The 115,343-nt window shown below is 40.6% G+C and carries 91 protein-coding genes and 4 tRNA genes (1 of these 95 running past the window's edge); 49 read left to right on the top strand and 46 right to left on the bottom strand.

Annotation, left to right across the window (positions count from 1 at the left end; all coding sequences use genetic code 11):
- From IMO47_RS10625 to hisB, 3 genes are all read right to left on the bottom strand, one after another.
- On the bottom strand, positions 1-526 hold the 5' portion of the coding sequence (locus IMO47_RS10625; RefSeq protein ID WP_196075579.1) for a DUF805 domain-containing protein. Its footprint begins 2 nt before the window's first position; only the first 526 of its 528 coding nucleotides appear in the window; it begins with the start codon at positions 524-526; the stop codon is cut by the window's left edge — 1 of its three bases falls inside, at position 1.
- 149 nt (positions 527-675) lie between these two features.
- Complete coding sequence (gene hisH / locus IMO47_RS10620; RefSeq protein WP_196075578.1) at positions 676-1,293, bottom strand: imidazole glycerol phosphate synthase subunit HisH; 618 nt, start codon at positions 1,291-1,293, stop codon at positions 676-678.
- Complete coding sequence (gene hisB, locus IMO47_RS10615; RefSeq protein WP_004825477.1) at positions 1,293-1,886, bottom strand: imidazoleglycerol-phosphate dehydratase HisB; 594 nt, start codon at positions 1,884-1,886, stop codon at positions 1,293-1,295. Before hisB ends, hisH begins: the two co-directional genes overlap by 1 nt.
- Positions 1,887-1,988: 102 nt before the next feature.
- Here hisB and IMO47_RS10610 point away from each other — a divergent pair, with 102 nt between their 5' ends.
- The 5 genes from IMO47_RS10610 (at position 1,989) to IMO47_RS10590 (ending at position 5,253) form a co-directional block, all read left to right on the top strand.
- Entirely contained in the window at positions 1,989-2,366 is a 378-nt protein-coding gene (locus tag IMO47_RS10610; protein WP_005034402.1) for a GNAT family N-acetyltransferase, read from the top strand.
- Positions 2,367-2,667: 301 nt separating this feature from the next.
- Positions 2,668-2,743, top strand: a tRNA-Phe gene (locus IMO47_RS10605).
- 132 nt (positions 2,744-2,875) lie between these two features.
- Positions 2,876-2,951 (top strand) — tRNA-Phe (locus IMO47_RS10600).
- A gap of 194 nt (positions 2,952-3,145) precedes the next feature.
- On the top strand, positions 3,146-3,907 hold the full coding sequence (locus tag IMO47_RS10595; protein WP_196075577.1) for a class I SAM-dependent methyltransferase: 762 nt from the start codon (positions 3,146-3,148) through the stop codon (positions 3,905-3,907).
- 86 nt (positions 3,908-3,993) lie between these two features.
- Entirely contained in the window at positions 3,994-5,253 is a 1,260-nt protein-coding gene (locus IMO47_RS10590) for an outer membrane protein transport protein (RefSeq protein ID WP_196075576.1), read from the top strand.
- A 133-nt stretch (positions 5,254-5,386) separates the two neighbouring features.
- Here the strand turns inward: IMO47_RS10590 and IMO47_RS10585 are convergent, their stop codons facing one another.
- Entirely contained in the window at positions 5,387-5,806 is a 420-nt protein-coding gene (locus IMO47_RS10585; protein ID WP_196075575.1) for a GNAT family acetyltransferase, read from the bottom strand.
- A gap of 208 nt (positions 5,807-6,014) precedes the next feature.
- Between IMO47_RS10585 and IMO47_RS10580 the strand changes: the two genes are divergently transcribed.
- Complete coding sequence (locus IMO47_RS10580; RefSeq protein ID WP_196075574.1) at positions 6,015-7,661, top strand: GMC family oxidoreductase N-terminal domain-containing protein; 1,647 nt, start codon at positions 6,015-6,017, stop codon at positions 7,659-7,661.
- A 130-nt stretch (positions 7,662-7,791) separates the two neighbouring features.
- Here IMO47_RS10580 and IMO47_RS10575 read toward each other — a convergent pair whose 3' ends face one another.
- From IMO47_RS10575 to ompR, 3 genes are all read right to left on the bottom strand, one after another.
- Positions 7,792-9,312, bottom strand: a complete 1,521-nt coding sequence (locus IMO47_RS10575) for an acetyl-CoA hydrolase/transferase family protein (protein ID WP_196075573.1) — start codon at positions 9,310-9,312, stop codon at positions 7,792-7,794.
- A 205-nt stretch (positions 9,313-9,517) separates the two neighbouring features.
- Positions 9,518-10,978, bottom strand: a complete 1,461-nt coding sequence (locus IMO47_RS10570; RefSeq protein WP_196075572.1) for an ATP-binding protein — start codon at positions 10,976-10,978, stop codon at positions 9,518-9,520.
- Between the two features lie 335 nt (positions 10,979-11,313).
- Positions 11,314-12,078 (bottom strand): two-component system response regulator OmpR, encoded by a 765-nt coding sequence (gene ompR / locus IMO47_RS10565; protein WP_004825449.1) that lies wholly within the window; start codon positions 12,076-12,078, stop codon positions 11,314-11,316.
- Between the two features lie 189 nt (positions 12,079-12,267).
- On the opposite strand from ompR, the gene IMO47_RS10560 reads away from it, so the two are divergent.
- Complete coding sequence (locus tag IMO47_RS10560) at positions 12,268-12,681, top strand: carboxypeptidase-like regulatory domain-containing protein (RefSeq protein WP_227552171.1); 414 nt, start codon at positions 12,268-12,270, stop codon at positions 12,679-12,681.
- 108 nt (positions 12,682-12,789) lie between these two features.
- On the top strand, positions 12,790-15,159 hold the full coding sequence (locus IMO47_RS10555) for a Tex family protein (RefSeq protein WP_196075570.1): 2,370 nt from the start codon (positions 12,790-12,792) through the stop codon (positions 15,157-15,159).
- 48 nt (positions 15,160-15,207) lie between these two features.
- Here the strand turns inward: IMO47_RS10555 and IMO47_RS10550 are convergent, their stop codons facing one another.
- Positions 15,208-15,585 carry a MerR family transcriptional regulator gene (locus IMO47_RS10550; protein WP_196075569.1) on the bottom strand — a complete coding sequence of 126 codons (378 nt, stop codon included), beginning with the start codon at positions 15,583-15,585 and terminating at the stop codon, positions 15,208-15,210.
- A gap of 98 nt (positions 15,586-15,683) precedes the next feature.
- Between IMO47_RS10550 and IMO47_RS10545 the strand changes: the two genes are divergently transcribed.
- Complete coding sequence (locus IMO47_RS10545; RefSeq protein WP_196075612.1) at positions 15,684-16,766, top strand: SDR family oxidoreductase; 1,083 nt, start codon at positions 15,684-15,686, stop codon at positions 16,764-16,766.
- A 54-nt stretch (positions 16,767-16,820) separates the two neighbouring features.
- Here IMO47_RS10545 and IMO47_RS10540 read toward each other — a convergent pair whose 3' ends face one another.
- Positions 16,821-17,576: an SDR family oxidoreductase gene (locus IMO47_RS10540; RefSeq protein ID WP_196075568.1), complete on the bottom strand. Its 756-nt coding sequence runs from the start codon at positions 17,574-17,576 to the stop codon at positions 16,821-16,823.
- 104 nt (positions 17,577-17,680) lie between these two features.
- On the opposite strand from IMO47_RS10540, the gene IMO47_RS10535 reads away from it, so the two are divergent.
- Complete coding sequence (locus IMO47_RS10535) at positions 17,681-18,577, top strand: LysR family transcriptional regulator (protein ID WP_196075567.1); 897 nt, start codon at positions 17,681-17,683, stop codon at positions 18,575-18,577.
- Between the two features lie 2 nt (positions 18,578-18,579).
- Here IMO47_RS10535 and IMO47_RS10530 read toward each other — a convergent pair whose 3' ends face one another.
- Both IMO47_RS10530 and IMO47_RS10525 read right to left on the bottom strand, forming a co-directional pair.
- Positions 18,580-19,467, bottom strand: coding sequence for an SDR family NAD(P)-dependent oxidoreductase (locus tag IMO47_RS10530; protein WP_196075566.1), 888 nt, complete (start codon positions 19,465-19,467; stop codon positions 18,580-18,582).
- Between the two features lie 359 nt (positions 19,468-19,826).
- Positions 19,827-20,180, bottom strand: a complete 354-nt coding sequence (locus tag IMO47_RS10525) for an SEL1-like repeat protein (protein ID WP_004825435.1) — start codon at positions 20,178-20,180, stop codon at positions 19,827-19,829.
- 308 nt (positions 20,181-20,488) lie between these two features.
- Here IMO47_RS10525 and IMO47_RS10520 point away from each other — a divergent pair, with 308 nt between their 5' ends.
- Genes IMO47_RS10520 through IMO47_RS10505 form a run of 4 tightly spaced genes read left to right on the top strand, consistent with a single transcriptional unit; the run spans position 20,489 to position 26,787 of the window.
- A complete protein-coding gene (locus tag IMO47_RS10520; protein ID WP_227552170.1) occupies positions 20,489-20,917 on the top strand; it encodes a cation transporter in 429 nt (142 codons plus the stop codon).
- A 57-nt stretch (positions 20,918-20,974) separates the two neighbouring features.
- Positions 20,975-22,339: a TolC family protein gene (locus tag IMO47_RS10515; RefSeq protein ID WP_196075564.1), complete on the top strand. Its 1,365-nt coding sequence runs from the start codon at positions 20,975-20,977 to the stop codon at positions 22,337-22,339.
- Position 22,340: 1 nt separating this feature from the next.
- Entirely contained in the window at positions 22,341-23,618 is a 1,278-nt protein-coding gene (locus IMO47_RS10510) for an efflux RND transporter periplasmic adaptor subunit (protein ID WP_196075563.1), read from the top strand.
- Positions 23,608-26,787 carry a CusA/CzcA family heavy metal efflux RND transporter gene (locus tag IMO47_RS10505; protein ID WP_196075562.1) on the top strand — a complete coding sequence of 1,060 codons (3,180 nt, stop codon included), beginning with the start codon at positions 23,608-23,610 and terminating at the stop codon, positions 26,785-26,787. The genes IMO47_RS10510 and IMO47_RS10505 overlap by 11 nt, the downstream gene beginning before the upstream one ends.
- 81 nt (positions 26,788-26,868) lie before the next feature.
- On the opposite strand, the gene IMO47_RS10500 is transcribed toward IMO47_RS10505, so the two are convergent.
- Positions 26,869-27,669, bottom strand: a complete 801-nt coding sequence (locus IMO47_RS10500; protein WP_196075561.1) for a DUF4198 domain-containing protein — start codon at positions 27,667-27,669, stop codon at positions 26,869-26,871.
- Positions 27,670-27,813: 144 nt separating this feature from the next.
- Between IMO47_RS10500 and IMO47_RS10495 the strand changes: the two genes are divergently transcribed.
- The gene (locus IMO47_RS10495; RefSeq protein WP_196075560.1) at positions 27,814-28,767 is read left to right on the top strand and encodes a cation diffusion facilitator family transporter; all 954 of its coding nucleotides are present in this window, start codon (positions 27,814-27,816) and stop codon (positions 28,765-28,767) included.
- A gap of 39 nt (positions 28,768-28,806) precedes the next feature.
- Here IMO47_RS10495 and IMO47_RS10490 read toward each other — a convergent pair whose 3' ends face one another.
- The 5 genes from IMO47_RS10490 to IMO47_RS10470 all read right to left on the bottom strand — a co-directional run bounded on the left by IMO47_RS10490 (position 28,807) and on the right by IMO47_RS10470 (position 31,495).
- Positions 28,807-29,148 carry a hypothetical protein gene (locus IMO47_RS10490; protein ID WP_196075559.1) on the bottom strand — a complete coding sequence of 114 codons (342 nt, stop codon included), beginning with the start codon at positions 29,146-29,148 and terminating at the stop codon, positions 28,807-28,809.
- Positions 29,149-29,300: 152 nt separating this feature from the next.
- Positions 29,301-29,376 (bottom strand) — tRNA-Glu (locus IMO47_RS10485).
- Positions 29,377-29,402: 26 nt separating this feature from the next.
- A tRNA-Ala gene (locus IMO47_RS10480) sits at positions 29,403-29,478 on the bottom strand.
- A gap of 58 nt (positions 29,479-29,536) precedes the next feature.
- A complete protein-coding gene (gene gltX / locus IMO47_RS10475; RefSeq protein WP_196075558.1) occupies positions 29,537-31,045 on the bottom strand; it encodes a glutamate--tRNA ligase in 1,509 nt (502 codons plus the stop codon).
- Positions 31,046-31,183: 138 nt separating this feature from the next.
- Positions 31,184-31,495, bottom strand: a complete 312-nt coding sequence (locus IMO47_RS10470) for a DUF4179 domain-containing protein (protein WP_196075557.1) — start codon at positions 31,493-31,495, stop codon at positions 31,184-31,186.
- A 377-nt stretch (positions 31,496-31,872) separates the two neighbouring features.
- On the opposite strand from IMO47_RS10470, the gene IMO47_RS10465 reads away from it, so the two are divergent.
- The 10 genes from IMO47_RS10465 to IMO47_RS10420 all read left to right on the top strand — a co-directional run bounded on the left by IMO47_RS10465 (position 31,873) and on the right by IMO47_RS10420 (position 42,995).
- Positions 31,873-32,865 (top strand): sulfate ABC transporter substrate-binding protein, encoded by a 993-nt coding sequence (locus tag IMO47_RS10465; protein ID WP_196075556.1) that lies wholly within the window; start codon positions 31,873-31,875, stop codon positions 32,863-32,865.
- Between the two features lie 374 nt (positions 32,866-33,239).
- Positions 33,240-34,256 (top strand): sulfate ABC transporter substrate-binding protein, encoded by a 1,017-nt coding sequence (locus IMO47_RS10460; protein WP_196075555.1) that lies wholly within the window; start codon positions 33,240-33,242, stop codon positions 34,254-34,256.
- Positions 34,257-34,587: 331 nt separating this feature from the next.
- The gene (locus tag IMO47_RS19620; RefSeq protein WP_227552169.1) at positions 34,588-34,836 is read left to right on the top strand and encodes a hypothetical protein; all 249 of its coding nucleotides are present in this window, start codon (positions 34,588-34,590) and stop codon (positions 34,834-34,836) included.
- A 128-nt stretch (positions 34,837-34,964) separates the two neighbouring features.
- The gene (gene rsmH, locus IMO47_RS10450; RefSeq protein ID WP_196075554.1) at positions 34,965-35,891 is read left to right on the top strand and encodes a 16S rRNA (cytosine(1402)-N(4))-methyltransferase RsmH; all 927 of its coding nucleotides are present in this window, start codon (positions 34,965-34,967) and stop codon (positions 35,889-35,891) included.
- Positions 35,888-36,220, top strand: a complete 333-nt coding sequence (gene ftsL, locus IMO47_RS10445) for a cell division protein FtsL (RefSeq protein ID WP_196075553.1) — start codon at positions 35,888-35,890, stop codon at positions 36,218-36,220. The genes rsmH and ftsL overlap by 4 nt, the downstream gene beginning before the upstream one ends.
- A 9-nt stretch (positions 36,221-36,229) precedes the next feature.
- Positions 36,230-38,065, top strand: a complete 1,836-nt coding sequence (ftsI, locus tag IMO47_RS10440) for a penicillin-binding protein PBP3 (RefSeq protein ID WP_196075552.1) — start codon at positions 36,230-36,232, stop codon at positions 38,063-38,065.
- 7 nt (positions 38,066-38,072) lie between these two features.
- On the top strand, positions 38,073-39,581 hold the full coding sequence (locus IMO47_RS10435; protein ID WP_196075551.1) for a UDP-N-acetylmuramoyl-L-alanyl-D-glutamate--2,6-diaminopimelate ligase: 1,509 nt from the start codon (positions 38,073-38,075) through the stop codon (positions 39,579-39,581).
- 9 nt (positions 39,582-39,590) lie between these two features.
- Positions 39,591-41,000, top strand: a complete 1,410-nt coding sequence (murF, locus tag IMO47_RS10430) for a UDP-N-acetylmuramoyl-tripeptide--D-alanyl-D-alanine ligase (RefSeq protein WP_196075550.1) — start codon at positions 39,591-39,593, stop codon at positions 40,998-41,000.
- Positions 41,000-42,118, top strand: coding sequence for a phospho-N-acetylmuramoyl-pentapeptide-transferase (gene mraY, locus IMO47_RS10425; protein WP_196075549.1), 1,119 nt, complete (start codon positions 41,000-41,002; stop codon positions 42,116-42,118). The genes murF and mraY overlap by 1 nt, the downstream gene beginning before the upstream one ends.
- A 73-nt stretch (positions 42,119-42,191) precedes the next feature.
- On the top strand, positions 42,192-42,995 hold the full coding sequence (locus IMO47_RS10420; protein WP_196075548.1) for a putative RNA methyltransferase: 804 nt from the start codon (positions 42,192-42,194) through the stop codon (positions 42,993-42,995).
- A gap of 59 nt (positions 42,996-43,054) precedes the next feature.
- Here IMO47_RS10420 and ponA read toward each other — a convergent pair whose 3' ends face one another.
- On the bottom strand, positions 43,055-45,595 hold the full coding sequence (gene ponA, locus IMO47_RS10415) for a penicillin-binding protein PBP1a (RefSeq protein ID WP_196075547.1): 2,541 nt from the start codon (positions 45,593-45,595) through the stop codon (positions 43,055-43,057).
- A 163-nt stretch (positions 45,596-45,758) separates the two neighbouring features.
- On the opposite strand from ponA, the gene IMO47_RS10410 reads away from it, so the two are divergent.
- The 11 genes from IMO47_RS10410 to IMO47_RS10360 all read left to right on the top strand — a co-directional run bounded on the left by IMO47_RS10410 (position 45,759) and on the right by IMO47_RS10360 (position 61,136).
- The gene (locus tag IMO47_RS10410; RefSeq protein WP_196075546.1) at positions 45,759-46,817 is read left to right on the top strand and encodes a pilus assembly protein PilM; all 1,059 of its coding nucleotides are present in this window, start codon (positions 45,759-45,761) and stop codon (positions 46,815-46,817) included.
- Positions 46,817-47,458, top strand: a complete 642-nt coding sequence (locus IMO47_RS10405) for a PilN domain-containing protein (RefSeq protein WP_196075545.1) — start codon at positions 46,817-46,819, stop codon at positions 47,456-47,458. The genes IMO47_RS10410 and IMO47_RS10405 overlap by 1 nt, the downstream gene beginning before the upstream one ends.
- A complete protein-coding gene (gene pilO, locus IMO47_RS10400) occupies positions 47,455-48,207 on the top strand; it encodes a type 4a pilus biogenesis protein PilO (protein WP_196075544.1) in 753 nt (250 codons plus the stop codon). Before IMO47_RS10405 ends, pilO begins: the two co-directional genes overlap by 4 nt.
- Complete coding sequence (locus IMO47_RS10395; RefSeq protein WP_196075543.1) at positions 48,204-48,734, top strand: pilus assembly protein PilP; 531 nt, start codon at positions 48,204-48,206, stop codon at positions 48,732-48,734. The genes pilO and IMO47_RS10395 overlap by 4 nt, the downstream gene beginning before the upstream one ends.
- Before the next feature lie 20 nt (positions 48,735-48,754).
- Complete coding sequence (pilQ, locus tag IMO47_RS10390; RefSeq protein ID WP_196075542.1) at positions 48,755-50,953, top strand: type IV pilus secretin PilQ; 2,199 nt, start codon at positions 48,755-48,757, stop codon at positions 50,951-50,953.
- 36 nt (positions 50,954-50,989) lie between these two features.
- A complete protein-coding gene (aroK, locus tag IMO47_RS10385; protein WP_004825383.1) occupies positions 50,990-51,532 on the top strand; it encodes a shikimate kinase AroK in 543 nt (180 codons plus the stop codon).
- 36 nt (positions 51,533-51,568) lie between these two features.
- Positions 51,569-52,648 carry a 3-dehydroquinate synthase gene (aroB, locus tag IMO47_RS10380; RefSeq protein ID WP_196075541.1) on the top strand — a complete coding sequence of 360 codons (1,080 nt, stop codon included), beginning with the start codon at positions 51,569-51,571 and terminating at the stop codon, positions 52,646-52,648.
- Between the two features lie 18 nt (positions 52,649-52,666).
- Positions 52,667-53,536 (top strand): hypothetical protein, encoded by an 870-nt coding sequence (locus IMO47_RS10375; RefSeq protein ID WP_196075540.1) that lies wholly within the window; start codon positions 52,667-52,669, stop codon positions 53,534-53,536.
- A 421-nt stretch (positions 53,537-53,957) separates the two neighbouring features.
- Positions 53,958-58,433 (top strand): glutamate synthase large subunit, encoded by a 4,476-nt coding sequence (gene gltB / locus IMO47_RS10370; protein ID WP_196075539.1) that lies wholly within the window; start codon positions 53,958-53,960, stop codon positions 58,431-58,433.
- Positions 58,434-58,522: 89 nt separating this feature from the next.
- The gene (locus tag IMO47_RS10365) at positions 58,523-59,944 is read left to right on the top strand and encodes an FAD-dependent oxidoreductase (RefSeq protein ID WP_196075538.1); all 1,422 of its coding nucleotides are present in this window, start codon (positions 58,523-58,525) and stop codon (positions 59,942-59,944) included.
- A 301-nt stretch (positions 59,945-60,245) separates the two neighbouring features.
- Positions 60,246-61,136, top strand: a complete 891-nt coding sequence (locus IMO47_RS10360; RefSeq protein ID WP_196075537.1) for a metal-dependent hydrolase — start codon at positions 60,246-60,248, stop codon at positions 61,134-61,136.
- A gap of 43 nt (positions 61,137-61,179) precedes the next feature.
- Here IMO47_RS10360 and IMO47_RS10355 read toward each other — a convergent pair whose 3' ends face one another.
- The 9 genes from IMO47_RS10355 to IMO47_RS10315 all read right to left on the bottom strand — a co-directional run bounded on the left by IMO47_RS10355 (position 61,180) and on the right by IMO47_RS10315 (position 71,684).
- Positions 61,180-61,806 (bottom strand): riboflavin synthase subunit alpha, encoded by a 627-nt coding sequence (locus tag IMO47_RS10355; protein WP_196075536.1) that lies wholly within the window; start codon positions 61,804-61,806, stop codon positions 61,180-61,182.
- Positions 61,807-62,071: 265 nt separating this feature from the next.
- A complete protein-coding gene (locus IMO47_RS10350; RefSeq protein ID WP_196075611.1) occupies positions 62,072-62,452 on the bottom strand; it encodes a Na+/H+ antiporter subunit G in 381 nt (126 codons plus the stop codon).
- 23 nt (positions 62,453-62,475) lie between these two features.
- Positions 62,476-62,751 (bottom strand): monovalent cation/H+ antiporter subunit F, encoded by a 276-nt coding sequence (locus tag IMO47_RS10345; protein ID WP_004825367.1) that lies wholly within the window; start codon positions 62,749-62,751, stop codon positions 62,476-62,478.
- Positions 62,748-63,269, bottom strand: coding sequence for a Na+/H+ antiporter subunit E (locus tag IMO47_RS10340; protein ID WP_196075535.1), 522 nt, complete (start codon positions 63,267-63,269; stop codon positions 62,748-62,750). The genes IMO47_RS10345 and IMO47_RS10340 overlap by 4 nt, the downstream gene beginning before the upstream one ends.
- Complete coding sequence (locus tag IMO47_RS10335; RefSeq protein WP_196075534.1) at positions 63,270-65,069, bottom strand: monovalent cation/H+ antiporter subunit D; 1,800 nt, start codon at positions 65,067-65,069, stop codon at positions 63,270-63,272. It lies immediately after the preceding gene.
- Positions 65,069-65,434: a Na+/H+ antiporter subunit C gene (locus IMO47_RS10330; protein ID WP_196075533.1), complete on the bottom strand. Its 366-nt coding sequence runs from the start codon at positions 65,432-65,434 to the stop codon at positions 65,069-65,071. The genes IMO47_RS10335 and IMO47_RS10330 overlap by 1 nt, the downstream gene beginning before the upstream one ends.
- A gap of 3 nt (positions 65,435-65,437) precedes the next feature.
- Positions 65,438-68,275 (bottom strand): monovalent cation/H+ antiporter subunit A, encoded by a 2,838-nt coding sequence (locus IMO47_RS10325; protein WP_196075532.1) that lies wholly within the window; start codon positions 68,273-68,275, stop codon positions 65,438-65,440.
- 449 nt (positions 68,276-68,724) lie between these two features.
- Positions 68,725-70,098, bottom strand: coding sequence for an AAA family ATPase (locus tag IMO47_RS10320; protein ID WP_196075531.1), 1,374 nt, complete (start codon positions 70,096-70,098; stop codon positions 68,725-68,727).
- 92 nt (positions 70,099-70,190) lie between these two features.
- Entirely contained in the window at positions 70,191-71,684 is a 1,494-nt protein-coding gene (locus IMO47_RS10315) for a UvrD-helicase domain-containing protein (RefSeq protein WP_196075530.1), read from the bottom strand.
- Between the two features lie 285 nt (positions 71,685-71,969).
- On the opposite strand from IMO47_RS10315, the gene IMO47_RS10310 reads away from it, so the two are divergent.
- Positions 71,970-73,955 carry an alkaline phosphatase PhoX gene (locus IMO47_RS10310; RefSeq protein WP_196075529.1) on the top strand — a complete coding sequence of 662 codons (1,986 nt, stop codon included), beginning with the start codon at positions 71,970-71,972 and terminating at the stop codon, positions 73,953-73,955.
- Between the two features lie 97 nt (positions 73,956-74,052).
- On the opposite strand, the gene hisIE is transcribed toward IMO47_RS10310, so the two are convergent.
- The 7 genes from hisIE to IMO47_RS10275 all read right to left on the bottom strand — a co-directional run bounded on the left by hisIE (position 74,053) and on the right by IMO47_RS10275 (position 82,120).
- Positions 74,053-74,838, bottom strand: coding sequence for a bifunctional phosphoribosyl-AMP cyclohydrolase/phosphoribosyl-ATP diphosphatase HisIE (hisIE, locus tag IMO47_RS10305; RefSeq protein WP_196075528.1), 786 nt, complete (start codon positions 74,836-74,838; stop codon positions 74,053-74,055).
- Between the two features lie 534 nt (positions 74,839-75,372).
- On the bottom strand, positions 75,373-76,665 hold the full coding sequence (locus IMO47_RS10300; RefSeq protein ID WP_196075527.1) for an NAD(P)/FAD-dependent oxidoreductase: 1,293 nt from the start codon (positions 76,663-76,665) through the stop codon (positions 75,373-75,375).
- A gap of 109 nt (positions 76,666-76,774) precedes the next feature.
- Complete coding sequence (locus IMO47_RS10295) at positions 76,775-77,857, bottom strand: patatin-like phospholipase family protein (protein WP_196075526.1); 1,083 nt, start codon at positions 77,855-77,857, stop codon at positions 76,775-76,777.
- 131 nt (positions 77,858-77,988) lie between these two features.
- Positions 77,989-79,608 (bottom strand): AarF/UbiB family protein, encoded by a 1,620-nt coding sequence (locus IMO47_RS10290; protein ID WP_196075525.1) that lies wholly within the window; start codon positions 79,606-79,608, stop codon positions 77,989-77,991.
- Positions 79,609-79,611: 3 nt separating this feature from the next.
- Complete coding sequence (locus tag IMO47_RS10285) at positions 79,612-80,283, bottom strand: hypothetical protein (protein ID WP_196075524.1); 672 nt, start codon at positions 80,281-80,283, stop codon at positions 79,612-79,614.
- A 31-nt stretch (positions 80,284-80,314) separates the two neighbouring features.
- A complete protein-coding gene (gene ubiE / locus IMO47_RS10280) occupies positions 80,315-81,259 on the bottom strand; it encodes a bifunctional demethylmenaquinone methyltransferase/2-methoxy-6-polyprenyl-1,4-benzoquinol methylase UbiE (protein WP_196075523.1) in 945 nt (314 codons plus the stop codon).
- A gap of 153 nt (positions 81,260-81,412) precedes the next feature.
- Positions 81,413-82,120, bottom strand: coding sequence for a hypothetical protein (locus tag IMO47_RS10275; RefSeq protein ID WP_196075522.1), 708 nt, complete (start codon positions 82,118-82,120; stop codon positions 81,413-81,415).
- A gap of 201 nt (positions 82,121-82,321) precedes the next feature.
- Between IMO47_RS10275 and IMO47_RS10270 the strand changes: the two genes are divergently transcribed.
- Positions 82,322-83,740, top strand: a complete 1,419-nt coding sequence (locus tag IMO47_RS10270) for a phosphate--AMP phosphotransferase (protein WP_196075521.1) — start codon at positions 82,322-82,324, stop codon at positions 83,738-83,740.
- An 89-nt stretch (positions 83,741-83,829) separates the two neighbouring features.
- On the opposite strand, the gene IMO47_RS10265 is transcribed toward IMO47_RS10270, so the two are convergent.
- A complete protein-coding gene (locus IMO47_RS10265) occupies positions 83,830-84,342 on the bottom strand; it encodes a hypothetical protein (RefSeq protein WP_196075520.1) in 513 nt (170 codons plus the stop codon).
- A gap of 184 nt (positions 84,343-84,526) precedes the next feature.
- Between IMO47_RS10265 and IMO47_RS10260 the strand changes: the two genes are divergently transcribed.
- The 3 genes from IMO47_RS10260 (at position 84,527) to recD (ending at position 93,885) form a co-directional block, all read left to right on the top strand.
- A complete protein-coding gene (locus tag IMO47_RS10260; RefSeq protein ID WP_196075519.1) occupies positions 84,527-88,255 on the top strand; it encodes an exodeoxyribonuclease V subunit gamma in 3,729 nt (1,242 codons plus the stop codon).
- A gap of 2 nt (positions 88,256-88,257) precedes the next feature.
- Positions 88,258-92,052: a UvrD-helicase domain-containing protein gene (locus IMO47_RS10255; protein WP_196075518.1), complete on the top strand. Its 3,795-nt coding sequence runs from the start codon at positions 88,258-88,260 to the stop codon at positions 92,050-92,052.
- 87 nt (positions 92,053-92,139) lie between these two features.
- Complete coding sequence (recD, locus tag IMO47_RS10250) at positions 92,140-93,885, top strand: exodeoxyribonuclease V subunit alpha (protein ID WP_196075517.1); 1,746 nt, start codon at positions 92,140-92,142, stop codon at positions 93,883-93,885.
- A gap of 667 nt (positions 93,886-94,552) precedes the next feature.
- Here recD and IMO47_RS10245 read toward each other — a convergent pair.
- On the bottom strand, positions 94,553-95,851 hold the full coding sequence (locus IMO47_RS10245) for a serine hydrolase domain-containing protein (protein WP_196075516.1): 1,299 nt from the start codon (positions 95,849-95,851) through the stop codon (positions 94,553-94,555).
- Between the two features lie 377 nt (positions 95,852-96,228).
- Between IMO47_RS10245 and rpsO the strand changes: the two genes are divergently transcribed.
- The 3 genes from rpsO to IMO47_RS10230 all read left to right on the top strand — a co-directional run bounded on the left by rpsO (position 96,229) and on the right by IMO47_RS10230 (position 100,185).
- The gene (gene rpsO / locus IMO47_RS10240) at positions 96,229-96,498 is read left to right on the top strand and encodes a 30S ribosomal protein S15 (RefSeq protein WP_004725514.1); all 270 of its coding nucleotides are present in this window, start codon (positions 96,229-96,231) and stop codon (positions 96,496-96,498) included.
- 255 nt (positions 96,499-96,753) lie between these two features.
- Positions 96,754-98,841, top strand: coding sequence for a polyribonucleotide nucleotidyltransferase (pnp, locus tag IMO47_RS10235; protein WP_196075610.1), 2,088 nt, complete (start codon positions 96,754-96,756; stop codon positions 98,839-98,841).
- Between the two features lie 120 nt (positions 98,842-98,961).
- Positions 98,962-100,185, top strand: a complete 1,224-nt coding sequence (locus IMO47_RS10230; RefSeq protein ID WP_196075515.1) for a magnesium transporter CorA family protein — start codon at positions 98,962-98,964, stop codon at positions 100,183-100,185.
- A gap of 7 nt (positions 100,186-100,192) precedes the next feature.
- Here IMO47_RS10230 and IMO47_RS10225 read toward each other — a convergent pair whose 3' ends face one another.
- The 7 genes from IMO47_RS10225 to IMO47_RS10195 all read right to left on the bottom strand — a co-directional run bounded on the left by IMO47_RS10225 (position 100,193) and on the right by IMO47_RS10195 (position 108,494).
- Positions 100,193-100,462 carry a YdcH family protein gene (locus IMO47_RS10225; RefSeq protein WP_196075514.1) on the bottom strand — a complete coding sequence of 90 codons (270 nt, stop codon included), beginning with the start codon at positions 100,460-100,462 and terminating at the stop codon, positions 100,193-100,195.
- A 119-nt stretch (positions 100,463-100,581) separates the two neighbouring features.
- Positions 100,582-100,920, bottom strand: coding sequence for a chaperone modulator CbpM (locus tag IMO47_RS10220; RefSeq protein WP_009587211.1), 339 nt, complete (start codon positions 100,918-100,920; stop codon positions 100,582-100,584).
- 40 nt (positions 100,921-100,960) lie between these two features.
- Positions 100,961-101,929 carry a DnaJ C-terminal domain-containing protein gene (locus IMO47_RS10215; protein WP_196075513.1) on the bottom strand — a complete coding sequence of 323 codons (969 nt, stop codon included), beginning with the start codon at positions 101,927-101,929 and terminating at the stop codon, positions 100,961-100,963.
- 286 nt (positions 101,930-102,215) lie between these two features.
- Positions 102,216-102,665 carry a DUF2147 domain-containing protein gene (locus IMO47_RS10210; protein ID WP_196075512.1) on the bottom strand — a complete coding sequence of 150 codons (450 nt, stop codon included), beginning with the start codon at positions 102,663-102,665 and terminating at the stop codon, positions 102,216-102,218.
- 124 nt (positions 102,666-102,789) lie between these two features.
- A complete protein-coding gene (locus tag IMO47_RS10205; RefSeq protein WP_196075511.1) occupies positions 102,790-103,665 on the bottom strand; it encodes an Hsp33 family molecular chaperone HslO in 876 nt (291 codons plus the stop codon).
- Positions 103,666-103,748: 83 nt separating this feature from the next.
- Positions 103,749-105,644 carry a monovalent cation:proton antiporter-2 (CPA2) family protein gene (locus IMO47_RS10200; protein ID WP_196075510.1) on the bottom strand — a complete coding sequence of 632 codons (1,896 nt, stop codon included), beginning with the start codon at positions 105,642-105,644 and terminating at the stop codon, positions 103,749-103,751.
- Positions 105,645-106,268: 624 nt separating this feature from the next.
- Positions 106,269-108,494, bottom strand: a complete 2,226-nt coding sequence (locus tag IMO47_RS10195) for a primosomal protein N' (RefSeq protein WP_196075509.1) — start codon at positions 108,492-108,494, stop codon at positions 106,269-106,271.
- A gap of 168 nt (positions 108,495-108,662) precedes the next feature.
- On the opposite strand from IMO47_RS10195, the gene gspF reads away from it, so the two are divergent.
- From gspF to IMO47_RS10180, 3 genes are all read left to right on the top strand, one after another.
- The gene (gene gspF, locus IMO47_RS10190; protein WP_196075508.1) at positions 108,663-109,868 is read left to right on the top strand and encodes a type II secretion system inner membrane protein GspF; all 1,206 of its coding nucleotides are present in this window, start codon (positions 108,663-108,665) and stop codon (positions 109,866-109,868) included.
- 35 nt (positions 109,869-109,903) lie between these two features.
- Entirely contained in the window at positions 109,904-110,341 is a 438-nt protein-coding gene (gspG, locus tag IMO47_RS10185; RefSeq protein WP_227552167.1) for a type II secretion system major pseudopilin GspG, read from the top strand.
- 286 nt (positions 110,342-110,627) lie between these two features.
- The gene (locus IMO47_RS10180) at positions 110,628-110,963 is read left to right on the top strand and encodes a hypothetical protein (protein WP_196076993.1); all 336 of its coding nucleotides are present in this window, start codon (positions 110,628-110,630) and stop codon (positions 110,961-110,963) included.
- An 86-nt stretch (positions 110,964-111,049) separates the two neighbouring features.
- Here IMO47_RS10180 and IMO47_RS10175 read toward each other — a convergent pair whose 3' ends face one another.
- Complete coding sequence (locus IMO47_RS10175) at positions 111,050-111,313, bottom strand: DUF2798 domain-containing protein (RefSeq protein WP_196076992.1); 264 nt, start codon at positions 111,311-111,313, stop codon at positions 111,050-111,052.
- Positions 111,314-111,671: 358 nt separating this feature from the next.
- Here IMO47_RS10175 and IMO47_RS10170 point away from each other — a divergent pair, with 358 nt between their 5' ends.
- Entirely contained in the window at positions 111,672-112,010 is a 339-nt protein-coding gene (locus IMO47_RS10170) for a tRNA-binding protein (RefSeq protein WP_196076991.1), read from the top strand.
- A gap of 79 nt (positions 112,011-112,089) precedes the next feature.
- On the opposite strand, the gene lnt is transcribed toward IMO47_RS10170, so the two are convergent.
- On the bottom strand, positions 112,090-113,649 hold the full coding sequence (lnt, locus tag IMO47_RS10165) for an apolipoprotein N-acyltransferase (RefSeq protein WP_196076990.1): 1,560 nt from the start codon (positions 113,647-113,649) through the stop codon (positions 112,090-112,092).
- Positions 113,646-114,485: a CBS domain-containing protein gene (locus IMO47_RS10160; RefSeq protein ID WP_198426922.1), complete on the bottom strand. Its 840-nt coding sequence runs from the start codon at positions 114,483-114,485 to the stop codon at positions 113,646-113,648. The genes lnt and IMO47_RS10160 overlap by 4 nt, the downstream gene beginning before the upstream one ends.
- Positions 114,486-114,676: 191 nt before the next feature.
- Here IMO47_RS10160 and tusA point away from each other — a divergent pair, with 191 nt between their 5' ends.
- Positions 114,677-114,934, top strand: coding sequence for a sulfurtransferase TusA (gene tusA, locus IMO47_RS10155; RefSeq protein WP_196076989.1), 258 nt, complete (start codon positions 114,677-114,679; stop codon positions 114,932-114,934).
- The last annotated feature ends 409 nt before the right edge of the window (positions 114,935-115,343 follow it).

Raw genomic sequence — 115,343 nt, 5'->3', positions numbered from 1 at the left:
ACGGTGGCATCATGTGATGTGATCCTTCAAATTCGATTTGCGGATCAGTATTCAATGTGGGCGAGACTGCCAAAATATAGATGACCACGAGCGTTAAAATGGGTGTACAAATGATTGAGACCAGTGCAACAGTTTTCTCCCAAACAGGTGTCAGTCTGCTGCTACCGTATTGATTGTCATGAAAAGAGCCAGGTGCGACAAATATCAAAAATAAAAAAAGCACTTGCACAACCGGGATTAGAATCAACACAGACCACCAACCTGAACGATTAAGATCATGTAGTCTACGAATGATGAATATAAAAAATGTATAGATACACGAGATGTGTAAGGTCGCCCATAAAAAGAACGCCAAAGGTTCAATCTGATTAAAATCTTCGTCGGTATTCAGCATCTGGAATGAGATATAAAGATTGAGTGAGCATAGAATAATGGTGAGAATCGTTAACCATGCAATCAATGATAACCGTCCAAAACGTCCACTGGGATGAAGCAGTGCATCTTTGCTTAGATTGTTATTTTTCATTTATAAGCCATTGAATCAATAAGTGTTAAATTTTTTATCGGCGTCTGTTTGAAACACAGAATAATGAAGTTTTAAGACTTTGTTTTCTCTAGTAATTTGGATAATCAGAGCCAATTTAAATTGACTCTGAATTTCTTGATCTTGAGGTGTTAAATGTTCCATTCCACAAAGTTTTTCAGCAATTGCAAACCTGCTGTATGGCTCTTTTCTGGATGGAATTGTGTAGCAAAAAGATTTTCTTTATGAATCGCAGTACAGAACTGCAAACCATAATCACATGTTGCTGCAATGAGTGTGGAATCCTTAGGTTCAACATAATAGCTATGCACAAAGTAGAAACGTGAATCTTGTTCAATATTTTTCCACATTGGATGACTTGGATCAGCTTGGTGGACTTGGTTCCAGCCCATATGAGGAACTTTTAAGCCCTCCATATCTGGAAAATGTTTGACCATGCCATCAAAAATCCCCAACGCTTGAGTACCACCATTTTCTTCGGATGATTCAAGCAAAGCCTGCATACCGACACAAATTGCCAGCACAGGTTTATTGAAGGCAGCTTGACGTACAACTTCATCGATTCCTGCTTCATGCATGCCTTGAATGCAGTCGCGCATTGCTCCTACACCTGGAAATACAATTTTATCTGCTTGAGCAATCAGCTTTGGTTCATTGGTGACATCTACAGTTGCACCCACATGTTCGAGCGCTTTAGCTGCCGAATGAAGGTTTCCCATGCCATAATCAAGAAGGGCAATACGGGTCATTACAAGGTTCCTTTGGTAGAAGCAACAGTATTTTCAGCACGAGGATCAACTTCGCATGCCATACGTAGTGCGCGAGCAAATGCTTTGAACACACTTTCAATTTGGTGATGGCTGTTTTTACCTTTTAAGTTGTCAATGTGTAGGGTCATCAAGGCATGATTGACAAAGCCTTGGAAAAACTCTGAAAATAAATCAACATCAAAGCTACCAATTCGTGCGCGAGTAAAGGGAATATCCATCCACAACCCTGGACGACCTGATAGATCGACAACGACACGGCTTAAAGACTCATCCAGTGGTGCATAAAAATGACCATAACGTTTTAGCCCTTTTTTATCACCAAGCGCTTGTGCAAAAGCTTGCCCTAGGGTAATCCCACAGTCTTCTACCGTGTGGTGATCATCGATTTCCAAGTCGCCGTCACAATGAATATCAATATCAAATAAACCATGACGCTTGATTTGATCAATCATATGGTCTAAAAAGGGTACACCTGTATTGAGCGTGCCTTGACCAGTACCGTCAAGATTCACACGAACTCGAATTTTAGTTTCGTTGGTGTTTCTTACCACTTCACTGATACGTTGCGCCATAGACACGTTCCTCAAAAAACGTCAAAAATTAAAAGTTTGATGTAAAGATGTTTCGCTGTGACGAAAGTGACAGCATATTAGATTGCTCAGGAGGGTTAATCAATGCCTATTACCGTACATGCTAAAACTTCACTAGAAAATGAAGAAGTTCGCGATCAGCTTGAGCGATTATATGACACCAGTCCCGAATTTGGGGATGGTCATGATGCCATAGAACAACTTGAGCAAAACTTGGCTCATTATACCCTACTTTATGTCGCAGAATTTAATACTAAGATTATTGGGGCATTATGGTGTACCGGACAAGGTGAAAGCAGAACTTTAGAAAATATTGTGGTGCATCCAGCCAATCGAGGGCGCGGGGTTGCTGAACGTTTGGTTGAGGAAGTTTGTCGCATTGAAGAAGAAAAGGGTGTAAAGAACTTTGAACCAGGCTGCGGTGCAATACATCGTTGTTTAGCACACCTTGGTAAAATCTAAGCGATTGGCGTTTACTGAATGAACAAAAGCAGCTGGAGTGATTGCTTTTGTTCTCTTTATTTAAAAAATTGAATTGTAAATCGTTATTTTTAACTGCATTTCGAAAAGATTCAAAAACCAGCACGGGCAAATTGTTTACACCAATCGACAGCATGAAAGTAATTTCTTGCTCAAATATGTGTGAAAAAGCATCCATTTGCGCATAAATAGGCTGATTTTGTTGTAAAAATAGACTGTTGAGAGATTTTAATGCTTTCTATGCTTGACGACTTGTGGATTAAATTGTTTAATACGCCCCATCGGCGTGATAGCTCAGTAGGTAGAGCAACGGATTGAAAATCCGTGTGTCCCCAGTTCGATCCTGGGTCTCGCCACCATATTTAAAAATCTTAAGATTTCAATCCCTGATCCCATCAGGGATTTTTTTTGGGTAAAAAATATTCGCTTGAATAAAAAAGTCATGATTTTTATTGACTATTGAATACAGATACGGCTTAATACACCGCATCGGCGTGATAGCTCAGTAGGTAGAGCAACGGATTGAAAATCCGTGTGTCCCCAGTTCGATCCTGGGTCTCGCCACCATATTTGAAAAGCCTCAAACAGTGTTTGGGGTTTTTTATTGTCTGTGATTTAGCATCCAGTGTCATTGTCAGTGTTCTAGAAAATATGCCTATTGAAAACAGCAATGGCTTTTATTGTCTTACAAAATGTCTTGAGCTGGTGTGGAAATGACGTAAAATAAATTTTTATAAAACGAATAGATTGTTATAAAAACAATGAAAGATTTATTTTCATCAGGCAGTGCGCTTTATCAACAAGCACGACCCAGTTACCCACAGGATGTGGTTCAGGAAATTTTAAACTATGTTCCTGAGCGTAGTTTTGCATGGGATTGCGGGGCGGGTTCAGGACAATTCACGCAATTGCTGACGCCTTATTTTGATCATATTGTTGCTACTGATTTGAGCGAAAAACAACTACAGCTTGCGCCTTATTTTGATAATGTCAGCTATCAGGTTCAAGCGGCTGAACATACGTCATTTGCGACTCACAGTTTTGATCTGATTTCTGTAGCACAGGCAATCCACTGGTTTGATTTTGATGGATTTTATAAAGAGGTTCAAAGAACACTTAAACCACAGGGAATTCTTGCTGTAATCGGATATGGCTTAATTCAAGTTGAAAATGCAACCATTCACTCAATGATTCAAGATGTATATTTTAAAAAATTAAACGGTTACTGGGATGCAGAGCGGCGTTATATTGATGAAGAATATCAGACGATTCCATTCCCATTTGAAGAAATAACGGTCGCGAACTTTAAAATGCAGTATCAGTGGTCATCAGCACAACTGTTAAAATATTTATCTACATGGTCTGCCATACAGCACTATTGTGAAAAAAATCAAGATCATCCCTTACTTGAGCTGGCTGAACAGTTAAGCAATCAACACCAAGATTTAAAAATAGAATTTCCTGTATTCTTGCGTCTGGGACGAGTAAAGCAGGTGAAGAAAAAGTGTTTTATGAAAAAATAGAATAATGATCTCATTTTATCTTGGATTACAAGATATATGGCTAACAATATACTTAGTTATATATTATTTAAAGATAATATGATTCAATGAAATTTATATCTCAAGTCATGAGTCTGGCGATTGCTGGTATTTTATATAGCTCTAATGCTTCAGCAACAACAGGCTATTTTATGCATGCCTATGGTGTAAAAGCTCAAGGCAATGCGGGTGTATCGATCGCTCAATTTCAAGATGCACTCAGCATCGCCAACAACCCCGCAGGTTTAAGCTGGGTCGGAAACCGCATTGATATTGGAGCGAGTATTTTTTCGCCTGATCGTTCTGCAGACATTGCCGCAAATCAGTTGTCGAATGCGAATGGTTCATATGATGGCAATGGACGAAAATATTTTGTATTGCCAGAAATTGCCCTAAATCGTCAAATCAATGATCAAGTCGCCTTAGGTTTGGCGGTGTATGGCAATGGTGGCATGAACACGGACTATCAGAATAATCCGTTTGCTGCATTTGGGAATAGGGGTACGACTGGGGTGGATTTAACCCAAGTTTTTGTCTCTCCTGCGGTATCTTGGAAATATACTACAAATCAATCTGTGGGTATCGCGACCAATATTCTGTATCAGCGTTTTGAAGCGAAGGGAATTCAAGGCTTTGCGGGATTTTCTACAGATGCTTCAAACTTCAGCAATCGAGGAAAACAGAGTGTTACAGGTCTAGGAGCACGCGTGGGTTGGTCAGGCATATTCTTCAATGACCGCTTAACGTTAGGTGCGAGCTATGCTTCAAAAATCAATGCAGATCGCTTCGATAAATACCAGGGATTATTTGCTGAATATGGAGATTTTGATGTCCCGGAAAATTATGCAGTGGGTGCAGCATTGAAACTAAGCCCTCAACTCACGATTGCAGCAGATGTACAGCGAATTAACTATTCAGATGTGAAATCTGTTGGAAATTCATTGGATGCTACACAACTGCAACAGGGACAGCTTTTTGGCTCTCCCCATGGTCCTGGATTTGGTTGGAAAGACATTAATGTCTATAAATTGGGGGTGTCTTATCAAGCACACCCTCAACTGCTTTTAAGAGCAGGCTATAGCCATAATGATCAGCCGATTCCTGAACAGGAGGCTTTTCTCAATATTCTGGCGCCTGGCGTCATTCAAGACCATCTGAGTGTCGGTGCAACTTGGAATATTGATCCACATCAAGAACTCAGTATTGCCTATACACATGCCTTGGAAAATGATCTGAAAGGATCAATTTCACCTGCATTTGGTGGTGGTGAAGCTAAGCTTAAAATGAGTCAGAATATTTTGGGGATTGCTTATGGTTATAGGTTTTAGGCATATTCAACTATGCCTAAACTCCTTAAACTTTGACAGCATTACATTTCACACTTTAAACATGGTGTCGGTGTTGCCCCACTTTTAACTCTAGCACTGGAGCAATGACGAGATTAATTTGATGGGGCTGTTTTTAATCCTGAATCAGCCGCTTACCTAAGCAAACCACTTCAATCTCTTCATAGCCCAATTGTTCATAAAAGCTTTGTACATCAATATTGTCTTTGCGGATCAGCAGTTGCAGTTTTGGACAACCCAATGCAATCAAGCGTTTTTCAAGCTGCTGTATGAGGGCGGTTGCCACGCCATTACGCTGATCATGCGGATGTACGGCAAGATAATTTACCCAGCCCCGATGTCCGTCATAGCCACCCATCACGGTAGCAATCAACTGTTCATCTTTGACCGCCAATAAAAATAATCCATCTTTTTGAGCAACTTTCCGGAAAATATCAATTTCTGGGCTATTCCATGGACGTGTTAAATCACACGTCTCCCAAAGTGCAATGACATCTTCTAAGTCGGTTTCCTGAAACTGCCGAATGATAAACATAGCTTTCTTTTATCTCTTGTTTTTAAAAGAATGTTTGCATCAGATTAATATAAAAAGTGCGTCTTGATAAGTTGATTTTTTAGACAATGCGTAAATGTTTGATACATATTCTCAATCTTGAATGGCACGGTTACGAATGATTATTTTTTATTGTTTAAAAATATGCATAATGATTGAGGAATAATTTAAAACAAAAAAGGAATTTCATATGAATAAACAGGAATTTGATTATATTATTGTTGGTGGTGGAAGCTCAGGTTGTGTTTTGGCGGGTCGTTTATCTGAAAATCCACAGGTTTCTGTTTGTTTGCTTGAGGCAGGTGGTACTGGAGATGGCTGGAAAGTCGAGGTTCCCTGCGCAGCGGTCATCAGCATTCCAACAAAAATTAATAACTGGGCATTTGAAACCGTTCCTCAGAAGGGTTTGAACGGTCGCAGAGGTTACCAACCTCGTGGTAAGTGTCTGGGCGGATCCTCTGCAATCAATGCAATGGTCTATATCCGAGGGCATCGACAGGATTATGATGATTGGTCAGCTTTAGGGAATACAGGCTGGTCATATGATGAAGTTTTACCTTATTTTATTAAATCAGAGAATAATCAAAGAATTAAAAATCAATATCATGGTAATGATGGTCCATTGTCCGTGATAGATTTGCACAGTGACAATCCACTTCAGCAAAAATATATCGCAGCAGCGAAAGAGCAGGGCTATCGAATTCTGGATGACTTCAATGGAGAAGAGCAGGAAGGCTTAGGTGTTTATCAAGTCACCCACATCAATGGCGAGCGCTGTAGTTCAGCAAGGGCCTATCTCTTTCCGCATCTTGAGCGAAAAAATTTAACAGTCGAGACCTCGGCACAAACACAGCGGATTTTGATCGAAAATGGTGTGGCTGTGGGAGTGGAATATAAACAGAATGGGCAATTGAAGCAAATTCATGCGCGACGTGAAGTTTTACTCAGTGCGGGTGCAATGCAGTCACCTCAAATCCTGATGTTATCTGGAATCGGTGACCAACATGAGTTAATGGAACATGGGATCGAGGTGAAAAAGCACTTACCTGGTGTGGGGAAGAATTTTCATGATCATCCTGATTTTATCTTTGGCTATAAAGTACGTGAAATACAGGGAACTTTTGGGCTGTCCATACCTGGATCCATTGATCTTATCAAACAGATTGGCCGTTATCGAAAAGAGCGGCGTGGTTTGCTTACCACAAATTTTGCTGAATGTGGCGGTTTTATTAAAAGCTCATCAGAGCAGAAAGTACCGAATCTACAATTGCATTTTGTGATTGCATTGGTCGATAACCATGCTCGGACTTTGCATACCGGGCATGGTATTTCTTGCCATGTTTGCTTATTGAACCCGAAAAGTCGGGGCACGATCAAGATCAGTGGTCCGAGTATCGATGATCCACTATTGATTGATCCAAATTTCTATGGAGAAGAATCTGATTTAGAGGAAATGGTTAAAGGCTTTAAGCTCACTCAGACTTTAATGCAGTCTGAAGCATTTAAAAGCATGATCAAAGAAGATTTGTTTACTGCAAATGTACGTACCGATGAGGAGATTCGGCAGGTTTTACGAGATCGCTCGGATACAGTCTATCATCCCGTAGGCAGTTGTAAAATGGGCGTGGACGAAATGGCTGTAGTTGATCCGCGCTTGCGTGTTTATGGTATTCAGAACTTGCGTGTGGTGGATGCATCTATTATGCCTAAAGTGGTCAATGGAAACACCAATGCACCTGCGATTATGATTGCTGAGAAAGCCGTAGATATGATTCATCAGGATCAGTCAGGTTTAGCATTTGTCGAGAAAAAAGACCCTTTAAGCATGGCAGTTTAAACTTTGTGAAAAAATGGATATGCCTGAATATTCGGGCAGAATGTCATTTTATGCAGTAAATATCTCAATGTGTTAACGCAATAGACAATAAAAAAACGCCATGAATGGCGTTTTTTTTTCGGCTAAAACCTTATGCAGATTTTTTAGCTTGGTCTTGAGTTGTTAACATATGACCTGTTTCTTCAAAGTTGCAGTGCCAAGAAAGCGCTTCACGAAGAATATGAGGTGTTTGACCACCTTTTTCACACGCACGATCAAAGTAGTCATTTAAGGCATCACGGTACATTGGATGAGCACAGTTGTCGATCACGGCACGAGCACGTTCACGTGGTGCCAAGCCACGCAAGTCTGCAAGACCCTGTTCAGTGACTAGAATATCCACATCATGTTCAGCATGGTCGATATGTGATGCAAATGGGACAACAGAAGAGATATCACCGCCTTTTGCAATTGATTTGGTCACGAAAATAGCCAAATGCGCATTACGTGCGAAGTCACCTGAACCGCCAATACCATTCATCATCTTGGTACCACAAACGTGTGTTGAGTTGACGTTGCCGTAAATATCGAACTCAAGTGCAGTGTTGATCCCAATGATACCTAAACGACGAACGAGCTCAGGATGGTTTGAAATTTCTTGTGGACGCAAAACCAATTTATCTTTGTATTGTTCAAGGTTATTAAATACTTTCTCACCATATTTAGCAGAAAGGGTAATTGAAGAACCTGAAGCAAATTTCATTTTACCTGCATCAATCAATTCAAAGGTACAGTCTTGAAGTACTTCTGAGTACATCACCAAATCTTCAAAGTTCGATTCTTTAAGACCCGTTAATACTGCATTGGCAATAGACCCGATTCCTGCTTGTAAAGGACCAAGATTCGCAGGTAAACGACCTTCTTCAACTTCTTTCTCAAAGAATGCGATCAAATGGTTTGCAATCGATTGCGTTTCATCATCAGGTAAAGTAACTGTTGATGGAGAGTCATGGAATTCGCTGTTAATCACGATACCGACGATTTTTGCAGGATCGATATTGATTGCTGGCGTACCGATACGTTGATCAACATGTGTTAATGGAATCGGTTGGCGAGTAGGACGGTAAGTTGGGATATAGATATCATGCAAGCCTTCGAAAGCGGGGCTTAAGTTGGTGTTGATTTCAACAATCACTTTTTCAGCAAAAATTGCAAAACTTGCAGAGTTACCTACAGAAGTGGTTGGAATGATGCCGCCATCTTCAGTAATCGCAATGGCTTCAATCACAGCTACATCAGGTTTTTTTAATTGAAGGTTACGCATCTGTTCAACAGTTTCAGACAAATGCTGATCAATAAACATGACTTCGCCTTTATTGATGGCTTTACGTAATGTGTTGTCTACTTGGAACGGTAAACGACGAGCAAGTACACCTGCTTCAGTCAATTGTTTGTCTAGATCATTACCTAAACTCGCACCTGTGATTAATGTAATCTTGAGAGGATTTACTTTGGCTTGTTTAACAAGTGCTAAAGGTACGGCTTTTGCTTCACCTGCACGAGTAAAGCCACTCATCCCCACAGTCATACCATCTTGGATAAAAGTTGCGGCTTGTTCTGCGCTCATGACTTTGTCATGGAGAGATGCTAAACGGATACGATCTAAAGACATGGTTTACGCTCAATTCTTGTTCAAAACTAGACGGATTGTACCGCCCTCAAACTAAATTGTGCATGCCTCTAATGCTAAGGTCTAATTTTTTCAATAAATGTAGGTATAAATTCTTGTGATGGTTTTTAAGTTGTTATTTATTAATAAAATAATGTTGTCTGTGTGATAAATAAACAAAACTGTTTGTTTGATTATTGAGCGATCATTAAAAATGATCACTCAAACTCTGCTTAATTTTTTGAATCGGGTTTGTAGGTGCCGGTTCTTCCTCAACTTTTATGGAAAGTGGCAGGGAAATGATGGCTTGTAAACCCCCTTCAGGGCGGTTGGAAATAGACAGTTCACCTTGATGAATATCGACAATCCGCTTCACAATTGCCAACCCCAAACCACTGCCTTGAACTGTACGTGCGGCATTTCCACGTACAAAGGGTTGCATTAAACCTTCAATTTGGTCTTCAGGAATTCCCTCACCATTGTCGGCAACACAGATCTTAATATGATCGCCTTCAACAGAAGCATCGAGCTCAATAGGTTCGGCGCCGTAACGTTTTGAGTTATTGATCAGATTACCAATCAGACGTTTGAGAGAAAGAGAACGTGCAGTGATGATGGGCAATTCTTGAGGTGTAAAGCGAATATCTAAAGGCTTAAATTGAATCACCAGTTCCTGTAGTAAGCTATTGATATTGGTGTCTTGTAACTCTTCATCTGAACCATCGCGCATATAGGAGATGAATTGGCTCAAAATGGCGTCCATATCATCGACATCATAAATCAGTCCTTCTTTTAAGAAGTCATCATCTGACATCATTTCTGCACTTAAACGAATCCGAGTCAGTGGTGTTCTTAAATCATGTGAAATTCCAGCCAACATGATTTGGCGATCTCGTTCAGTTTGCTCAAGCGTATAGATCATATGGTTAAAGGCTTGGTTAACCTCACGAATTTCTTGAGGTCCATGGTTGGTTTCAAGATAAGGCGCTTTACCTGTTTTACTGTAATTATTTGCGGCATGTTGCAAGCGACGTAATGGGCGGTTCAGCTGTCTCACCAGTGTCAAAATAATAGCCGCAGCAATTAAAGGAATACCCAATAGCCAAGCTAAAATAAGTTCCGGGCTATAGTTGGCATAAGTATTTAACGGTTCACGGACCCAATTTCCATTCATCTCAGGCGTTTGCACCCATATGCGTGGGCTGGGTTTAAACTGAAAGTAAACCGTCACATCTTTGATTTTTAATTCTTCTGCCAATTGTTTTTCAATGCGATTGGTAAAGAAATCAGCAATAATTTTATCTTTAACATTCGGATAATCTTTAGGATCTGTTACGTATTCCACCCCCACACGCTGTTTTAACCATTCATCAATATCGAGTTGAATATCATCATGGTAGATCTGTAAGCGAGGATTGTTGACCATCTCAAGTTCAACTGCCAGAAAACGTGCATGTTGTTGAATTTCAGGGAGGTAGAGTGTTTTCCAGAAAAACCAGAGCGACATAAATAGGCTAAAAAACACCACAAATATCACCAAAACCGTGGTTCGCATTGCTGCAGAACGTGGCTTGATTTTATCGAGAAAGCGTTCCCAAGGTGTACGTTTGCGTTCCTTGTAAGCGACAAAGTCAGTAAATTCTTGTGGGTCTATAGGTTCTAATTTCACAGATTGATCCTGTTACTCGATGATATCGTGTGATGTCTTGATTTTAGTTTAATCAATGAGGGATTTATAGCAACCATAAAACGGTGAATTTATTCATATTCGTGCGAATACTTCAGGGTGAAATAAAAGTAAATTCATTCAATTAAATAGAACCAAACAGCAGTGTTCTATTGTAGAGGCAAGGCTGGTCTTTAGATGAATACATTGATTTGATTATTTTTAGCAGCCAACTCTGACCCAACACCATAAAATATGGGTGACATCTCTATTAAAAATGTCACCCATAAGTCAGTATCTCCTTCTTTCACAAAATAGAGACACCTTCTCTCGCTTTATTATTCCGCGCCATCTGGAACGAAAACATAACCCACGCCCCATACAGTTTGGATATAACGTGCACGTGCAGGATTTTCTTCGATCAGTCGACGCAAACGTGAAACCTGAACATCAATTGAACGTTCCATTGCGCCCCATTCACGACCGCGTGCAAGATTCATCAATTTGTCACGGGTCAATGGTTCGCGTGGATGCTGTACCAATGCTTTTAACACGGCAAACTCACCTGTGGTTAAGGTGACAACTTGACCTTCACGAGTCAACGTACGTGTTGAAAGGTCTAAAGACCATGGACCGAACGAAACCACTTCTACGTTTTGGCTTGGTGCCCCCGGAACTTCCCGGACTTGGCGACGTAAAACAGCACGAATACGTGCCAATAATTCATTTGGATTAAATGGCTTTGGCAAATAATCATCTGCGCCAGCCTCTAAACCTGCAATACGGTCAGAGTCACTGCCTCGTGCTGTAAGCATGATGACAGGTGTATCAATATTGGATGCGCGTAAGCGTCTGCAAATGCTTAAACCATCTTCTACAGGAAGCATGAAGTCTAAAACGATGAGCGAAAATAACTCACGTTGTAATAGACGGTCCATTTGTGTTGCATCGTGGGCTGTCTTAACAACAAAGCCTTTATCTTCAAGGAAACGCTGTAAAAGGGTACGTAAACGCACATCATCATCGACCACTAGGATGCGTTCGACACGGTCAGTTTCGTTTTGTACGACATCTGTATTTTCAGCAGGTACAACCAAACTCATGATGTACTCCCTTAATGTTGTAAATTATAAATATTCATCAATCTCAGTATAATGCCTAAGCGCTTGTTAAGACTATGTATCAAATTGCTCAAAAATACAATTTTCCGGCTGTTTTGAAACCAAAAGACAACATCTATAAATATTTGAGATCATTCTATGTTTATAAATAAAAAAACATACCATTTGCAAATGAAACTTTTATGTATTTTAGCAATAAGCTTTTGTTTAAGTGCATGTATTAGTCGATTATCTCGACCAGAGATCTCTGGACAAGTGATTGATGGTCATGGGCAACCGATTGCATATGCTCAAGTCGGAGAAACTCAAACCAACCAAAATGGAAATTTTCAGTTAAAAGAGCAACGCTATTCTGCTTTTTTATTGAAAGAAATCATGTATATGGAAGCACCACCTGTGTTTATTCAAGAGACGGTCAGTAAACCAGGATATCAATCGTGTTCTTTACAATTTTTCAACCGTTTTGGGGGCGGTCAGAGAAAAGGGGCAAAATGGCAGCTTGGAAAAATTATTTTACAAAGCAATTTGAACGTAGCAGGTCAGGATGAAATACCCGAATGTACGATAAAAATTCAGGAAAAATGAACTTTTATCACTTTTTTCATTACTAATTTGCAAAACAATTGTGGATTTTATGGTCTCGGTCTTTATAATCACTAACTTTTAGTCCTTATCCTTGTGGAATTAAACACGATGACTGACTTAGTTCAGCAGTTGGCAAGTGAGCTTGCCGTACGTCCAAACCAAGTAGAAGCTGCCATTAAACTGATTGATGAAGGCTCTAGTGTTCCATTTATTGCACGTTACCGTAAAGAAGTAACACAGGGTTTAGACGATATACAATTACGCCAACTCGATACGCGCCTTGTTTATTTACGTGATTTATTTGAACGCCGTGAAAAAGTAATCGAATCTTTAAAAGAACAAAATAAACTTTCAGATGATTTGCTTGCACGTGTAAATGCCGCTGAAACAAAAAATGCCTTAGAAGAGCTTTACGCACCATATCGTCCAAAACGTACCAGTAAATCTTTTAAAGCAAAAGAAGCGGGTCTTGGTGTTATTGCAGAAAAAATTATTGCAGAGCAAATTGATCCTACTGAAGCTTTGGCCGGTTTTAGCCATGAAGAATATCCAGATGTTGAAAGTCAACTGGACGCGATTCAACACATCATTATTGATGATTGGGCACAGAATATTCCTTTGACAACAGAGTTGAAGGCGACTTTTGCCAAAACTGCTGTGTTGAAGAGTTTGGTCGCATCTGAAGAGAAAAAAGAAGTCGGTAAAAAATTCCGTGATTACTTTGATTTCTCTGAAAACCTAAATAAAGTACCTTCACACCGCTTATTGGCGATGTTGCGTGGTCGTCAAGAAAATGTGCTGGGTCTTAAAGTTGATGGCGAAGATCATGCTCCACTTTCACGTATTGAAACTGAATATAATCTTGAGACAGTTCAACCACAATCACGTCAAGACTTTCTCAAACAAACTGCAAAGCTGTTTTGGTTAGGCAAGGTTCGTCCGACCATCGAGCATTCACTATTGACGGAAAAACGCCTTGCTGCTGAATCAGAAGCAATGAATGTGTTTGCTGAAAACCTACGTCATTTGTTACTTTCTGCACCAGCGGGTTCTCGCACCACACTGGGTGTTGACCCTGGTATCCGTACGGGTGTCAAACTTGCTGTGGTTTCGGATTCGGGCGATGTTTTGGCGCACAGCACCATTTATCCTTTTGCGCCTAAAGAAGATAAAGCAGGTTCAATTGCTGAACTGGCGAGACTGTGCCGTGAATTCAATGTAGACCTCATTGCGATCGGTAATGGAACTGCCAGCCGTGAAACTGAAGCAGTTGTCGCGGAAATGATGGCAGAGAATACGGATCTTAACTTAACCCGTGTTTCAGTCAGTGAAGCCGGTGCATCAGTCTATTCTGCATCAGAGCTGGCTTCTGCCGAGCTTCCTGAACTTGATGTGGCGATTCGTGGTGCAGTGTCGATTGCACGCCGTTTACAAGATCCTTTGGCTGAATTGGTGAAAATTGATCCTAAATCTATTGGTGTAGGTCAATATCAGCATGATGTGAATCAAACCAATCTGGCAAAAACACTGGATGCTGTGGTAGAAGACTGTGTGAATGCCGTGGGGGTGGATGTCAATACTGCTTCTCCTGCAATCTTGGGTTATATTGCGGGTTTAAATAAAGCTATTGCGCAGCAGATAGTTGATTACCGTAAAGAGAATGGTCGCTTTGATAACCGCCAGGCATTAAAGAATGTCCCTCGTTTGGGTGAGCGTACCTTTGAACAAGCTGCAGGTTTCCTGCGTATTCAAGACGGTTCAGAGCCTTTGGATGCATCATCTGTTCATCCAGAGTCTTATGGGCTGGTCAATAAGATTGTCGAAGCCAAAGCCACTACAGTCAAAGATATTATCGGCAATACTGAAATTATCCGTCAGGTTAAAGCAGAAGATTTTGTTGATGATCAATTTGGTTTACCGACCATTCAAGACGTATTGAGTGAACTTGAAAAACCTGGTCGTGATCCACGTCCAGAGTTCCGTACTGCCAAATTCCGCGAGGATATTACTGAAGTGAGTCAGTTAACTGAGGGTATGCAGCTCGAAGGCGTGATTACCAATGTGACCAACTTCGGTGCATTTGTTGATGTTGGTGTACATCAAGACGGTTTAGTCCATATTTCTGAACTTGCCAATGAATTTGTGGCAGATCCGCATAAAGTTGTTAAACCGGGACAAATCGTACAAGTTCGCGTGTTAACGGTAGATGCTGAACGCAATCGTGTCAATTTATCGATGCGTCCTGAGGGGGCAGAGGCACCAGTGAAAGCTCCACGTCAAAAACGTGAGTTTAACAATGAGCAGCGTGCTGAACGTAAGCCACAAGGTAAACGTCCACAACAAGGTCGTCCAAATCATGACCATAAGGATAAAGCACCTCGTCATGACAAAAAGCCTCAAGCAGCAAAACCTCAAGAAAATAAAATTGGTGGTTTAGGTGCATTGTTGTTGCAAGCAGGGATTAAGGGATCTAAATAAGCCTTAATTTCTCAAAAATGAAACCGCCGTAAGGCGGTTTTTTATGAACTAGATAATCGCAGAAATATCACAATCTTTTTTAAATGGGCATGCTTCTCCAATGACAAGATTTTCCAGCAGATGCTGAATGTTTTGTAGTTGAACGATTTTCTCACCAATGACATTAAGCTTGTCGGTTAAAATCTCATGAAATTGTTCCGCTGGAATTTCATTGACATTGACCAAATCCAAAATCTGTTTAATTTCCGCCAAAGTAAAGCCCAAGTTTTTAGCAACTTGAATCAACTGTAATTGTTGTACATCCTGTTCTGAATAATCTTTATATCCATTATTTCGAATCAAGGGACGGATAAGATCCAGCTTTTCATAAAAACGAATCGTATCCCGACTGAGATTGAGTTGTTTTGATAACTCACTGATTAACATCACTGGCTCCAAATTTTATTGTACTTGCAAGAAGGACTTGACTGTGGAGTGTACTCTATCCTTTAGATTAAGTGTGAACATAAGGAGCGTAGCAAGTGATGCAAAATTATCAAAGCACAGAAAAAATTACATTGGTCGCAGGTGCAACAGGGTTTATTGGTAAATTTCTGGTGGCACAGTTACTTCAAGACAATGAACAAGTTTTTGCGCTGTGTCGAAAGCGTGAGCAGCAAGAACCAAGTTTGAGAGCCTGGTTGGAAAAACAGGATATAAATCATCAAAAATTGCAGTGTATACAAGGTGATATAACCTTGCCAGACTTGGGTATTTCAACAGGGGACTGGAAACGGCTTGCAACTGTGACTCATTTGGTGAATACCAGTGCGTTATTTGCATGGAATCTGTCCATGCAACAGGCACGTGAAGTGAATGTTCGGGGAGTCATTAATTTACTTAAAAACGTGAATGCTCACTGTCACTTGAAACGGGTAATTCATCTTTCTGGCTACATGTTGACACTCGCTCAAAACCTAGAAGATGCTGGGATTGATCGGAAAAATATAGAAAAAACAGATTGGCAGCACGTGTATCAAAAACTAGGTGCTTATGAGGCTTCTAAAATTGAGGCTCATTTTGCCTGGATCAAATGTGCGCAAGCATTGAAAATTGATTGGACGGTGATACATCCTGCAACAGTCATAGGAGATGAATACTCTGGAGAAATCACCAAACATCAGCCGATAGAGCATCTGATTACTCAATTGAAACAACACAAGTTGACTGCAATTCCTGCAACCCCTCAGCATTATTTGCCTTTAGTTTCAGTGAATATGCTGGTTCATGCGATATGTAAAGCCTCACAGGATCAATTGGCAGTAAATCAAGAGATACTGATTGCTAATCCCACCCAGATTTCTTTACAGGCACTGATTCAACATGTGGCAGATCGCTTAAATCTTAAAGCCCCACAATATTTTGTTTCTCTCAATATTTTAAAATTAATTTTAAAATGGAAATGGCTTGCTCAAAAGTTAGAGTTATCTGCGGAAATGTTAAATTTCATTCGTACAGAGCAATTGAATATTGATGCGTTTTTAAAAATGAATCAAAACTGGAAAATACCTGAAACCAATCTCAAGCAAACGATTGAACGGACGGCTGAATGGGTCAAGCAAAATTAAGAGGATAAAGGAAAAGTGCCCATTGAATAAAATGGGCACTTTTCTCGAGCAGCATTATCGTGTTGTATAACCACCATTGGCAAAAATAGTCTGTCCTGTAATCCACCAGCCTTCTGTGACTAAAAAACGAACCAAAGGTTCAATGTCTTCAATTTTGGTTAAGCCACCCAGCGCTGAGGCAGATTTATGATACGCCACAGCTTCAGGCGCTTCTTGACCATAGAAAAACGGGGTATCCATTGGACCCGGTGCAACTGCCGTGACGGAAATACCCCGCTCTCCGTATTCCTTTGATGCAGCGCGAGTATAGTGTTCAACCGGTGCTTTTAAGCCTTCATAAGTTGAGTACAAACCGGTATAAGCAGCCAAAAGGCTGGTCACGATTGAACAAATTTTTCCACCATTGTTGAGATGTTTCCCTGCAGATTGAATGAAGAAATAAGCAATTTTGTTGTTGATCTCATTCATTGAATCGAACTCTTGTTCTGTTGTTTCAATCAATGGTTTTTTTAATACTCGACCGACCGTATTGATTGCAATATCGACACCCCCAAAAGTCTCTTTAGCTTTGATGAATAAGGTTTCAATATTCTCAATATTAGAAAGATCTGCTTGTATCAGTGTTGCGTGCGCACCTGATTGTTCAACCGCTTTAAGTGTTTCTTCCGCATCCTTTTGTGTTTCAGGGCTGTTGTAATGAATGACAAGATTTGCCCCGTGTTGTGCGAATTTACGAGAAATCAAACCACCTAAATTTTTTGCTCCACCCGTAATAATCACTGTTTTATCTCTTAAGTCATGTGAGCTCATTTTATTTTCCAATCTTCACCAGTAATATTGAAATTCTAGAAGCTATTTTTTATTCTACATAGTGAGTAGAATCGAATAGATTGTTTGAAAAAATTGAATAATAGATGGATAAAATAGAGCGGTTTAAAATTTTTTGTCTTGTTGCAGAAAAGCATTCATTTGCACAAGTGGCAAAAGAGTTAGACTTACCACGTTCCACAATTACCTATGCCATACAAGCTCTAGAAAAAGAATATGAAATTTTGCTGTTTAATCGAACTACTCGAAAAGTCAATTTAACCAATGATGGAATGCAGTTTTTTCTGGAGGTCAAACATTTAATTCTACAGTCTGAAAAATTAGATCATTTCAAATTAAAAAATCGTGAGCACATAGGAAAAATTAAAATTGGTTTGCCTTTGCGTATAGCAACACAATATCTTATTCCTTATCTTGATGAATTTTATGAAAAATACCCAAATGTTAAAATTTCGATTTATAGCCATGACCGTTATTCAGATTTAATTGAAGAGCGTTTGGATTGTGTGGTTCGTGTGGGTAAGGTGGAAGATGAAAATTTAATTGTAAGACCGATTGCCCATGTTGATTTATATACTTTGGCTTCACCTGATTATCTAAATAGGCTGCAACGGCCATTGAGCTTGGCACATTTGCAAGAGCATTTTTTGATCGGATATCAAATCAAAAATTTAGATACAGATTTTGAGCGCTTGTGTTTTAAAAATATTCAGATCAATCTTCCCTACAAACTGTGTGTAGAGGACACGGAAAGCTATTTACATGCCGCTTTACAGGGATTGGGAATCATTCAGATTCCAGCGTTTGATGCACTGCCTTTTATTGCACAAAATAGGTTGATTCAAATTTTTGAACAACAGCCTTGTCTCAGGATTCCTGTTAATTTTTTATTTTTAGAACGAAAATACAGACCTGTTTATTTTCAATTCTTTATTGAGTGGCTAGAAAGCTTACTTAAAAATAAGCTTTCTAGGGTGTCTTAAACTTACCAATGTTCGCCAGGGAATAAACGCGCATATGCACGTTGAACAAGATTTAACTTTTCTTGCTTTCCTACAGATGCTGTAGAGCTTGGGAATAGGTTAAATCCAATCGACATTAATTTATTGTTGATTCCCGGTGCAATCGAGTAGGTAATCGATGCTAGACGTCCTAAGTTTGTTGCGACTTTCTTCGGACGTTTGACAATTGCATAAGCCACCAGATCAGCAGCCTGTTCTGGTGAAAGGGTCGGAACGTATTTATAGATTTTTGTAGGTGCAATCATAGGCGTGCGCACTAAAGGCATATATACCGATGTGATCGCAATTTTATGTGAGTGAACTTCGGCAGATAAGCAACGGCTAAAGGCGTCTAAAGCCGCTTTTGAAGCAACATAAGCAGAGAAACGTGTGGCGTTTGCCAATACACCAATAGAGCTAATATTGATGATATGACCATCTTTACGGCTCATCATCTGCGGTAAAATGTTGAGGACTAAGCGCACTGCTCCGAAATAGTTCAGTTGCATGGTACGTTCAAAGTCATGGAAACGATCGACAGACTCATGGACTGCACGACGAATTGAACGTCCTGCGTTATTGATTAAAATATCAATATGATCCACGGAAGCGATGATTTGCTTAGAAACGCGATCAATCGCATCCATATCATTTAAATCACAGGGGAAAATATCCGCTTTTCCACCTTCCGCCTGAATTTCTGCTTGAACTTCTTTCAATGTTTCTTCTGTACGGGACACTAAAAGTACATGAGCACCTGCCGAAGCAAGTTTTTTTGCAACCGTTAAACCAATACCACTAGAAGCACCAGTGATTAATGCAATTTTACCTTGAACCTTTTCTTGAAAAAGTTGCTCCAATTTCTGATTCATAGCTATTTTCCTGATTTTGCTAAAATGAATATATGAGCTGTATTTTTAGTTTCTGGGTGAAGCTATCCTTGTATAAAAGATAGTCAGTTTTATTGGGGGCAATAATATACAAAAAAAATAAAATTACTAGTGGTAAACCTCTGAATTTAAAAAATATTTTAGAGTAAATACTCTATAGTTTTTTTATTTATTTTGTGATTTTTACCATATTGAAATTAATTTTAAAAGTTAAAACCATCGTTGTTTGAGTGAAAAATAAACAAATGAATTCAGTTGGATAATCAACTATAACCGAGCAATAAACAGAGCTTGTTTAAGCTCTGTTTATACGGGAATATATACAACACTATTAACATAATTTATGAAAATGCAAGTTCGTCATAGGCTTTCTTTAACTGTTCTTTTGCATGCAGATGACCTTGATGCGCAGCTTGTTCAAGCCACTTCTCAGCATGACTATAACTACGGTCTAAACCCAGTTGTCCGTTGAGATAACTTAATCCCATTTTATACTGGGCTTCCTGATCTCCGCGTAAAGCGGCTCTGAGATAACACCACATCGCATTACGATTTGCGATTTCATCTGAACTCAAATGTTGATCTTCAAAATCATGGGCTTGTGCTTTTTCAAGCGTAGCTTCAGACGCATTTTGTTCAAATGCTTGGCGAGATGTGGAATCTCCTAAAAAACGGTTAAAAATATGCACCAACATATAAAACCTCCTTGCTAATCCATTAACAAAGTAAAAGAGATTGCTAATCATAAAAAATTGATTAGATATCAGTAAATCTAGCTGATTTTGTAAACTTTGCAAATAATTTTATGTAAGTTTGTCAATTGTGTTTTATATACTTTTGTTTATATTAATCTGGTTTAATAAAGACTTTAGAATTTTTAAAAATTACCTTTCTGTAATTTGAATAGCGCGCCAAAGTTGCTATATTCATCATGTATTTTGATTTTGAGTCTCAATCTGTGAAACGTTCAGGTGTTTTCATCACAGTCTTGCTAAGTTTGTTCATGTTCCAGAGTCTCTGGAATGTGGCGGCAGCTTTTTGTGATCATGAAAAAAGCACGGGACTCTATCAGAAATCAGCCAGTCAGCATTTTGGTCATCATAGTGCGCCTGATTGTGTGCAAGATCAATTACAGCATCCCCAATTAACGGCAAATCACGCGTCTGAAGTGCAAATGGATCATGGGTTTTCTCAGCAGAAAACAGCGCATCAGCATGATGCACACGCCAACGATTTTCTGAGTCATCTCAATGATGACCATAGTGACCATTTGCCTTCTTTAGTCCACTTTATGGTCGTGGATGATCAGCAACATGCTGAGCAACCTAAATTCATAGCTTACTTAGAAGCGCCTTTTATTGGCTGGAACAACTTGTACCAGTCACCTGATCTATATTTTCCTAACCCGCCGCCTCTCTTATCCCCGCTATAAGGTGGGGTAGCCGAAAAATCACTCACCGCTAATACTTGAATTTAGTGGAGCATTTCTATGCCTAAAAAAACATGTAAAACCGTACAAAAGTTTAGATTTCGCTTTAGATTGTCTGTGCTTGGAGCACTTATGGTGGGTATTGTAACTTCTACTGCTTGGGCGAATGATTCAAAACAGTCATTAACTCTGCAGCAGGCAATCGCGAAAACAGAGCAGTACCAGCAAACACAAAATATCTGGCAAACTCAACAGCAGATTGCGGATGCGAATATAAAACAAGCAAAACTGTGGACAAATCCAGAGATATCCATACAGCAAACAGGCTTCGGTACAAATGAAGATAAAGAGCTTGCGCTAGGTATTTCTCAACGCCTGGATCTTTTTGGTGAACGCAAATCTGTTCAAAAATTGGCACAACTTTCTAAAGATCAAAGCAATCTAAATCAGCGAATATATCAAGCTCAGCTCGAACTTGCTGTTAAATATTTATGGTCGCAACTGGCCATTTTTGAACTGGAACGTAGTGTGGTTCAAGAGCAGCTTAAAGTCAGTGAAGAAAACCTGAATGCCATCCAGAAGCGTTATCAGGCAGGTGGTGTTGCACAGGTTGATGTAGATCGGGTGCGATTGAGCCATGCTGAAAATGCGCGCTTGTATCGTCAAGCTGATCTGCAAGTTCAGATTGCGAGACAGCAATTATCAAATTTATGGGGAGATGCGGATAAATCGATCGGCATCAACCTGAGTCCCCAATCATTGTGGCCATCTTCTTCCCATCAACAAGTACAAGAATATTTATCGGATAATTTATTTGAAAAATCACGTCGTTTACAAGTGTTGCAGGCAAAAGCGACAGTCGATCAGCTCAAGGCCTCGGCGCGTCCAAATCCTACAGTGAATTTTGGCGTAAACCGCACACGGTCACCTCAAGCTCAAACTGATAATGCGCTTGTGGTGGGTGTATCGATTCCATTGAATATTTTTAACCGCCAACAATACGGTGTGCAGATTGCACGTGCTAAAGAAGATTTATTAAACAAACAGCAAGAATTCTATCTTCGTCAAAATGCTTTGCAGGTCGGCACATTATTGACCGAACTCCAGGGATTGGAAGTGCAATTCAATGCTGTGGATCAGTCTCAGATCCCACTTGCTGCTCAAGTACAACGTAAAACTTTAATGGGTTTTACCGTGGGTAAGTTTGCTGTAACGGATGTACAGCAGGCAACTTTACAATTGCAAGATGTACGTTTACGCAAAGTGCAATTACTCAAAGAGGGATGGCAACGTGCCATTGAGGCAGAAAGTTTGAGTCTAGGCATTGAACCGAGTCAAATCATGGCGAAAGATGCGATCGCACAAATCAATCAAAACTTATGGCAAGAGACTCAAGCACTACCAGTGATTGGTGGGGGAAATTAATATGCTAAATCAATTTAAATCGTTTCAGCATCAGCAGGGCAAAATTTCTCAACGCCTACTGATCATTGTTGCTATTGCCCTGACAGCCCTTATTGCAATGGCTTTACTTTTTTCATCGAAGAAAAGCTCATCAAAAGAGGAGGGGCATGCCGAGGAAGGTCATGCGCATGGTGAAGAAGGTGCTGCGGAATCGGCTCAGGGAGGGGCAAATGAAGCTGGGCACAGTGAAGAAGAGGAAAAAGAAACAATTAGTCTGACTGCACAGCAGATTACTGAACAAGGCATACAACTTGCCAAAGCAGAAATGGGTGCTGTTTTAAAGTCAGCTTCTTATCCTGCAAAAATCATGGTCAATACGGATCGACAGGCGCATGTCTCTCCTGCTTTTAGTGGGCAAGTGATTTCTGTAAATGTTGAGCTGGGGCAACGTGTGCAAAAAGGTCAAGCATTGGCAACGCTTGTTGTTCCGGATTTAGTTGACCAGCAAGCGAACTTACAGATTGCACAAACAGCAATGGAACTGGCGCGTCAAGATTATGAGCGTGAGCGTCAGTTGTGGTCACAGGGCATCTCTGCAAAGCAAGATTATCAGCGTGCATACAATGCCTATAAACAGGCTCAAATACAGGTGCAAGCAACAAAATCTCGTTTGTCTGCTTTAGGGGCTTCTTCTGGAAGTCAGGGGCGTTATGTCATGACAGCGCCAATTGCAGGTATTATTAGTAAAAAAGACTTAGTCATGGGGGAGAATGTTCAGCTTGCCAGTCAATTGTTTGTGATTGATCAGTTAGATCAATTGTGGCTTGAATTTATTGTCCCAAGTTCCGAATTTTCATCTATTGCACCGAATCAACAGATTGAGTTTAAGTCTTTACAAACAGGTAATACTTTCACGGCTCAGATTCAAAGTTTAAATACTGAAGCTGATGCTCAAACTGGACGTTTACAAGTGCGAGCCAAAGTATTATCCAATGCTGCTGAATTACGTCCAAACTTAATGGTGAATGTCCAACTTCAACAGCCAGGCTCTGCTCAGGCATTACGTGTATTGAAAAGTGCCATACAAAAAATAGAGGATAAAGATGTTGTATTTATTGCCAGCGAGCATGACAAAAAGGTTGAATTTAAAGCACAAGCTGTAGTCTTGGGGCAGGTATCCAGTGATGGACAATGGATTGAAATTCAGTCAGGTCTAAAGCAAGGGCAGCAATACGCGGCGCAAGGCAGTTTCTTACTCAAATCTGAACTGGAAAAAGGAGAAGCGAGCCATGACCATTAAGGATTCTCCAGACGCTCAATTAGATTTAGAAAAAGACCAGGAATTACCTCAGGCAGAGGGACTATTTGATCGACTCATTCAATTCTCCATTAAAAATGCGATATGGGTAATACTGTTTATCGTGGCGTGGATTGGTGTTGGTGTCTACAGCTATCAAAAATTACCGATTGATGCAGTACCTGATATTACCAATGTCCAAGTACAAGTGAACACTCAGGCAGCTGGGTTTACTGCATTGGAAGTCGAGCAGCGAATCACCTATCCCATTGAAACTGCGATGGCAGGGCTGCCCAAGCTTGAGATGACCCGTTCAATTTCTCGCTATGGCCTATCACAAGTCACCATTATTTTTAAAGATGGCACAGACATTTATTGGGCGCGCCAACAAATTAATCAGCGTATACAAGAAGCTCAAACAGCACTACCTGATGATATTTCACCCACGATGTCGCCAGTGTCGACAGGTCTGGGAGAAATTTATCAATGGGTGGTTAAAGCTAAACCCGATGCCAAGAAAGCTGATGGAACTCCCTACAGCGCCATGGATTTGCGTGAAATTCAGGATTGGATTGTTAGACCACAATTACAACGAGTACCCGGGGTAGCTGAGGTTAACTCCATTGGTGGCTTTAATAAAACGTATGTGGTCACCCCTGATCTCAATCGTCTGCAACAACTGCAAATACCGCTCAGTGATTTGCAGAATGCTTTGACTTTAAATAATGAAAACCGTGGTGCTGGTTTTATCGAAACCAATGGTCAGCAATTGACTGTGCGTGTTCCTGGAATGCTCAGCAGTATTGAAGATATTCAAAATGTCAGCATTGGCAATAAAAATGGTTTTCCAATCCGTGTTGCTGATGTTGCCAGCGTGGCGATTGGACATGATCTTCGAACTGGTGGTGCAACTTATAACAGCCAAGAAACCGTGCTTGGTATTGCCATGATGATGATGGGGGAAAATAGCCGTACAGTCGCACGTGCCGTGGATGCCAAAGTTAAAGAAGTTCAGCAGTCTTTACCTAAAGGTATCGTGATTGAAACGGTTTATGACCGTACTGATCTGGTTGAAAGAGCAATTAAAACTGTACAGAAAAACCTGGTTGAAGGGGCGATTCTGGTCATTGTTATTTTGTTCTTGTTTTTAGGTAATTTCCGTGCAGCTTTAATTACTGCCTGTGTAATCCCATTGTCCATGCTCTTCACTTTAGCGGGTATGGTGGAACAAAAAATCAGTGCGAACTTGATGAGTCTCGGTGCATTGGATTTCGGGATTATCGTAGATGGCGCAGTAGTGATTGTGGAAAACTGTATTCGCCGCTTAGCAGAAGCTCAACATGCTAAAGGACGATTATTGTCACGATCAGAGCGCTTCAAAGAAGTTTTCCTTGCAGCAAAACAGGCACGTCGTCCATTGATTTTTGGTCAATTGATTATTTTAGTGGTGTATTTGCCTATTTTTGCTTTGTCAGGGGTTGAAGCTAAACTGTTCCATCCCATGGCAATGACGGTTGTATTGGCGCTTCTGGGGGCGATTATTCTTTCCGTGACGTTTATTCCAGCAGCGGTGGCGCTGTTTGTGAATGGTGAAGTGAAGGAAACAGAAAGTCGCTGGATGCTTTGGTTAAAGCGTAAATATGAAGCGGTATTGAACTTAGCCTATCATTTCAAAGTGTTTGTCATCACGCTTGCACTATGTATTTTATTTTTGACAGGTCTACTTGCAACGCAGATTGGAAGTGAATTTGCACCGACACTGAGTGAAGGAGATTTTGCAGTACAGCAAATGCGTTCCCCGAGTACCAGTTTGGAACAATCTTTAAGAATGCAAGAAAATACCGAAAAATTGTTACTTAAAGAATTTCCGGAAATTAAAGCCATATTTGCCCGCACAGGTACCGCAGAAGTGGCAACAGATGTAATGCCACCGAATATTTCAGATGCAGTGGTCTTGTTAAAACCGCAGAAAGAATGGAAAAACCCGAAAGAAAGCATAGATGAATTACGTCAGCGAATGATTGCTTTTCTTGCAACATTGCCGGGTAACAACAGTGAGTTTTCGCAACCGATTGAACTACGTTTCAATGAATTGATTTCAGGGGTGCGCAGTGATGTCGGAATCAAAATATTTGGCGATGACATGGATATATTGAATCAGCAGGCGAGTAAAATTGCCCAACAGGTTCAAAGTATTTCAGGTGCATCTGCGGTTAAGATCGAGCAGACATCAGGTCTACCTTTGCTGAATGTTGAAGTCAATAAAGCAGCAGCAGCGCAATATGGATTATCTGTAAGAGCCATACAGGATTTGGTTTCAACAAGTGTGGGCGGGCAGAATGTTGGACAGATTTTACAAGGGGATCGTCGTTTTGACTTCGTGATCCGTCTAGATGATGCGCAACGTACCCCAGAACATTTGGCTGTCTTGCCGATTCAAACACCGAATGGTGGCTTAATTCAGTTACAAGACGTCGCTAAAGTTGAAAATATTTTAGGGATCAATCAGGTGAGCCGTGAGAATGGTAAACGTCGGGTTGTTGTCACCACAAATGTAGAAGGCCGTGATCTAGGATCTTTTGTTTCGGAACTGCAATCTACGTTAGCGAAACAGGAAATGCCGGCAGGTTATTGGCTGAGTTATGGAGGGCAGTTTGAAAACCTCACTTCAGCCAAAGCCAGAATGCAGTTGGTGGTTCCATTGGCTTTGATTACGATCTTTATTTTGTTAATGGCAGTTTTCCATAACTTTAAAGAAAGCTTATTGGTCTTTACAGGTGTTCCATTTGCGCTATGTGGTGGCTTGATTGCGTTATGGCTGCGAGAAATACCGCTGTCTATGTCTGCCGGAGTCGGCTTTATTGCACTCTCTGGTGTGGCGGTGCTGAATGGTCTGGTCATGTTGACATTTATTAAGGAATTGCGTCAGCAACTCGATATTTATCATGCCACTTGGCAAGGTGCAATTTTGCGTTTAAGACCTGTATTGATGACTGCCTGTGTTGCATCTCTAGGTTTTGTTCCAATGGCATTGGCGACAGGAACAGGGGCTGAAGTACAGCGTCCACTGGCAACTGTGGTGATCGGAGGAATTATGTCGTCTACGTTGTTGACCCTGGTGATTTTGCCTGTGATATATCGCTGGATGAATGAGCGTAAAGAGAGAAGTTAGCAAGCTGCTGTTTATCTGTGAAAACAAAACCCTCTTTCTTGGGTAAGCAAGGAGAGGGTCTCTGTATTTTGTGAGGTTTTATTATTTGTCTGCGGGTAATACGCCCAAGCTAATGATGGTGTAGTTTTGATCGACTGGTTTTGCTGTTGAATTGAAGGCTTCACTGACTTCAACCAGATATTGTCCAGAATTCGGGAAAGTGAGTGTGGCAGAGCCATCAAGAGCGACGGGAACTTTTAAAGCTTGTTTATCGGTTTGACCTTGAGCTCGAACAAGCAACTCAGCATTTTTGAGTGCTTGTCCGGATTTTTTAATCAGGATTTGTACAGGTTGTTGCGCAGTGATGTCATTGGGATGGGTTTTAAACTCAACCTTTATCACTGCATCAGTTTTGTTTTGGAATGCGGAAGGTTTATCTTTTGAAATATAGCTTTGGATTGACCATGCACGCTGAATACTGACGGGGACAGGTACTTTTTTGAAATCAGTTGGGATCACGTAGTCGCGTTCAGAAATATTTCCCGCTTTATCTGCAGCAACATCGAAAAGCATTTTCCATTCTTTATGATGTTGTACATATTTGAGAGGAAACGAAACTTGAGTAGCCAGTTGATAAGTACCTGACTGTGGTAAGGTCAGATCAAAAACAGTCGCAGATTTTAAAGTACCCGCAGGTTGAATGTGTAATTGACTTTGATCAGGTTGAATGACTGTTAAAGCTGCTTGTTTAAGTGCATGTTCAGCATTGAGAGCTTCTTCTGCATAAGCTCCAATCACTGGAATTTGTGAATTTGTAGTGATGTAACTTAACGGTGCAATATAGGGTTCATGTGCATTGCTATAAGAACAAAACAGTAGGGCGAGTGCAAGATATTTATTCATTGTAGACATCCTGTTGTGAGGTGTAGTGTCAAATCAAAAAAAGCTGTACAGGTATTATATAGAGAAAAATTATTATTGATAATAATAATTATTATCAATAAAAGGAAATGAACTCCCCATTTATAAAATAACGAGAGGTCTGAAATGAGTGAACAACAAGGGCATGACCACAGTCATGCCAGGGTTACAGAGGGCAATGTTAAAAAACTAAGCTTTGCATTGCTATTGACCGGTACTTTTTTGATTGTTGAAGTGGTCGCTGGTTTTATCACACAGAGTTTGGCATTGCTGTCGGATGCCGCACATATGTTTACCGATGCAGCTGCGCTCGCAATTGCATTGGTCGCGATAAAAATTGGAAAATTACCCGCGGACAACAAGCGTACATTTGGCTATCAGCGTTTTGAAATTCTGGCAGCTTTGTTTAATGCGCTGATGTTGTTTGTAGTTGCAATTTATATTCTTTACGAAGCTTATCAGCGCTTTAGCCAACCTCCCGAGATTCAAAGTGTGGGCATGATGATTGTCGCCGTTATCGGTTTGGTGATTAATCTTATTTCGATGAAGATTCTATTTTCAAGTTCCCAAGAAAGTTTAAATATCAAGGGAGCTTATTTGGAAGTCTTGAGTGATGCGCTTGGTTCAGTGGGTGTTGTCGTCGGTGGCGCAATTATTTATTTTACCGGTTGGATGTGGGTCGATACGGTAATTGCTGTGCTTATCGGGTTTTGGGTCTTGCCAAGAACATGGACTCTACTCAAACAAAGTATCAATATTCTTTTGGAAGGGGTGCCTGAGGAAATTGATATTGAGAAGCTGCGCAATGATCTGTTATCGATAAAGGGCGTAGAAAGTATTCACCAACTCAAAGTCTGGGCAATTACCTCCAAAAATGTTCATTTAACGGTTCATTTATATGCACCTGAAGCAGACCGGAACCCGCTGTATCAACAAGCAATGGAAATGCTGAGTCATCAACATGGGATTACTGAAATGACCCTGCAAATCGAGGATGATGCAGATATGGTGGATTCACATACAGCACCAGAGCATGTTCAAGGTTCATCCATGGCCCAAGAAAAAAACCATTCACATTAATGTGAATGGTTTAGTTTCTAAATCTATTGAGTGATGTCTCTAGATTTGCCATTCATGGTTACAGTCGCGACACTTCCAGTTTTTATTGGCTTGCATAAAAGATTGCATGGAAATTTTAAAATCAGGAAGATCACGCCAAAAAAGCACACCGGCAATCACTGTTGCGATAAACACAACAACTGTTGCAATCTGCAATGTCTGACCTGCGCCATTACTGAAAATCCACATCACGATACTGATGACAACCAAAAGCAATAAAATAAAGAGTAGCGGAATCAAAAATACCAAACTTTTAGGTACAACTGGGCGAGCTGCAGGTGTGCTGCCGTTTGCAACTGGAAGAATTTTCCGGCTTTGACACTTTGGACATTGGTATTGCATGGTGACTCCATATTAATCATCTTGCTATTATTCTAATCGTTCTCATTTAGAATGCAAAAAAGACTGGACGAGTATAATCAATCAAAATTTAGAGAATAAAAAACCCAAGTCATAATGCTTGGGTTTTTATAAAGATGTCACCATCTTGAATATGGCGTCCCTACGGGGATTCGAACCCCGGTTACCGCCGTGAAAGGGCGATGTCCTAGGCCTCTAGACGATAGGGACAGATGAGGCAACACAAGTAAAACTTTTGGTGGAGTCAAGGAGGATCGAACTCCTGACCTCTACAATGCCATTGTAGCGCTCTACCAACTGAGCTATGACCCCCAGTCTGTGTGAGCGCAATATTAGGGATATTGCGCCTTCACGTCAACAGAAAAATGAATTAAGCTTCGTTGATTGCATCATTTTTCGGCAATTTGATGCTTTCATTCAGCTTTTCCCAAACTTTTGCTTCTTTTTTGCTCGGACCACCCACAATTTCAAGTGCATGACGTAGACGTGCAAAGGTTAAGTCTGGACCAATCGTCACCATTGATTGCATAACAGGAGTCGATGAAGTTGAACCAGCAATCGCGATAAAGAATGCAGGCATGAAATCACGGAGTTTGATTTCCATTTGATTCGCCAAATCCATCAGGGTTTGGCTCACGGTATCATTATTCCAGGTAAATAAGCTTTCCAAACGCCAGATGGCAAACTGTAAACTTTGGCGAACTTGCTCTTCACTGAGTTTTTTACTTTCAAACTGTTCCTTGGATAAGGTAGGGAATTGATTGAAATAAAAGCCTGCCCAATTAACCGCTTCAGAAAGTAAGTGAATACGGGGTTGAATTGCTGCTGCAATGTCCTCAAGGGTTTTACGGTCTGCTTTCCAAGCCAAGAGCGTATTTAACAGTTCGGCGGGAGTAAGCGCCTTAATCCATTGTCCATTTAACCAATTGAGTTTTTCAACATCGAAAATAGGACCACCCAAAGACACACGTTGAATGTCAAAATGCTCAATCATTTCAGCTAAAGTAAACTTTTCGCTTTCATCTGGCATTGACCATCCCATGCGACCTAAATAATTGAGTAATGCTTCAGGAAGTACGCCGATATCTTTGTAATAATTGATGGATGTTGGGTTTTTACGTTTAGACAATTTTGATTTGTCAGGATTACGCAACAATGGCATGTGGCATAAGGTTGGCATTTCCCAACCAAAATATTGATAAAGTAACTGGTGTTTTGGTGCCGATGGTATCCATTCTTCACCACGAATCACATGGGTAATTTCCATTAAATGATCGTCGACCACATTCGCCAAATGGTAAGTTGGCAAACCATCCGTTTTAAGCAAAATTTGCATGTCTACTTGAGACCATGGAATTTCAACTTCGCCGCGCAATAAGTCGTTGAATTGGCAAATTCCCTGTTCTGGCACTTTCATGCGAATCACATGTGCTTCACCAGCGGCAAGACGTTGCTGTACTTCTTCCTGGGAAAGTTTTAAACCACGCCCATCATAACGCGGTGTTTCACCACGGGCTTGCTGTTCTGCACGCATTTGATCAAGTTCTTCAGCTGTCGCAAAACAATAGAAGGCATGCCCTTTTTCAACAAGCTCTAATGCATATTGTTTATAAATTCCCATACGTTCAGATTGGCGATAAGGTGCGTGTGGACCACCGACATCTGGACCTTCCGACCAATTTAGTCCTAACCAACGCAATGAGTCTAAAATCATTTTTTCAGACTCTGGCGTAGAGCGAAGTTGGTCTGTATCTTCAATACGCAGAATGAATTCACCACCGTGTTGTTTGGCAAAGCATAAATTAAACAAAGCAATATAGGCTGTCCCGACATGAGGGAAACCTGTTGGAGAGGGTGCAATACGAGTACGGACTTTCATAACCAAATATTATTCAGAATGTAAATTAAAACTATTATAACGAAAAAGCCCAGTCGCTTAAGGGTTAATTCACCAATAAAGGACTGGGCTTTTAAATTCTTCTGAGGAGAAAAGAATTTATCTTATTAAATCAATCAGCTATGAAGTATGTGGTTGGAAAATTGCTTGTACAAAACGCGAAAACTTTTGATGTTGTTCAGCTAAAAAGTTTTGTGATGGTGTCGTTTTTAGTGAAGTTAAAACTTTGATTTGATCTTTGTCTGAGATCAGTTTGCTTTCACCACGTTTTTGCTGATTGAGCGCTTTTTCAATCGGTGACTGTTTGTCGGATACCACAATCATAGATTGTATTGGTCGAGTGGTGTCTTTAATGACTGCACTGTGACCTGTTTGTGCCATGATTGTTAGTCCTAAGCTGATACCTAACAATTTTAAATATGGATACTTCATTCCATCTACTCCCCCGGATGGTCGATTTTTTTTCTTTAACAAGGTGTGTTTAACACGGTTATTGTAGCAAAATAAGTTACAAAAAGCTTAACTACGTCACATTTTTTAATAATACTACACAAAAAATGTTTAAAAAACAACCATTGAAACGAAATGTAATAATTAAATTAATATCATATAAATATGGATGAATCGTGAAGAGTTCAAGTATACAATAAACTGTTTAGAAAAGATTCGAAATTATTGAGCTGTTTATTGCATGATTTTGAATATCTTTAAATATGATAAGAATAGAGTTTATATTTATAAGTAATTGATTGTTAAATCAAAATAATAAAAATATAGTGCATTCTAGTCACTGAAAAACCGAGAAACTAATGAAAAGACTACTGCTTTTAAGTGCAATCAGTTTGATTGCCGTTGGGAATACATATGCGGCAAAAGAATTCTTAAATGTATCGTATGATCCTACCCGAGAATTTTATCAAGAATATAACAAAAGTTTTGGACAGTTCTGGAAATCGAAAACGGGACAAGATGTTGAGTTTAAACAATCTCATGGGGGGTCAGGCAAACAAGCACGCTCAGTGGTCGATGGTTTGCAGGCCGATGTGGTGACTCTGGCATTGGCAAACGATATTGATGAAATTGTAAATGCAGGTTTGATTGAAAAAGGTTGGCAGAAAGAGTTTCCGAATAACTCAGCACCTTATACCTCAACAGTGGTGTTTCTGGTCCGAAAGGGCAATCCAAAAGGTATCAAGGATTGGAATGATCTTGTAAAACCGGGTGTTGAAATTATTACCCCTAACCCTAAAACAGGTGGGGCACCGCGTTGGATCTATTTATCCGCTTGGGGCTATGCTTTGAAACAGCCAGGTGGTAATGATGCCAAAGCACGTGAATTGGTGAAAAAGATTTATAAAAATGTCAAAGTTTTAGACTCTGGTGCTCGAGGTTCTCTGACCACTTTTGCTGACCGTGGTATTGGTGATGTATTGCTGTCTTGGGAAAATGAAGCAATTTTGGCAACCTCTGGTCCAGATAAAGACAAATATCAGATTGTTTATCCGTCAATTTCCATTCTCGCTGAACCTTCGGTTGCCATTGTTGACAAAGTTGTCGATAAAGATGGCAACCGAAATCTAGCCAAGGGTTATTTGAACTATCTCTATTCACCTGTAGGACAAGATCTTGCAGCAAAATACAATTTCCGTCCCCGTGACCTAAAAGCCGCTGCCAAATATGCTGCTAAATTTCCAAAAATCAAATTGTTTACCATCGATCAAGTTTTTGGTGGTTGGGCAAAAGCACAGAAGGTGCATTTTGCCAATGGTGGGGTATACGATCAATTTACAGCTGAAAAGTAATCTTTTAGAAAGCAAGGCCTTTGATCTAAACAGGCTTTGCTTTTTCCTTCAACATCATATTTTTTTCAATTTTGGTTTCTAATCATTTATCAGATTGTTGTGGTAATCGTTTTGATGCGCACATTATTGACCATTATTTTATAAGAGTTATCGTCGCCCCAACATGAAGGTTTTCAGTTTTCGATCTTTTATCTGATGTGATCAATATAAATAATAACTCAGCAATAACAGCGTAGAGACTCGGAAATATTCATCAAGATCAAGCATGGTTTATCTGTGTTCAGTTTTAAATTTTATATCCTTGCGCTTTTGATTGAAGTTTATTGGCTTATTTCATATATTTAGAATAATTTTAAATTTGCTGCGGCGCTCATATGAAAAACAATTTTAAAGCACTTTTAAGTGCTGTGATCATTGCGACTGGATTTACGGGAACAACTCAAATCGCCCATGCGGCTGATCGTGAATTTTTAAATGTGTCTTATGATGCAACGCGTGAGTTCTATGATGAGTTTAATAAATCATTTGGAGCATACTGGAAAGCTCGTACAGGGAAAACTGTAGATTTTAAACAATCACATGGCGGGTCTGGAAAGCAAGCGCGTGCTGTGGTCGATGGCTTGAAAGGAGATGTAGTCACTTTGGCTTTAGCCAATGACATCAACGAAATTGTGAAGTCGGGTCAAATTAATCCGGGTTGGGAAAAAGAATTCCCAAACAACTCTGCACCTTATACTTCAACAGTTGTATTTTTAGTGCGTAAGGGTAATCCTAAAGGCATCAAAGATTGGACAGATTTGACCAAGCCGGGCGTGCAAATCATTACGCCGAATCCGAAAACGGGTGGATTGCCAAGATGGATTTATCTTTCAGCTTGGGGTTATGCGCTTAAACAACCCGGCGGAAATGATGCAAAAGCACGTGAATTTGTCTCTAAGATGTACCATAACGTGAAAGTGATGGATCCTGCTGCACGTGCATCCATGACCACATTTGCTGAACGTGGCATTGGTGACGTTTTATTGACTTGGGAAAATGAGGCCATGGTGAGTAAAAAAGCCACAGGCAATAAGTTTGATATTGTCTATCCTTCCATGTCGATTCTGACGGAGCCTTCTGTTGCGATTGTAGATAAGACAGTTGAGAAGAATGGCAATAAATGGCTGGCTACAGGCTATATCAATTATTTATATTCACCGATTGGTCAGGATATGGCAGCACGTCATTTTTATCGTCCACGTAATGCAAAGATTTTAGCAAAATATGCCAAACAATTTCCTGAGTTAAAAACCTTTACCATTGATGAAGTATTTGGTGGTTGGGCAAAAGCGCAGCAAACACATTTTGCAAATGGCGGTGTTTTTGATCAGATTTATAATACCAAACGTTAAGTTATGATGGATTGGATAAAGAAGCCTCCTTTTTAGGAGGCTTCTTTTATTTATGATTGAATGCGTTAGACTGGTTTTAAACTAAACAATAATTTGAAACGATATGCATCCAAATCAGACCAGTTACAGTCAATGGCATTGAAATAACTTTTGATATCTGAACCTCAGTTAAAGAAAATCATGATTACGGGCACAGTTGACGGAGTTGGGTATTACTACGCAACCATATCTGACAGTAATTCAATGTTGTTCCTGTGTTTGGGGCGCTGAGTTGAATGATCAGATATGTGGATTTGCATGAGCAGAGCAAGATGAAGGACGCATTTTTGCCATGTTTGTTTATTCTGATGTTGAAGCGAAGGAAATGGGCAGCGCATTGCTTAAAAAAGCTGAGGATTTTTTATTTCAATATTTTCAGGAAATTTGCTTGGAAACTGATGCAAGAAGCTATGCTTGTAAATTCTATGCTCGACACGGATGGATGGTCGTCAAACACCTTGAAAATCACGACGTGAAAATGATTAAGCAATTAGGGGCATTTTATAGTGCTGGTTGTGTTTGTTTTTTACGCTGTTTTTAGATTCAAACACTGGAAAAACGGTTTTCTCCATAAAAAGTAATATTTCCCTACAAAAAGTCGTTTGGAGCTTTAACAAAACAAGGTAATAATGTGCAGTTACTTTTTTTGCTTAAACTGAAACTCTAATTATGTCTCATATTTCTGTATTACTACATGAAACTGTCGATGCTTTACTTGCAGGGCGCAATACAGGAATTTACGTGGATGGGACGTTTGGGCGTGGCGGGCATACGCGTTTATTACTCTCCAAGTTAGATGAGCATTCAAAAGTATATGCTTTTGATAAAGACCCTCAGGCACTCGAAGTGGCCTATCAGCTTGAAAAAGAAGATTCGCGCTTTAAAATTATTCATGCCAGTTTTGCAGATTTACAACAAGAATTGAATCAATTGGATATTTATCAAGTTGATGGCATTATGGCAGATTTAGGGGTGTCATCACCTCAGTTAGATCAAGCTGAACGTGGTTTTAGTTTCATGAATGATGGACCACTTGATATGCGTATGGATAATTCACAAGGGCAAACCGCGGCTGAATGGTTGCTGGATGTTGAAGAAGAACATTTGGCGAATATCATTTTTCAATATGGTGAAGAACGCTATAGTCGCCGTATTGCCAAAGCGATCAAACAAGCCGGTTATATTAAAACTACTGGAAAGTTAGCAGAAATTGTCAAGGTTGCGCATCCAAAGTGGGAAAAGAATAAACATGCTGCAACACGAACTTTCCAAGCCATTCGTATAGAAATCAACAAAGAGTTGGATGATGTACATACCTTTTTACCTCAAGCCGTAGATTTGTTAAAATCAAATGCACGTTTAGCTGTGATTAGTTTTCATTCACTTGAAGACCGGATTATTAAACAATTTATTCAAAAAGAATCAACTTTAGCAGAAGATAATGGTTGGGGATTACCGCAAAAAGTACAAGATACTCGTCGACTGAAAAAAGTAGACCGAATTCGTGCCAGTGAGGAAGAAGTCAAAGCTAATCCGCGTTCACGTAGTGCTTGGCTTCGGGTTGCAGAGCGATTAGAACAAAAAGGCGCACAATGAAACAAGAAATTATAGAAGAATCAAGTCGTAAACTCGCTGTCAAAAAAGCAATTGTTTATGGTCTTTTGGTTGCCGCAGTACTGGTCAGCGCTTTCATGGTCGTGTTACAGGTTTTTGCTTATCGTCATGATTTCCGTGACTTAAATAGCTATATGCGTGAGCGCGAAGATATTAATGCAGAGTGGGGACGGTTGCTCATTGAACAACAGACATTTGGTGCGACAGCACAAATTGGTACGCGTGCAGTAACGCAACTCCGTATGTATTCACCGCCAGCTGGACAAACAGTTGTCATTTCATTACCAAGTGAATCAGAGCAGAAGAAGTAAGGCATCTGTATGGTAGACAAGCAAACTAAACAGACTCGGCAGCCGCGTAAAAAGCAGCCGTCCATTACCCAGAAAAGTACCACATCTATTGATATGTGGCGGTTTTATCTTATGTGGGGTGTGGTTCTTCTCTGCTTCGTTGGTCTGGTTGGGCGTGCATTTTATGTGCAGGTGATCAATAAAGACTTTTTGCAGAATAAAGCCAATGCCAATATTTTGCGTACAGAAACCTTAAAAGCCATGCGTGGTGTAATTAGTGATCGCCACGGTGTACCTTTGGCAATCAGTTCTCCAATCATGAAGGTGGTGATTGATCCTAGAGAGTATTTTGAGACCAAAAAGCAATTTGACACCATCACGGCTGAATTACAAAAAACGCCAAACAGCAGAAAATTGAAACGTCAGTTACCTGATGAAAATTTAAATCTAGATGAATTGGCCGATGCAGTCGGGATTGATCGTGCAGATTTAAAGAAGCGTTTGAATGAACGTCCTCGCTCACGCTATTTGGTGTTAAAAAAAGAAGTTCCACCCCCTCAGGCAGACTTCATTACCCAGCATAAATTTGCCGGTGTGTATGCTGAAAAAACCTATAAACGTTATTACCCGCAACCTCAACCCAATGCTCAAATTATTGGTTTAACCAATAGTGAGGGGACAGGGATTGAAGGCTTGGAGATGCAATTAAATTCGCGTCTTGCCGGTGAGGATGGTGAGCAGAAAATTTCACGCGATAAGCATGGTAACCGTATCAGCACGCCAGAAGTCGTGAAAGAAGTCAAAGCCGGTGAAAATATTACTTTAAGTATAGATTCACGTTTGCAATATATTATGTACCGTGAGTTGACTGCTGTCGGTGTGGCAAACAATGCACGTTCGGCATCTTCAATTGCTGTAGATGTCAAAACGGGTGAAATTCTGGCAATGGCAAGTTGGCCATCTTATAACCCCAATGACAAGAATGGGTTGAATAATAAAGATGCCATGCGTAACCGAGGGGCGATTGACATGTTCGAACCTGGTTCGACCATGAAACCGTTTACGATTTCTGCTGGGTTGGAAAGTGGTCAATACACGCCAAATACTATAGTCAATACCAGTCCGGGTTCAATGCGTCTAGGTTCGCATACGATTCGTGATACGCATAATTATGGTTCACTGACTGTAACAGGTGTGATTATCAAGTCATCTAACGTTGGTTCTGCAAAAATTGCCCTGTCTTTACCGAAAGAAACGTTACCGAGTTTCTTTAGAAAGGTTGGTTTTGGTCAGCGTTCAGCGGTGAAATTCCCAGGTGAAAGTAGTGGTTTGGTGCTTCCCCCTGAAAAATTAAATTCATCTCAAATTGGAACCATGGCATATGGTTATGGTCTGAATGCAACCATTTTACAATTAGCTCAAGGTTATGCCATGTTAGCCAATCATGGTGTGGAATATCCATTAAGCCTGTATAAGCTCAATGAACAGCCTAAAGGGAAGCAGGTCCTAGATCCTAAAATTGCTGACTCAGTTTTATTGATGTTAGAGCAAGTGACCATGCCAGGTGGTACTGCGAAACAGGCCAATATTCCGGGTTATCGCGTTGGAGGTAAAACAGGAACGGCACATAAACTACGTCCTGATCATCGAGGGTATTCAAATACAGAATATCGTGCATTATTTGCAGGCGTTGCGCCGATCAGTGATCCTCGTTTAGCGATTATTGTGGTGGTGGAGAATCCTCGTGGTCAATATTATGGTGGTCTGGTTGCAGCACCAGTTTTTGCCCGTATTATGCAAGAATCTTTACGTTTAATGAATGTGCCTTTGGACAAGCCGCTTGAAACGGCAAAGGCGACACGATAGGTAAATCATGATGATTAATTTTCAGGACATTTATCACGATGGTCGTGATCTAGACCATACACAAAGTTGGATGTCTGAGCCATTTAAAGGTTTCTCTCTGGATAGTCGCTATGTTCAGCACGGACAGATTTTTATTGCATTAACCAGTTATTCTCAACCTGAAAAAACACGACAGTTTGCTCAGGCGGCTTTGGATAAAGGGGCATTGGCCATTATTAGCGAAACGGATCTAGGCATTGTACCAGCTTTGGTTTGTCCTCAAGTTCGCAGATTGATGGGGCAATGGCAAAAACAATATTTAGAAGCCACAGCACCTGTGCAAGCGGTACGTGTTTTGGCTGTCACAGGAACCAATGGTAAAACCACGATTTCACGTTTGGTTGCTGAATTATTGGCATTACAAAATAAAAAATGTGCGGTTATGGGGACAACAGGTAATGGTATCTTACCGCATTTGGAAGCATCCTCTCATACCACATTAGATGCTTTGCATTTACAAAATCTAATGCATGATTTTGCCCTGCAAGGTGCTGAATTTGCCTCAATTGAAGCAAGTTCCCATGGTTTAGAGCAAGGTCGTTTAAATGGTTGTGATATTGAAATTGCCGCCTATAGCAATTTAAGTCGCGATCATTTGGATTATCATGGGACGCTTGAAGCCTATGCGGAAGCAAAATCATTATTGTTTAAATGGACTTCGTTAAAAGTTGCCGTCATTAATATTGATGATGCGCATGCTGATTTGATGATGAATGCGGCAAGCAGTAATTTATCACATCCTAAAGTATTGACCTATTCGACTTCCAAAGCTGCTGATTATCAAGTGTTTGGAATTAAATACAGCTTGGACGGTGCAATTTTTCACTTAAAAACAGCCAAAGGTGAATTTACTGTACATAGCCCATTGCTTGGGCATTTTAATATTGAAAACCTTGTGGCAAGTTTAATTATGGCTGAGCAAGCAGGTTTTGACTTAAGGCAGTTGATTGCGCAAGTACCAAAATTAAAAGGTGCGCCAGGACGTATGCAGGTGATTCGTGATCAGGATCGATTATTTGTTGTCGACTATGCACACACACCAGATGCATTAACCCAGGTATTAAAAACTCTAAAACGTCATGTTGAAAATCAACTCTGGGCGGTATTTGGTTGTGGCGGTGACCGTGATCGTGGTAAACGACCATTAATGACCAAAGCTGCATTGGAACAAGCCAATCCTGTGCTGATTACCTCAGATAATCCGCGTACTGAAAATCCTGAACAGATTTTTGCCGATATGAAACAAGATATCGATTTTAGCCAACACGAGGTTCATGAGATACGTGATCGTCGTGAAGCGATTAAATATGCAGTCAAACATGCCCAAGCAGGCGATATTGTGGTGATTGCAGGCAAAGGACATGAAAACTATCAAGAAATAGATGGAGTGCGTCATTGGTTTGATGATGTCGTTGAAGTGCAATCTGCTATAGATGCACAACACCTTAAAACCAATTCAGCCTATCCAGCTCAGTAGGAATAAACGATGCATACCTCGACGACAAGTACTGTACCTTTAGAACCATGGTCAGCAGCAGAACTTGCTGAAGCCACTCAAGGGTATTGGTATTTAGATCAAGTGCCGCAAGGTGAAATTAAACGTATTTTAACTGATTCTCGTTATGCTGAACTCGGTGATGCATTTTTAGCGCTCAAGGGTGAGCGTTTTGATGCACATGATTTTGTCGCACAAGTAGCTGAAAACGGGTGCCAAATTGCGATTGTCAGTCATCCGGTTGAAGCCAATATCTGTCAGTTGGTCGTTGAAGATACACGTTTGGCATTGGGGCATTTGGGTGCATATCGTCGCGCACAGCACCCTCAATTAAAAGTGATTGCACTGACTGGCAGCAGTGGTAAAACCACCACCAAAGAAATGTTGGGCAGTATTCTTGCGCGTTTAGCCCCTACTTTGATTACACGTGGCAATTTAAATAATGATCTCGGTGTTCCAATGATGCTCTTGGAGCTTCGTTCAGAACATCAGTATGCAGTCATGGAGCTGGGGGCGAGCCATCAAGGTGAAATTGACTATACCTCAAAACTGGTACAACCTCAGGTGGCGGGGATTCTCAATATTGGAACTGCACATTTAGGTGAGTTTGGCGGTCGTGATGGGATTTGCCGTGCTAAATCTGAAATTTATCACCATATTGATCCGGCTGGCACATCGATTGTTCCTGCTGCAGATGATTTTACTGATACGATTCGCCAAGCTGTACGGACAGAACATTGTTTAAGTTTTGGGCAAGGTGGGGAAATCTTTGCCACAGATGTTGAGTTGTTGGCACAATCTGCAGTATTTACCATCAATACGCCACAGGGTTGTAAAGTGGTCAATTTGCCTTTTGCTGGAGAGCACAATGTGCACAATGCCGAGGCTGCGACAGCATTCGCTTTAGCCATGGGTATCGCTTTAGAGGATATTGTTGCGGGGTTGGAGTCGGCACAAGGTGCTAAAGGGCGGCTTAACTTTATTCAAAAGAATAATCATCTATTGATTGATGATACCTACAATGCCAATCCAACTTCCATGCGTGCTGCGGCTCAGGTACTTGCACAGCAGCAGGGAATCAAAGTCATGGTGGTTGGTGATATTGGTGAACTGGGGGATACTGCTGCGCAACAGCATTATATGCTAGGGCGTGATCTTGTTTCAGTGAATGGTATCGATTTCGTGGTCGCTATAGGCGAGTTTGCTCCTGCAACACAAGAAGGTGCTCGAAGCACTCAATATGGCAAAAAATTACAGGCTTTTCTGAATCAAGAACAAGCTTTGCCTTTATTGTTAAGTTTAATAAAAACACATCAACCCCAGTCCATGAGTTTCTTATTTAAAGGTTCTCGTTATACCCATATGGAAACGTTGATGGCTGATTTGATGGAGAAAGTTTAATGCTGTTTTGGTTATTTCAACACTTGGCAGGTTATGAAAATGCGTTCCAAGTTGTTCGATACTTATCGTTGCGCGCATTGCTGAGTGTATTGACTGCACTTGCGATTGGTTGGGCTTTGGGTCCAGTGATGATTCGTAAACTACAAGCGCTCAAATATGGTCAAGCAGTCAGTTCTTTTGCACCTGAAAATCATGCCAAGAAAATGGGTACACCAACCATGGGCGGGATTTTAATCCTACTCTCGATTGGGATCAGTACTTTGCTTTGGGCAGACTTATCCAATCCCTATGTGTGGATTGTCTTAATGGTGATGGTGATCTTTGGTGCGGTTGGATGGGCAGATGACTGGATTAAAGTTCGTTATAAAGATAATGCAGGTTTACCTGCCAAGAAAAAATTCTTTTGGACATCGGTAGGTTCACTGGGAGCAGGCATTGCATTGTATGTGATTGCAATACAGCAGGACAATCCTATCCATACAGCCAATATGTTGGATTTGTTGATCCCATTCTTCAAGAACTTGAGTATTCCACTGTCTGCAATTCCATTGGGAATCGGGTTTATTATTTTTACCTATTTGGTCATTAACGGTGGTTCAAATGCGGTGAACTTGACGGACGGTTTGGATGGTTTGGCGATTATGCCAATTGTCTTGGTTGCGGCTGGTTTAGGTGTTTTTGCTTATTTGGCCGGTGATATTCGCTTTGCCAATTATTTACATATTCCTTATGTGAAATATACTTCTGAATTGGTGGTTATCTGTGCTGCGATGATTGGTGCGGGTTTAGCTTTCTTATGGTACAACGCGCATCCGGCACAAGTCTTTATGGGCGATGTAGGTGCATTGTCCCTAGGCGCGATGTTGGGTACGATCGCAGTAATGGTTCGCCAAGAAATTGTGTTTGCGATCATGGGTGGGGTATTTGTTGTTGAAGCGATTTCTGTTTTCCTGCAAATCGGATCGCTGCGTATGCGTAATAAACGTGTATTCCTGATGGCACCTTTGCATCATCATTATGAAAAGAAAGGCTGGCGTGAGACTCAAGTGGTGATCCGTTTCTGGATTATTACAATTATGCTGGTAGTTTTAGGTCTAATGACATTAAAATTACGATAAGCCAAAGTCAGTTGAAGGAGTCGGCATTTGCCGGCTTTTTTATTGCCTTTTACAATATCCTGTGGAGAATACGATGAATTTATTGATGTGCCCTGTATGCCGTGAGGGGTTAAGCCTGTCAGGTCGGACTTGGCGCTGTGTAAATCATCATAGTTATGATGTCGCAAAGCAAGGCTATGTCAATTTACATGTGGTACAGCACAAACACAGTAAGAATCCAGGTGATACTGTTGAATCCGTACAGGCGCGACGGGCTTTTCTCAGTGATGGATTTTATGCACCTTTACAACAAGCCATTGTAAAAAAGATTCGCGATTTGCGTATTGAAAACCTGTTGGATATCGGTTGTGGTGAAGGTTACTATACCGATGCAATGCAACATGAAGTGATGCAGTGTGTTGGGGTAGATATTGCGAAAAATGCAGTTCAGGTGGCTGCAAAGCTGAATAAAAAAGTGACTTGGATTGTGGGAACGGGGGCAACATTACCCGTTTTAGATCAAACCATAGATCTATGTACCAGTTTGTTTAGTCCAATCCCTAGCGAGGAAATTTTAAGGGTACTTAAACCTCAGGCTTATCTGATTGTGGTGACCCCTGCCCCCGAGCATTTGTATGCAATGCGAGAAGGCTTGTTTGATGAAGTGAAGGTACATGATCCTCATAAGTTTGTTGAGCAACTACAAACACATTTTGATTTGGTTGAACAACCGATTGTGGAAACGACTTTTGAGTTAAATCAAATACAGTTAAAAAATCTGATTGCGATGACACCTTATGCATATAAAGCTAAATCTGAAAAGCGTATGGTTTTAGAGCAACAACTGCAAACTGAATTGAAGGCAGCATTTCAAATTTATGTTTTTCAGAAAAAATAGCCAGTTACTCGCCATAAAAAATGCCATCAGTTGATGGCATTTTTTATGGCGTAATTTAATTATTGAACTTCATTAATCAAATTTTCAAGCGAGTCTTGTTCCCGTTTTGCAGCACCTTGATTCATCGCAGGTGGTGTTGCTTTATTTGGTTTTAACGGCTGATCATTGCCTTCTTCTGGTAAATCATCAAAATCATTGGACGCGTTACGTGTCGGAGCAACAGGTGCCGGTCTAAAAATTGGACGGGCTAAAGGTGGCGATGAACCATAAGCCTCCGTTTGTGTTTGCCCTTCAATTTGAGTTTGGTGGCGTTGTTCACGCGAAATTGGTGCTTTAGCATCTTTATCAAAGTGTACCCAAGCCGATGGCGTGCCTTTTAAAGCTTTATCCATAAAGCTGGTCCACACCGGAAGGGCAGCAATACCACCAAACTCACGTCGACCTAATGTAGTGGGTTGATCAAAGCCAACCCAGGCAATCGCAACCAATTTACCGTTAAAGCCTGCAAACCAAGCATCTTTGGCATCATTCGTTGTTCCTGTTTTACCCCCAATATCATCACGACCAATTTTAAGTGCAGCACGACCTGTACCATGTACAATCACATCACGCAGAATATTTGCCATGTCGAAAGCCGACTGTGATTTTAAAATACGCTGGGCTTGACGATATTTACTTTGTTCTTCTTTACTTAAAGGTTTTGCTGCATCATCAACACTGAGATTTGCGCCTTCAATCACTTCATCATCTGGGGTGACTTCAGCATCAGCAGTCTGATTTTTTTGGTTTATACATGGAATACATGCATATTCTGGGGTAGCCTCGTAAATGGTTTTACCAAAAGCATCTTCAATACGACTGATAAAATGGGGTTGAATACGGTATCCTCCATTGGCAATGGCAGCATAGCCTGTTGCCATTTGTACTGGAAGTACTTGTGGTGTGCCTAAAGCAATGGTGAAGTTACGTGGAATTTGATCTTCCTGTAAACCAAAGTCCATTAATAATTGCCGCGCACGTTCTACACCAACACTCTGTAGCAAACGTACTGATACTGTATTACGAGACAGGTACAGGGCACGACGCAAGGGGATCATACCCAAATAACGACCATCGGAGTTTCTAGGTGACCAACGACCAATGGTAATCGGACTGTCATTCACCATGGTATAAGGCGTCATACCACGTTCGAGTGCCAGCGCATATACAAACGGTTTAATGGTTGAACCAGGTTGGCGCCAGCCTTGTAATGCACGGTTAAATTTAGATTGATAGAAGTTGTAACCCCCAACGACCGCCTCAATCGAACCATCATTTGGATTGATGGCGATAAGCTGACCTTGGACTTTTGGAGTCTGTACCAATGACCATGCGGTTTTATTGTCATTGGGGCGCAAACGGATGATATCTTTCACTGACACAATCTGTGAGGCACGACTTGGTGCACCACCAACAGCATTGGCATTGATGTATTTTCTTGCCCAAGACATTCCAGACCAAGGGACAGTTACCGTCGAACCATCTTGCATTTTGGCTTCAAAGGTGTTGCTGCCGACTTTAATGACTTCGGCAGGATAGGTATTGGCATAAGGAATAAAATCTTTGAGGGGCTTGTCATGTGCTTCAGCGCCACGCCAACCATGACGACGGTCGTAATCTTCTAAACCCTTTTGCACAGCATCTTCAGCATATTGCTGACGCTGACTGTTGACCGTTGTATAGACTTTATAACCCGAATCAATCGCTTGTTCACCAAACTTTTCAACCAGTTCAGCACGAACCATTTCACCGACATAAGGAAATTTATTGCTTAAACCGCGATCCGGCATGCTCAAATTAATCGGTTCAGCCACGGCTTTTTCATATTCAGCCTGTTTCAAATAACCTAATTGGAGCATTCGTCCCAAAATCCAGTTACGACGTTCCAGTGCACGTTCAGGATTTACAACAGGATTATATTTAGACGGAGCTTTAGGTAAACCAGCAATCATTGCCATTTGTGCAATACTGAGTTGATCCAAGCTTCTGTCATAGTAAATTTTTGCTGCAGCAGCAATACCATAGGCATTTTTACCTAAGAATATTTTATTGACATACAACGATAGGATTTCTTCTTTAGATAGGTTTTGTTCTATTTTTCGCGCCAAAAATACTTCGGTCAATTTGCGCTTCAAAGTACGTTCAGGAGAGAGATAATAGTTTTTGGCAACCTGCATCGTGATTGTTGAACCACCTGTCTGTACATTTGATCCAGTCACACTTTCACTCAATGCACGCCCTAAGCCCTTAAAGCTGATTCCACTGTGCTCAAAGAAAGATGAATCTTCAGCGGCAAGAAAAGCATGAATGAAGTGTGGCGGAATCTGATCGTATTCCACAGGCACAGAAAGCTTGCCACCATATTCAGCAATTAATTGATTGTCAGCCGAGTAAACTTGTAAAGGTTTTAGCAATGGCGCTTTTTTTAAAGAGCTCATTTCTGGCAGAGATGGGGCAATATATAGGTACATTCCATAAAAGCCCATCGGAATTGCGACTAAGATAATAATAATCAGCAAAAAAAAGGGATGAATATGACCTGAACAAGATAGCTTTTTCATAACAAGTAAGTTTTAATAATAGCTAATGGCAAACTAATTGTGGTCAGTATAGCTTCTCATGTGATGGATTGTTAGATGGGATATTGTATCTGTAAAAAATTAAGACCAAATACAGCTAGTTTGTGTTATTTGTTGGGGATAAAAAAATAATAGGAAATGTATCGTGCTTAGACTATATCGTAAGCAAAATAAGGGGTTGGTAGGAGTAGATATTAGTTCTACTACTGTAAAAATTTTAGAGCTCTCTGTTAAGAACGGTCGTTACTGGGTTGAAAGTTATGGATTAAGTCCGCTGATTGATGGGAGTGTGGTTGAAAAAAACATTCTTAATCCAGAAGCAGTTGCAGATGCATTAGAGCGAGCAGTGAATCTTGCTAACCCTCAATCGCAAAATGTGGCTGTTGCAGTGCCTACCTCTATGGTGATTCACAAAATCATAGAAATGGACGCCGATATGTCCGATGAGGAAAGAGAAGTTCAGATTCGAATGGACGCTGAACAATATATTCCTTTTCCTTTGGATGAAGTCAGCTTAGATTTTGAAGTATTGAATGACAGGCTGGCCAATCCGAATCGAGTGAATGTGCTTTTGGTGGCGACACGTGCTGAAAATATTGAGTCTCGTGTTGAAGTTCTGGAAATTGCAGGTTTATCTCCTAAAATTGCAGATGTAGAAAGCTATGCCATAGAACGTGCATTTGATGTCTTCTCCGATACTTTACCCATCGGAGTGAATCTTGTTGGGATCCTAGACATTGGTCATACCATGACCACGTTGTCTGTGATGCAGAAAGGTAAGATTATTTACACACGTGAGCAGGTGTTTGGGGGCAAACAGCTTACACAAGATGTGCAAAACCGTTATGGTTTATCTTATGAGGAAGCAGGTCGTGCCAAAAAAGACCGAACTTTGCCCGATGATTTTGAAACAGAAGTGTTAATGCCGTTTTTAGAGGCGGTGGTCCAGCAAGCAGCACGTTCATTACAATTCTTCTTCTCCTCTTCACAATTTAATGAGATTGATCATATTTTGCTGGCAGGTGGAAATGCAAATATCCCAGGTTTGGCAAAATTATTACAACAAAAATTAGGCTATCGAGTCACTGTTGCAAATCCATTTTTACAAATGGGTTTTTCACCGCAAATTGACTTAAGAAAAATAGAAAATGATGCACCATCACTCATGGTTGCATGTGGCTTAGCGTTGAGGAGTTTTGATTAATGGCAAAGATTAACCTACTCCCTTGGCGTGACGAGCTAAGAGAACAGAAAAAGAAACAATTTGTGGCAATCTGTGTGGGTGTTGCATTGATTGGATTGGCAACTGTGTTATTGGCATGGTTTTATTTTGATCATAAGCTTGAAGATCAAGAGCAAGCAAATCAGTTGGTTACCAGTACCAATCAAAACCTCGATATGCAATTAAAAACCCTGGATGGTTTGCAAGAGCGTCGTAATGCCATCATTGAGCGAATGAAGCTCATTCAAGGCCTGCAAGGTCAGCGTCCAGTAATTGTACGTTTAGTTGATGAATTGGTACGTGTGGTTCCAGCACAAATGTACATCACGAAATTCAGCCGTGTCGGGGATAAATTTACCATCGAAGGTAAAGCTGAAAGTCCAAATACCGTTGCTGAATTATTACGTGGTTTAGAAGCTTCGGAATGGTATAGAAATGCCTTTATGAATTCATTCTTGGCTGCGGAAGAAAATAAAAATCAAGCACAAACATCTGTGATTCCTCGAGTAGAGGAGTCTTATGGAAGTTTTGTTGTCACTGTGGATTTAGGGGAAATCGCTTCTGTAGCAGATGATCGTGCGACAAAGGCTGAACAAGTTCCAGCTGCTGGGGGTGCCAAATGAGTCGTGAAGATTTTGAGCAATTAGATTCATCGGTGAATGATGCTCCAAAAAAGAATAAAATGACAGTTGAGAAATTTTTTCAACAATTCAACACTTTGGATATGAATAACTACGGTAGTTGGCCATTGTCGGTGAAAATTACCTGTTGGATATTTCTGTTCTTCTTGGTCTGTGCGATTGGCTACTTTCTTGCAGTCAGACCTAAGCTGGATGCAATTGATCAGGCGCGTACAGTTGAACAGAATCTACTGAATGAATTTAAGGAAAAAGATTCTAAGTTACGAAATCTGCAGCAATATCAAGCTCAGTTACAACAGATGGAAGCGAATTTCAATCAACAGCTAGAGCAGTTGCCTAAAGAAACTGAAATTCCAAGTTTAGTTGAAGATATCAACGTGACAGGGGTGAGTTCAGGCCTAAAATTTAAAAATATCAGACTTGAACCTGAAGTGAAACAGGAGTTCTTCATTGAACAGCCTATTTCCATTGATGCGACAGGGGATTATCACTCATTTGGGAGTTTTGTAAGCAGTGTTGCGGCTTTACCACGTATTGTTACTCTGCATGATTTTACGATTACAGGAACAGCCAGCCAAGACAAAAAATCAGATGTCCCTGTGATTGACTACACCATTAAGGCGAAAACCTATCGTTATATTGGTGCTGATGAACAGAAAGCACAAAAAAATGTGAATCAGGCAAATCCAGCTGCACCTTCGACACCACAGCAAGGAGGAACACCACAATGAAAAACTACAATAAAATAATCTGTGGAATTTCTTTGGCAATGGTATTGGTGGGTTGTGATTCAAGAATTGATGCAGTCAATCAAGAAATGGCAAATATTCGCAGTCAACCTCCGTTGCCGATTGAACCTGCACCTGTATTTAATCCTGTGCCAAGTTTTAATTACTCCGCACAACAATTGCGTAGCCCATTTTTACCAAGTTCATTGGCAAATGAATTAAAGGTGATGTCGGGAAAACGAGTTTATCCGAATTTTTCTAGACAACCACAGCCACTGGAAAGTTATCCTTTAGAGTCATTAACACTGAAAGGAAGCATGAAGGGCAATGCAGGGCAAACAGTAGGATTAATCCAGACGCCAGATGGGGAAATTGAACGTGTTCAACTGGGCAATTACATGGGGATGAATCAGGGTCGAATTATTGAAATTACGCCGACCCGTATTGATTTATTAGAAATTGTTCCAGATGGCCGAGACGGTTATATAGAAAGACCGCGGAGTCTAGTTCTAATTGGTCCAGTGGATTAAAACGGTATAAAGGAATAAAAATGAAAAAGAGTTTGAAAAATATCTTGATTGGGGATGGTAAGTTTATGAATAGTCAACTTCGTCAATTTACTATGGCGACGGTAGCAATTGCGATTACACAAGTTGCAGCAGCACAGACCACAATGACCAACATTGTTCCGATGAAAATACCGGGGCAAGGTACAGAAATCCGCGTCATGTTTAATGGTCTTCCTCCGCAGCCACAGGCCTATCAGTTGGATAATCCTTCTCGATTGATTTTGGATTTTGACAATGCCAAGCAAAATATTGGTCAGACATCCATTCCAGTGAGCAGTGATGAGGCTTCAACAGTTGATGTGGCTGCCGATGATCAACGTTCTCGATTAACAGTGAATTTAAAAAATAGTGGTGCTTTTACAACACGTGTTGAAGGCAATACTTTTATTTTAAAAATTAATAATGCCAATCAGGCACCGAGCTTACCAAGTTATGTCTCTCCTGTAGTCAATAAACAAAATCAGGGAATTGCTGACATTGGTTTCCAACGTGGAAATGCTGGCGAAGGACAGGTGATCGTCAGTCTTTCAGGTGCAAATACCCCTGTGGATGTTCAACAGCAAGGCAGTAAAGTTGTTATTCGAACTTTGGGAAATAAAATTCCTGCACATTTATTGCGTCGTTTAAATGTCAATGATTTTGCAACGCCTGTTTCTAGCGTAGACGCTTATAACGATGGTTCCAATGGTGTCATCACCATTCAATCGTCGGGCAGCTATGAATATATGGCTTTCCAAGCTGAGAATAAATTAACGGTCAGTTTGAAACGACCTCCAGAAAATAAATTGGCTCGCCCAAATGCTAGTCAGTCTTATACAGGCAAGAAGATTTCCTTAGATTTCCAAGATATTGAAGTTCGTCGTGTGTTGCAGTTGTTGGCTGACTTTACTGGAATCAACATGGTGGCTGCCGATTCGGTGCAAGGCAATATTACCTTGCGCCTGAAAGATGTACCGTGGGATCAAGCTTTAGACATTATCCTAAAAACAAAGAATTTGGATAAACGCCGTAATGGCAGTGTGATTTGGATTGCGCCTGTAACTGAGTTAATTAAAGCGGAAGAAGATGAAGCAAAAGCATTGGCTCAAAGTGTTAAATTAGCACCTATTCAAACTGAATATATTCAGTTGAATTATGCAAAGGCGACAGACATACTCAAGTTGATTACAGAAGGAAAAAACTCGAAAAATTCAAATAATACGAATACAAATACATCAAATAACGTGGATTTAAATAATTTAGATCCGTATGGCAATAATGTTGGAAGTTTATTAAGTCCTCGTGGGACTGTCACTGTAGATGCTCGTACAAATACTTTGATTGTGACTGATACCGCTTTAAAAATTGATCAAATTAGAAAAATGGTTGATTTATTGGATATTTCGGTCAAGCAGGTCATGGTTGAGGCTCGAATTGTACGTGCCACAACCGATTTCACTAAAGAGATGGGGGTAAAATGGGGAATTCTATCTCAAGGGATTACCAAAAATAATGACTTGTTGGTGGGAGGAAGCGATCAGACCCTGTGGGATTTAAAAACACCAGATAGTAATGGGAAATATACCATTACACGTCCTGATAATCTCAATGTAGACCTTGGTGTTACAACACCTGGTGCAAGTAAAATTGCTTTTGGTTTAATCAGTATGTCTGACTTTATGCTGGACTTGGAGTTATCTGCCTTACAAGCAGATGGCTATGGTGAAGTGATTTCAACACCAAAAGTCATGACGGCGGATAAACAAAAGGCCAAAGTCGCATCTGGTCAACAAATTCCATATCAATCTACACAAACTGCGGGAGGTAGTGCGGTTGCGACAACTGAGTTTAAAGATGCTCTGTTGAGTCTGGACGTAACGCCGAGTATTACACCCGATGGTAAAATCCAAATGCAGCTTAACGTGACAAGCGATTCAGCGGGTCAGGTAGTTAATGGAAATGTGGCGATCAATAAAAATGAAATTAATACCAATGTCTTGGTGGATAATGGCGAAACTGTAGTTTTGGGTGGAATTTTTGAGCAAGAAACTAAAAACAGCCAAACCAAAGTACCTTTCCTGGGAGATATTCCGTATCTCGGGCGATTATTTAGAAAAGACGTCAAGTCAGATAATAAACGTGAGCTGTTAATCTTTGTGACACCAAGAATTGTTAATGACAGTCGTACGAGAAATCATTAATATAGTTTCAATGAAAGCAATTCGATAGGTGACTCCTTGCCAAGCAAAGAGTTTGAAACCCTACCAAATATCTATTTGGTAGGGCCCATGGGAGCGGGAAAAACAACAGTCGGTCGGCATCTTGCGGAACTGTTAGGTCGTGATTTTTTAGATAGCGATCATGAAATAGAAAGAAAAACAGGTGCATCCATCCCTTGGATTTTTGAAAAAGAGGGAGAACAAGGTTTCCGTACCAGAGAAACCATCGTCATTGATGATTTGACCTCCAAAAAGAATTTAGTTGTTGCGACAGGCGGTGGAGCGGTAACGCAAGCCATGAATCGTGAATATCTCAAGCATCGCGGTATTGTGATTTATTTATATACACCTGTCGAAATTCAATTATTGCGTACACATCGGGATAAAAATCGCCCCTTGTTACAAGTAGAAAATCCCGAAAAAAAATTAAGAGATTTGCTTAAAATTCGTGATCCATTGTATCGAGATGTCGCGCATTATATTATTGAAACCAATCAGGGTGCTGCACGAGATTTGGCACTGAAAATATTGCAGTTGATTGTTTCAAAAGAAATTGTTTAATCGGTAAATTATTATTCATTGTTATTTGGCAGGATCATGCAAACTTTACATGTTGAACTGGGTGAGCGTCGCTATCCAATTTTTATTGGCAGTCATTTAAATCCGCAAGCGTTACTTGAACCTTATATTAAAGGGCGTCAAGTGATGGTGGTGACCAATAGTACTGTTCAACCTCTATATTTATCGCATTATGTTGAAGCGATTCAACAATTGGGTAAGCAAGTTGCAACATGTGTCCTGCCAGATGGTGAAAAATATAAGAATATTGAACATCTTAACCTGATTTTTGATGCGCTGCTCGAGGCAGGCTTCAACCGTGACTGTACGGTTTTGGCTTTGGGGGGCGGTGTGATTGGAGATATGGCTGGATTTGCCTCAGCATGTTTTCAACGGGGTGTTTATTTTATTCAAGTCCCCACAACGCTCTTGTCTCAAGTGGATTCAAGTGTGGGTGGAAAAACTGGAATCAATCATCCACTGGGTAAAAATATGATTGGTGCATTTCAGCAACCCCAAGTGGTGTTAGCAGATATGGCGCAATTGAAAACCTTAGCTCCAAGAGAACTTTCAGCGGGCTTGGCAGAAGTCATTAAATACGCGTTGTTGGGAGATGTGGAATTCCTTGTTTGGCTGGAAGCACATATGGAAGGTCTAGTTGCTCAAGATCCTGAATTATTGGCTGAAGCCGTATATCGTTCCTGCGCACATAAAGCCCGTATTGTCGCCAATGATGAAAAAGAACAAGGTGAGCGAGCGCTGTTAAATCTCGGGCATACTTTTGGACATGCCATTGAGTCTTATCTCGGTTATGGGGTCTGGTTGCATGGTGAAGCAGTTGCAACTGGAATGGTGATGGCTGCAGATTTATCTCATCGTATGGGGTGGATTTCATTTGATGATTTGGCACGTACAAAAAAAATCATACAACGCGCACAATTACCTGTAGCATGTCCTCAAATTCCATTAGATGAATTTTTGGCTTATATGTCACACGATAAGAAAGTGTTGAATGGTCAACTTCGTTTAATATTGATGAAACAACTTGGGCAAGCTGTCATTACCAATGACTTTGACGTCGAGTTGATGAAACAAGCGATTTTAGCAAATCAAATATAGAAAAAGGTTCATGTTCAAATGGCAGCAATTCGTACAAATTGGCAAAATATTCGACAATATATTTGGTTGGTTGGTGGATTGCTGTGTCTAGTGATTGCCGTGATTTTTTGGGCGGTCACAGATACTAAAGCATTGGTCACTGTGGAAAATCCGATAGAAGAAACTCAAGTCCAGATTCAACCGGAAAAAGTAGCGGCGACAACACATTTGGGTGCTTTAATGGATGAAGTGCGTCCACTTGAAATGACGACTCGTGTAGTAACCGCGGGCAATCACGATGCTGAATTTCGAGGAACAAAGTTTTTTCAAGAAAATAAAAAGGCATGGACAATCGAATTGTTCAAAGCTTCGAATGAAGATGTCATTCAAAGTTTTTTGCAAAAACAAGCCGATCGAAAAAATTTTATCTATTTCCGTTTAAGTGGTGAAAATCAAACAGAACAGTATGTTTTGGCGTATGGATTATTTAAAACTGATGATCAGGCGAAAGTACAATTACAACAGCTAAATCTCAAATTGCCAGCATCGATACATCCCCAATCAATTCAATTTGAGAAATATATCTCTTTGGTGAATGATTTAGGTGCAGATGAAATGGCAAGTGCCAATAAACTTTATGAAGTTAAATTGAAGTCAGCACCACTGCCAGTTGTAGATGAAACCGTATTGGCTCAAGCTAAATCCGCTTTATCATCATTGACGAATCCTTCCGGTACAAGCAGTGAAACGACCAAGACCACGATTACCCGTCGTGATGCCTCAGGCAAGGTTGTTGATGTGCAAAAATCACATTCAACGACTCAAGCACCGTCAGGTACGAAAGAATCGAGTGCTGCTGCAACTGAAAAGAAACCTGTAGAGCATGAAGTGAGTGATCCATTTAATTAATGAGCGCTAAAATGAAGCAAAATAAATCGTGAGATTTATAATTTGCACAATAATGGTGCTAAAAATATATTTACAAGAAACATCACTTTTTAATCAAGATCTTTATTTCACTGTATTTTAGCGATTTGGTGAACAAAAATAAAAACTGGCATATTTTTTGCTTTATTGTTGCGCTAATTGAGTTGATTGTCCCTATTTTGGAGCGAAATGATTTAGTTGGTGTGCGATTTTAAGTCAGGGTTGGTGCTTTATTTCAGTGCGAAAGCTGTAAAACAATTTTGCAATTAAAGTAAAAACAGACTGGTATTCAATTTAGACTAAGTGTTTACTTGGTATACGAAAATACTTAAAAATCGTAATTTAGTGTTTGAATGTTTTTCGCCCTCAAGGGCCTATGTAGAAAGAAGGGTACGCTATGCACATGCCATCGCCTAATACTGTAGCTCCCGCTCAAGGTTTATACCAACCGGATGAGTTTAAAGATAACTGTGGTTTCGGCTTGATTGCCCATATGCAGGGTGATGCGAGTCATGATTTAGTCAAGACCGCGATTCATAGTCTAAGTTGTATGACGCACCGAGGTGGTATTGCCGCAGATGGTAAGACCGGAGATGGATGTGGTTTACTCTTGGCTATGCCGAAAGCATTCTTCCGTGAAGAAGCAAAGAAAATCAGTGACATTACATTGAGTGAAGTCTTTGCAGTCGGTACAGTATTTTTAAACTTGGATCCTGCTCTTGCAGTGCATGCGAAAAAAATTCTCACTAAAGAAATTGAGGAGGAAGGCTGTCGTGTAATTGGCTGGCGCGTAATTCCCACCAACAATGACGCCTTGGGTTCAATTGCGATGCAGTCCTTGCCTGCTTTCGAACAAATTTTTGTCAACTGCCCAATGGGGGTAACTGAGGTTGAGTTCAACCGCAAGTTATTGATGGCGCGTCGCCGTGCTGAGCAACAGTTGACGGCTGATCCATATTTTTATGTCACTACATTGTGTTCTACCGTCATCAGCTATAAAGGTTTGATGATGCCTGCATATATTGCAGAATTCTATACAGATCTTGCGGATGAGCGTTTGGATTCTCATATTGTGGTTTTCCATCAGCGTTTCTCAACCAATACACTGCCACGCTGGCCACTGGCGCAGCCATTTCGTTACTTGGCACATAATGGTGAGATCAACACCATTACAGCAAACCGTAACTGGGCAATAGCACGTACTCCCAAGTTTGAAAACCCATTATTACCTGGTATTACTGAGCTTGACCCGATTGTAAACCGTACAGGTTCAGACTCTTCAAGTATGGACAACATGCTGGAGCTTCTGGTGGGTGGAGGCATGGATTTATTCCGTGCATTGCGTATGCTGGTACCGCCTGCTTGGCAAAACGTTGAGACTTTAGATGCTGACTTGCGTGCATTTTATGAGTTCAACTCAAAGCACATGGAAGCATGGGATGGTCCAGCAGGTCTGGTGATTCAAGATGGTCGCCATGCGATTTGTATGCTTGACCGTAATGGTTTACGTCCTGCGCGCTGGGTGATCACTAAAAATGGTTACATTACTTTGGCATCGGAAATTGGTGTTTGGGGTTATGAGCCAGAAGATGTTGTTTCAAAGGGGCGTGTAGGACCTGGACAAATTCTGGTGATTGATACATTCACAGGTAAAATGCTGGATACTAAAGATGTCAGTAACCATCTGAAAAAAATGCGTCCATATCGTGAATGGTTACGTGAAAATTCAGTTCGTGTACAAGGCAGCCCGGAACTTGAAGAATATTTATGTGATCAAGGCTTAAAAGGCGATGACCTTAAAGCAGCACAAAAAATGTTTATGGTAACCTTTGAAGAACGTGATCAACTATTACGCCCAATCGCGGAAAGTGGTCAAGAAGCTGTAGGTTCAATGGGTGATGATACCCCTATGGCGGTACTGTCACGTCAAGTTCGTCATGTGACCGACTATTTCCGACAACAATTTGCTCAAGTTACAAACCCACCGATCGATCCATTACGTGAATCTATTGTGATGTCACTCGAGACATGTATGGGACGTGAACAGAATGTATTTGAGCAAGGACCTGAACATGCAGATCGTTTGATTATTTCAAGTCCTGTATTGTCCAATTCAAAAATGCACCAAATCCGTACCTTGGGTCGTAAAGGTTATGAAATTGCTGACATTGATTTGAACTATCCGGAAACGGAAGGTCTTGAAGCTGCCATCAGCAGAATCTGTGAAGAATCTGCACAGGCGATTCGTGATGGCAAAACTTTATTGGTAATTTCAGACAAGAAAATCCGTCAGGGTTATCTGCCTGCCAATTCTGCCATGGTAACAGGCGCAATCCATCATTTCCTGATTAACGCAGGTTTGCGTACCGATGCTAACATTATTGTTGAAACTGCTTTAGCACGCGATCCACATCAATTTGCAGTTATTCTTGGTTTTGGTGCGACTGCGATCTACCCATATCTTGCATATGATGTAATCAATGACTTGATTGCAAAAGGTGAGTTATTGGGCGATCCAATCCATGCACAAGCAAATTTCCGTAAAGGCATTGAGAAAGGCTTGCTTAAAGTTTTGTCTAAGATGGGGATTTCTACAGTTGCCTCTTACCGTGGTGGTCAGCTGTTTGAAGCCGTTGGTTTGTCTGATGAAGTCGTGAATAAGTGTTTCACAGGTGTACCAAGCCGTATTAAAGGTGCAACATTCACTGATCTTGAAAATGATCAGAAAAAATTAGCGGAAACAGCTTGGAAATCTCGTAAACCGATCGACCAAGGTGGCTTACTCAAATTTGTATTCGACAAGGAATACCATGCATTTAATCCCGATGTGATTAATGCTTTGCATAAAGCGGTACGCTCTGGCAACTATGCTGACTTTAAAGAATATGCTGAGTTGGTCAATACACGTCCGATAGCGACAATCCGTGACTTGTTAAAGCTGAAAACCGAGCATTCTATCCCATTGGAAGCAGTGGAATCGGTTGAAGAAATTTTACCGCGATTTGACTCGGCAGGTATGTCTCTAGGTGCATTGTCACCTGAAGCACATGAAGCGATTGCAATCGCAATGAACACCATCGGCGGGCGTTCTAACTCCGGTGAGGGCGGTGAAGATCCGGCACGTTATGGCACAATCCGTAATTCGAAGATTAAACAAATCGCTTCAGGTCGTTTTGGGGTCACACCTGCATATTTAACATCGGCTGAAGTTTTACAGATTAAAGTTGCGCAAGGTGCGAAGCCAGGCGAAGGTGGTCAGTTACCTGGCGGTAAAGTGAATGGTCTAATTGCCCGTTTACGTTACTCAGTACCGGGGGTAACACTGATTTCTCCACCACCACATCATGATATCTATTCTATTGAAGATTTATCACAATTGATTTTTGACTTAAAGCAAGTCAATCCTCAAGCAATGGTTTCGGTGAAGCTGGTTTCTGAACCTGGTGTAGGTACGATTGCAGCCGGTGTTGCTAAGGCATATGCGGACTTCATTACGATTTCCGGTTATGACGGAGGTACAGCTGCTTCACCATTATCTTCAATTCATCATGCAGGTTCACCATGGGAATTGGGGCTTTCTGAAGCGCACCAAGCACTTCGTGTCAATGATTTGCGTGGCAAAGTACGTGTACAGACAGATGGCGGTTTGAAAACGGGTCTGGATGTTGTCAAAGCAGCAATTTTGGGTGCGGAAAGTTTCGGTTTTGGTTCAACGCCAATGATTGCTTTGGGTTGTAAATACCTGCGTATTTGTCACTTGAATAACTGTGCAACGGGTGTCGCAACACAGCAAGATCATTTACGTCAAGAGCATTATATTGGTGAGCCAGAAATGCTGATTAATTTCTTCCATTTTATTGCGGAAGAAACACGTGAATGGCTTGCAGCGCTAGGCGTAGCATCATTAAAAGACTTGATCGGTCGTACTGATCTGCTGGAAATGCTGCCAGGTGAAACAGAAAAACATGCCCACTTAGACCTGAGTGCGTTGTTGCAATCACATCCGTCAGCGGAAGGTAAAGCACAATATTGCCAAGTGCAAGGCAACGAGCCATTTGATAAAGGTATTCTTGCGGAGAAAATGGTCGCTGAAATGCTGCCTGCAATTGAAGCAAGTACAGGTGGTGCATTCCATTTCACTGTGGGTAACTGTGACCGTTCGATTGGTGCGCGTCTGTCTGGTGAAATCGCAAAACGTTATGGTAACTTGGGTATGGAAGCACATCCGGTCAAAGTGAATTTAACCGGTACGGCAGGACAATCGCTCGGTGTCTGGAATGCGGGTGGTTTGCATATCAGCCTTGAAGGTGATGCGAACGATTACGTGGGTAAAGGTATGGCAGGCGGTCGAGTTTCGATTTTCCCACCAAAAGGCTCACCATTCCAAACTCAAGAAACAGCAATTATTGGTAATACATGTTTGTACGGTGCGACTGGTGGTAAATTATTTGCAGCAGGTACGGCAGGTGAGCGTTTCGCGGTTCGTAACTCTGGTGCATTTGCCGTAATTGAAGGTGCGGGCGATCATTGCTGTGAATATATGACTGGCGGTATTGTGACTGTACTCGGTAAAGTAGGTCACAACTTTGGTGCGGGTATGACCGGTGGTTTTGCTTATGTACTTGACTTGGAAAATGACTTTGTCGATTACTACAACCACGAATTGATTGAGTTAAACCGTATTTCTACAGAAGCAATGGAGGAACATCAAGAATTCCTACTTCGCATCTTAGATGAACATATTGCTGAAACAGGTAGTGCTTGGGCGTACAAGATCCGCAACGAGTTTGATTTCTACAGCCGTAAATTCTGGCTTGTGAAACCAAAAGCTGCTAATTTGCAAACGCTTTTGAAGACAACTCAAGCAGATCCACAATAATTCCACTACTCATATTTTAGGTAGGTGTGGATAACTTCACAGATATACACAAGTGAAAAAGTTATCCACGCTCACCCACGGAGAGAGACATGGCAGAGCGCCTAAATAATGACTTTCAATTTCTGGATGTAGCACGCCAAGATCCAGAGAAAAAAGATATTAATGTCCGCAAAGCAGAGTTTGTGGAAATTTATAAACCTTTTACAGCGGAAGTGGCGGCAAACCAAACCCACCGTTGTTTAGGTTGTGGTAACCCATATTGTGAATGGAAATGTCCAGTACATAACTATATTCCAAACTGGTTGAAGCTGATTGCAGAGGGACGTATTTTCCAAGCAGCAGAGCTTTGTCATCAAACCAATACCTTGCCTGAAGTCTGTGGTCGTGTTTGCCCACAAGATCGTTTATGTGAGGGGGCATGTACTCTAAACGATGGTTTTGGCGCTGTAACGATTGGTAATGCGGAAAAATATATCAATGATACTGCCTTTGCTTTAGGCTGGCGTCCAGATATGTCCTCGGTAAAATGGACAGACAAAAAAGTGGCAATTATCGGTGCAGGTCCAGCAGGTTTAGGTTGTGCGGATATTTTGGTACGCAATGGGGTCAAACCTGTTGTTTTTGACAAACGTCCTGAAATTGGTGGTTTGCTGACTTTTGGTATTCCAGAATTTAAAATGGAAAAAGACGTGATGAAACGCCGCCGTGAAATTTTCACTGGCATGGGCGTTGAATTCCGCTTAAATACTGAAATTGGTACTGATATTACCATTGATCAATTACTTGCAGACTATGACGCTGTATTCATGGGGATGGGAACATATACCTATATGAAAGGTGGCTTTGCCGGTGAAGATCTTGAGGGTGTTTATGATGCGCTGGATTTCTTGATCGCCAATGTGAACCGTTGCCAGGGTTGGGAAAAAGATCCATCAGAATATATCAGTGTTGAAGGCAAAAAAGTTATCGTGCTAGGCGGTGGAGATACGGCGATGGACTGTAACCGTACTTCAATTCGTCAAGGTGCTGAATCGGTTACCTGTGCTTACCGTCGTGATGAAGAAAACATGCCAGGTTCACGTCGTGAAGTGAAGAATGCACGCGAGGAAGGTGTGGAATTCCAATTCAATCGTCAACCGATTGAAATCGTAGGCGAAAATGGTAAAGTGACGGGTGTTAAATTTGTAACTACTCAACTCAGCCAGCCAGATAGCCGCGGTCGTCGTAGCCCTGAGCCTATTCCCGGTTCAGAAGAAGTTTTACCGGCAGATGCGGTATTGCTGGCTTTTGGTTTCAGAACATCTCCGGCTGATTGGTTTGCAGGTGCAAACATAGATCTAGACGGCTCTGGTCGTGTACTGGCTGCCGAAAAGCAAGAATTCAAATTCCAGACCTCTAATCCGAAAATCTTTGCAGGTGGTGATATGGTGCGCGGTTCTGACTTGGTTGTGACTGCAATCTGGGAAGGGCGAGAAGCAGCAGAAGGTATTTTGGATTACCTTGATGTTTGACTTTAAACGCTAAATTTCCAAAGACCCATTTCCAAAGCCTGCATCATTGCAGGCTTTGTTTTTTTGTCGGAACTTTGTTGGTTTTAGTGACAAAATATAAATGATTGAAAAGAATGAAATCCATTTATAAGTCATTTATTTTTAAACAATAAAATATTTAATTCAACATGATGTTTTTCATATCTATCTGACTGTTCTGACAATCTGAGCATTTTTGCTATTCTGTGAATGATTATGCAATATACAAATATTGAGATTATGCCAATATAGGTTGAATTCAGACAAATGTAGGATTAGACCGATGTCAACAGTTCAAGTGACGGCAGAAAAATCATATCTAAATCGTCCTAAAGCTATTGGTATTAAAGTCCGTAAACCAAGCTTTAACCCTAAAGCGATTCGCAGACATTTTTTTGCGAATTCACCCGTAATGTCGCACTTACTTACGGCATTGTCTTCAACCTTTCCGATTGGTGAACAATTCTTCGTGCATAGTGTACGTAATGTACGAGACAAAATTACAGATGAAAAATTGCAAGCACAAATTGCGGCATTCATTGGGCAAGAAGCGATGCATTCCAAAGCACATACAGAATTTAATGATGCATGGCGCCGTGATGACTATAACCTAGACAGTTTCCAAGCGTGGTTGGCACGTCGAGATGCATTTATCAAAAGTGTTCATCCCAAATTGCAACTTGCGGTTACTGCGGCATTTGAACACTTCACCGCTTTATTGGGTGGCTATATTCTCCGACATCCAGAAGTATTAAGCACTTTGGATGATGATGCTGTCAAACTGTGGGTATGGCATGCCATCGAAGAGATTGAGCATCGTGCAGTGGCTTTTGATGTATATCAGGCAATATATAAGGATGACCGTACTCGTCGTACAGTGATGCGTAATGTGACCACGGGCTTTGCGAGTTTAACCTTCTATTCTGCAACACGTTTGTTTATGCAGGATTGGAAAAAAAGCTTGCCGAAAGTCCCACAAAACATTTTTGGAATTTATATGATTTCCAAAATGCTGATTTCATTGATTCCAGAATATTTGTCTTATTACAAAGCTGACTTTCATCCAGATGAAATTGATTATTCAAAGATTGTTGCTTATTGGAAGGAAAAATTGGCGGATGAGTATGGAATGGAAAGTTTCCAAGAAGAAGTTCATCCACCGCTTTATAGTTAATTCAAATAAGTACCAAAAAAGCTCATCGTAAATATGTGCTTTTTTAGTTTTCCTGAAGACGCTGGTGGATACTTTCTAAAGTATCCACCATGGTACGGGTCATTTGGTCGATTTCATAATTGAGCTTTCCACCGACTTGAGCATGTTTAAATGTGGTCAATCGCAAGGTTTCTGGAATTAAATCCACTGATATTTCATTATTTTTTCGATCAACCCGATTGACCGTCAGACTGCAACCCTGTAGTCCAATAAAACCTTTTTTAAAGAAGTATTTGATATTTTCGTCAGGGATGACAAGATCAATATGTACCGTCTCACCTGTATGGATAAGATCCCGAATGGTTGCCATACCTTCAATATGTCCATAAAGATTGTGTCCACCATTTTCCATTCCGGCTTTAATTGACCTTTCTACATTGACCTGATCACCAATATTCAAAAATTGTAGTGTGGTCAATGACATGGTGAGTGCGGAGACATCAAATGATACCGTATCTAACACGGTATCATAACCTGTTGCTGTTAAGCATGTTCCATCAATTGCGACACTTGCACCTATAAAAATATCGTCAAAAAAGTGATTTTCATTGGAAATATAAAGGGTTGTAAAGTGATCGCTATGTCGGATGTTGACCACTTTTTCTAAGCCTTGAACAATGCCAGTATACATACTCAATCTCATTTATTAAGCTGATTTTATTGTACAGGTTTCAATGAATAGGCATAGCCTCGAATTTTAAACTTATGCTGAGGCGTGTGCTAATTTTTTAACCATGTTTTTGTAGAAAAATCAGAAAAGAGGCGCTGGGATGATTAAAAGAACCCACTAAGCATTTGTTTTTTTAACTTACTTGAATGTGTTTGATTGAGTGTTTAACCTAAAGCAGTGCTAAAAATTTCATGTTTTCTAACACTGCTGCTAAGCTCAAGATGAATTAAATATCATCCTTAAATTGTTTGATAATTTTCTGACGTTGCCAGGGTAAAGGTCGATTGATTGCTTCAGGAACATCCCCAGACGTAGAACGGAGTCGTAAATGAATTGCTGCTTGAGCAATTAAGTTAGCAGATACAGGCGCCGTAATAAAAGCCAATAAGGTAATCAGGAGTTCTGCAAAACCCAAACGACTGTTAAATGCGGCATAAATCATGCCTGCAAGTAGAAAGCTGCCTAAACCTAAAGTACTCGATTTGGTTGGTGCATGGAGTCGCATAAATAAGTCAGGTAGTTTAACCATCCCGATCCCGCCAACTAAAGTAAAAAATGCACCAATAATGAGAAAAAAGGAAACGGTTATTTCCATGATAAGCTGTATATTATTTTCCATGGCAGCCCTCCTTAATCAATCACATGACCCGTTGTGAAATAACGGGCAAGTGCAGCAGTTGAAACAAAACCAAGCATTGCGACCAAAAGCGCACCTTCAAACATTGACGTACTTGCCCAATAAATACCCAAAATCACGATTAAGCAAGTCGCATTTAAAAATAGGGTATCAAGCGCCAGTAGTCGATCTACAATCGAAGGTCCCATCACCAAACGAATCAAACACAGCAACATGGAGAGCGTGACGGCAACTAAACAAATGCCTAACGCATAAGGCAGAATACTCATGAGCGGTCTCCTGGTTGAAGGTCAAATATCTCAATTAGTGGAACTTCATAGCGGGCTTTAATGGCTTGGATTTCAGCATCGACATCATCGCAACTCAAGGCATGGACCAAAATATCCCCACGCTCTTGATCGATTCCGGCACTGACAGTACCGGGGGTGGTGGTAATGATCATCGCCAACAGTGTATTCACGTGTTCGTGGTCTGTGTCCAAAGGGATACGAAACCATTTGGGTTGAAGATTTTTGGTGGGGCCCAAAACCTGTTTTGCGACTTTAATATTACTGATAATAATGTCCCACAGCACCACTAAAAATAATTGAATGGCACTTTTCCAATGAATATTCGGGGTGCAAACAATAAAGGGCTGTATCAATTTGGGAATAATCAGACCTAGCGCGCTTGCCACCACAATATCAAAACTTTCAGCACTATGGTTCAGCATCAGCCAACTCATTGCCACAATCACAGATACAAAGGGATGCGGCACAATACGGGTCAATAATGATTGATTCTGCATTTATTGCTCCATTGGCTTCAGTTGATTATTTTCCGTATGCTGCTGTTCCTGTCCTTTGATTTGACGCTGCTTATACTCAGAGATATGTTCGCCCTGTAAAGTATCTGGGCTAATAATGTAGGGAATATAATGCGCGTTTGGATCGACCATTTCACCATTGTACTTGGTTTCAGGAACATAGTTAGGATCGAACGGCTGGACACTAATGGTTTGTCCTTGTTCATCAGTTTTTAAAATACCGTGCTGATACAGGGATGCATCAGTAATTTGTGCGGCTGTTTTTTCAACATAGTTTAAAATGGGTGCGGCACAGACAACATAGGCAATTAAACCCGCCAGCAATAGATAAATTGTTTTATCGTTGCGGGGAGGTGCTTGATTTGGCAAAGCTTGATAAGCAGCATAAGCTTGCTCTTTAGGATTATTTTCAGGTGCAGTTGCACGCCAAAACAGAATGAATCCGACGCGGGTAAAAGCAATGATACTCAATAGGCTGACGATTAGAATCACCGCAATAATCCAGCCTTGCGCTGGGATATTTGCAGTGGCTTGCAAAATTAAAACTTTGCCCAAAAAGCCACTAAATGGCGGTAAGCCTGCCATCATCAAGGCAATCAGAAAGAACGTCATTGCCAACACTTTGTCCTGCTTCATTTTAGGCGCAACTTTGAGGTGATCTTTCATTACACCACGTTGTGACGTAATCCAGCCGCACACTAAGTAGAACGATGCTGCAATCACAGTACTATGGACCAGGTAATATAAACCTGCCGACCATGCTTGTGTATTGAGCATTGAAATGGCAACTAAAATTGTGCCAATCGAAGACAGCACCATAAAGCCGACAAAACGACGCAAACGCTCTGTAGCCAGCGCTCCAATGACCCCATAAAGTGAAGTGAGCAAACCGATAGGCAATAACCATGTTTGAAGAAAATGCGCGCCTAAAGCATCATTAAATACTGTGCCGTTAACACGTAAAATCGCATACACACCGACTTTGGTCATGATCGTGAAAATGGCAGCAACTGGTGTTGTTGCGACAGCATAAGTTTTTGGTAGCCAAAATCCGACAGGTAACATGGCTGCCTTGATCCCAAATACCACGAACAGCAGTAAACCGCCCGCAATCGCAAGTCGATGTTGATCGTTGTCTAAAGTAGGTAACAATCGACCCACATCTGCCATATTTAAACTACCGACACTGCCATAAATCATTCCTAATCCAATCAAGAACAGGGCTGAAGCCAGTAAGTTAATGGTGACGTAATGTATACCCAGTTGAAAACGGGCTTTGCCTTGACCATGTAATAGCAATACGTATGATGCCATTAACAATATTTCAAAGAAAACAAATAGATTGAATAAATCGCCTGTTAGAAATGCACCACTCAATCCCATCAGCAACAGATGGAACATGGCATGGAAGTAGCGACCACGCTCATCCCATTCCTTACTGGCAAACCATAAAATTGGGGTTGCAAGTGCGTAGGTAAGCACCAACATCAATGCCGATAAACGATCCAGCACCAAAACGATACCAAATGGTGCTGACCATTCAGCCAATTGATAAACAAATATTTTTCCAGTATTGGCTTGGAGCAGATAAGCAATGGCTGTCGCAAGTCCGAGAACAATCGAAACTAAACTCAGACCACGACGCCATGGCTGTCGCCAATCATGTTTTAAAGCCCCAGAACCAGGATTGCCCAGTAAAATGAGTAAGAAACCAGTAAATGCCGGAATCAGGATACTCATAATTGGAGAATGAGCATACCAAAAATCTAAAAAGCTGCTCATTATGGCTCATCCTCACGTGGGTCAAAACTACTGGGTTCCTCTTTTGCATCAACATGGTCGGTACCCGATTCATATCGGCTGCGTAATGCCAACTGCACGATAAAAGCGGTGGTTGCAAAGCCAATCACAATTGCTGTGAGTACCAAAGCTTGCGGTAAAGGATCGGTGACTTTTGTCGCCTGAGTGAGAATGGCGGGTGAACTGATTTGTATTCTTCCCATCGCGAATAGAAAAATATTCACGGCATAGCCAATCATCGCCAATCCAAGAACAACAGGAAAGGTACGAGCTCGAAGAATAAGATAGATACCAGAGGCAACCAATAATCCAATCGCAGATGCAATTAAAAATTCTAAACTGATCATGCATTACTCCTTGGGTACTGGACCAGACATACTGGAATGTCTAGAGTCGCCTAAAACAGAAATGAGTAACATTGTCGCACCGACTACAGTGCCATATACACCAAGATCGAATGCTGCCGCAGAAGCGAGATGGAATGTTCCAAATAGGCTTGATTCAACATAGACATGCGCACTGGTGAGGAAAGGACGAGCCCACAACCATGAAGCAATGCCTGATAGCCCTGCAATCAATAATCCTAATCCAATCCAGATTTCGTAGAGCCGACCTGATTTCGCTCGCAGCATTTTTTCCGCTTGGTCTTGTCCGAGTGCGATATATTGAATCACCAGTGCCATTGAGGTGATCAAACCCGCAATAAAGCCGCCACCTGGATAATTATGTCCACGTAAGAAAATATACAAACTGACCACTAAAGCAACAGGGAGTACCCATGAGGCGGTCATACGGAACATCAAAGGTGACGGGTTAAAGCGATAGCTTAATCCTTTTGTCATGGTGGTACCGTGTGTACGCATCCCATCCATCATGCAGAGCGCGCCAATCGCTGCGATGCCTAATACAGCAATTTCACCAAAGGTATCGAAACCACGGAAATCGACTAGAATGACATTGACGATATTTGAACCACCGCCCAATGGAAGTGACTGTTGTACAAAGAACCATGAAATTGAATGATGATCACGTGTCATGATGAGCCATGCAATCCAACCGATTCCGATACCTCCACCAATGGCAATCACAGCATCACGCCAGCGACGTGTACGGCTCGATTCATAAGGTGTCAGTTGAGGAAGGAGTGACAGACTCATCAACAAGAGTACGGTAGTAACCACATCTACAGTAATTTGAGTCAGTGCCAGATCAGGGGCTGAAAGCGTCACAAAAATCATGGTGACGACCAGACCTATTGCGCCACTAATTAGCACAGCCTTGATCCGTTCATGATGGAACCACAGCATCATCCAACATGCCGAGAACAACAATAACCAAAGTACGATTGCTGTGAATGGTGCATGGGTAAGTTCACGTGTGCCTGTAGTAAGGTTTTGATTGAGTAGCGGTGCGGCGACTAAAGCGATACTCAACGCCAGAATGAGCAATAAATAGTTTTGCAGTGAACCCGTTTCGGTACTTTTCTTTAGCTTGCGGGAAAGTGATAACAGATTTTTCAGGAAATCTTCAAATAATAATTTTCCTTGTAAGCGCCCTAAGCTTGGATCAAGGTCAATTTCACGAATCCGTCCACCTTTGGCTAAGGCAAAGTAGAAAACCACACCACCGATGAGGGCAACAGCACTCATGAGTAAAGGCAGATTAAAACCATGCCAAATGGCTAGATGAACACCTTCAAAGTTTAAATGTTGTGTAGATGCACGTGTTCCTGCATTGACGATATTTTCCACCAAAAGGGCAGGAAGAATACCCACCAGAATACATAGCGTTGCCAATACAATTGCGGGTAGGCGCATCCCAAGCGGCGGTTCATGCGCATTTTTATTGGGCACATCACGCCCGACTTCACCGTCAAAAAATACACCATGTACCAGACGTACCGAATAGGCAACTGCAAATAGCCCAGCCAAGGTTGCAACGATTGCGGCTAGCACAACATAGCCACCAGATAAGTTTGCCAACAATTCCGTAAAGAACATTTCTTTAGAAATAAAACCATTGGTGAGGGGTACACCTGCCATACTTGCAGCAGTAATCATGGTCAATGTTGCAGTAAAAGGAAGCAGTTGCCATAGTCCACTGAGTTTTCTTAAGTCACGTGTACCTGATTCATGATCAATGATTCCTGCAATCATGAACAAAGCGGCTTTAAATGTGGCATGGTTAATGATATGGAAAATCGCCGCTGCAACGGCTAATGGAGAACCCATGCCCAAGAGACACATGATCAGACCTAAATGACTAATCGTCGAGTAAGCCAGTAGACCTTTTAAATCTTCTTTGAAAATGGCAAAGAATGCTGCCATACATAAGGTAAACAACCCAATGGTGGTCACGAGGTTATGGAACAACGCTGAACCCACAAAAATGGGAAGTAAGCGAGCAACAAGGAAAATCCCCGCTTTGACCATGGTCGCTGAATGTAGATACGCCGAAACAGGCGTTGGGGCTGCCATCGCATTTGGAAGCCAAAAGTGAAAAGGAAATTGCGCACTTTTGGTAAATGCGCCCAATAAAATCAATAATAAGGCTGGAACAAATAAACCACTGCTTTGAATTGTTGTTGTCATTGTGGTGAGTTGGTCAATTTGATAGGTACCTGCAATATGACCAATCAAAATAAATCCGCCCAGCATGGCTAAGCCACCCATCCCTGTGATGGTCAGTGCCATACGTGCGCCGCGTTGCGCTGCTTCATAGTTGCTCCAGTAACCCACGAGCAAGAATGATGAAATACTGGTCAGTTCCCAGAACACCAATAATATGATGAGGTTGTTCGATAGAGAAATACCCAGCATCGCTGCCATGAATAGCATCAATAATGAATAGAGTTTGCTGAGAGAATTTTTAGGATTTAGATAGTAGTAGGCATAGATATAAATCAGGGTGCCAATACCGGTGATCAGCAATGAAAAAATTAAACTTAATGCATCTAGACGAAAGCTAAAATCAATCCCAATTCGGGGTAACCATTGCCACTGTTCTAAAATGGCATTGCCGCTCAATACTGTTTTTGCCTGAGTCAGTAACAGTATAAAACTGCTTAAACTGACCCCGATTGCCCCTAAAGCTGTTACCCCACGAGAGAATTGCTTCAGCCACAGGACAAGGGTAGTGCCAAGTATTAACGGTAATAGAATAATAATCGGAAGCACACGCGTATCCATTATCGTGAATAGGTCGTGAAACCTATGTGAATCTTATCTTTCAAGGATTTGAGGAATGCAAGGAACAGTCCAATAACTTAAATCTTGAAAGCCGAGTTAAATTAATGAGTAAAAATCAGTTGTGTTGCGCAACATGAGAAAACGATTAGAAAATCAATTAAGATTGAAAAATCTAATTTGAATTGATTTTTTCATAGTATTACATGAGCAGAATAACATCAATTTATTTTGTCAGTTTTTGCGCAAACATTTGTAATTATACGCTTATGATCGCATTTGGCTGTTTAATCTTTAAGCCATGAGTCGCAATCTATCATTTTGATCAGCTTTGACAAAAAATCAATTCAAAATAAGTATCGTCACGATTTGAGAATGTAAAAAAAAAGCAGAGATTGACCATTTCTCAACAGTCACCATGTTTTCAGAATAACTGTCCGACTAAATCCTTTTTAAAGCAATGATTTATGTGAAGACTGATCATCACCTGACTGAATTAAACGCTTCAATTCAGCTTGTTGCTCTTCATTGAGCTGTTGAAATTGCTGAAATAATTGTTGTGCATTGAGACTCTGCATACTGGGTTCAAGTAAAGGCTGTTCGCTATCTTTAGGGATGTCTTTCAATAAATTTTCATAGATGTGTTGATACTCATCCCATACATCATTGCTTTTAATTTCATAAAGTTGTTTATTTTCAAGTTTAAAACATTGATATTCATCCGCTTGCTCCAACAGGGCTTCATGGCTGGCTGTTGCAATGATTTGCAGACGAGGAAATGCCATATTTAAGCGATCCACAATGAACTGTAATCCGAGTTGATCTAAATCGACATCAATTTGATCGATCAGCAAGATGCCTTCCCCCTCTTCACAAGGATAAAGGCTCAATGGATTGAGCAAACACAGGCGACGTACAATATCCCCCACCAATGCCAACCAATTTTTGACGGTATTGGACAATTGTTGATAACTAAAATTGTGGTCCTTATAAGTCACCATGAGTTGTAGCTTGGGTTGGTATTCGAGATAGATATCGGTGATTTCAGGAATAATGGTATTCAGGCTTTTCTTTAATGCTTTTAAGCTGGGTGCATGTAATTGCGAATGTGCCTGAAATAAAATATGCTGAAAGTCTTGATCGAGGTGAGCAACTGGCTGTTTTTTTTCTAGAACATTTTGAAATAATTGTGCAAGTTGTGCATTTTCAATATCACTCATTTCCCTGAACCATTCGAAAAATCGAGCAAAGGTTGTATAGGGAATTGGTACCAATTCGTAGGCATTATGTGCTTGTAAAACAATCGGATTATTTTTATTGAGAATATTAACCTCATTGACAAAACGTTCAGCGGGATAGTAAGCCAGCATAGGTAATCCTTGTAGGGGATCATTTTTAATCACTTGCTGATAACGCTCCACCAACTGTTCGAGTTGCTGTAGTTCAACTTTGCTGATTCCTATCCCTGAGCTATTAATGGTTTTATAAAGCTGCCAATGACAGCTTTGAGGATCAGCTTCAGTTGTTGCATTACTTTCTGTCAATTGTCCCATTTCTGCTGGGAAATGGATATGAACATCAATTTTAGATTGAATGCGATCCTGCATGATGTCCTGATCAAGCATCACAATACCAGGCGTTCTTAAATCTTTCAGACGAGCCGGAAACCAGCTCAGCGCTTGATAAATATTCTTAATGATGGCGGTTTTACCGCTGGCTTGATCACCCACAATGAGGGTAATCGATTTATTATTTTTATTATCGAAATTTATTTTTAAATCAGCAAAATGGTATGTATGCCGAAAATGAATTGCTTCTAGTTTCATAAGATACCTGACATTTAACGGGCAGCATGAAAATCTATGACGATTCATCTTTTGACTATGCAATTTTACATATTGATGAAGGGATCAAAACCTTATGCTGTTGCCTTATTTTTAAATGGAGTTTTTACTTTCAGTTGTTGTACCAGATCATAAATGTGATGAATATTTAGACTGGCTTTTGCTCGGGTACAAGCAACATATAAAAGTCTCAATTCTTCATCACTGATTTTATGTTCCAAACCGTTTATTTTAAATTGGTAATCATCTTCGATATGAACTCGATTCCACTCAAGGCCCTTGGCTTTATGTGCGGTAGAAATCACATAATCAGCTTGCTCTATTGGGGTAATTTTAGCAAGTGCTTTTTTAAGTGGGTCGGTACCATGGTCATCAACCAGTTTAACTAAAGGCTTGATATCACTTCCGTCATTGGTTTCACAATATTCATGCACGTCATGCCAAGAATTAAACCAGGCTAATTCAGGAACATCGACTACACGTTTGCCCTGTTTTAATAAACTGGCGGCATCGACAAAACGATTTAGTTTGGCATGATCGGCTTGCAAACTGACTTTATCTCCCTGAACCAAACCTGAAAGAAGCAATTCCATTGCTCGGGCATTGGTACGGCATAAAATTGCATCACGCATTTTGGTATGGGGTTTGTTGACCACAGTAGATTTCATTTCTGGATTCCCCAACAGAGGGACAGTTTCCTCCAAAGCACCGAGTAGATGATTTGCGACATCTGCGATTGCCTCACCAAAACGAAACGAGGTGGTTAAACGCGATTCAGGAAGGGGCATTTGCTGCATGGCATTGACTGCACCGCGCCATGCGTAAATTTGTTGGTGTGCATCGCCGACATAAATGACTTGGGTATTGCGTTGACGTAGTAAAATGCCAAGCATCAATGGATCAGCATCTTGTGCCTCATCAAACAAGACATAATCTGCAGGAATAAATGGATCTGACAGCGCCCATAATTTGAGATAAATATCATGACCAATTCCCGCTTGATGGTTTGGATCAATCGACTCCAACCAACGACGCTCTACCGCTTTATAAAGGTGTGTTTGCAAAGATTCGACATCATCGGGATGCAACCAGCTGGGTGCTTGTATATGACGTGGTGCAGGATATTGAGAACTTGTTGAGCAGAAATAACTGACTGCGTTGGCCACCAGACTGGCTAAACGGCTGGGCATCAACACGTATTTTTCATAACGTCCTCCCATTAAGCGTCTCAATGTAATCGGCTCAAGTCGATATTCTTTTGCAATAAAACTTGGGCTTAAACGGGGCAAGCGTAATTTATCGGTTACTCCACGAGGCACACTACGGAAAGCAAGGGAATGAAAGGTTCTGCAATCTACATTTTGATGAAATTTATTCTGTGCTTCTGTTGCGATGGCTTTATTAAATGCCAGATACATCCCACGTCGATCAGTCATGGCATCGCTGATTAACTGTAAAGTGGTGGTTTTACCTGTGCCAGCATAGGCAATCACTTTAAAGGATTGTCCTTTTCTTGCTTCTGCAATTGCAAAACTTTGCTCGGATGTCGGATTAAAAGAATAAGGCACAGTCGTTATGAAATCTTATTGGGTTGAAATTCAGTATGCTCTGAGTATAGCAAAGAATGCTGAGTGCTAGGATTAAATCTATGGGGTTGTTGTGGAATGAGGGTGCGATGGAAAAGAATACAGGTTGATAAGAAAAACTTAAAACAACAAACTTGAGCTTTTTTATCATCATACGAATTTTTGTATATGTTTGTCTTTAAAATGACTTAAAAGTGAAACTAGATTGTCATAACTGCTTTCTAAACTAGGCTCGGGAAAAATTCTATAATATGTTTGGATAAAGTTATGACAAATTCAGCCAGCCAACACACACGCCGTGAAGTGCTTACATGGTTAGCCAGCATTCCGTTTCTTCCACTTGGGGCAATGGCAACTTCTGCGACTCTTGCAGGTTGCAACGATGATGACAAAGACAGCGTTCAACCGATCAACCCAGCTAAACTCAAGACCGCAACATTTACCCCGATGGATGCCCCAACTCTGTCAAATCCAGCAGCGATGGCAACAACCACAGCAGCATCTGGTCTTGCTGTTACTTGGGATGATAATAGCAAAACTGACTACAAACTTGCCTATAAAACCTTCTTCCAGACAGGTGATATGGTCAGTGATGGAAAGGGCGGTAAGATCTTGGCGGGTGGTTATTACGATATTAAAAACCAGCCTATTATTGACAAGTCTGTTGCGGGTAAAGAACGTCAATTCTTCTCTGACTGTCCAGATGGCAGTTCTCTAATCAGTTTTAAACAAGCCACAGGTAAAGATTTTACTGATGCAGATAAGAAAGCATTGGGTGTAACAGGAAATCCTGTGTTCCATGTGGTTCAATTCGAATATACAACACACGATCAAAGTTTAGCTTCAATGTATGGTTTATTGCCATCCCCGATTGCTGTACTTACATTAGATCAAGACCCTAAAACAGGTCATCTAACATTAGTTAAATATCACAATGTAGATACATCTAAGGTCAATGGTTTGTGGATCACCTGTGGTGCAAGCTTATCTCCATGGGGTACCCATCTTTCAAGCGAAGAATATGAACCTGATGCGAATAATATTGCGGGCAGCTATTTACCTGTGTTTAGTAAGAACTTATTTGGTGATGCAAATCAAGCCAATGTTTATCATTATGGTCATTTGCCAGAAATCTCAGTGAATGCAGATGGCACAAGTTCAATTAAAAAGCATTATTGTCTTGGGCGTATTTCACATGAGCTGATTCAGGTGATGCCAGATAATCGCACTGCATTGATGGGGGATGATGCAACCAATGGTGGCTTGTTTATGTTTGTTGCCGATAAAGAGAAAGATTTATCTGCTGGAACATTATATGTGGGCAAATGGAAACAAACTTCAGGTGTCGGTGCTGGTGCAGGTGATATTTCTTGGATTAATTTGGGGCATGCTACCAGCGATGAAGTAAAAGGTTGGGCAGATAAATACAAGATTACTGATTTGATGGATGTAAAAACAGTTGATCCTAAAGATGCAAGCTATACCAAGATTCGTTACAGCGGTAAGGATAACTGGATTAAATTAGTTGCTGGCAAAGAGCGTGAAGCAGCATTTCTTGAAACACATCGTTATGCCGCTTTAGTTGGTGCAAGTATGGGCTTCACTAAAATGGAAGGTACGACAGTCAACATTAAAGACAAAATTGCATATTCAGCGATGTCTTATGTCCAGTCTTCGATGATTGATAAAACGACAGATATTCAGGTCCAAGGTCCTAAGGCTGGTGCTGTATATGCGCATACTTTAAAGGGCAGTCAAGTAGACCATAAAGGTCAGTTAATTAACAGTGAGTGGGTATCCACACATATGGAACCTCCTGCTATGTTGGTAGGTGAAGATCTTTCAACCCCTGATGCTTTAGGTAACTTGGCAAATCCAAATAAAATAGCAAACCCAGACAACATTAAGTTCTCAGAAGCATTACGTACCCTATTTATTGGTGAAGATAGCGGGATGCATGTAAATAACTTCTTATGGGCATATCATGTAGATACAAAAGTATTAACACGTATTTTATCTTGCCCAGCAGGCGCTGAATCTACAGGTTTGCACGCTGTTGATGCTATAAATGGTTGGACTTATATTATGAGTAATTTCCAACATGCAGGTGATTGGGAAAAAGGGCTGCATGATATCGTGCAACCAAAGCTAGATTCTTTAATTCGTCAAAACTACAAAGATCGCTATGCGGCTGCTGTCGGTTATTTGACTGCTGATCCAATTGCGCCATCTGTTGAAAAGAAATCTTCTTAATCGAAAACTGTAATAAAAAAGCAGCGAATATTCGCTGCTTTTTTATGGCTGATATGCATTGAAGACCATAAAAATATTATCAATGCTGATTTATTAATCAATGCTCACGATTGGCTTTTTCCACTAAACCAGAGAGCCCTTGACGACGAGCAAGTTCATTCAATACCACTTGAACATCCAAATCAAAATAGCCAAGCATCACAATAGTATGGAACCATAGGTCTGCAACTTCATAGATTAAATCATTTTTATGATTTTCATTGGCTTCCGTTTTAAAGTCTTTTGCAGCAATGATCGTTTCAACACTTTCTTCACCAATTTTTTCCAAGATTTTATTCAAACCTTTGTGGTAGAGCTTGGCAACATAAGATGATTCCGGATCCGCAGCTTTGCGCTCCGCCATCATTTTGCCTAGATAATCCAAGACTTCGACCTGTTCAGCCTGAGCATTGGAAGCATTCATGGCAATCGTATGCGCATTTGCTGAAGTATTTTCGCCATAAATTGCTTGTGGGTCTTTAAGTTGCGCATCAACAATTTCCCAGCCATTCGCTGTCAACTTACGGTAAAAACAAGACTCACGACCTGTATGGCAGGCAATGCCCCCATGTTGTTCGATTTGTAAAACGATGACATCCGCATCACAATCTAGACGAATCTCATAGACGGTTTGGAAATGCCCAGATTCTTCACCTTTAAACCACAATTTATTGCGTGAACGAGAGAAGTAAACGCCACGCATTTTTTCAGCGGTGAGTTGAAGTGCTTCACGGTTCATCCATGCCACCATCAAAATACGCCCAGTTTGATGATGTTGTGCAATAGCAGGAATAAGTCCTTGTTCGTTAAATTTTACTTCATCGAGCCATTGCAGATTGTTCATAGGATTTCACCAAGTTAATCAATATAAGAGAGTTGCTTTAAACGCACGCTGTAGACAGTATAGTGCTTGTATAGTGTACGTTATTTCCAACATTTTAGGAAAATATTGATCATGCATTTAATGGAGATTAAAAAGTCTTGTTCAGACAAGATTGAAAACTTACCTACTATTTAAGTTATTTTTGCAAGTTTATATTTTGTCAAAAATTTCAATCCATTTGACTGGCGGGCGCTTTATTTTTCAGAAAGATTGCCAACGCTTGTGCTGCTCACATAGCAGTGTTTTGTTTGTGCTATGCATCTATCTTTGATCAACGGCGACCTGCATGCCTCCAAACGGGATCAGGGTGTCACATAAAATTGTCAGATATAAACAGCAACAATTATGTTATCTGAACCTGAGTCCTTGATAAAATTTTTGATGAAATATAATGAATTTGCATTCATGTTCATCTATCTGAGTGAGCGGAATGCCAGTATTTTATCGAGCAAGATCAGCTTTAGGGCTGTTGCATATATGGTCTTGTCATGCTGTTCAGTATTTTTTTCTGTTCACTGAGGATTGCGCAATATCCTGATACTTCATTTGGCTCAACATACCTGACTTTAAGCCTGTTACCGTAATGGCCATCTCTTTGCGAAAATAGGGAATTCGATACATCCACGAAAAGCTGAAATCTCGCAAAGCACTTGCCCAACAAAGATCAGATTGATACAGTGGTGTAAGCAAGCGACTTAGAAATTGATAAAAATCTGTCGAGCTTTTCCGATGCTGATGGTAATTTTGCCAAAGCTTTGCATAATTGATCCCTTGATTTTCGCTTGCATGTTGAACAGCTTGTCCCAAAGCCCATGCATCTAAAAGTGCCATATTCGCACCTTGACCAAGCTGTGGACTCATTGCATGTGCAGCATCCCCCATCACTCCAATACGTCCCTCACCGAACTTGGAAAGTACTACATCACGGTAATTGGCTGAAAGCCATTGCTGTTTTTCTTCTGGATTGGCGATGACCTGCTCTAACCAATCCGCTGCAGGTTTCCAGCGTTTGGAAATTTCGTTGAGCCATTTGGAACGTGCGTGTTGGTCGGGTAAAAAACTCTCTAGCCGATTGCTGGGTAGGCTCCAAAAAATACTGGAAAGTCGTTGCTGTTGTTGATTTGGAATAGCGCCTGTGGGCAGAATTCCCATCATGATTTTAGCGCGGTCATAAAATTGATGCAGGATCTGTGTATCCAATGCTAAACATTCGGGCACAATGGTCCATTTGGCTCCCCAAGGATAAGCTTGGTCAACTTTAACCCATTGACTGGGTCTTAACTGACTTCGTGCACCATTGGCAATTATGACGGTATCAAAAACATCGTCAAAGTATTCATGTTGATGGGTGCCGATGACTCGAATTTCATCTGTAGATTCTTCAAGCCGATGAATATCGGTATTCATTTGCCATGTGATCCATTCAGCATATGCCTGGCATTTTTTTTCCAATACGTGGCACAAGGTTGCCCGATGAATACCTAGACCATAAAAATCGGGGTGAGCCTGTGCATAATGACTATCCACCAATTTAAACCCATTGGCGAGTTGTCCTTCTAAACCTGTGACCCATGCGCCAAGTTTTAAAGCATCCTCTAAAACACCTAGGTGTTCAAAAACAGCCAGTCCTGAGGGTTGTAATAGCAGACCTGCACCAACAGGTTCAAGTGCAGCAGCTTTCTCAAAAATGGTGACATGAATATTCTGTTGCGCAAGTAAAATTGCAGCTGCAAGCCCAGCCGTTCCTGCTCCAACGATGGCAAATTTTGGAATTTTATTTTGAGTCATTATTAGCATAAGCCTGTTGAATGATTTAAATTTAACAAAAAATCAGTCATCAACACACTTTATTTTGTACAACGTCCTTGTTGTTTCAATTGTAAATAGAAATCAGTGACTATAAATCCTGTATTCGCTCAGCCCAATTCTGCTTTTCAGTCAATTCTAGAAACTCATCCCCGAGTCGTTGGCTTTCTGCGACGGATTGCTTCCACCATGCAATTCGTTTTTGATCATCTAAACCCTTCATTACAAAATCCTTACGGTCAGGCAAACGCCCTAGAGGCAATGATTGTAAATAAGCCTGAGAAGGCGAGATCAGTAAAGTTCGTGCTTGATTTCGAGGATTGGCTGTACGCGACTTAAACATTTTATCGAACCAACCCGGAATAATACTGTCGCTAAAATGTGGATATAAAACAATTCCTTTGCTTTCAAAAGGCAGGTCGATGTGATAATCAATCAAACCACCATCGCGGTATGCCCCCTGAGGTGCATTGGCAATATTTTTGACAGCGGGTGTCACTGCTGGAATTGAACCTGATGCCATCAGCCAGTCAGCAACATTGTCTTGATCAAAGTTTAAATAATGCGTTTTAAATGCATCATCCCGAATTTTAAATTGTGGAAATTGTGCGGGTTGACAAATCACCCGCTGCATAAACTTACTCAGATGTTGTCTTGAAATCGCATTACTGCCGATAATGCCCAATAAGGAAGCATATAGGGCAAGCTTTTGATCACTCTGAAACAAATGTTCGGCTTTGGCTGAGATAATGGTGAGATGGTAATCAGGGTGTTCGACCAGTTTTCTGGATTGTTGGTCGAGTATGCGATACAGCATTTCTCGAGAAATTTTCTCGATCTCCGCAATATTCATTTTTTTATGAAAAGGCAAATGAATATATAACTCAGCTAAACGTTCTGGTCCAAGTTGTTCGCCTTGTGCCAAAATCCCTGCAAAACGCCATGCGCCGACAGATGAGCCGATTAAGAAACGTCGTTGTTTTGCACGTTGTAGAAAATTTCCAAAAATGGCTTGATCAAGTCCCATGAGACCGATACCTTTTGGGCCTCCTGCTGCGCCAGGAATCATATCGACCTGTTGTGGCTGCAAGCCTTCTTTTTCGATAAGTTGTTTTGCGAGTGAGCCTGCACGGAGGGTTAAAGCAGAAGGATGTTTCTGTAAAATCTGAATCATTGTGACACTCACTCAAACGGATATTTTCATTTTAAGTTCAGCGAATTGTTCAACAATGGCGAGAGGTGTCAGTAGATGACTTTGCAGTCATTCAAACAAAAAAGCCTATTCTTTGAATAGGCGCGTTAATGTTATTTAGCAATCCGCCAGATGGCTAGAATACTGGCCAAGATGATTAAAATAATCGAAATATACCAAGGCGCAATGATGGCTATTGATAGTAAAATCGCCATGAGGCTACCAAAAATCCAACTTCGTTTTTGTTGATGCTCAACTTCCAAGCGCATCATCTGCAATTCATGCAATTGTTTGGCATGCCAAGCAGACTGGTTTTTTAAACCATTTAAACTATCAATCATCAATGTTGGAAAATCCTGAGCACCTAACAGTAAATCAGGAATTTTTTGTCCCAGCTCTTTTAGATTCTTTTGTGGATTCATTTGGGATTTGACCCATTCTGTCAGAATAGGTTTTGCCAACTTCCAAATATCTAACTCAGGGTATAAGTCTGTACCTAAGCCTTCCACGTGTACCAAAGTCTTGAGTAAGAGCATCAATTGTGGGGGGATTTCTAAATGGAAACGACGAGCGATATCCATGACCTGAATTAAAATGCCAGCAAAATCTAATTCATGCATCGGTTTAGACACCATCGGTCCAACGGTGCGACGCATTTCTCGAGCCAAGGCATCTTGATCTGTGCCCGGTGGAATCCAACCTGCTTGATGCACAATCTGAATCAACTGCATGAAGTCGCTGTTCATGACTGCAAGCAACATACGGGCAACGGTCATCTGATCTTGCTTAGACAATTCACCCATAATGGCACAATCCAGCGCAATATAGCGGGGCTGGCTTGGATTTAAGGTCTCAACAAAAACATTTCCTGGGTGCATGTCCGCATGGAAAAAATTATCTCGGAATACCTGGGTAAAGAAGATGGTCAAGCCTTTCTCGGCAAGATCCTTACGATCCATACCCAAACGCTCGAAGGTTTCTACATCTGAAATCGGAACCCCTGTAATGCGTTCAGCCACCATGACATCTTTGCTGTCCATATAGACTTCCGGCACGTACATCATGCTTGAGCCTGTGAAGTAATGGCGCATACGGCGAGTGTTGTCTGCTTCCAGTGTCAGATCAAGTTCATTTAAGATAACTTGGCGATAATTTTGAATAATTTCAGATAAATGCACTGCACGTGCCGCTTCAAGACGCTTTTCCAAGCTTGCACCGAGCCACTGCAAAATTTCAAAGTCTTGTAGAATCTGACTGCGAATATCTGGGCGAGTCACTTTGACCACGACTTCACGACCATCATGTAAAGCTGCCGTATGCACTTGTGCGATTGAAGCCGCAGCGAGAGGTTGTTCATCGAATCTTGCAAAGATACTTGAAATATTGGCTTTCAGTGATTGTTCAATGCGTGTCTTAGCTACATCCGAGCCAAAAGGTTTCACCCGATCTTGCAATAAAACCAATTGCTGTAGAATTTCAGGTGGAATTAAGTCACGTCGTGTTGATAGCAACTGCCCTAATTTAATTGCAAGCGGTCCCATCTCTTCTAAAGCTTCTTTAAGCTTAAGCGGATTTTTACGTTCTTTACTTGACCATGCGGCAGGGTGCAGGCGAATTAAAGACAGCGCATGGCGGACTTTTTCAGGTAACTCTTCCGCAGGAACCAGTGTGTCGAGTCTATAGTGCGCTGCGATACGCCAAAGTTCGAATAAACGGGCAATATGCGGAATCATAAATTAAATTACCTGATCTTGGTGTGAGTTAAGTAGAGCTTTGAGTTGTTGGATTTTTGCTTCTATGCGATCAATATTTTGATTCAGCTGACGCGTAGCGTGTTGCAGATCATTCATTTGCCAGCGGGGAGCTAGAATGCCACTGTCTTCTTTTAAAAAGTCTTCAGCAAAAAATAAATGGCTTTGTAAAGAACGTTTTAAATGCTGAGGCGCAAATTGAATCTTACCGATCTCATGCGCAAGTGCTGGACCAATCCATGGGCTTAATTGTGAGGCTAAATCAGGTTCCGTCTGTTGAATAATCTTCTGGATGTCCTGCAAAAGATGATAATCACCCTGTAACGGAATATTGCCAACTTCATCAGCAACAAATAACTTGACCAATTCAACTACATTTTTAACATGCAATGTTGCTGTGGCTTCTGAAATATGACTAGTTTGATCAAAAGGACGCTGTTCAAAAATAGAAGATGTTTGGCTTTTACCTGTAACAGTCGGTTCAAGACGAACTTTATGTTCATCAAAAAAGACATCAACAGAAAGCTGGGGTGCATCAATGACGACACGTAGCAGCTTGCCTTGTAATTGATTGAATTGAATGCGAGTAATCGCATCCAAATTAATCCCATGATTGATGAATCGTTCAACTGCACCGAGTGCCAGAATTGACCACATAACCCAACCTTGCTTGTGCTATTTTGGAAAATTACAGTTTGAAACCACGGTGTACCGCAACGATACCACCCGTTAGATTGTGATAATCACAGTTTTGGAAGCCCGCATTTTCCATCATGCCCTTCAGTGTGCGTTGATCTGGATGCATACGGATTGATTCTGCTAAATACTTATAACTTTCAGCATCATTTGCCACAATTTTACCCATGATCGGCAATGCGGTAAATGAATAGAGGTCATATAGCTTTGAAAATGGTTCAAACACAGGTTTAGAAAACTCAAGGATCAATAAACGACCGCCTGGTTTTAAAACACGATACATCGCCTGTAATGCAGCATCTTTATCCGTGACATTACGCAAGCCAAAACTGATGGTAAGCAAGTCAAAACTGTTGTCTGCAAAAGGTTCTAAAGTTTCAGCATTGGCTAAAACAAAGTCAACATTGGTGCAGCCCGCATCGATTAAACGATCACGACCAACATTCAACATGGACTCATTGATATCTGACAATACCACATGACCTGTAGGACCAACCTCACGACTGAAAACCTTGGCTAAATCACCGGTTCCACCTGCAATATCGAGTACATGCTGTCCACGGCGCACGCCAGACATATTAATTGCAAAACGTTTCCATAAACGATGGATACCAAATGACATCAGGTCATTCATGATGTCGTATTTGCTTGCAACAGAGTGAAAAACCTCTGCAACTTTCTGTGCTTTTTCTTCGCTATTGACAGTTTTGTAGCCAAAGTGGGTGGTTGCACCGACATTGCCCGTATTTGCGCCACGTGGCAGATTATATTTAGGTACTTGACCTGACACAGGGGTATCCGTCATCTGCTGCTGTAAGGATTGTTGTTGCCCCTGAGGTGCACCTTGCGGTAATGGTTCACTTAGAAATGGACTCACTTTGTCTGTATTTGTTGCCGTTTCAGCCGATGCTGTTGGCTTTTGGTTTTCATTCGACATTTGAGTCACTCCTGAACACAAAAATAGGAAATTTTATATTGCACTGCATAATGACAGATTCTGCAAAATTTTGCAGTCTTCATGATGCAATTGTTATGAATAATATACAAAAAACCGATCCTAAAGATCGGTCTGAGAGCATCATTGAATAGATTAAATCTGGAAAGGGTTTGGATCGCCACGATGAACTTTTTCAACAATTTCTCTTTCTTTCAGCGTAAATTCATGGATAAATTTAGCCGCAGATTTCATTGGTTTCATGGCAACAAAGCCTTCGCCAATAAAGTCATACATCAATTCAAACTTATATTTTGTTGCCGTACCCTTACACATTTTAAAGGCGGTATGCATGATAAATGAGCGCATATATTTATCCAGTGCACCACCTAAATCATCCAATAAACTTAACTGTTTTTGGCGAGCCTCGGCTTGATCGAGTTTTAACAGCGTCAGTCGCATCATGTCATCATCAATCGCCTGATGTACAGGGTAGTCTTTAAGTAATTGCGCGGCGACCTGCTCATCCAGTTGCATGGCAAGTACAGCCAAACCAACAGATTTCAATCCAGTTTTGATGGCATTTTCAGGAATGATTTTCTCAGCTTTATGGGCATATTTAAGCAAACGTTCAATTTGCACAGCCAAATCATCAAACTCAGGACCGCCATACAGGCGCTGAATGAAATATTTCGCCATCAGCTGATTTTCTTTTTGATTAAACAAATCATGGTGAGTGTTTTGAATGCGGGCTTTTAGCCAATCCTGTGCTTCATGCAGGCGTTGCTTTAAAACGGGGTCAGTATGATAACTGAATTGTTGATATTGTTCTAAAAGCTGATCAAGTGCAGCAAGTTTTGACATACAAAAACTCTAAACTTCTTTTATTTACAGGATAAAGCGAGTTGAGGCACAGGACTATGACAAAAGTGAAAAAACAATCAAGAAATATGGTCAGTGGAGTTTTAAATAGACAAAACCTTGTGTTTTTGTACAGAAAATATATAACGCCACTGTGGGGGAATGGGTATACTCGAAAAGACCATCAGATAAGTAGAGAAGCAGATGATCGAACAACAATTACCGTTTGCGTTGCGTGATGAAGAAGAATTATCCGTTGATTTGATCGAGGCGCAGTATGCCTTAAAGAATTCAAAAGACAAAAACAATGCAAAAAGTTTAGTCATTCTGGTCAGTGGAATTGAGTTGGCGGGGAAAGGGGAAGCAGTTAAACAATTACGTGAATGGGTTGATCCTCGTTATTTACGTGTCAAAGCAGATCCACCGTGTTTATTCACGACAAAACAAAGTTTTTGGCAGCCTTATGCCCGTCATATTCCTTCTGAAGGACAAATCCAGATTTTTTTTGGAAATTGGTACAGTGACTTACTCTCAACCGCGATGCATGTGTCAAAACCTCTAGATGAAACCATGTTTGATACCTATGTTGAAAATATGCGTACTTTTGAACAGGACCTTAAAAACAACCATGTCGATGTGATTAAAGTTTGGTTTGATTTGCCATGGAAAAGCTTGCAAAAACGTTTGGATTCGATGGATTCATCTGAGCAGCGTTGGCATAAGCTGATGGGTTTGGATTGGCGCAATAAAAAACAATACGATACTGTACAAAAGCTGCGACAACGTTTTACCGATGACTGGTATGTGATTGACTGTGATGATGCTGTTGCGCGAGATCAACAGTTTGCGCAGTATGTTTTACAGGCATTGAAAAAGTTACCGAAGCATAAAACAAGTGTCAGAACGAAATGGAAACAGGCTGCTGTTCCTGAAGCTTTGCAGCAACCTGCAACAGATGAGTTGGATAAAGACCAGTACAAAGATGAATTAAAAAAACTCACCAAAAAAGTATCTGAAGCCCTGCGTAACGATTCAAGAAATGTCGTGATCACCTTTGAAGGCATGGATGCGGCGGGCAAAGGTGGGGCAATCAAACGCATTGTCAAAAATCTTGATCCCCGTGAATATGAAATTTATACCATCGCAGCGCCTGAGCAATACGAATTACGCCGACCCTATTTATGGCGTTTTTGGACTAAGCTGCAACCAGAAGAAAAAATCAGTATTTTTGATCGAACGTGGTATGGGCGGGTATTGGTTGAACGAATTGAAGGATTTGCCAAGCCGGCTGAGTGGCAACGTGCATACGATGAAATCAATCGGTTTGAAAAGGATTTGGTTGACAACCAGACGGTGTTGGTGAAGTTCTGGTTGGCGATAAGCAAGGAAGAACAGGAAGCCCGTTTTAAAGCACGTGAGCAAACACCGCACAAGCGTTTTAAAATTACGCCTGAAGATTGGCGAAATCGTGGACATTGGGATGAATATTTAAATGCGGCAGCAGATATGTTTGAACGTACTGATACTGAATACGCTCCCTGGCATATTGTGGCAACCAATGACAAATATTCAGCGCGGATTCAGGTATTGAAGGCTATTCTCAAACAGTTAAAAGCGGACTAAAACGGCTGTTGATTGAGTAAACTATTCTTCTATGGCTGATTGATATAAAGCGGGCTTAATCCCGCTTTATTTGCTTTTATATTTTTAGATTAAGAATATTTAACCACACTGGCCTGTTGTTTTTGCTGAATGCCTTTTGCGAGCTTATAACATTCATCAACATGTGTTTCAGCTACTTTTTTCATCACAATATAGCCTAAACTTGCGGCAATAATTGAACCACCCAACGGAATGAATTTGGTCACTTGTTTGGTGATGATTTTTGCAGCCATGTTGTTAAAGGATGCTTTAACAGCAGTACGTGCCACGACTAAACCTGAAAACTCAAAACCACGTTTACGGAGTTCATTCCAATGGATTTTCTTGGTGGCAGGATCATAAACGCTGATTTGATCTGGTGCTAAACCAAAACGTGCATTGATTTCAGGGATGAGGAAAGACAACATACCGACATCGATGACCACATCAAAAAAAGGCACGGGTACTACAGCTGCACCGGCAGAAACATAAGAACGCTTTTTAACCAGTTCCAAGCATTCTTCACGAATCTGTTCTAGATTCAAGGCAGGATCAATCGAGTCTGGAATTTTATCAATTTTCATAAATCAAATACCTATGTTTCAAGCTTTTTGTCATATTTCTGGAAACTCATGTTTGAGCTTGAAATTGTGAAGTTATTTCCAAATAATGTTTTAAAAATGCCATAGTATATTGTTGTTGTATAGTGGCGAATGTTTATGTTTTGTGCATGAACATAGACAATAGAATATTGATAGTTGAGGAATTATGGCAATACATGTGATTCAAAGCCAACGCATTGATGTCTTGGTGCAAGGGCTTTTGCAGAATACCATTCGGCCATCCAAAAATCCTTTTGCAGTTTTGCAAACGCAACATTTTATTGTCCCCAGTGCAGCAGTGCAGGAATGGTTGAGTCAACGTATCGCAGAACAACAGGGCATTAGCGCCAATAGCCAATTTCATCAGCGTATTCGTGGGTTTCAATGGTTTGCTTATCAGCAGGTGCTTGATGATAAAGATAAAGTACGTAAAGCAAATATTCCACGGCTAATTATGAAGTGGCGGATTTATCAGACTTTAAAAAGCTTTATTGAACATGATGAAAATAGTCTGGCTGAGGATCATCCACTGCATTCTATTGTTCAACGGATCTATGATGCTGCTTCACAATTAGAGCAAGGCTTGGACAAACAGCTCAAAAAGCAAAATATGTTGTATTGGGTGTCTGAGCAGGTTTCAAAACTGTTCAGCCACTATATGTTATACCGTGCTGATTGTGTAGGGGGGTGTCCGCAGAATCAGGCGTGTCAGTGTCCAAGTAATTGGTTGGCACAATGGGGGCGTGGAGAAGCATTAAATTTAGAACAGCAATTTTTTAAGACCAATCAGCAGATTTCAGCCTTTACACTGAATCAGGCACAAGAACTGGAAAATTGGCAACGTTGGTTATGGCAACATACATTTCATGACGATTTTATTGAAATGCAAAGTGTTGATGCTGATTTTTGGCGTGTCATGGACGATGATCAACAACGTTCCCGGGTTTTAAAAAAATTGCCAAGTCAACTGATTGTTTTTACCTTATTGGATTTGCCACCCAGCCAATTACAGTTTTTGAGACGACTTGGACAATATTTGGATGTGGTGATCTTACATTACAACCCATCACAAGAATATTGGGCAGACAGTGTCGATCCAAATTGGAAGAAACAATACGATTTAAGAGTAAAAGAACGCTTTATTGGCAAAAATCCCAATGCAACAGATGCAGATATTCAAAAGTTTTTTGATGAGTTTACCTTAAACTTCAATGCTGAAATCCGCGAATCACGTCATCCTTTATTGACACGTTTCGGCAAACAGGCGCGTGATCATTTTTCGATTCTCTCCAATTTATCTTCTGGAGAAGAAGGACAATGGGTAGATGCTTTTGTCGATGAAGAACCGATTAATTTATTAACTAAGCTCCAGTCAGATATCCTGTATTTGGTTGAGCCAGAAGCACATGCTTATCCCATTGCACAAGCGGATGATTCGATCCAGATCCATGTATGTCATTCTGCATTAAGACAACTTGAAGTATTGAGAGATCAACTGATTGCTTGGTTAGCCAAAAGCACGCTAGATCAACCTCGCCGTCCAAATGATATTCTCGTTTTAGTTCCAGATTTAAAACAGATCGAGTCATTGATCCGCAGTGTATTCCCTCATACACCGAATCAGGACAGTGTTTATTTGCCTGTGAAAATTGCAGGCGTGACGGCATTGGATGCCCATAATGCGTGGCGAGCTGTGTTGGGGCGTATCCAGCTGACTGAAAGTCGTTTTAGCCTAGAAGATTTTGCAGATTGGCTAAGTCTAACCGCAACTCAGGTACGTTATGGTTTAGATATTCCAAATACAGAACGTATGATTGAACTGCTGATCAATGCAGGATTTAAACGGGGATTAGATGCGCAGCATTTACAGCGTTCGTTGAGCCAAGACGATGATGATTTTCGTTTTAGTTTTAAATTCGCATTGGATCGTTTGGTGTTGGGCATTGCAATTCCAGAGCATCGCTTGTTTGAAAATGTGTTGAGTTTTGCACAGGTCTTGACAGGTGATTTTGAACTGATCACCACCTTGGTACAGATTTATCAAGACTTTGACCATCGTAGAGATTGGATGATTGCACATGAGCTAGGCAAGCAGACCCCATTAAAATGCAATGTGGAAGCGTGGTTGAAATTGCTGATGCAGGATATTGCCGAATTTGAACAGGCAGGTGTCGAATCTTTAAAAACGGTACGTGAGATCGTTAAAAAGCAAGAACGTATGCTGACTTTGGCGAGTTTTTATGACGAGCAGGAACAGTCTATTCTCCAAGAGATTAACTTGCCTTTGACTTATCTACTCAATGAAATTCAAAATTTACTCGAGGGGCAAATTGATCAGGCTTTACCGACAGGGCAGATTACGTTTAGTCAGATCGGACAAATTCGCCCGCTGCCTTATAAGCTGATCGTGCTGTTAAACTTGGATAGCGGTAAATTCCCAGATCGTGATGTACAGGTGCCATTTGATTTAATGCATCTTCTTAAACCTCAGTTGGGTGATCGTTCTCGTTTGGATGATGATCAGGGCGCATTTCTAGATGCTTTATTGTTGGCACAAGAAAATCTCTGGTTATTTTATAATGGTTTCGATGTCAGCGATGGTGAGGTTCGAGATCCATCGAGTGTGTTACAGGAGTTGATCAATCATATTGCCTTTATTGCTCAAACCGATCATCTGCGATCGGTAACTGTATCCAATACGTCCCCTGAGAATTTGACTGCCGGGGCTGTAGCACAAACAGTATTATTAGATGGGATTGAAGTGCCCGAACATATTCAAACTTTATATCATGTGCATACTTTACAGCCTTTTGAGCCACGTGGTTTTGAATCGCAACAGTCCGTCCGTTATCAGGATCAATGGTTTCAAGTCGCACAACAGATACGTCAAACTGAGGTATTGGCGCAACGCGATGCTTGGGTGAATACAGCTTATCCATCCGTTCAAGACGATATGACAGTATTGGATGCGGGTCAGTGGATTCAAGATATGACATATCCTGCACGATTATATTTAAAAACCTTGGGCGTTGAAAATCTAGGCGCAGATGATATGCCGGCATCGAATGAACCGTTGATTTTGGATGGCTTGGCGCGCTATCAAATCCGAGATTTTTTACAAAAGGCAGTGCTTCATTCTGCAGATGATGCTGCACTCAAGGATATGAGACTCTTACAGAATCAATTACCGATTGGCAAAGTTCAGCTCAGCGCGTGGCAAATTGGCTTGGCTGAACAAGACCGTTTAAAAGAACGATTAAAACGTTATGCACCTGAAGTGACTGCGACAACACAGCGTCAGTGGCGGATTGAATCTGGTTTGGTCATGAACATTACATTACCTCAACATCAGCTCGCGGATTGGGTCAGTTTAGATGCCTCAAGTGCTCGTGCTAAACGTCGTACTAAAGTTTGGTTAGAGTATCTGTTGTGGCTGAGTTATATAAATCTGGAGGCAGAACAGTCGAAATCTCTACAACGGATTGCGATATTCAGTGATGTGACGATCATCAATACAGGCTTAAGTTCAGCACAAGCCAAACAATATTTATTGGCATGGTTTAAAGCCTTTACTTATGGGCAGTCAGAACCGTTGGTACTGCCTGCTGCATTATTGTTGAAGCCCGCTGAAAATAATAAAACATTGACCTGGAAGGTTGGGGACTCTGGACATTTCATGATTGAGGATTTCAGCGTAATTCTCAATGAATGGAACAAAGGTGATGCATTTTTGCCCTATGATCTGACTGAAATGGAATGGAGCAAAAGGCATCGGGATTGGCAGTTTATTTTGCAGGAACAAGATGCATCTGCACTGCTCAAACATGCCTGTGATCAATTTGCCCATGATCTGTATCAACCCATTTATCAGCATCAAACCGTTGCGGAGGAATAAGCATGACTTCCGTAAATTTATCCCTCGTGAGCACAACCCCTACCCACCAAAAGCGGGTCTCGATTCAGCCCATTGAGGATATGCATTTTGCAGGTTTACATTGGATCGAAGCTTCCGCGGGCACCGGTAAAACCTATACCTTGTCTAGTTTAATGGTGCGGATTTTCTTAGAAAAATACTTACCGGGTCAAGTGATTGCGACCACGTTTACCCGCAAAGCTGCCGCAGAGTTGAAAAGTCGGATTCGTTCACGTTTACAAGATACTTTCCACTATTTTGAATCATGTCGGGAACTGACTGAAGCGCAGGTCTTAAGCAAAGCACAACAGGAAACAGATCCTTTATTTTCTAAACTATTAAAAACATTTGCGTCGCAAGTGGCTTATGCCTGTGAGCGCCTAAAACTGGTGATTGATCAATTTGATGAATTGTTTGTGGGGACTTTAGACAGTTTTAGCCAAAAACTATTACGTGAATTTGCTTTTGAAAGTGGCAAGATTGAACGTGCAGAAATTACCGATGATGCAAAAAGCTATACTTATCAGTTGATTCATGATGTTTTAAGGGCATGGATTCAAAAGCAACCGCAAGACATTATTGATAGCCTGATGTTTGCAGGGGAGCTGCATGGCGTCGACTACTACCTAACGACAGTTGAGCAAAGTTTAAATTTTGCTTCGGCAAAATTCATTGAGCCTCAATTTTCAACAGCAGATGCCCAATCTTTTCAACAGGCAATAGAACAACTGTCACAAGTCCAATTGGAACAGTTACAAACCCTGGAAGCCTATTATTTATTGGATGGTGATTATTATAAGTTTTGTAATGGAACAAAATTCAGGAGTGATCGTTTTCATCGTATTTTTGCCAAGAGTTTGCCACACATTATTCAAACCATACAACAGCAGGGCTATAAGTATTATCTAAGTGCTGGTTTGGCAGTGGAAAAGTCTGATTTTTCCACTTTGATCAAAGTGCTTCGTGAACAACAGATCTTTAAGAAAGCCGCTCCTGAAAATATACAGTCGGGCTTTTATCAACATCCCCTTGTTCAGCATTTGTTGAATATCTATGGACAAATTGAAGTATTTGAAAATCAGCTACTCGGAACCAATACTTTTCTTAAATACTATTTGACGCAAGAAGTGAAGCAGCGCTTGCCGCAAGTATTGCAACAAAAAGGTGAAACTACTTTTGCCCAACAGATTCGAACACTTGCAGAAGCTTTACAAGGCGAACAAGGACAACGTTTTGCCACTTTTGTGCATGCACGGTATCCCTTAATTCTGGTTGATGAGTTTCAGGATACCAACCAAGATCAAGACGATATGTTGGCGCAAATTTGGCGTCATCCGAGTCGAGTCAAACAGGGCTGCATGATCATGGTGGGTGATCGTAAACAGGCCATTTATGGTTTCCGTGGTGGGGACATGCTGACTTTTTTAAAAGCACATCAGGATGTATTCGGTAAGGATGGCAATGAATATAACTTGATCTATAACCACCGTTCGGTAAAACCTTTGGTTGAAGTGGTTGATGCTTTGTTTCAACGGCAAATGGATTTTGGTGAGCAGGTGATCTATACCCCTGTACAGGCAGGAAATCGTCCGCATCCAGATTTAATGGATCAGGGGCAGATAAATCCTCAACCCTTAAGATGGCTCAAACTGGAAGATAAACAGCTTGAAGCAGAACAAGTGGCGTGGAAAATTCGTGATTTGCTCAATCGAGGTGTTCAAGGCAGTTTATTTTTTAAGGAGAAATCCGCCCAGCGTCCGATAGATGAAAATGATATTGCCATTTTATCGAAAAACCATGATGGGCTGGATAAGGCACAAGCTGCTTTAGAGTTTCTGGGTATTCGCACCAATCGACCTTCAAAGAAAAGTGTTTTTGAAAGTCAGATTGCCCGTGATGTCGGTGCTGTATTGACTGCAATTTTACATCCTTATCACGAAGCAAAAGTAAAACGTGCCGTATTAAGTCGTATGATGGGTTTGGACTTAAAAGCTTTGATTGCTTTAGAACAGCATGCAGATGGTTTAAGTAAATACATTGAGTTGTTTGATCAGGTTCGTGAAATGTGGCTGAATCAAGGTTTTTTAACGGCTTGGCAATATTTACTCAATCAGTGTACGGTCTGGGAAAAACTGGTGGAAAAACGTAGTCGGGATAATGAACGTGTGGTGGTGAATTTACGTCATTTAACTGAACTGCTCAGCCAGCACAGTGAAGCGTATCAGGGTGCGCAGAATCTTTATCATTGGTATATGAAACAGCTGACTGCACCGATGGAGCGGGAATGGGAAATGGAACGTAAACTGTCCAATGAGGCAGGCGTGCAACTGATGACCATTCACCAGTCGAAAGGCCTAGAGTTCAAATTTGTCTTTTTACTGGGTGCAGACAAAGAGTTTAAAGAAATCAATAAGACTTTGAACTTTTCAACAGCAGTCCAGTTGAACAGCCAAACAGGGCAGACTGAACAGCAGCGTGTGGTGGCTGTGAATGACAGCAATCTACTGGATAAAAAAGATATTGAACAACATAATGAACGTGCTTTAGCTGAACATCATCGCTTGTGGTATGTGGCGTTGACCCGTGCCAGTTATCGTGTTTATGCCATGTTGAGTGATGTCAAAGAAAAGTCGACTACGGGACTGGCATTCTGGCGCGGTCAAGGTGCTGATGTTTTTCAGCATATCGGCAGTTGTATGGAAGGCTTATTGACCGAGCGCCCTCTCGCACTGGAAAAACCTAAGTCTGAAAATCCTTTGCCATTACTTGCGCAAGCATTTCCAACACAGCGTTTTTATCCGCGAGGAAAAACCAGTTTTAGTGCATTGGCCCAACATTTAACGCGACAACAGATTCAAGATGCACTGGCAGTTTCTGAACAAAAACAAGAGCGTGCCGAGGATGAGATCCAACCCCCGATGATCGAAATTACTCAGCAAATACAGTCTGAGCAACCGATTGCATGGATCAAAGCCAATTTTCCAATGGGAACCATTGCAGGAAATTTCTTGCATGAAATCTTTGAACATATTGATTTTCAGGATACACGATATTGGCATCTTGAAATTCGTCGACGTTTTAAAAATGACTACTCCAGTTTATGGACGGAGTTGCTTGAAAAATACCGACTGGCTTTTTCAAATCAGACACTGGAGGAGAATGCTCCAGCTCAACCTAATGCTGAAGAAACGTTACTAACCTGGGTTGCTGAATGGCTGGCTGAGGTATTATCCACACCAATCCTCAAGGATTTCCAATTAAAACAGCTTGAACCTCATCAACATTTGGCTGAGTTTCCATTCTATTTATCACTTTCAGATCGAGTTTTGGCAATTCAGCGGATTTATCAGTTGTTTGACGAGTATGCAATAAAGATGCCTGCATTTAATGATGCTCGTTCAGCTCGTTATCTCAATGGTTCGATTGATTTGGTGTTTTTTGATGGTCAGCAATATCATATTGCGGATTATAAAAGTAATTTTCTGGGTGTTGACCAACACAACTATATCTCTGAAGCTGTTCAAGAGAGTATGTCACATGCCAGTTATTGGTTACAGGCATCGTTATATTTAGTGGCTTTACACCGCTATTTAAAAATCCAGCTTCAAGATTACCAAATTGAGCGGGATTTAGGTGGCGCAACCTATCTGTATTTACGAGGCATGAATGGTCAAGCCGGACAAGGCTATTGTTTCTGGCGCCCCACCACAGAATTCATTTTGAGACTGGATGCGATATTGGGTTATTTTATTGAGGATAAATCCAGTCAAATTATGTGAATTGTTGTTTAAAAAACTGTATAAACAATAGGTTGTCATGTGGATAACTGTGTTGAAAACCTTGTAGATAACTCTGAGGATAACTGTGTGGAAAATCAACAGGATTTAGAAAGCCAAGTCCCACAATGGATCGAGACATGGAGTAAATATGTTTTAGCACAGTATTCCACAGGCTCTAAATTAGATGAATATGCACTTGAACTGGCACAGGAAATACTTTTGGCGGGCATTCAGGGGGATAGCTGTATTTCCGCAAAAGATAAAAATACAACAGGCTTAAAGCCCCTGATGATCGAGGTAGGGAATACAGAAGGAGGCGTTGCGCCGTTTGTGCTAGATCATGAATACCTGTATCTCTATCGTTATTGGCAACTCGAGAGCCGTCTAGCGCAGCAAATTAAACGTTTGAGTATGCAATCTATTGCTCAGGTGGATGTTTCAGCATTTAATGAATTATTGACTGATGCTCATCAAAAAGCCGCTTTGGCTATGGTGGCGAAATCAGCCTTGAGTATGATTACAGGTGGTCCTGGCACGGGTAAAACCTATACCTTGGCAAGAATCATTGCGGTATTACATCAAGCAACTCCTGATATTCGGATCGCGATGGCAGCGCCTACAGGAAAAGCTGCACAACGTATGGGAGAAGCTTTACAGAAGTCCCTGTCTGATCCCAAATTACAAAACTTTGGTTTAAGTCAAAATCTATTTAACCCGATGACCTTGCATCGCCTGCTGGGATTAGGTCATCAACAGACACCGCGCTTCAATCAACGGCAACCGCTGCCTTATGATGTTGTGGTGGTCGATGAAGCTTCAATGCTGGATTTAAATTTGGCAACCATGCTTTTTGAGGCGATTCCTGAACATGGACGTCTGATCCTGCTAGGTGATGCAAATCAATTGGCTTCAGTCGATGTTGGTGCAGTCCTTGCTGACTTGCAGCAGATGGAAGTTTTATCTGACCATCGGGTCAATTTGATGACCAGCCAACGTTTTAAAGAAGGTGCATTGATCGGGAAAATGGCAAAGTTTATTCAAGTGCAAAGCCGTCGGCATATTGCCCCATCGCAGCTTTTAGCAGACTTTGAACAAGAGATTGTAGCTGCCGGCGTACTTAAACAAGTTGCTTTAGTGCCAGAGATGCAAGATGTTGTCCAACTTGAGTATCTACCTGAAAAAATTGCACAGTCAGATTTAGCGGGTTACTACAATAAATTAAGTTTAGGTTTCCATATTTATTTTGAAAGCCTTCAGGTTTATTTGAATGCCGACACAACCCATGATCAAGTTGCGACGATCATACACGCTTTTGACAGTTACCGGATTCTCACCGCCATACGTCATGGGGTAATGGGGTTAAACAGTTTGAATACTGAAATGGAGAAAGCTTTATTTGAATATATTCCGACCCTATCCAAACGAGGAGATTGGTATGTGGGGCGTCCTGTGATGATGACCTACAATGATTATCAATTGGGGCTCTCTAATGGGGATATTGGGATCTGTCTGAAACACCGTCAACAGCAGGGACAGTTTGAAGTTTATTTCCCTAGCTTGGATAAATGGTTTCCTGCAACGCGTTTGCCCAAAGCAATGCAGACTGCTTTTGCATTGACGATTCATAAATCGCAAGGCTCGGAATTTACCCATACTGCGGTGGTTTTAGATTCAGCAGCAACTCGGATGTTAAGTCAAGAGTTGATTTATACTGCAATTACACGAGCCAAATCTGTGGTCAGTCTATTGGTGGAACAAAGCGCATTTGTACAATCTTTGAATATAAGCACAACACGTAGCAGTGGATTGGTTAGGATGGTTAATGCGCTATAATTATTTTGTAGTTTAAGTTGATAATTTAACTATTGTACGAAATTGCTTACATGAATTCGAGAGATTTGCGCATAGAGCTTCATGTCAGTTTTTGAGATGATGAAGCCATAAAGAGCTCAGCAAGGATCGTTGAGTAAAATCGCAAAATAAGAACAACTTGAAGTCGTGAGACTGCGAACTTACAAGAAAGTAAGTAATAAAAGAGGAAACTTACAGCCGCTAAGCCTTGTAGTTTTGGGAGAGACTACAGGGCTTTTTTATTGCCAAAGAATGACTGCAGTGGTTCTTAAATCAGGCTGGGTTCATCTTCTATTTTTGTTAGTTTAGATTAAAAATTATACTTAAAATCCATATTTACTTTGTCATCTATCACATTTTAAAAGGCTTTTTATGAAACTCACCACGGTCATTTTTCTGTACGCAATTTCTCACATAAAGATCAGTCAAATACGACTTTTGTCTAGCAGGTTTGACATGCATAATAAGTCATATAAGGACATAATTGGTCACATGGTTGTGAAAATGAATGTCAGTGATAAAACAATAAGTGTCGAGAGCACAATAAAGATAATAAATAAGATACCGACAATAACTAAACAAGAAACTACAGCGCAACGGAAAAGCCCTAAGAGTGATCTTAGGGCTTTTTCATATTCTGCTTTCTGATTTAAACCAATTCTGTTTCAGTACGATCTGTACCAAATAAAGCACGACGTTGTGCTTTCGGGATTTTGGGACAGTTATTGGAAATTTGATAAAGTGTTTGCGCCAATGCAGGAATATGGGTACCCATGACAGCTTTTCCTGTATTTAAAATGCTGACACTAATATCACGTTGAGGATCCGCCCAACATAAGATATTGGAAAATCCAAGATGACCGAATGCTTGTCCTGTCATTGGACCAAAAATACCCAAAGGATTACTGCCAAGCATCGGACCTAAGGCATAGCGCATAGGTGCCAGTAGTGTTCGGTCAATATTGGTGGTGGATGTCGGTAGGGTTGCTCGGAAAACGGTTTCAGGGCTCATGATTTGTTTGCCTTGATATTCGCCTCCATTTAACAGCATTTCAAAAAATCGATTGGCTTGTTCTGCACTGGTATAAATGTTGCCAGCGGGGCAGACCGTATCCATAAAGCGTGGATCATTGGTCACATCCACAGCAAGTTGTAATCCGCCACCTAAAACATGGTTTAAATATAAATCGGTTCCAAGTTTAGGGTGTACCCCTGTCGGATAATTCAGCGCAACTTGATCACGATATTCAGGTCTTAAACCATAATTGAAAAACTGCATATCCATCGGTTTTTCAATGTGTTCGTGTAAGAATTGACGGATATCCTGTCCGGTCACACGCTCAATCAACTCGCCTAGGATATAACCTGCTGTGACTGCATGATAAGCTAAATGTGAGCCTGCCGGCGAAATCGGCTGCGCAGCATAGAGATATTGTAAAATTTGATCTTTATCAAATAACAATTCTGGTGTGACTTCCATTTCTATGCGTGGAATGCCACCACGATGCGACAGTAAATGAAAGATTGTGGCACGACGTTTGCCATTTTGTGCATATTCAGGAATGTAATAACTGATCGGGTCCAATAAGTTGATTTCACCTGTTTCATCCAACATGTGAATCAATATTGCAGTAATCATTTTAGAGGCCGAAAATAGGCAGATCGGTGTATCCGGATTGGCAACGACCGCATTTTTTGCCAGACCGTCTGCCGAGTTTCCTGAAGCGTGCCCCAAACTGCGGTTCAGCATGATTTGCCCTTTGCGTCTTAAACACATGCTGATCAGGGGGTGATTACCTGTTTGATAAAGATGTTCAATACTCTGCCAGATTTTATCGACTTGTTTTGCTGTCATTCCCCCCAGTTCAGGATGAACTTCATTTTTACTGCGGGTGATACTGCCCAAATCCTTGGGAACAAAACAGGTATTGGTCGAAAATAACTTCACAATCGTTTTCCATGCTTATTTTTATTCAGAACAAGTGTGAACTGAGTCGAGATAAATGTCTGTGTCCGAATTGCCATGTGCTGTGTAAAAAAAGTGCAATATATTTTTAAGCAAGTCGGGATCAAGTGATAAGGCAGGCAAAGCTCAGTCATGATCATCGTTTTGTAATATGTTAAAGAGATGATTGCATGGAATCTCAGCTGATTGATATTCAGTGAATAAGATTGCTTGGTATGAAATGCACGATATTTTTGCAATCTCAACATACTTCCTTTAAAATAAGCGACTGCTGTAGTGATGCACGGCAGTTGAATTGATTTTGAAGAATCAATTTGATTTGTATCAAATATTTAAATTAAGCATCTCGGAGAAATCGAATGGCTTTAACAAACGCAGATCGCGCAGAGATCGTTGCAAAATTCGCTCGTGCTGAAAATGACACTGGTTCACCAGAAGTACAAGTTGCTTTATTGACTGCTCAAATCAATGATTTGCAAGGTCACTTTAAAGAACACAAACACGACCATCACAGCCGTCGTGGTTTGATTCGTATGGTTAACCAACGTCGTAAGCTTCTTGACTACCTTAAAGGTAAAGATGCTACTCGTTATAGCGATTTGATTGCTGCTTTAGGTTTACGTCGTTAATTCGATTTAAACTTTTATTTTCGGATTATTGCATGCTGAATGCTGTATTGATGAAAACTAAAGTCTATCCAGTATTTACTGGATAAAAGGGAAGGGGCGAATATTCGCTCCTTCTTCGTGTTTAAAATTAGTCTAAATAAAGATTTATTGTCTAGTGAGGTCGGCTTCTAAGCTTTGTCATTTATGTAATTGATATGAATGCCAAACCTTAGGGGTCTCCACTAGAATAAAATTAGGAAACAAAAATACATGTCAATGTTTAATGTTATTCGTAAAGAATTTCAATATGGTCAACATCAAGTTGTATTAGAAACAGGTCGTGTTGCTCGTCAAGCAAACACTGTGCTGATCACAATGGGTGGCGTAACAGTACTGGTTGCTGTTGTTGCACAACCTACTGCTAAAGCGGGACAGGACTTCTTCCCGCTAACAGTAAACTATCAAGAAAAACAATATGCTGCAGGTCGTATTCCAGGTGGTTATGGTAAGCGTGAAGGCCGTGCTTCAGAGTCAGAAACTTTAATTTCTCGTCTTATTGACCGTCCGATTCGTCCATTGTTCCCTGAAGGTTACTATAACGAAATCCAAGTCACTGCTACGGTTGTTTCTTCTGATAAAACAATGGAAGCGGATATCGCTGCCATGTTGGGTACTTCAGCAGCTTTAGCCATTGCAGGTACACCATTCCGTGGTCCAATCGGTGGTGCACGCGTGGGTTTAATCAACGGTGAATACGTACTTAACCCGAACTTGGAACAACTTGCTCAATCTGATCTTGATCTTGTTGTGGCGGGTACTGAATCTGCGGTATTGATGGTTGAATCTGAAGCGAAAGAGCTTTCAGAAGACCAAATGTTGGGTGCTGTGCTTTTCGGTCATGACGAAATGCAGATTGCAATCCAAGCAATCAAAGAGTTTGCAGCAGCAGCGGGTGCAACGGAGTCTACATGGGTAGCACCAGTTAAAAATGAAGATCTTCGTGCAAAATTAAAAGATGCATTTGAAGCAAAAATCTCTGAAGCTTATACGATTGCGGTTAAGCATGACCGTTATGCTGCATTAGATGCTTTACAGGCTGAAGCAGTTGCGCAGTTTGTTCCAGAGGAAGATGTGGATGGTATCGCCGACGATTTAAATGAGCTTTTTGAAGATCTAAAATACCGTACAGTGCGTGACAACATCCTTTCAGGTAAACCACGTATTGACGGTCGTGATACCAAAACTGTCCGTGCATTGGATGTACAGGTAGGTGTGCTGGATCGTGCTCATGGTTCAGCATTGTTTACACGTGGTGAAACTCAGGCGTTGGTAACAACAACTTTGGGTAATACACGTGATGCGTTGATGGTTGATACTTTAGCGGGTACAAAAACTGACAACTTCATGTTGCACTATAACTTCCCTGCATACTCTGTAGGTGAGACAGGTCGTGAATCCGGTCCTAAACGTCGTGAAATTGGTCATGGTCGTTTAGCACGCCGTGGTGTTCAAGCTGTACTTCCGCCAGTAGATCGTTTCCCATATGTCATTCGTATTGTATCTGACATTACAGAGTCAAACGGTTCATCTTCAATGGCTTCTGTTTGTGGTGCTTCTTTATCACTTATGGATGCAGGTGTTCCACTTAAGGCGCCGGTTGCAGGTATTGCAATGGGGCTTGTAAAAGAAGGTGAGCGTTTTGCTGTACTTTCTGACATCTTGGGTGATGAAGACCATTTAGGTGATATGGACTTTAAAGTCGCAGGTTCTGCGAACGGTATTACTGCACTTCAAATGGACATTAAAATTGAAGGCATCACTGAAGAAATCATGGAAGTTGCATTGAATCAGGCATATGCAGGTCGTATGCACATTTTGAATGCAATGAACCAAGTGATTTCACGTGCTCGTCCTGAAATTTCAATGCACGCACCAACATTCCAGGTAATCAACATCAATCCTGACAAGATTCGTGATGTTATTGGTAAAGGTGGTGCGACAATTCGTCAAATTACTGAAGAAACCAAAGCTGCAATTGATATTGAAGACAACGGTACAGTACGTGTATTTGGTGAAACTAAAGCAGCTGCTCAAGCCGCGATTGCTAAAATCCAAGCACTTACAGCTGAAGTTGAACCAGGTAAAATCTACCCAGGTAAAGTCATTCGTATCGTTGAATTCGGTGCATTTGTCAACATTATGCCAGGTACCGATGGTTTGCTTCACATTTCACAAATTTCAAATGAACGTGTTGCCAATGTGACCGACATTTTGAGTGAAGGTCAAGATGTAAAAGTTCAGGTTGCTGATGTAGACAATCGTGGTCGTATTAAATTGACCATGAAAGATGTAGACCAAGCATAATCTGGCTAAAATTTAATAAAAAAGTCCGCCTTGCGCTTTGCCAAAGTAACAACTTTGGCTTGCTCAGGGCTTTTTTTATGGCATGATGCATAACAATAAAGATCAATAATCACTGTAAATATGCAAAGCTTTTATTTTTTCCAACATGCTGATGAACCTTATACCTGTATACAGAAAGAGCCTGTTTTCAATGCAGAACAGCAGTTTGTTTGGGTAGACTGTACACGCGAAGATGTGGTTAATCGTGCTGATCAGTGGCAAAAAGAAATTTATAGTGATACAGAAATCCACCTCAATGAATATCATATTCGAGATATTTTAAACATTGAACATCCATGTGCTTTTGATGCGATGGAGGATTATGATTTATTGATTTTTCGTAAACTGATTACACCTGACGATCAGATCAACAGTGGAGACACTGCATTAGAACAACATGATCGTGTTTTTGGTCTGGCGACATCTCCTGTCAGTTTTATCATTACTCCACAAGCTTTAATCACAGTGCATGAACAGGGTAATCATGCTTTTGAAAGCTATTTGGCGCGTATTCTGAATATCATGAATAAGGACTTAGATGAGCAAAATAAGCCACGTAAGCTTCCAACAACACCTCTTGATCTAGCCCTGCGTTTACTTAATAGCATGATTGACGGTTATTTGGATCTGCGTAACCCGCTTTCCCGTCGTGTAGAGTTTTGGCAACAAGAACTTTTACAGGGTAATCGACGCTTTACCAAGTGGCACCAGCTCTTTCAAGAGAATATGGTATTTCAGCAAATTGAAAACCTATGTGAAGAGCAAATAGATTCTTTACAGGAACTTCGAGATGAGATCGTTGAAAATTATGCACATTTAAAAGGAAAAAAACGTACCGAAAAGCAGGATATTATGCTGGTTCGGGTCGATGATTTGGTGAGCCATGTTGAACGTATTCAAAAGTATACTGTACGATTGAGTACTGCGATTCAAACTGCAATCGATCTGCATTTTTCAGCCATTGCCAATCAAACCAATGAGAATATGCGAATCCTCGCCATTATTACTGCAGTATTTGCACCACTCACCTTATTAACTGGTGTTTATGGGATGAATTTTGAATTCATCCCGGGTTTACGAAGTCCGATGGGATTCTGGATCATGCTCGGGGTTATGTTGGCGTGTACGATTGGTCTATTGGTCTACTTTTACCGCCGTCATCTGGTGGGACGTGGTGAAAGAAGTGTAATTGATATGTTGGCACAGCAGCATAAAAATCAACATGTGAATTTATTGTGGTTTCTGGATTATGAACCCATCAAGCAAACCATGAAAGAAGTTGAAAAAATCACAAAACTGAAATAATCCCGCATTATTCTGGTTGAGGATTGACCTGTGATGTTTTTTGTAAAATCAAATAGAGCTGATCTTTTAATCTTAGTTTTTTGCGTTTAAGTTGTTCAATGTTTTCATGAATATGATTGAGGGGATCAAGCTCAAGATGACTGATTTCTCGATCCAGTTCATCATGATCCAATAACAGTTTGGCAAAATGTGGATCTTCTTGTTTTAGTGTACACATGAGATCACGATATTCTGGGAACATGTGTTTCAACTTTTTATTCATTACTTTCGAATTCATTAGCGCCTGTAACCTCTTGCAAAAAAATTCTAACAATTAAACAAAAACGGAAAGACAAGTTATGCATCATGACAGGTTAAATATTAACCTGTCACTAGGTATTAACAAATTGAAATGAATTAGTGAGCATGCAGGTGAAGGTGTTTGACTTGTTTGCGTAATTGTTGAACCTCGTCAAGTAAATCCATCATCATCGCGACTGCAGATAGGCTGGCTTCAAAATCGCGTTGTAAACGATACGCCCGACGTGCACGTGAAATATCTTCTCCAAAAAATTGATGAATACGATTTTCCGGACGTGCAGGTAAAATCTCATATTCCAATAATTGCAAAATCCATTCAGGGCTTTGACCACAGGCTTCGGCAAAATGTTTGAGATCCAGATTTATATTTTCATCTACGATTTCCGCATCATGGAAACCGTCATAGACAATTTCACGATATTGAATGGTTGTCATGATTGCTCTCCTTTAGCATCGTTATATATGCAGTGATAAACTATGAACGTGGGTGAAAGTCATTAAAAGCGTCTGCAAAATCTTGATATGCTTTTTGCTGTTGGTCTGTCGTGACTTTGGGGTAAACAATATTGATCACCAAATAAAGATGCCCTGGTGTCTTATTGGGTATTCCTTTGTCTTTTAGACGTAACTGTTGATCATTTTTGGCATTTTTAGGCACCGTCACTTTGACTTTACCTGCAGGGGTGTCAATTTCAATACTTTGACCAAGCGCTGCTTCCCAAGGTGTGATATCAACCGTGTAGTAAACATCTGCCCCTTCAACGCGAATGCGGTCTGTGTCTTGATATTGAATTTCAATATACAGATCACCATTTTCACCACCATTGATACCCGCTTGACCTTGTTTGGAGAGACGAATTTGCTGTCCTTCTTTCATACCTTTCGGGATTTTAACCTGTAATGTTTTACGCTGTACTTCAGGCTCACCATAAGCATTGTAAGTGGGAATCTGCAGGGTAATGCTTTGGGTTGCACCTTCATAACCAATATTTACAGGAATTTGAATGCTGGCATGTTGATCTTCGCCACGATAACTGCGTTGCTGTTGAGCGCCTCTTTGACCAAAATCCTGTGAGCGACCACCACCGAAGCCATTGCCAAATCGACCAAACAGGTCCTCAAATCCACTGAAATCCTGTCCACCACTTTGACTATAACTGCGATGGAACTGGCTGCCATCAAAACCACCCTGTCCTGAGGATTGTCCACCAAAGCCACCGGCATTTGCATAGGGATTGTCTAGCTCAAAATCATACTGTTTTTTCTTTTCTTCATTGCTTAAAGTGTCGTAAGCCACATTGATGGCTTGCATTTTTGCTTCAGCATCCGCTTCTTTGCTCACATCAGGATGATATTTGCGAGCCAACTTTCGATATGCCTTTTTTATTTCATCTGGTGTTGCAGTTCGAGAAACACCTAAATCTTCGTAATAGTTTTTTGCCATAGTTCAGGTCATTATTTTGTTTAACTTTATTCTATTTTTATGCCTTTTTTTAGACAGATGGAAGAGCAACTTAGTGTGGTTATTGTTTCAAAACTTATTTTTGAGTCATCTAGGCATCATAGTGAGTAAAAATGTTTTAGGATAAAAAGGGCATAAGACGGGATAAGGCTATATGTCAATCTAATATTCATCGAAAAATAAATACCTTTAAAAAATATTGAACATGTAGGTTTTATTGGGGGAGATTGTAAAAAGCACCGAAGTGCTTTTTACAAATTCAAAGCAATTATTCAATTCTGACCCAAGTTTGAGATCGACCCAATAATGAAATTCCAATATATCCACGCAGCGTTAATCGGTTGCCCTTAGGATTAATTTTAATTTTGCCTGAATAGACATTGCCTGATAGTGGATCGAGAACATGCCCTGCAACGTATTCACTTGGATTATCTGGGCTTTGTTTAAAGTCATCAATAATTTTCAAGCCAACGATGGGTGCATCTTTAAGATTGCCCTTGCATTTATGACAATAACCCACTAAAGGGCTGTTGGGTAAAGGGCGGGTATTATAAATTTTACCGCTATAAGTACCATTTGGATTTTTACTGATTTCAACGTCTGCTCGAGAGTAGCCAGTTTTATCATCAATCGCTTTCCATTTACCAGTAAGATCTGCTGCTTGGGTTAAACCTGTAAAGAGTAGGCAACTGAGCATGACGTGTGCTTTTATTTTCATTGGACATCCTTGTGATGAATTGAGATAGAATAAAAAAAGAGCAAAATATTTTGCTCTTTTTTAAATTAAAATCAATAGGTTAAAGGATTAAAAAACAAATATAAATCCATGGAATGTCGATTAATTAACTTAAATGCTCACCAAAGAGATTCAATGCTTCTTTTGCCGTGAACTGATATTTTTTATTGCAGAATTGGCAATCCATTTCGATTGGATTTTGGATTTCCAAAGTTTCCTTCACTGCATCCAAACCAATTTGAATCAATGCATTTTTACATTTATCACGTGAACAAGTGCAGTTAAATTGAAGCTGTTCAACATCAGGTAGACGCACTTCTTCTTCATTATATAAACGATAAAGGATTTCTTGTGCCGTTAAGTCGGTTAACTCTTCAGGTTTAAGGGTTTGGGTCAACATAATCAAACGTGGCCACAAATCTTCATCTACACGTTGTTGTTCTTCTTCATTATTACGTGGTAATAACTGAATCAGTAATCCCCCCGCATTGTGATGCGTACTTGCCAATACAATACGTGTTGGAATTTGTGCAGAAAGGTCATAGTACTGCATCAAGCAACCGGCAAGGGTAGGTTGATCCAGAGGAACAATCCCCTGATAGCGTTCACCGAATTCAGGTTCAATGTTGATAAATAAAACAGGCTGTTGCAGTGTGCTCAACACTGTACTGCTGTCTTCACTCAACATAAAGTGTGGATCTTCTTCATAATCTGCAAGTGCACGTACATCACCTAAATGATTACACTCCGCCATTGCCCATTTAAATGTACCTTGGGCTTGGATTTGTAAGCTAATACGTCCTTTTATTTTTAATGTGCTTGCCAACAATGCAGTAGCACTCAACATTTCACCGAGTAAGATACGCACAGCAGGCGCATAATTACGTTGTGACAAAATGGTTTGTAGAGCAGTATCCAAATGCACAATCTCACCACGCACAGGGCTATCTTCAATATAAAAACGTTGACGTAAATCAGACATAAAATTCTCCAAATCCCTGTTTAGATGGTGACGATATTATAAATCACAAGTTCATTTCACCCTAAAAACGCTGCTTCTTAAAGTTAATTTTCGTCATCACGTGCAATATTGATACGATCATACTGAGGAGATGCTTTTTCAGCTTGAGTTGCAGGTCGTTCTAGACCTGATTCATCCAGATCCGGCATATCTTTATATTTTTCTAAATTTTGATGTTCTACTTGAGCATCACTTTCAAATAGGTGTTCAAGTTCGGAAATGAAATCACGGTAACTTTCAAAAACTTTTTGCTCATCAGTATAAATGCGCTGTTGGCGTGCCAAAAGTTCTTCATCATAGTTTCTAAACAATTCTACACTTTTATAGGCTTCTTCTTTACTCATGCCTAATTCACAGAGTGTTCGATAGCCCATACCCAAAGAGGTTAAATACGTTTCGCGCCATATATGTTTTACACCCACATCTCGAAGCAAGTGCATATGATAACGGTCACGAGCACGCACCAATAATGTCAGATGAGGATAGTTCAATAGAATATGGCGAGAAACATTCATTGAGTCCTCAACATCGTCAATCGCCAAAACAAAAACTTTGGCCTGTTCTATCCCGGCTGAACGTAATAGATCAGGTTGTGTCACATCACCATAATATAAGGTACCGCCATAACGTCGAACAAAGTCAATTTGCTGTAGATTGTTGTCAATTGCGGTAAACGTAAAATGACGAATACGTGCTAAACGTGCGACGATTTGTCCAACCCGACCAAATCCCGCAATAATTAAGGCAGGATGCTCATTGGGAATATCATCATATTTAGGTGCAGTATTCTTATTGATCAAAGGCAATAGCCAACTGCTTACCAGCCAAAATACAATGGGTGTGAAAATCATAGACAACGTTACAATCAAGGTGATCGGTTCCAAGATTGCTTCAGTAAGTACTTTTTCACTCTTGGCGACATTCAAAACCACAAATGCAAATTCACCACCTTGAGCCAAACAGGTTGCAACCATCAAGCTGTTGGTCCAAGTCATTTTTTTATAGCGTGCAATGGCAAGCATGGTCAGCAATTTAATCAGGATTAAACCAATTGCCCCGCCAACGATCAACAGTGGCATGTCTAGAATTAATGAGATCTGTGTAGTCATGCCCACCGTCATAAAGAAAAGACCGAGCAATAAGCCTTTAAATGGCGCAATACTGGCTTCAAGTTCGTGACGGAATTCTGAGTCTGCCAGCAATACCCCTGTTAAAAATGCACCTAATGTTGTGCTGATCCCCAAAGTATCCATTAATAAAACTACACCCAGAACGATAAACAATCCTACTGCGGTGATGAGTTCTGTAGCCCCACTTTTTGCCACAAAACGGAAAAATGGACGCATGACATAACGGCTAAATAGAAATAAACCTGTGAATGTTGCCACTATCGCAGCAAAGTAAGCTACGCCATGATGACTGGATTCACTGCCTGCCAAAAGCGGAATGATCGCAAGCAGGGGAATAGCAGCTATGTCCTGAAAAAGCAAAATAGAGAAAGACTGTTGACCGTGAGTGGTGTTCAGCTGTTGTTTTTCTTCCAAAAGCTGTAAAACAAAAGCAGTTGATGACAATGCTAGAGCAAAGCCGATAACAAAACTGGCTGGAAGTGATTGTTGAAAGAGCAAAAAGAGAGTGCCCATCAGCACCACACCTGTCAAAATGACCTGTAAACTCCCCATCACAAAAATCGACTGACGCATTTCCCATAAGCGCTGCGGACGAAGTTCCAAACCAATCAGAAACATCAGCAGAATCACGCCAAACTCAGCGAGATGCATGATTTCTTCCGGGTCATTGGCAATATTCAGTGCGCTTGGACCGAGCAATATTCCTGTAAATAAATAACCCAGCACAGTTGCAATGCCGAATTTTTTCCCGAGAGGAACAAGGATTAGAGCTGCACCAAGAAAAATGGTGATTTGGAGTAACAATGACATTCACGTGCCTTACATTATTTTCTTTCTCAGGAAATTGTAGCTTGATTTTGTGACTGACTTGGAGATATTTATTGAGAAAATGCTTTTTATATTAACCAAAAATAAAAGATCTGAAATCTCAGGAATAAATATAAAGTTTTGAACTGAATGTTCAAACAGCGCAAATCAGTCATTTTCTAAAATAATTCAAGCCATATGAACAAATTAAAGATTTCATGATATTTCTTATTGAGATTAAAGTACTTGATCGGCTTTCAATGGAGCAACTTTCTCAATATGAATGCAAATTGTTGAAGAACATCATCAGTAAACATCTTTGGCAAGCATATCGATACTGGATATTTTAGATGACTTTACTGATTTTTATACTCCGTTGAATCAAGAGCATTCTGCTTACAAATACGAGCAACAGTCAGATTATCTTCAGTCATCAAAAGTTAATTCATTGCATCTTATAGAGATATAAATGAATTTTCATAAAAATTTCAAATGGCTTTATTTAAGTACGATTTGAAAAACAAAAGTATAAGTTGGACAATTCTTCATATTTGATTGAAGAATCAGATTGACATAAGTTTAAGTCTGTTATGCCTATCATTATACAAAACTTTCTTCTTCAATCATTTAACTCAATTCCTGCGGATCAACATCAATCGTTACTTTCATTGTAGATGGTTTTTGCTGCAACAATACTGGCCACCATTGATGGATATAAAAATGCATCTTTGCCCGATCTTGGGAAAGCAAAACCACATGTGCCTGATAACGACCTGCTTTACGCTCCATCGGAGCGGGAATCGGTCCCCAAATATCAATTAAACGATCTTCTGACATTTGACGAAGCAATTGCGTCATTTCAGTCAAAAACTTTAAATTTTCTTCCTGATGCTTGGATTCACACCGAATCAAGCTGGCATAGCGAAAAGGAGGAAGCAAAGCCGCTTGACGATCTTTTAAAGTTTGCTTGGCAAAGGTTCGATAGTCGTTGTGAATCAAGGTATTTAATAAAGGATGATCAGGTCGAAGTGTCTGTAAATAGACCTCACCTTTGTTTTCTCCACGACCTGCCCGACCTGCAACTTGAATAATCAATTGAGCTGTACGTTCTGTTGCTCGAAAGTCGACACTGAGTAAACCTGCATCAATGTCCAATATCGCAACCAAGGTGACATAAGGGAAATGATGTCCTTTGGCGAGCATCTGAGTGCCAAGTAAAATCGTAGGTTCGCTTTTTTGAATCTGATCATAGATTTTCTGCCAACTGCCGACACGGCTGGTTGAATCCCGATCAACCCGAAGTACGGGAAAATGAGGGAATAATTCAGTTAAGGTTTCTTCAACCTTTGCTGTTCCCATACCGATGGGTTTTAATTGTTGTTGGTTGCATTGTGGGCAGGCATCGGGCAGACGATTAATCGTCCCACAGTGATGGCAGTGTAAATGCTGATAAGGTTTCACATGTAAGGTAAAGTGTGCATCACAATTTGGGCAGTTGGCTTGCCATCCACAACTTTCACAGATCAATACAGGTGCGTAACCCCGACGATTCAAAAAGATTAAGACCTGTTCTTTTTTCTCTAAACGCTTTTTAATCTCGCTGATGAGAACATCGCTTAAGCCATGCTGCTTCTTTGCAACTTTTAAATCAATCAAGTGCATTTTCGGCATAATCGCGGCGCCTGCACGCTGATTTAATTCAATACGCGTCAGCTTTTCTTGACGAGCCAGATAATAACTTTCAATACTGGGTGTGGCAGATCCTAAAACGATCGGACAATTTTCTAGATGAGCACGATATAACGCAACATCACGGGCATGGTAGCGGAAGCCTTCTTGTTGCTTAAATGAAAGATCGTGCTCCTCGTCCAGAATGATTAAACCGAGGTTCGGCAAAGGCGTATAAATCGCAGAACGCGTACCCAAAATAATGGAGGCTTTACCTGTTTGAGCATGTTGCCACGCTTGTAAACGTTTGCTGTCATTTAAACCGGAGTGAAGTAATGCAATATTACAATGAAAGCGTGACTGAAAACGGCTGATGGTTTGCGGGGTTAAGCCAATTTCAGGAACCAAAACAAGCACTTGTTTGCCTTGTTTTAAAATTTCATGCATTACTTGTAAATAAACTTCGGTTTTACCACTTCCCGTTAAACCATCCAACAAAAACGCCTGATATTTCTTTTGGGCTTTTAGAATAGTTTGAATGGCTTTCTTTTGGTCTTCATTGGGGGTAAGTGGCATCTGTGCCAATTGAACTGGCTCAGGCTCAATATTTTGTGGTTCAAGAGCAAATTGAATAATTGCTTTTTTCTCAAGCACTTTTAATGTTGCTGTTTCAATACCACTCAGATTTAGGATATTTTCCTGTGTCCCTTTCGGATGCAGTTTAAGAATTTTATAGGCATCTTGCTGTTTTTCGGAACGCTTTACTTTGTCTTCAGCATTTAAATCAATCACTTTCCAAATACGTGCCAGTAAATCATAAGGTTTACCTTGGCGTAATAGTGTGGGGAGGGCAGTTTGAATCACTTCACCAATTGGAAATTGGTAATATTGTGATGACCATGTCAATAAATTTAAAACTTTACTGTCTAGAATGGCGTGATCATCTAATAGTTCAGTAATTGTTTTGAGTTTAAAATGCGAATCCACAGGTTCATCAACAGATATTTTTTTTACAATCACGCCAACAAGGTTTTGTCGTCCGAAAGACACTGCTACCCGTGCACCGACTTCCGCTTGTGCATACTGTTCAGCACTCACTTGATAGTCAAAACAGTCATTCAAATATACTGGAACAGCAACTTGAACTCGATAAATAATTTGTGGTGTGGCAATGGTATTCGGCATTTTAAATTCAGTGGCTCATTAATTTAGTGAGGCTGTGATGAAATTGTTTCATGTCCATATTCGGCTTGTGTTAGAGTGTAACCGTCATTGATAGACATGAATATGAATGATTTATAGGGTATGACGCAACAGCGTAATCAAAAAATTTGGGAAAATTAGAGCATAACAATGCCAGCATATCAATTTACTGCGCTTGATGCTTCAGGAAAGCAGCACAAAGGCGTGTTAGAAGGCGATTCAGCACGTCAAATCCGTCAACAATTACGGGATAAAGAATGGATTCCCGTAAGCGTAGATGCTGTGGAACAAAAAGACAAAAATAAAAGTTCGGGTTTGTTTCAACGTAAATTTTCAGCCTATGATTTGGCACTCATGACACGTCAGCTTTCCGTTTTGGTTGCTGCTGCAATTCCACTTGAGGAAGCTTTACGTGCCGTTGCCAAGCAAAGTGAAAAAGTGTACGTGCAAAATCTTTTACTTTCTGTACGTTCCAAAGTTCTAGAAGGGCATTCCTTGGCACAAGCGATGCAACAAATAGGGCGTTTCCCTGATTTATATATTGCGACAATTGCTGCGGGTGAACGTTCGGGGCATTTAGACTTAATTTTAGACCAACTTGCAGACTACACTGAAAACCGCTTTGCGATGCAAAAGAAAATTCAAGGTGCAATGATCTATCCGATTATTCTGATGTTTATGTCTTTTGCAATCGTTATGGGCTTGATGACCTATGTCGTTCCAGACATCGTCAAAACCTTTGATCAAAGCAAACAGGCTTTACCCTGGATTACGGTGGCTTTGATGAAAGCCAGTGAAATTATCCGACAGGCTTGGCCATTTATGTTGGTGACCAGTGTGGTGGGGATATTCTTATTGATTCGTTTCTTGCGAACATCTGCAGGGCATTATGCTTTTGATCGTTTAACACTCAAACTGCCATTAATTGGTAAATTATCCCGTGGTATAAATGCCGCACGTTTTGCCAGTACCTTATCCATTCTCACTCAATCAGGCGTGCCGTTGGTCGATGCTTTAAAAATTGGTGCAGCCGTGAGTAGTAATTGGTTCATTCGTGATGCAGTCAATGTTGCTGCTGAAAAAGTGACAGAAGGTGGGAATTTGGCAACGCAATTGGAGCGCTGTGGTTATTTCCCACCAATGATGGTACAAATGATTAAAAGCGGTGAGGCTTCTGGTGAGTTGGATCGAATGTTAAGTCGTGCATCGGATATGCAGGATCGAGAAGTATCTTCATTTATTTCAACTTTATTGGCCTTATTGGAACCGTTAATGTTGGTATTTATGGCGGGTATTGTTTTAGTGATTGTAATTGCGGTCATGTTGCCAATCGTCAATATGAACAATATGATTTAAGCCAATTATTTTTATAAAGAATAGAGAGTAAGTAGATGCTACGTAAGATGAATGGGACTCGTCAGTCTGGTTTTACCTTAATTGAAGTGATGGTTGTGATTGTGATTTTAGGTGTGCTTGCTGCTTTGATCGTGCCGAATGTGATGGGACGCGGAGAAAAAGCCAAAGTTGATACCACAAAGATTACTTTAAAAGGTGTGGCTGGTGCGCTTGATCAATATAAACTGGACAATGGTCATTATCCGAACAGCCAAGAAGGTGGTTTAGATGCCTTGGTCAACCAACCTGCAACAGCGAAGAACTGGTTGCCAGGTGGTTATGTTAAAGGTGGTTATCCGAAAGACAGCTGGGACAATGATATTCAATATGTCATTCCTGGTTCAGAAGGTCGTAAGTTTGATTTATATTCTTTTGGTGCCGATGGTAAACAGGGCGGTGAAGGCAACGATGCCGATATTTATTACCAGCCATAATTAAAATTAAAAGTATTTTCACAGTACTTTATGGAATTAATCACTTCACTTTATCGAGTTAATAAATGTGGAGTGAAGTGATAATATTTCTTATTTGATATAAAGGTTTTAAGTTATTGAAATTTAATAATTACATAAAATAATTGATATTTGAGATTTATAGTAAGAATTATTCCCATATTTGATAGTTACAAGAATGTTAAATTGTGAATAAAAATAGACTTTTTATTTAGTTAAAAGCTTGCATAATAGTTCTCAAGGCAATTTAAATTGCTTGGAGGATGAGATGAAAGCATTATTATTATCAGATGAAATTAGCCAATTTCATTGGACGATGCTCAAATCTGTTCTTTTAATTTTGAGCTTATTACCCATTAGCCAGTTTTTTTTAAACCTTTGGCAAAATGCCGATGCCAGCAGTCAAATCATGATTGGGTTTATGGCGATTAGCGTATTTAGTGCATTATCTATTATCAGTTTTTATAATGCTTTAAATCTAACGGTGATTCAGTTAAAAACTGAATTCTCATCATTATTAGAACAATATTTAGTACGTTCATACCGCTATGTTCCAATGCTGTTTCTAGCAGCTATGCTGTCATATTTAGTGGCTCAAATTTAATGAATACGTTAAAACCGAGGAAATATCCTCGGTTTTTTTGTTTCTGTGTTTTAACGATTTTGATTAAAAACTAAAATTTTATTCAATCAAGATGGTTGAACAATAAGCGTGGTAATTTTACGCACAATCGATAAAACCAGAAGCAATACTGGAAAGGCAATCAGCCAAGAGATTCCCCACGCTGAAATCCAAGTATGTGCGGAAAAATTGTTGAAGCCCATGCTTCTCAACGTACTAATACATGACACGATAAAGGTCATAATAATAGACAGAAAAAAAGGCAGAACAATTGAGGCGTAACGATTTGGAATTTTTCTTAAATGAAAAGAAGAAGACTGAGGTTTTTGCATTTTTTACTCCGTAAACCAACAAACGCCAGTGCCGTCTCAAAATATTCAAATTTTGATAAAAATAGCTCCAAGCATTGTTGGAGGTATGTTGGCACGTTGATTGACGTAAACGTTTACGGCTTTATGATCAGCACAGTGAATGTAGCACATAACGAGAAACTGTAGAAAGAAAAATCAGTGAATGGCTGATCAGATATAGAGACATATAATTGAATCAGATTCGCCTTTTAAACATTTTATGAATTGAATAATTGTCCCTTTTAAATGATTGATTGTCTGTTTTATATAAGATTGTTGGATTTGAATCTATTTAAGATAGGGGGTATTTACAGCAAAGAATAGAAAGAGGGAAAAACGAATGCAACAAATTGAATGGAATGACTTTGTAAAAGTGGAATTACGTGTAGGAAAAATTATTCAAGCAGAGGTGTTTGAGAAAGCGCGCAATCCTGCCTATATTTTACATGTCGATTTTGGAGTAGAGATCGGTGTTAAAAAATCCAGTGCGCAGATTACCCAACTCTATCAGCCTGAAAACTTAATTGGGAAGCTCGTGGTTGCTGTGATAAATTTTCCTAAAAAACAAATTGGTCCTATTCAATCAGAGTGTTTGGTCACTGGTTTTCATAATCAAGATGGGCATGTTGCCTTGTGTGTCCCAGATTTAGATGTGCCTTTGGGGACCAAGTTACTTTAATACATTATGATATATCCGTACCAAAAACACCTCCTTTATGATGCATAGAGAAGGTGTTTTGATGCGATTGGGGACTGTTTTAGCGTCGTGATTTAAAACTGATATCAACTGCTTTAGGACGATAAAACCAACCTAAAATTAACAATAAAATTGATAAAATCAGAATCGGGTAATCACTAAAACGGGTATACCAAGTTTCACCTTGCATTGCGGGTAAATCCCCACGTAGAACGGCTTTTTGATCTACAGGTGCTTGTTTAACAATATGTCCATTGTGGTCAATAAACGCGGTTACGCCTGTGTTGGTGGCACGAATAAACCAGCGCCCATTCTCTTTGGCACGCATTTGCACCATTTGCAAATGTTGTAATGGTCCTGCTGTTCCTGTAAACCACGCATCATTCGAAACCGTCACTAAAAAGTCACTGTTGATCGCATTGCGACGGGTGAGGTTCGGGTAGGCAACTTCATAGCAAATTGCAGCGGCTAAATCATGTCCTTTGATATTAAAAGGTTTTTGATTCGATGCGCCTTGAGAAAAGCCACTCATTGATGGATCGTTCTGCAAAGCAGGCAAGACCCAAGAGAGTAGTCCAGAAAGTGGAATGTACTCACCAAAAGGCACTAAACGCTGTTTTTTGTATAACCCTGAAGAATCTGCACCAGAAGCCATCATACTGTTGTAGTACATTGGATAACCATTCTTTTTTGATTCTTTCAAATCCCAATAAGGAATCCCTGTTACCCATGCTGTACCCGAGCTTTTGGCTTGCTGATCCATCAAATCCAAAAATTGTTCAATATCTGTTTGAAACAAGGGAATGGATGATTCAGGCCAAACAATAAGATCTCTACCCCATTCAGTACGACTTAAGTTGACATAGATTTCTAGAGTTTTGACTTGGTACTCGGTTAACCATTTTAAATCTTGAGGAATATTACCCTGAATGAGCGATACAGAGAGTGGTTTTTCAGCTTTCGGTTGTACAAAAGTGATAAAAGAAGCTCCCCAAGCGCCAAGTAAAACAACAAGCGCAGGAACAACCCAAAACACTTTCCTATTCAGGATTTCGACCACGGCACAGGCAAGAAGAATAACGGCAAAAGACACCGCAAATACACCAAATAAAGGCGCATAACTATCTAAGAATCGTTCAGTGAATGCATATCCGGCAAATAACCATGGAAAACCGGTGAACACCCATGTTTTAGACCATTCAAAGATGATCCAAAGCGGTGTAAATGTTAATGGAGTTTCAGGGAAAAATCTGCGATAAACCCATGTCTGCACCGCTGTAAACAGCCCCATCACGAAAGCCATCACAGCAATCATCAGTACACTCAGTACAGCGTTGGTATCGCCATAAACGTGGATGGAGGTATAAAGCCAAAATGCACCGACAAACCAGAGCCCAAAGCCGTAACTCAATCCAATCGCAAAGGCCTGCCGAGGAGAGCGACCTTTTAAGCAGGCATACAGCAAAGCAGGTGATAAAATCGCCAGCCACCACCAATAATAAGGTGCAAGAGCTAAGCTAAACACTGCACCTGAGATTAATGAGATGGCTAAGGGGAAAATAAGAGGCAATTGTTTTTGTTGTTGTGATGAATTTAACAGTTTGTCAAAATATGCTCTCATTTACGTACAGCTCGAATCAGATGAATAGTGCGGGCATCTGCTTCAACAATGGTAAATTGCCAATCTTCAAGTTCGACCACTTGACCTTGAAGATCACTCACTAATCCAATTTCCTGAAGCAGCAATCCGCCCATAGTTTCTACTTCATCATCAGAAAATTCAGCATCTAAAACATTGTTAAAGTGTTCAATTGGTGTAAGTGCTTGCACAATCCATGCATTGGCGATGCTATGGGTGGTATCAGGAATGATAAATTGTGCTTCTTCATCGGCATTGTCATGCTCATCTTCAATTTCGCCAACAATTTCTTCAAGAATATCTTCTAAAGTCACCAAGCCAGCAGTTGAACCATATTCATCAATGACAATGGCAATATGGGTCTGAGTATTTTTTAACATTCGCAAAACTTGATCTGATCGCGCACTTTCAGGGACAAATAAAGGCTGGCGCATCAATGCATGGACATCTACACCAGAAGTGCGATTGGTTAAAAATGGCAGCAAGTCCTTGGCCAATAAAATCCCGACCACATTTTCAGGTTGATCCGATGAGAAAACTGGAAAACGTGAATGTGCAGACTCAATCAGCACATCTAAAATATCAAGAAGTTGGTCATCTTCTTGCAAGCTCACCATCGCTGTGCGAGGCGTCATCACTTCACGAATTTTTGTAGCAGGAAGGTCTAACACGCCCTCTAACATTGCCACAGTATCGGGTTCTAAAAAACGACGTGAATCTTGTACTAATTTTAGCAGTTCATCGCGGGTTTCTGGTGCTGTACCTAACCATTTGCGTAAGCCACGCATTCCCCACGATGGGCCTGATTCCTCGTGCATGATCTTTCCTAAAGACTCTTAATATCTAGTAAATGTTTTTTTATCATACCGAAGAAAATACAGATGTCTATCTATTAAATAAGGTAAATAGATGAATGCATGCGTCATTTTTACAGAGATATAACAAGCCTTATTGATTATTTGAGTTTGTGTTAAAATCTTGGGCTGATTTAGCTTTTTTGAGATGAGATATGTCTGAGCCATTGCCTACTGCAAACATTCAATTAAATACACGTGGCTTGCGTTGTCCTGAGCCTGTAATGATGTTGCATCAGGCAATTCGAAAATCTAAATCTGGCGATGTCGTAGAAGTTTTTGCGACAGATAATTCAACCTCTTGGGATATTCCTAAGTTTTGTATGCATTTAGGACATGAGTTGATACTACAAGAAGAAGTATTGGATGATGCGGGCAATAAAGAATTTCATTATCTCGTCAAAAAAGGTTAATTCTTCAATAAAGATGAAATCATAGAACATTGGTTGAGGCAGATGCATAAACATAAGATTATTGTTCTTATCGAGTGCATCCGACTATCGCTATTCACCAGCTAATCAATGTTTAAAAGCCAATCAGCAAATAAAGCTTTATGTAATCTTGAATACAAAAATGAGAGATAAAGCTTTTAAAAATAATTGATAATTGTGATACAGATTTTGAATAAATTCTTTCTAAAATCAATTACAAATGAGATTGTCTAGAAAGTTGGATAATCTTTGTACTTGGCTTTAGTTATTTTATATTTTTGATAAATATAAGAAAATATTAAATTTTACAAAATTTCAATGACAGTTTTTTGACTTTTGAGTATAATCTAAACACATTTGTTAATAATAATTAAATCATTCTAATGAATAG

The sequence above is a fragment of the Acinetobacter sp. Res13-Abat-PEC15-P4-01 genome, assembly GCF_015676285.1.
Taxonomy (GTDB): domain Bacteria; phylum Pseudomonadota; class Gammaproteobacteria; order Pseudomonadales; family Moraxellaceae; genus Acinetobacter; species Acinetobacter nematophilus.
The sequence above is the reverse complement of the archived record's forward strand: the minus strand, read 5'-3'. Positions and strand labels throughout refer to the sequence as shown.

Bases quoted from the DNA above. Each gene is read 5' to 3' on its own strand.
- hisH (WP_196075578.1), bottom strand. From the start codon at position 1,293: ATGACCCGTATTGCCCTTCTTGATTATGGCATGGGAAACCTTCATTCG.
- hisB (WP_004825477.1), bottom strand. From the start codon at position 1,886: ATGGCGCAACGTATCAGTGAAGTGGTAAGAAACACCAACGAAACTAAA.
- IMO47_RS10610 (WP_005034402.1), top strand. From the start codon at position 1,989: ATGCCTATTACCGTACATGCTAAAACTTCACTAGAAAATGAAGAAGTT.
- IMO47_RS10595 (WP_196075577.1), top strand. From the start codon at position 3,146: ATGAAAGATTTATTTTCATCAGGCAGTGCGCTTTATCAACAAGCACGA.
- IMO47_RS10590 (WP_196075576.1), top strand. From the start codon at position 3,994: ATGAAATTTATATCTCAAGTCATGAGTCTGGCGATTGCTGGTATTTTA.
- IMO47_RS10585 (WP_196075575.1), bottom strand. From the start codon at position 5,806: ATGTTTATCATTCGGCAGTTTCAGGAAACCGACTTAGAAGATGTCATT.
- IMO47_RS10580 (WP_196075574.1), top strand. From the start codon at position 6,015: ATGAATAAACAGGAATTTGATTATATTATTGTTGGTGGTGGAAGCTCA.
- IMO47_RS10575 (WP_196075573.1), bottom strand. From the start codon at position 9,312: ATGTCTTTAGATCGTATCCGTTTAGCATCTCTCCATGACAAAGTCATG.
- ompR (WP_004825449.1), bottom strand. From the start codon at position 12,078: ATGAGTTTGGTTGTACCTGCTGAAAATACAGATGTCGTACAAAACGAA.
- IMO47_RS10560 (WP_227552171.1), top strand. From the start codon at position 12,268: ATGAAACTTTTATGTATTTTAGCAATAAGCTTTTGTTTAAGTGCATGT.
- IMO47_RS10555 (WP_196075570.1), top strand. From the start codon at position 12,790: ATGACTGACTTAGTTCAGCAGTTGGCAAGTGAGCTTGCCGTACGTCCA.
- IMO47_RS10550 (WP_196075569.1), bottom strand. From the start codon at position 15,585: ATGTTAATCAGTGAGTTATCAAAACAACTCAATCTCAGTCGGGATACG.
- IMO47_RS10545 (WP_196075612.1), top strand. From the start codon at position 15,684: ATGCAAAATTATCAAAGCACAGAAAAAATTACATTGGTCGCAGGTGCA.
- IMO47_RS10540 (WP_196075568.1), bottom strand. From the start codon at position 17,576: ATGAGCTCACATGACTTAAGAGATAAAACAGTGATTATTACGGGTGGA.
- IMO47_RS10535 (WP_196075567.1), top strand. From the start codon at position 17,681: ATGGATAAAATAGAGCGGTTTAAAATTTTTTGTCTTGTTGCAGAAAAG.
- IMO47_RS10530 (WP_196075566.1), bottom strand. From the start codon at position 19,467: ATGAATCAGAAATTGGAGCAACTTTTTCAAGAAAAGGTTCAAGGTAAA.
- IMO47_RS10525 (WP_004825435.1), bottom strand. From the start codon at position 20,180: ATGTTGGTGCATATTTTTAACCGTTTTTTAGGAGATTCCACATCTCGC.
- IMO47_RS10520 (WP_227552170.1), top strand. From the start codon at position 20,489: ATGTTCCAGAGTCTCTGGAATGTGGCGGCAGCTTTTTGTGATCATGAA.
- IMO47_RS10515 (WP_196075564.1), top strand. From the start codon at position 20,975: ATGCCTAAAAAAACATGTAAAACCGTACAAAAGTTTAGATTTCGCTTT.
- IMO47_RS10510 (WP_196075563.1), top strand. From the start codon at position 22,341: ATGCTAAATCAATTTAAATCGTTTCAGCATCAGCAGGGCAAAATTTCT.
- IMO47_RS10505 (WP_196075562.1), top strand. From the start codon at position 23,608: ATGACCATTAAGGATTCTCCAGACGCTCAATTAGATTTAGAAAAAGAC.
- IMO47_RS10500 (WP_196075561.1), bottom strand. From the start codon at position 27,669: ATGAATAAATATCTTGCACTCGCCCTACTGTTTTGTTCTTATAGCAAT.
- IMO47_RS10495 (WP_196075560.1), top strand. From the start codon at position 27,814: ATGAGTGAACAACAAGGGCATGACCACAGTCATGCCAGGGTTACAGAG.
- IMO47_RS10490 (WP_196075559.1), bottom strand. From the start codon at position 29,148: ATGCAATACCAATGTCCAAAGTGTCAAAGCCGGAAAATTCTTCCAGTT.
- gltX (WP_196075558.1), bottom strand. From the start codon at position 31,045: ATGAAAGTCCGTACTCGTATTGCACCCTCTCCAACAGGTTTCCCTCAT.
- IMO47_RS10470 (WP_196075557.1), bottom strand. From the start codon at position 31,495: ATGAAGTATCCATATTTAAAATTGTTAGGTATCAGCTTAGGACTAACA.
- IMO47_RS10465 (WP_196075556.1), top strand. From the start codon at position 31,873: ATGAAAAGACTACTGCTTTTAAGTGCAATCAGTTTGATTGCCGTTGGG.
- IMO47_RS10460 (WP_196075555.1), top strand. From the start codon at position 33,240: ATGAAAAACAATTTTAAAGCACTTTTAAGTGCTGTGATCATTGCGACT.
- IMO47_RS19620 (WP_227552169.1), top strand. From the start codon at position 34,588: ATGTTTGTTTATTCTGATGTTGAAGCGAAGGAAATGGGCAGCGCATTG.
- rsmH (WP_196075554.1), top strand. From the start codon at position 34,965: ATGTCTCATATTTCTGTATTACTACATGAAACTGTCGATGCTTTACTT.
- ftsL (WP_196075553.1), top strand. From the start codon at position 35,888: ATGAAACAAGAAATTATAGAAGAATCAAGTCGTAAACTCGCTGTCAAA.
- ftsI (WP_196075552.1), top strand. From the start codon at position 36,230: ATGGTAGACAAGCAAACTAAACAGACTCGGCAGCCGCGTAAAAAGCAG.
- IMO47_RS10435 (WP_196075551.1), top strand. From the start codon at position 38,073: ATGATGATTAATTTTCAGGACATTTATCACGATGGTCGTGATCTAGAC.
- murF (WP_196075550.1), top strand. From the start codon at position 39,591: ATGCATACCTCGACGACAAGTACTGTACCTTTAGAACCATGGTCAGCA.
- mraY (WP_196075549.1), top strand. From the start codon at position 41,000: ATGCTGTTTTGGTTATTTCAACACTTGGCAGGTTATGAAAATGCGTTC.
- IMO47_RS10420 (WP_196075548.1), top strand. From the start codon at position 42,192: ATGAATTTATTGATGTGCCCTGTATGCCGTGAGGGGTTAAGCCTGTCA.
- ponA (WP_196075547.1), bottom strand. From the start codon at position 45,595: ATGAAAAAGCTATCTTGTTCAGGTCATATTCATCCCTTTTTTTTGCTG.
- IMO47_RS10405 (WP_196075545.1), top strand. From the start codon at position 46,817: ATGGCAAAGATTAACCTACTCCCTTGGCGTGACGAGCTAAGAGAACAG.
- pilO (WP_196075544.1), top strand. From the start codon at position 47,455: ATGAGTCGTGAAGATTTTGAGCAATTAGATTCATCGGTGAATGATGCT.
- IMO47_RS10395 (WP_196075543.1), top strand. From the start codon at position 48,204: ATGAAAAACTACAATAAAATAATCTGTGGAATTTCTTTGGCAATGGTA.
- pilQ (WP_196075542.1), top strand. From the start codon at position 48,755: ATGAAAAAGAGTTTGAAAAATATCTTGATTGGGGATGGTAAGTTTATG.
- aroB (WP_196075541.1), top strand. From the start codon at position 51,569: ATGCAAACTTTACATGTTGAACTGGGTGAGCGTCGCTATCCAATTTTT.
- IMO47_RS10375 (WP_196075540.1), top strand. From the start codon at position 52,667: ATGGCAGCAATTCGTACAAATTGGCAAAATATTCGACAATATATTTGG.
- gltB (WP_196075539.1), top strand. From the start codon at position 53,958: ATGCCATCGCCTAATACTGTAGCTCCCGCTCAAGGTTTATACCAACCG.
- IMO47_RS10365 (WP_196075538.1), top strand. From the start codon at position 58,523: ATGGCAGAGCGCCTAAATAATGACTTTCAATTTCTGGATGTAGCACGC.
- IMO47_RS10360 (WP_196075537.1), top strand. From the start codon at position 60,246: ATGTCAACAGTTCAAGTGACGGCAGAAAAATCATATCTAAATCGTCCT.
- IMO47_RS10355 (WP_196075536.1), bottom strand. From the start codon at position 61,806: ATGTATACTGGCATTGTTCAAGGCTTAGAAAAAGTGGTCAACATCCGA.
- IMO47_RS10345 (WP_004825367.1), bottom strand. From the start codon at position 62,751: ATGAGTATTCTGCCTTATGCGTTAGGCATTTGTTTAGTTGCCGTCACG.
- IMO47_RS10340 (WP_196075535.1), bottom strand. From the start codon at position 63,269: ATGCAGAATCAATCATTATTGACCCGTATTGTGCCGCATCCCTTTGTA.
- IMO47_RS10335 (WP_196075534.1), bottom strand. From the start codon at position 65,069: ATGAGCAGCTTTTTAGATTTTTGGTATGCTCATTCTCCAATTATGAGT.
- IMO47_RS10330 (WP_196075533.1), bottom strand. From the start codon at position 65,434: ATGATCAGTTTAGAATTTTTAATTGCATCTGCGATTGGATTATTGGTT.
- IMO47_RS10325 (WP_196075532.1), bottom strand. From the start codon at position 68,275: ATGGATACGCGTGTGCTTCCGATTATTATTCTATTACCGTTAATACTT.
- IMO47_RS10320 (WP_196075531.1), bottom strand. From the start codon at position 70,098: ATGAAACTAGAAGCAATTCATTTTCGGCATACATACCATTTTGCTGAT.
- IMO47_RS10310 (WP_196075529.1), top strand. From the start codon at position 71,970: ATGACAAATTCAGCCAGCCAACACACACGCCGTGAAGTGCTTACATGG.
- hisIE (WP_196075528.1), bottom strand. From the start codon at position 74,838: ATGAACAATCTGCAATGGCTCGATGAAGTAAAATTTAACGAACAAGGA.
- IMO47_RS10300 (WP_196075527.1), bottom strand. From the start codon at position 76,665: ATGACTCAAAATAAAATTCCAAAATTTGCCATCGTTGGAGCAGGAACG.
- IMO47_RS10295 (WP_196075526.1), bottom strand. From the start codon at position 77,857: ATGATTCAGATTTTACAGAAACATCCTTCTGCTTTAACCCTCCGTGCA.
- IMO47_RS10290 (WP_196075525.1), bottom strand. From the start codon at position 79,608: ATGATTCCGCATATTGCCCGTTTATTCGAACTTTGGCGTATCGCAGCG.
- IMO47_RS10285 (WP_196075524.1), bottom strand. From the start codon at position 80,283: ATGTGGTCAATTCTGGCACTCGGTGCAGTTGAACGATTCATCAATCAT.
- ubiE (WP_196075523.1), bottom strand. From the start codon at position 81,259: ATGTCGAATGAAAACCAAAAGCCAACAGCATCGGCTGAAACGGCAACA.
- IMO47_RS10275 (WP_196075522.1), bottom strand. From the start codon at position 82,120: ATGTCAAAACTTGCTGCACTTGATCAGCTTTTAGAACAATATCAACAA.
- IMO47_RS10270 (WP_196075521.1), top strand. From the start codon at position 82,322: ATGATCGAACAACAATTACCGTTTGCGTTGCGTGATGAAGAAGAATTA.
- IMO47_RS10265 (WP_196075520.1), bottom strand. From the start codon at position 84,342: ATGAAAATTGATAAAATTCCAGACTCGATTGATCCTGCCTTGAATCTA.
- IMO47_RS10260 (WP_196075519.1), top strand. From the start codon at position 84,527: ATGGCAATACATGTGATTCAAAGCCAACGCATTGATGTCTTGGTGCAA.
- IMO47_RS10255 (WP_196075518.1), top strand. From the start codon at position 88,258: ATGACTTCCGTAAATTTATCCCTCGTGAGCACAACCCCTACCCACCAA.
- rpsO (WP_004725514.1), top strand. From the start codon at position 96,229: ATGGCTTTAACAAACGCAGATCGCGCAGAGATCGTTGCAAAATTCGCT.
- pnp (WP_196075610.1), top strand. From the start codon at position 96,754: ATGTTTAATGTTATTCGTAAAGAATTTCAATATGGTCAACATCAAGTT.
- IMO47_RS10230 (WP_196075515.1), top strand. From the start codon at position 98,962: ATGCAAAGCTTTTATTTTTTCCAACATGCTGATGAACCTTATACCTGT.
- IMO47_RS10225 (WP_196075514.1), bottom strand. From the start codon at position 100,462: ATGAATTCGAAAGTAATGAATAAAAAGTTGAAACACATGTTCCCAGAA.
- IMO47_RS10220 (WP_009587211.1), bottom strand. From the start codon at position 100,920: ATGACAACCATTCAATATCGTGAAATTGTCTATGACGGTTTCCATGAT.
- IMO47_RS10215 (WP_196075513.1), bottom strand. From the start codon at position 101,929: ATGGCAAAAAACTATTACGAAGATTTAGGTGTTTCTCGAACTGCAACA.
- IMO47_RS10210 (WP_196075512.1), bottom strand. From the start codon at position 102,665: ATGAAAATAAAAGCACACGTCATGCTCAGTTGCCTACTCTTTACAGGT.
- IMO47_RS10205 (WP_196075511.1), bottom strand. From the start codon at position 103,665: ATGTCTGATTTACGTCAACGTTTTTATATTGAAGATAGCCCTGTGCGT.
- IMO47_RS10200 (WP_196075510.1), bottom strand. From the start codon at position 105,644: ATGTCATTGTTACTCCAAATCACCATTTTTCTTGGTGCAGCTCTAATC.
- IMO47_RS10195 (WP_196075509.1), bottom strand. From the start codon at position 108,494: ATGCCGAATACCATTGCCACACCACAAATTATTTATCGAGTTCAAGTT.
- gspF (WP_196075508.1), top strand. From the start codon at position 108,663: ATGCCAGCATATCAATTTACTGCGCTTGATGCTTCAGGAAAGCAGCAC.
- gspG (WP_227552167.1), top strand. From the start codon at position 109,904: ATGCTACGTAAGATGAATGGGACTCGTCAGTCTGGTTTTACCTTAATT.
- IMO47_RS10180 (WP_196076993.1), top strand. From the start codon at position 110,628: ATGAAAGCATTATTATTATCAGATGAAATTAGCCAATTTCATTGGACG.
- IMO47_RS10175 (WP_196076992.1), bottom strand. From the start codon at position 111,313: ATGCAAAAACCTCAGTCTTCTTCTTTTCATTTAAGAAAAATTCCAAAT.
- IMO47_RS10170 (WP_196076991.1), top strand. From the start codon at position 111,672: ATGCAACAAATTGAATGGAATGACTTTGTAAAAGTGGAATTACGTGTA.
- lnt (WP_196076990.1), bottom strand. From the start codon at position 113,649: ATGAGAGCATATTTTGACAAACTGTTAAATTCATCACAACAACAAAAA.
- IMO47_RS10160 (WP_198426922.1), bottom strand. From the start codon at position 114,485: ATGCACGAGGAATCAGGCCCATCGTGGGGAATGCGTGGCTTACGCAAA.
- tusA (WP_196076989.1), top strand. From the start codon at position 114,677: ATGTCTGAGCCATTGCCTACTGCAAACATTCAATTAAATACACGTGGC.